At 60.4% G+C, this 90,567-nt stretch carries 83 protein-coding genes and 3 tRNA genes (1 of these 86 cut by a window edge); 29 read left to right on the top strand and 57 right to left on the bottom strand.

Translation table 11 applies throughout. From position 1 onward, the window contains the following. Positions 1-52: 52 nt before the first annotated feature. The 6 genes from ACYQ3M_RS03345 to tusD all read right to left on the bottom strand — a co-directional run bounded on the left by ACYQ3M_RS03345 (position 53) and on the right by tusD (position 3,646). The gene (locus ACYQ3M_RS03345) at positions 53-1,723 is read right to left on the bottom strand and encodes a formate--tetrahydrofolate ligase (RefSeq protein WP_460034633.1); all 1,671 of its coding nucleotides are present in this window, start codon (positions 1,721-1,723) and stop codon (positions 53-55) included. 123 nt (positions 1,724-1,846) lie between these two features. Further along, entirely contained in the window at positions 1,847-2,185 is a 339-nt protein-coding gene (locus ACYQ3M_RS03340) for a DUF5335 domain-containing protein (protein WP_460034632.1), read from the bottom strand. 69 nt (positions 2,186-2,254) lie between these two features. Further along, a complete protein-coding gene (locus ACYQ3M_RS03335; protein WP_460034631.1) occupies positions 2,255-2,590 on the bottom strand; it encodes a TusE/DsrC/DsvC family sulfur relay protein in 336 nt (111 codons plus the stop codon). Beyond that, positions 2,578-2,889, bottom strand: coding sequence for a sulfurtransferase complex subunit TusB (tusB, locus tag ACYQ3M_RS03330; protein ID WP_460034630.1), 312 nt, complete (start codon positions 2,887-2,889; stop codon positions 2,578-2,580). Before tusB ends, ACYQ3M_RS03335 begins: the two co-directional genes overlap by 13 nt. Continuing rightward, positions 2,886-3,239 (bottom strand): DsrE family protein, encoded by a 354-nt coding sequence (locus tag ACYQ3M_RS03325; RefSeq protein WP_460034629.1) that lies wholly within the window; start codon positions 3,237-3,239, stop codon positions 2,886-2,888. The genes tusB and ACYQ3M_RS03325 overlap by 4 nt, the downstream gene beginning before the upstream one ends. Further along, a complete protein-coding gene (tusD, locus tag ACYQ3M_RS03320; RefSeq protein ID WP_460034628.1) occupies positions 3,239-3,646 on the bottom strand; it encodes a sulfurtransferase complex subunit TusD in 408 nt (135 codons plus the stop codon). Before tusD ends, ACYQ3M_RS03325 begins: the two co-directional genes overlap by 1 nt. A 26-nt stretch (positions 3,647-3,672) precedes the next feature. Between tusD and ACYQ3M_RS03315 the strand changes: the two genes are divergently transcribed. Next, complete coding sequence (locus tag ACYQ3M_RS03315) at positions 3,673-5,112, top strand: M48 family metalloprotease (RefSeq protein ID WP_460034627.1); 1,440 nt, start codon at positions 3,673-3,675, stop codon at positions 5,110-5,112. Here ACYQ3M_RS03315 and ACYQ3M_RS03310 read toward each other — a convergent pair. Together ACYQ3M_RS03310 and ACYQ3M_RS03305 are read right to left on the bottom strand one after the other, a co-directional pair. Beyond that, positions 5,109-6,323, bottom strand: coding sequence for a UbiH/UbiF/VisC/COQ6 family ubiquinone biosynthesis hydroxylase (locus tag ACYQ3M_RS03310; RefSeq protein WP_460034626.1), 1,215 nt, complete (start codon positions 6,321-6,323; stop codon positions 5,109-5,111). The two genes, ACYQ3M_RS03315 and ACYQ3M_RS03310, sit on opposite strands and share 4 nt — an antisense overlap. Before the next feature lie 105 nt (positions 6,324-6,428). Continuing rightward, positions 6,429-6,704, bottom strand: coding sequence for an RNA-binding regulator (locus ACYQ3M_RS03305; protein WP_460034625.1), 276 nt, complete (start codon positions 6,702-6,704; stop codon positions 6,429-6,431). A 410-nt stretch (positions 6,705-7,114) separates the two neighbouring features. On the opposite strand from ACYQ3M_RS03305, the gene ACYQ3M_RS03300 reads away from it, so the two are divergent. Genes ACYQ3M_RS03300 through ACYQ3M_RS03280 form a run of 5 tightly spaced genes read left to right on the top strand, consistent with a single transcriptional unit; the run spans position 7,115 to position 14,062 of the window. Then, positions 7,115-9,298 carry an ABC transporter substrate-binding protein gene (locus tag ACYQ3M_RS03300; protein ID WP_460034624.1) on the top strand — a complete coding sequence of 728 codons (2,184 nt, stop codon included), beginning with the start codon at positions 7,115-7,117 and terminating at the stop codon, positions 9,296-9,298. After that, positions 9,295-10,272, top strand: a complete 978-nt coding sequence (locus ACYQ3M_RS03295) for an ABC transporter permease (protein WP_460034640.1) — start codon at positions 9,295-9,297, stop codon at positions 10,270-10,272. The genes ACYQ3M_RS03300 and ACYQ3M_RS03295 overlap by 4 nt, the downstream gene beginning before the upstream one ends. After that, positions 10,269-11,591 carry an ABC transporter permease gene (locus ACYQ3M_RS03290; RefSeq protein ID WP_460034623.1) on the top strand — a complete coding sequence of 441 codons (1,323 nt, stop codon included), beginning with the start codon at positions 10,269-10,271 and terminating at the stop codon, positions 11,589-11,591. The genes ACYQ3M_RS03295 and ACYQ3M_RS03290 overlap by 4 nt, the downstream gene beginning before the upstream one ends. Before the next feature lie 3 nt (positions 11,592-11,594). Beyond that, positions 11,595-12,428: a phosphoserine phosphatase SerB gene (gene serB, locus ACYQ3M_RS03285; RefSeq protein WP_460034622.1), complete on the top strand. Its 834-nt coding sequence runs from the start codon at positions 11,595-11,597 to the stop codon at positions 12,426-12,428. Next, positions 12,425-14,062, top strand: a complete 1,638-nt coding sequence (locus tag ACYQ3M_RS03280; protein WP_460034621.1) for an ABC transporter ATP-binding protein — start codon at positions 12,425-12,427, stop codon at positions 14,060-14,062. Before serB ends, ACYQ3M_RS03280 begins: the two co-directional genes overlap by 4 nt. An 11-nt stretch (positions 14,063-14,073) precedes the next feature. Here ACYQ3M_RS03280 and ACYQ3M_RS03275 read toward each other — a convergent pair whose 3' ends face one another. After that, positions 14,074-15,453, bottom strand: coding sequence for a transglycosylase SLT domain-containing protein (locus ACYQ3M_RS03275; RefSeq protein ID WP_460034620.1), 1,380 nt, complete (start codon positions 15,451-15,453; stop codon positions 14,074-14,076). 79 nt (positions 15,454-15,532) lie between these two features. Between ACYQ3M_RS03275 and ACYQ3M_RS03270 the strand changes: the two genes are divergently transcribed. The 7 genes from ACYQ3M_RS03270 to asd all read left to right on the top strand — a co-directional run bounded on the left by ACYQ3M_RS03270 (position 15,533) and on the right by asd (position 19,878). Beyond that, positions 15,533-16,276: a class I SAM-dependent methyltransferase gene (locus tag ACYQ3M_RS03270; protein ID WP_460034619.1), complete on the top strand. Its 744-nt coding sequence runs from the start codon at positions 15,533-15,535 to the stop codon at positions 16,274-16,276. Beyond that, the gene (gene rnhA, locus ACYQ3M_RS03265) at positions 16,251-16,718 is read left to right on the top strand and encodes a ribonuclease HI (protein ID WP_460034618.1); all 468 of its coding nucleotides are present in this window, start codon (positions 16,251-16,253) and stop codon (positions 16,716-16,718) included. Before ACYQ3M_RS03270 ends, rnhA begins: the two co-directional genes overlap by 26 nt. A gap of 15 nt (positions 16,719-16,733) precedes the next feature. Then, on the top strand, positions 16,734-17,435 hold the full coding sequence (dnaQ, locus tag ACYQ3M_RS03260) for a DNA polymerase III subunit epsilon (RefSeq protein ID WP_460034617.1): 702 nt from the start codon (positions 16,734-16,736) through the stop codon (positions 17,433-17,435). 44 nt (positions 17,436-17,479) lie between these two features. Beyond that, a tRNA-Ser gene (locus ACYQ3M_RS03255) sits at positions 17,480-17,571 on the top strand. Positions 17,572-17,650: 79 nt separating this feature from the next. Next, a tRNA-Leu gene (locus ACYQ3M_RS03250) sits at positions 17,651-17,736 on the top strand. Positions 17,737-17,767: 31 nt separating this feature from the next. Further along, positions 17,768-18,955 carry an aminotransferase class V-fold PLP-dependent enzyme gene (locus ACYQ3M_RS03245; protein WP_460034616.1) on the top strand — a complete coding sequence of 396 codons (1,188 nt, stop codon included), beginning with the start codon at positions 17,768-17,770 and terminating at the stop codon, positions 18,953-18,955. 80 nt (positions 18,956-19,035) lie between these two features. Beyond that, complete coding sequence (gene asd, locus ACYQ3M_RS03240) at positions 19,036-19,878, top strand: archaetidylserine decarboxylase (RefSeq protein ID WP_460034615.1); 843 nt, start codon at positions 19,036-19,038, stop codon at positions 19,876-19,878. Between the two features lie 50 nt (positions 19,879-19,928). On the opposite strand, the gene ACYQ3M_RS03235 is transcribed toward asd, so the two are convergent. The 15 genes from ACYQ3M_RS03235 to metK all read right to left on the bottom strand — a co-directional run bounded on the left by ACYQ3M_RS03235 (position 19,929) and on the right by metK (position 35,592). Then, positions 19,929-21,326: an OprO/OprP family phosphate-selective porin gene (locus ACYQ3M_RS03235; protein ID WP_460034614.1), complete on the bottom strand. Its 1,398-nt coding sequence runs from the start codon at positions 21,324-21,326 to the stop codon at positions 19,929-19,931. 146 nt (positions 21,327-21,472) lie between these two features. Next, positions 21,473-21,563, bottom strand: a tRNA-Ser gene (locus tag ACYQ3M_RS03230). Positions 21,564-21,573: 10 nt separating this feature from the next. Beyond that, positions 21,574-21,816 carry a carbon storage regulator CsrA gene (csrA, locus tag ACYQ3M_RS03225; protein ID WP_460034613.1) on the bottom strand — a complete coding sequence of 81 codons (243 nt, stop codon included), beginning with the start codon at positions 21,814-21,816 and terminating at the stop codon, positions 21,574-21,576. A 103-nt stretch (positions 21,817-21,919) separates the two neighbouring features. Then, a complete protein-coding gene (locus tag ACYQ3M_RS03220) occupies positions 21,920-23,143 on the bottom strand; it encodes an aspartate kinase (RefSeq protein ID WP_460034612.1) in 1,224 nt (407 codons plus the stop codon). A 10-nt stretch (positions 23,144-23,153) separates the two neighbouring features. Then, positions 23,154-25,754, bottom strand: coding sequence for an alanine--tRNA ligase (gene alaS / locus ACYQ3M_RS03215; RefSeq protein ID WP_460034611.1), 2,601 nt, complete (start codon positions 25,752-25,754; stop codon positions 23,154-23,156). After that, positions 25,751-26,248, bottom strand: a complete 498-nt coding sequence (locus ACYQ3M_RS03210; protein ID WP_460034610.1) for a regulatory protein RecX — start codon at positions 26,246-26,248, stop codon at positions 25,751-25,753. Before ACYQ3M_RS03210 ends, alaS begins: the two co-directional genes overlap by 4 nt. Next, positions 26,193-27,233, bottom strand: a complete 1,041-nt coding sequence (gene recA / locus ACYQ3M_RS03205) for a recombinase RecA (RefSeq protein WP_460034609.1) — start codon at positions 27,231-27,233, stop codon at positions 26,193-26,195. Before recA ends, ACYQ3M_RS03210 begins: the two co-directional genes overlap by 56 nt. Before the next feature lie 84 nt (positions 27,234-27,317). Continuing rightward, the gene (thpR, locus tag ACYQ3M_RS03200) at positions 27,318-27,848 is read right to left on the bottom strand and encodes an RNA 2',3'-cyclic phosphodiesterase (protein WP_460034608.1); all 531 of its coding nucleotides are present in this window, start codon (positions 27,846-27,848) and stop codon (positions 27,318-27,320) included. After that, positions 27,832-28,308, bottom strand: a complete 477-nt coding sequence (pncC, locus tag ACYQ3M_RS03195) for a nicotinamide-nucleotide amidase (RefSeq protein WP_460034607.1) — start codon at positions 28,306-28,308, stop codon at positions 27,832-27,834. Before pncC ends, thpR begins: the two co-directional genes overlap by 17 nt. A gap of 7 nt (positions 28,309-28,315) precedes the next feature. Next, a complete protein-coding gene (locus tag ACYQ3M_RS03190) occupies positions 28,316-30,175 on the bottom strand; it encodes a glycogen synthase (RefSeq protein WP_460034606.1) in 1,860 nt (619 codons plus the stop codon). A 49-nt stretch (positions 30,176-30,224) separates the two neighbouring features. Then, positions 30,225-31,487, bottom strand: coding sequence for an alpha-amylase family glycosyl hydrolase (locus ACYQ3M_RS03185; RefSeq protein ID WP_460034605.1), 1,263 nt, complete (start codon positions 31,485-31,487; stop codon positions 30,225-30,227). A 24-nt stretch (positions 31,488-31,511) separates the two neighbouring features. Further along, on the bottom strand, positions 31,512-32,231 hold the full coding sequence (locus ACYQ3M_RS03180; protein WP_460034604.1) for a 16S rRNA (uracil(1498)-N(3))-methyltransferase: 720 nt from the start codon (positions 32,229-32,231) through the stop codon (positions 31,512-31,514). Positions 32,232-32,234: 3 nt separating this feature from the next. Then, a complete protein-coding gene (metF, locus tag ACYQ3M_RS03175; RefSeq protein WP_460034603.1) occupies positions 32,235-33,071 on the bottom strand; it encodes a methylenetetrahydrofolate reductase [NAD(P)H] in 837 nt (278 codons plus the stop codon). Between the two features lies 1 nt (position 33,072). Next, positions 33,073-34,389 carry an adenosylhomocysteinase gene (gene ahcY / locus ACYQ3M_RS03170; protein ID WP_460034602.1) on the bottom strand — a complete coding sequence of 439 codons (1,317 nt, stop codon included), beginning with the start codon at positions 34,387-34,389 and terminating at the stop codon, positions 33,073-33,075. Between the two features lie 30 nt (positions 34,390-34,419). Then, positions 34,420-35,592: a methionine adenosyltransferase gene (gene metK / locus ACYQ3M_RS03165; protein ID WP_460034601.1), complete on the bottom strand. Its 1,173-nt coding sequence runs from the start codon at positions 35,590-35,592 to the stop codon at positions 34,420-34,422. Between the two features lie 247 nt (positions 35,593-35,839). Between metK and phoB the strand changes: the two genes are divergently transcribed. The 5 genes from phoB to ACYQ3M_RS03140 all read left to right on the top strand — a co-directional run bounded on the left by phoB (position 35,840) and on the right by ACYQ3M_RS03140 (position 40,593). Next, positions 35,840-36,538 (top strand): phosphate regulon transcriptional regulator PhoB, encoded by a 699-nt coding sequence (phoB, locus tag ACYQ3M_RS03160; protein ID WP_460034600.1) that lies wholly within the window; start codon positions 35,840-35,842, stop codon positions 36,536-36,538. A gap of 7 nt (positions 36,539-36,545) precedes the next feature. Next, positions 36,546-37,856, top strand: a complete 1,311-nt coding sequence (phoR, locus tag ACYQ3M_RS03155; protein ID WP_460034599.1) for a phosphate regulon sensor histidine kinase PhoR — start codon at positions 36,546-36,548, stop codon at positions 37,854-37,856. Positions 37,857-37,885: 29 nt separating this feature from the next. Next, entirely contained in the window at positions 37,886-38,707 is an 822-nt protein-coding gene (locus ACYQ3M_RS03150; RefSeq protein ID WP_460034598.1) for a substrate-binding domain-containing protein, read from the top strand. Positions 38,708-38,773: 66 nt separating this feature from the next. Next, positions 38,774-40,123, top strand: a complete 1,350-nt coding sequence (locus tag ACYQ3M_RS03145) for a POT family MFS transporter (RefSeq protein ID WP_460034597.1) — start codon at positions 38,774-38,776, stop codon at positions 40,121-40,123. After that, a complete protein-coding gene (locus ACYQ3M_RS03140; RefSeq protein WP_460034596.1) occupies positions 40,120-40,593 on the top strand; it encodes an MEKHLA domain-containing protein in 474 nt (157 codons plus the stop codon). Before ACYQ3M_RS03145 ends, ACYQ3M_RS03140 begins: the two co-directional genes overlap by 4 nt. Positions 40,594-40,597: 4 nt before the next feature. Here ACYQ3M_RS03140 and ACYQ3M_RS03135 read toward each other — a convergent pair whose 3' ends face one another. From ACYQ3M_RS03135 to ACYQ3M_RS03120, 4 genes are read right to left on the bottom strand one after another with little or no spacing between them, the layout of a single operon-like run. Continuing rightward, the gene (locus ACYQ3M_RS03135) at positions 40,598-41,890 is read right to left on the bottom strand and encodes a GGDEF domain-containing protein (protein WP_460034595.1); all 1,293 of its coding nucleotides are present in this window, start codon (positions 41,888-41,890) and stop codon (positions 40,598-40,600) included. A gap of 8 nt (positions 41,891-41,898) precedes the next feature. Further along, positions 41,899-42,654 (bottom strand): endonuclease/exonuclease/phosphatase family protein, encoded by a 756-nt coding sequence (locus ACYQ3M_RS03130; RefSeq protein WP_460034594.1) that lies wholly within the window; start codon positions 42,652-42,654, stop codon positions 41,899-41,901. Between the two features lie 21 nt (positions 42,655-42,675). Beyond that, positions 42,676-43,293 carry a thiol:disulfide interchange protein DsbA/DsbL gene (locus ACYQ3M_RS03125; protein ID WP_460034593.1) on the bottom strand — a complete coding sequence of 206 codons (618 nt, stop codon included), beginning with the start codon at positions 43,291-43,293 and terminating at the stop codon, positions 42,676-42,678. Positions 43,294-43,306: 13 nt separating this feature from the next. Then, positions 43,307-43,897 (bottom strand): c-type cytochrome, encoded by a 591-nt coding sequence (locus ACYQ3M_RS03120; protein WP_460034592.1) that lies wholly within the window; start codon positions 43,895-43,897, stop codon positions 43,307-43,309. Positions 43,898-43,973: 76 nt separating this feature from the next. Here ACYQ3M_RS03120 and yihA point away from each other — a divergent pair, with 76 nt between their 5' ends. After that, positions 43,974-44,558: a ribosome biogenesis GTP-binding protein YihA/YsxC gene (yihA, locus tag ACYQ3M_RS03115; protein WP_460034591.1), complete on the top strand. Its 585-nt coding sequence runs from the start codon at positions 43,974-43,976 to the stop codon at positions 44,556-44,558. Between the two features lie 155 nt (positions 44,559-44,713). On the opposite strand, the gene polA is transcribed toward yihA, so the two are convergent. Next, positions 44,714-47,398, bottom strand: coding sequence for a DNA polymerase I (gene polA / locus ACYQ3M_RS03110; protein ID WP_460034590.1), 2,685 nt, complete (start codon positions 47,396-47,398; stop codon positions 44,714-44,716). Positions 47,399-47,416: 18 nt separating this feature from the next. On the opposite strand from polA, the gene rnd reads away from it, so the two are divergent. Further along, positions 47,417-48,577: a ribonuclease D gene (gene rnd, locus ACYQ3M_RS03105; protein ID WP_460034589.1), complete on the top strand. Its 1,161-nt coding sequence runs from the start codon at positions 47,417-47,419 to the stop codon at positions 48,575-48,577. Continuing rightward, positions 48,574-50,115, top strand: a complete 1,542-nt coding sequence (locus ACYQ3M_RS03100) for a bifunctional aminoglycoside phosphotransferase/ATP-binding protein (RefSeq protein ID WP_460034588.1) — start codon at positions 48,574-48,576, stop codon at positions 50,113-50,115. Before rnd ends, ACYQ3M_RS03100 begins: the two co-directional genes overlap by 4 nt. On the opposite strand, the gene ACYQ3M_RS03095 is transcribed toward ACYQ3M_RS03100, so the two are convergent. The 5 genes from ACYQ3M_RS03095 to efp are packed head-to-tail and all read right to left on the bottom strand — an operon-like array spanning position 50,101 to position 55,010. Continuing rightward, complete coding sequence (locus ACYQ3M_RS03095; RefSeq protein WP_460034587.1) at positions 50,101-51,453, bottom strand: sigma 54-interacting transcriptional regulator; 1,353 nt, start codon at positions 51,451-51,453, stop codon at positions 50,101-50,103. The two genes, ACYQ3M_RS03100 and ACYQ3M_RS03095, sit on opposite strands and share 15 nt — an antisense overlap. Before the next feature lie 4 nt (positions 51,454-51,457). Continuing rightward, positions 51,458-52,063: a hypothetical protein gene (locus ACYQ3M_RS03090; RefSeq protein ID WP_460034586.1), complete on the bottom strand. Its 606-nt coding sequence runs from the start codon at positions 52,061-52,063 to the stop codon at positions 51,458-51,460. After that, a complete protein-coding gene (locus tag ACYQ3M_RS03085) occupies positions 52,053-53,492 on the bottom strand; it encodes a HAMP domain-containing sensor histidine kinase (RefSeq protein WP_460034585.1) in 1,440 nt (479 codons plus the stop codon). Before ACYQ3M_RS03085 ends, ACYQ3M_RS03090 begins: the two co-directional genes overlap by 11 nt. Further along, positions 53,486-54,469, bottom strand: a complete 984-nt coding sequence (epmA, locus tag ACYQ3M_RS03080) for an EF-P lysine aminoacylase EpmA (protein ID WP_460034584.1) — start codon at positions 54,467-54,469, stop codon at positions 53,486-53,488. The genes ACYQ3M_RS03085 and epmA overlap by 7 nt, the downstream gene beginning before the upstream one ends. Further along, positions 54,441-55,010: an elongation factor P gene (efp, locus tag ACYQ3M_RS03075; protein WP_460034639.1), complete on the bottom strand. Its 570-nt coding sequence runs from the start codon at positions 55,008-55,010 to the stop codon at positions 54,441-54,443. Before efp ends, epmA begins: the two co-directional genes overlap by 29 nt. A 31-nt stretch (positions 55,011-55,041) precedes the next feature. Here efp and epmB point away from each other — a divergent pair, with 31 nt between their 5' ends. After that, the gene (gene epmB / locus ACYQ3M_RS03070; protein WP_460034583.1) at positions 55,042-56,037 is read left to right on the top strand and encodes an EF-P beta-lysylation protein EpmB; all 996 of its coding nucleotides are present in this window, start codon (positions 55,042-55,044) and stop codon (positions 56,035-56,037) included. 4 nt (positions 56,038-56,041) lie between these two features. On the opposite strand, the gene fdxA is transcribed toward epmB, so the two are convergent. Next, positions 56,042-56,371, bottom strand: a complete 330-nt coding sequence (gene fdxA, locus ACYQ3M_RS03065; protein WP_460034582.1) for a ferredoxin FdxA — start codon at positions 56,369-56,371, stop codon at positions 56,042-56,044. 129 nt (positions 56,372-56,500) lie between these two features. Here fdxA and cysB point away from each other — a divergent pair, with 129 nt between their 5' ends. Next, positions 56,501-57,475 (top strand): HTH-type transcriptional regulator CysB, encoded by a 975-nt coding sequence (cysB, locus tag ACYQ3M_RS03060; RefSeq protein WP_460034581.1) that lies wholly within the window; start codon positions 56,501-56,503, stop codon positions 57,473-57,475. Here cysB and ACYQ3M_RS03055 read toward each other — a convergent pair. The 6 genes from ACYQ3M_RS03055 to ACYQ3M_RS03030 all read right to left on the bottom strand — a co-directional run bounded on the left by ACYQ3M_RS03055 (position 57,472) and on the right by ACYQ3M_RS03030 (position 64,682). Continuing rightward, positions 57,472-58,182 carry a phosphoadenylyl-sulfate reductase gene (locus ACYQ3M_RS03055; RefSeq protein ID WP_460034580.1) on the bottom strand — a complete coding sequence of 237 codons (711 nt, stop codon included), beginning with the start codon at positions 58,180-58,182 and terminating at the stop codon, positions 57,472-57,474. The two genes, cysB and ACYQ3M_RS03055, sit on opposite strands and share 4 nt — an antisense overlap. Next, positions 58,179-59,774 (bottom strand): glutamate--cysteine ligase, encoded by a 1,596-nt coding sequence (gene gshA, locus ACYQ3M_RS03050; protein WP_460034579.1) that lies wholly within the window; start codon positions 59,772-59,774, stop codon positions 58,179-58,181. Before gshA ends, ACYQ3M_RS03055 begins: the two co-directional genes overlap by 4 nt. Positions 59,775-59,885: 111 nt before the next feature. Continuing rightward, entirely contained in the window at positions 59,886-60,014 is a 129-nt protein-coding gene (locus tag ACYQ3M_RS03045) for a hypothetical protein (RefSeq protein WP_460034578.1), read from the bottom strand. A gap of 457 nt (positions 60,015-60,471) precedes the next feature. Continuing rightward, entirely contained in the window at positions 60,472-61,863 is a 1,392-nt protein-coding gene (gene pntB / locus ACYQ3M_RS03040; protein WP_460034577.1) for a Re/Si-specific NAD(P)(+) transhydrogenase subunit beta, read from the bottom strand. Position 61,864: 1 nt separating this feature from the next. Next, positions 61,865-63,433, bottom strand: coding sequence for a Re/Si-specific NAD(P)(+) transhydrogenase subunit alpha (locus ACYQ3M_RS03035; protein ID WP_460034576.1), 1,569 nt, complete (start codon positions 63,431-63,433; stop codon positions 61,865-61,867). A 115-nt stretch (positions 63,434-63,548) separates the two neighbouring features. Beyond that, positions 63,549-64,682 carry a mitochondrial fission ELM1 family protein gene (locus ACYQ3M_RS03030; RefSeq protein WP_460034575.1) on the bottom strand — a complete coding sequence of 378 codons (1,134 nt, stop codon included), beginning with the start codon at positions 64,680-64,682 and terminating at the stop codon, positions 63,549-63,551. A 132-nt stretch (positions 64,683-64,814) separates the two neighbouring features. On the opposite strand from ACYQ3M_RS03030, the gene ACYQ3M_RS03025 reads away from it, so the two are divergent. Then, on the top strand, positions 64,815-65,744 hold the full coding sequence (locus ACYQ3M_RS03025; protein ID WP_460034574.1) for a sulfotransferase domain-containing protein: 930 nt from the start codon (positions 64,815-64,817) through the stop codon (positions 65,742-65,744). After that, positions 65,741-66,685, top strand: coding sequence for a hypothetical protein (locus tag ACYQ3M_RS03020; RefSeq protein ID WP_460034573.1), 945 nt, complete (start codon positions 65,741-65,743; stop codon positions 66,683-66,685). Before ACYQ3M_RS03025 ends, ACYQ3M_RS03020 begins: the two co-directional genes overlap by 4 nt. Here the strand turns inward: ACYQ3M_RS03020 and ACYQ3M_RS03015 are convergent. From ACYQ3M_RS03015 to ACYQ3M_RS02995, 5 genes are all read right to left on the bottom strand, one after another. Then, a complete protein-coding gene (locus ACYQ3M_RS03015; RefSeq protein WP_460034572.1) occupies positions 66,654-69,302 on the bottom strand; it encodes an EAL domain-containing protein in 2,649 nt (882 codons plus the stop codon). The genes ACYQ3M_RS03020 and ACYQ3M_RS03015 overlap by 32 nt on opposite strands. Before the next feature lie 72 nt (positions 69,303-69,374). Continuing rightward, positions 69,375-70,001, bottom strand: a complete 627-nt coding sequence (locus tag ACYQ3M_RS03010; protein ID WP_460034571.1) for a response regulator — start codon at positions 69,999-70,001, stop codon at positions 69,375-69,377. Continuing rightward, positions 69,998-71,035: a histidine kinase gene (locus ACYQ3M_RS03005; protein WP_460034570.1), complete on the bottom strand. Its 1,038-nt coding sequence runs from the start codon at positions 71,033-71,035 to the stop codon at positions 69,998-70,000. The genes ACYQ3M_RS03010 and ACYQ3M_RS03005 overlap by 4 nt, the downstream gene beginning before the upstream one ends. After that, on the bottom strand, positions 71,014-71,379 hold the full coding sequence (locus ACYQ3M_RS03000) for a hypothetical protein (RefSeq protein WP_460034569.1): 366 nt from the start codon (positions 71,377-71,379) through the stop codon (positions 71,014-71,016). The genes ACYQ3M_RS03005 and ACYQ3M_RS03000 overlap by 22 nt, the downstream gene beginning before the upstream one ends. Next, positions 71,366-72,331, bottom strand: a complete 966-nt coding sequence (locus ACYQ3M_RS02995) for an RluA family pseudouridine synthase (RefSeq protein ID WP_460034568.1) — start codon at positions 72,329-72,331, stop codon at positions 71,366-71,368. The genes ACYQ3M_RS03000 and ACYQ3M_RS02995 overlap by 14 nt, the downstream gene beginning before the upstream one ends. Positions 72,332-72,645: 314 nt before the next feature. Between ACYQ3M_RS02995 and ACYQ3M_RS02990 the strand changes: the two genes are divergently transcribed. Continuing rightward, positions 72,646-74,799 carry an Rne/Rng family ribonuclease gene (locus ACYQ3M_RS02990; RefSeq protein WP_460034567.1) on the top strand — a complete coding sequence of 718 codons (2,154 nt, stop codon included), beginning with the start codon at positions 72,646-72,648 and terminating at the stop codon, positions 74,797-74,799. A gap of 7 nt (positions 74,800-74,806) precedes the next feature. On the opposite strand, the gene ACYQ3M_RS02985 is transcribed toward ACYQ3M_RS02990, so the two are convergent. From ACYQ3M_RS02985 to ACYQ3M_RS02940, 10 genes are all read right to left on the bottom strand, one after another. Beyond that, positions 74,807-76,381: a flagellar hook-length control protein FliK gene (locus ACYQ3M_RS02985; protein WP_460034566.1), complete on the bottom strand. Its 1,575-nt coding sequence runs from the start codon at positions 76,379-76,381 to the stop codon at positions 74,807-74,809. A gap of 52 nt (positions 76,382-76,433) precedes the next feature. Next, on the bottom strand, positions 76,434-76,871 hold the full coding sequence (gene fliJ, locus ACYQ3M_RS02980) for a flagellar export protein FliJ (RefSeq protein ID WP_460034565.1): 438 nt from the start codon (positions 76,869-76,871) through the stop codon (positions 76,434-76,436). A gap of 3 nt (positions 76,872-76,874) precedes the next feature. Further along, positions 76,875-78,257: a flagellar protein export ATPase FliI gene (fliI, locus tag ACYQ3M_RS02975; protein ID WP_460034564.1), complete on the bottom strand. Its 1,383-nt coding sequence runs from the start codon at positions 78,255-78,257 to the stop codon at positions 76,875-76,877. Continuing rightward, a complete protein-coding gene (gene fliH / locus ACYQ3M_RS02970) occupies positions 78,241-79,044 on the bottom strand; it encodes a flagellar assembly protein FliH (protein ID WP_460034563.1) in 804 nt (267 codons plus the stop codon). The genes fliI and fliH overlap by 17 nt, the downstream gene beginning before the upstream one ends. Continuing rightward, positions 79,031-80,035: a flagellar motor switch protein FliG gene (fliG, locus tag ACYQ3M_RS02965; protein WP_460034562.1), complete on the bottom strand. Its 1,005-nt coding sequence runs from the start codon at positions 80,033-80,035 to the stop codon at positions 79,031-79,033. The genes fliH and fliG overlap by 14 nt, the downstream gene beginning before the upstream one ends. Then, positions 80,022-81,761, bottom strand: a complete 1,740-nt coding sequence (gene fliF / locus ACYQ3M_RS02960) for a flagellar basal-body MS-ring/collar protein FliF (RefSeq protein ID WP_460034561.1) — start codon at positions 81,759-81,761, stop codon at positions 80,022-80,024. Before fliF ends, fliG begins: the two co-directional genes overlap by 14 nt. Positions 81,762-81,797: 36 nt before the next feature. Then, entirely contained in the window at positions 81,798-82,109 is a 312-nt protein-coding gene (gene fliE, locus ACYQ3M_RS02955; RefSeq protein ID WP_460034560.1) for a flagellar hook-basal body complex protein FliE, read from the bottom strand. 91 nt (positions 82,110-82,200) lie between these two features. Then, a complete protein-coding gene (locus ACYQ3M_RS02950) occupies positions 82,201-83,535 on the bottom strand; it encodes a sigma-54-dependent transcriptional regulator (RefSeq protein WP_460034559.1) in 1,335 nt (444 codons plus the stop codon). Continuing rightward, positions 83,532-84,752 carry a sensor histidine kinase gene (locus ACYQ3M_RS02945; RefSeq protein ID WP_460034558.1) on the bottom strand — a complete coding sequence of 407 codons (1,221 nt, stop codon included), beginning with the start codon at positions 84,750-84,752 and terminating at the stop codon, positions 83,532-83,534. The genes ACYQ3M_RS02950 and ACYQ3M_RS02945 overlap by 4 nt, the downstream gene beginning before the upstream one ends. A 94-nt stretch (positions 84,753-84,846) precedes the next feature. Further along, the gene (locus tag ACYQ3M_RS02940; RefSeq protein WP_460034557.1) at positions 84,847-86,238 is read right to left on the bottom strand and encodes a sigma-54 interaction domain-containing protein; all 1,392 of its coding nucleotides are present in this window, start codon (positions 86,236-86,238) and stop codon (positions 84,847-84,849) included. 150 nt (positions 86,239-86,388) lie between these two features. Between ACYQ3M_RS02940 and ACYQ3M_RS02935 the strand changes: the two genes are divergently transcribed. Both ACYQ3M_RS02935 and ACYQ3M_RS02930 read left to right on the top strand, forming a co-directional pair. Beyond that, positions 86,389-87,651 carry an HlyC/CorC family transporter gene (locus tag ACYQ3M_RS02935; RefSeq protein ID WP_460034556.1) on the top strand — a complete coding sequence of 421 codons (1,263 nt, stop codon included), beginning with the start codon at positions 86,389-86,391 and terminating at the stop codon, positions 87,649-87,651. A gap of 63 nt (positions 87,652-87,714) precedes the next feature. Next, a complete protein-coding gene (locus ACYQ3M_RS02930) occupies positions 87,715-88,017 on the top strand; it encodes an FHA domain-containing protein (protein ID WP_460034555.1) in 303 nt (100 codons plus the stop codon). On the opposite strand, the gene ACYQ3M_RS02925 is transcribed toward ACYQ3M_RS02930, so the two are convergent. Continuing rightward, on the bottom strand, positions 88,014-89,252 hold the full coding sequence (locus ACYQ3M_RS02925) for a multifunctional CCA addition/repair protein (protein ID WP_460034554.1): 1,239 nt from the start codon (positions 89,250-89,252) through the stop codon (positions 88,014-88,016). The genes ACYQ3M_RS02930 and ACYQ3M_RS02925 overlap by 4 nt on opposite strands. A 101-nt stretch (positions 89,253-89,353) precedes the next feature. Here ACYQ3M_RS02925 and ACYQ3M_RS02920 point away from each other — a divergent pair, with 101 nt between their 5' ends. After that, positions 89,354-90,567, top strand: the 5' portion of a protein-coding gene (locus ACYQ3M_RS02920; protein WP_460034553.1) for an autotransporter assembly complex protein TamA. Its footprint extends 520 nt past the window's final position; the window shows 1,214 of its 1,734 coding nt (coding positions 1-1,214); its start codon is at positions 89,354-89,356; its stop codon lies off the right edge, out of view.

Here is a 90,567-nt window from a genome sequence, read left to right as displayed (position 1 = left end):
TAAATAAGGCATAACCCACACTCTTGCGGCATCTACCGCACCTATCTGCGCCTCAAAAGAGACCAAGGATCCTGCCATTTTCATCGACGTCGATCTGCAAAGCGGCAGGATACTTAGGCAAACCTGGCATAGTCATAATGTCGCCGCATATCACTACTAGAAATTCCGCTCCATGCGCCGGCCGAATCTCCCGAATGGTCAAGGTATGTCCAATAGGCGCACCGCGCAAATCAGGGTCGTTGGTGAACGAGTATTGAGTCTTGGCAATGCAGACTGGATAATGGCGATATTGCTCGTCGAGGCGCTGTAGCTGTTGCTTGATCTTTGCTTCCGCAGCAACCCCAACAGCGCCATACAATTTGGTAGCGATAGTTTCGATTTTTTCCCACAAGGGCAGATCGTCCCGATAAAGATAACGGAAATCGGAGGGTTGCTCTACCGCCTGCAACACCTGGCGTGCCAACTCTTCCGCACCAACTCCCCCCTCTGCCCAGTGGCGGCAAATTACCGCCTTGGCGCCAAGCGCCGCTACCTTATTCTGGATGCACGCAAGCTCGGCCTCGGTGTCGGAAGTAAAATGATTGATCGCCACCACGCAGGGCAAGCCAAAATGGTCGCGGATGTTGCGCAAATGCCGCTCCAGATTCGCAAAACCGGCTTCCAAGGCAGGTAGATTAGGTTCTTGCAATTTTTCCTTCGCAACCCCGCCGTGCATCTTTAACGCCCGCACGGTCGCCACGAGTACCACCGCATCCGGCTTGATTTTCGCCTTGCGGCACTTGATGTCGATAAACTTCTCGGCCCCCAGATCGGCACCGAAACCTGCCTCAGTTACCACATAATCGGCCATTTTGAGCGCGGTCTTAGTGGCGATGACCGAGTTGCATCCATGGGCGATATTGGCAAATGGCCCGCCGTGGATAAATACCAAATTGTTTTCCAGGGTCTGAACTAAATTTGGGCGCATGGCGTCTTTGAGCAAAGCGGCCATCGCGCCTTGCGCCTGCAAATCTCTAGCAAAAACCGGGGCTCCGGCGCGGGTATAGCCCACCAAAACGTTGGCAAGGCGCTGTTTTAATTCCCCAAGCGACTCGGCAAGACACAAAATTGCCATGACTTCAGAGGCCACGACGATATCGAAGCCGTCTTCACGCGGCCTACCGTTGGCTTTGCCTCCTAGTCCAACGAGAATACGCCTGAGGCTGCGATCGTTCATATCGATCACCCGCCTCCAAGCGATTTGACATACATCCAAACCCAAGGCGTTACCGTGGTGGATGTGGTTATCCACCAGGGCCGCAAGCAGGTTATGCGCAGCGGCAACCGCGTGAAAATCGCCCGTGAAATGGAGGTTAATATCTTCCATCGGCGCGACCTGAGCACGCCCCCCGCCGGTGGCCCCGCCTTTGATGCCAAAACACGGTCCCAGAGAAGGCTCACGCAGACAAATCAGCGCTTTTTTGCCGAGGCGATTTAACGCATCCCCCAAGCCTATCGTAGTAGTGGTCTTACCTTCACCCGCTGGGGTGGGATTGATTGCCGTCACTAAGATTAGTTTGCCATTCGAGCGTCCTTCGAGGCCGCGGATATAGTCGAAGGACAGCTTAGCTTTGTAAGGCCCATAAGGGTCTAGATGAATCGGATCGATGCCGAACTTCTCCTGGGCCAATTCGACGATCGGCCGCAGTTTTGCCTGTTGAGCGATTTCAATGTCGGAAAACATGGTTCTATCCTCCGGGAGGAGTCAAGAAACGAAAAATTAACCCTCGCAATCAACCCTCCAACAAACACAATGGGCCCGCACGCTGCGGGCCCGCTGCAATTTGGGTTCCCCCTCGCCTAGAACTTAGGTCGGCGGTGGAAGTTTGAGCGCCTCTTTAAGCTTGGCAAGGTGGCGCACGCCGTCGCCATCGACGACCTCAATGCTATGCAAGCCTTCGACGTCATCGTCGACATAGACTTCTTGTGGCCGTCGAACCAGATGATCTACATCTTGCAAAGTGAATTCGATAATGTCGTCTTTGGGGTCGTAACTTACCCCATAAAAAGGCAGCCATTCCGCCTCGAGCTGATCTCCCAAGTTCATCGCCGCCACTTCAAGCTCGGCCTGACTCGCCTTAAGGTGCTTGGAAAGGTTAGCAAAATACGTTTCCCATTGAGATTTGGGCACTGCATGAATTGCCATAGCGCACTCTCCACTGTTTATATACAAAGCTCTGTTTGAATATGGGGATCGGCGCCGGAAATCCCAATCCTACAAGCAATAGGGAGGCTTGGGCAGCCCAGCTATTTTAAAGGCGTATTTTAACGGCCCTTTAGGAAACAGGCGGTAAAGATAACGGCTATTGCCTTTTTCTTCCCCCAAAGCCTGGGCGACTGCTTTGACAAACATTCGCATGTTGGGCAGGTGCTGAAAACGTAGATAATAGGCGCGGGCAAAACGTAGGATCTCCCAGTGGGCTTCGGTTAGATTCATTCCCTCGCGCGCGGCCAAAATCACCGCCACTGCCTCGTCCCAATCGCGGTAATCGCACAGGAACCCCTCCTCGGTCAGGGCCACCGACCGCCCTTCAACCTCTACCATCCCCATGTCAGAATCCGCGGATAGGCAACCGTCAAATCCACAAACCCGTTAAAGTCCACCGGCGTAATCTTCGGCAGCACCTTTTCCAGCGCAATTCCCCGCGCCTTAAGGTCGGGAAGCAGCACATAACACGCCGCCGGACTGGTCAGGAGATTGGCCGCAACCGGACTTTCGCGGCAAGCGCCATAGACTGCATCGCCAAGCAGCAGCAAAGCGTCTGCCGGTCCCAGTCGCGCCAGGCAGCTGGCAAGATCCAAACTAGCATAAGGCGAACGCGCCACCAGATGCAGCACTCCCACCGTCACCCCTTCAGTATCCGATCGTATTCACGCAAGCGAACGGGCAGCTCAGCCCGGCGGACCAAGCGCACCGGCACGACGAGATCGGCCACCTTCACACCCCGTTCGCGGAGCGATTCGCTCTCTACCCACGGAGAGGCCAGGCCATAGATTTCCAGCGCTTGCCACAGCGCCGCGATATTCTTATCTCCGAGAATCTCCAGCTGCTGATCCCGATGGAGCTGCCAGACTCCGTCATCCATCACCAAGACGTCCACCGTCTGGTCGAAAGCCGCCAGAGTTAACACCAGATCCAAGGCTTCCTGGACCCGCCTAGTGGCACTTAAGGTATCGCGCACGACGAATAAATAACGCATCACCCAAACACCAGCAAACGGTCGGTCTCGAGGATAGCTTCCACCAGCAAGGCCAAACCCGCGATCCGAAACCTGGGCGCAAGCGCCACTTGCGTTTCCGGAACCCAAACCCCCCGACGTTGGGCGGCTGCCGAGCAAATTACGAGATCCACGTTGTAGGTTTCAGCCAGCCGGCTCCAGCGCATCACTCGATCCGGCTCATCCAAGGGCGGAGCGGCTAGACCCAGCGCATGGTACACGCCGTCATGATAGAAAAATACCCGCGGCACTTTATGCCCTTTAGTCAATGCCGCCAGGGCGAAGTGATACGCCAGATCGGCCGCTTCACCGGCATAAGGGCCGACATTGACCTGGATGGTAAACTTAAGGAACTCGGCTGCTTTGCCGGCAGTCTTTAACTCGTCCATCGTCAGAAACTCGTCTAGATACCATCATGGAGTTCATTCGCGCGCTGGTGTTCGCTTGGCTTTATTTCGCCTTGCCGGCAGCGGCGGCCTTACCGGAATTGCCCGACATGGGTGCCCCTTCCGATACGGTACTTAGCCCCGACGAAGAAAAGCATCTGGGCGAGGCCTTCTATCGCAACCTGCATCAACACGTGCGCATCAGCCAAGATCTGGAAATTCAAGATTATATCGCCTCTTTGGGAGGACGCCTGGTCGCCCAAAGCGAAATGGCAAACCGAACGTTTCACCTTTTCGTCGTCATGGAACCGGAGATCAACGCTTTTGCCGGTCCTGCCGGCTATATCGGAGTCAACAGCGGCCTGATCCTAGCCACCCAGTCGGAAGGGGAGCTGGCTTCGGTCCTGGCGCACGAAATCGCCCACGTTACCCAACAGCATCTGCGCCGGGCGTTTGCCGCCGCCAAACGCCTGACCTTGCCAATGGCGGCGGCGACTTTGGCGGCCATTTTGATCGGCACCCAGGCTCCCGAACTCGGTCAGGCGGCCCTCATCGCCCTGCAGGCAGGAGGCATCCAGCAGCAGATCAACTTCACCCGCAGCCACGAACAAGAAGCCGATCGCGTCGGCATTCAGATCCTTACCGCCAGCGGTTTTGACCCGCGCAGCATGCCTTTGTTTTTCGAGCGCTTGCAGCAATCGACCCGCTTTCTAGGACAGAACGTTCCCGAATTCCTGCGCACCCACCCGGTCACCAGCGCGCGCATCGCCGACACCCGCGCCCGCGCCGAAACCTTTCCCTACCGGCAGTACCCAGACTCTATAGGCTACCTGTTGACTAAAGCCAAGCTCCAGGTTTTGACCGCCACCGATCTTAGCGCGTTGCAAAAAAGCTTCGAGACCCAACGCCGGCAGGGAACTTTAGAAGCCAAAGCCGCGGCCAGCTACGGTCTGGCCCTGAGCCTCAAAGCGCAAAATCGACTTGCGGCAAGTCAGGAGATCCTCCAAGCGCTGATCGAGCGCTTCCCCGATCAGCCCCAGTTCATCCACGCCCTCGCCCAAGTCGAACTCGCCTTAGGGCAAACCGAGCAAGCCCTCAAGCGCTACCAAAGCGCGTTGCAGCGTTTTCCGGGATCGCGCGTTTTGCAACTTGAGTACGCAAGCGCCCTCCTCGAGAACGCGCGCTTCCAAGAAGCGCGTCGCTTGCTCGAGGCGCTCCTCCCGAGTCAAGCGCTGCAGCAGCCGCTGCTGTTTCAATTGCTCGCGCGCGCTTACGCGGGCCTTGGCGCCCCTGCCGAATCCCAACGTTACCTCGCCGAGTATTATTACGCCACCGGCGATCTGGAGCGGGCGATCGAGCACGCCACTGTCGCGTCCAAGCTGGCGCAGGGCAACCGCATTCTGGAAGCCATCACCCAGCAGCGCTTGCAAGATTTCCAAGCCGAGGACAAAGCCCGCAAGCAAAATTAGGCCGTCAAAGGTTCCCCGCGGGCGAGGCGCGGCAGATTTCCTTCCAGCCCCATGGCATAGCGCATGACCGCCAAGCGCGCCGGATGCAGCCTTTGAGCCAAATTCAGCCCTAAGTTGCGCAGCAGCTTCAAAGGCAAGGAGGGAGTGCCAAACACTCGATAAAACAGATCCATGGCGGTCATCATGGTCAGATTATCGCGCCGGCGCATGGTCTCGTATTCTTTCAAGACGCTCAAGGCGCCAAAATCTTTCCCCTTCCCCTGGGCATTTGCCAATACCTGGGCCAAAGCCGCCGCATCCAACAGACCGAGGTTGACCCCCTGACCGGCCAAAGGATGGATCATGTGCGCGGCATCGCCGACCAAGGCTACCCCCTCCTTGACGTATCTCTGGGCGTGCTGGCGGCGCAAGGAAAAACTGCCGCAGTCTAAGATCTGCACTATATCTCCGAGCTCGCGCGGGAAAGCCGCGTATAAGGCTTCCAGCAAGGCACCCTCGTCCAGCGCTTCCAGCCTGCGCACCTCTTCTGGGCGTTGGTACCAGACCAACGAAGCGTGGGGACCGGGGAGAGGCAAGAACGCCTGCGGACCGTTTTCGGTGAAACGCTGCCAGGTGATATCCTGCTGGCCGTAGGCGGTCTCCACCGTCAATACCAACGCCGCCTGTTCGTAATCCCACGCCGTAACGCCGATTCCGGCAGCCTGCCGGACTTGCGACTGACCGCCGTCGGCAGCAACCAGCAACCTAGCCTGCAGCCGCTTGCCGTCGTCCAATTCGATGGCTGAACTTCGCGGGTGGTAGTCGATTCGAACCGGTCGTGCCGGGCAGAACAAATCGATGTTGCCAAACTCCGTCAGGCGCTCGAGCAAGCCCAATTGGATCACTCGGTTCTCGATGATGTACCCCAATTCCGGATACCGCACGTCGCGACTGCGGAACTCGGTTCCTTCGGTGATCTCCCACACCTTCATGCGCCGGAAAGGACAAAGCCGCATCGCCGCGATGTGGTTCCACGCGCCGACCCCTTCGAGAATTCGGCGCGACGCGATGCTGATGGCCGACACCCGAAGATCCAGCTTCTGGCCGGACTCGAAAGGAAGCGGGCGCTGGCCTTCGATCACCGCGATGCGAAACGGGGTGTTTCCTAGGCCACAGGCCAAGGTCGCGCCGACCATGCCTCCACCGACGACGATCACGTCATAGCTTTCCATGACCTTCTCTGCTTGACCAATCCGCGAAACAAAAAGCCCGAAGACGGCCTCGCCGGCTTCGGGCTCATTGACTTCTTGCCCAATGGGATGGGCAATTGAATGGTTTTACGCGAACTGCCGACGCGGCCGCGAGTTCTCACGAGGCCTGGCTTCATTGACGCGCAGGGCGCGCCCTTTCAGTTCCTGGCCGTCGAGATTTCTAATCGCCGCATCCGCCTCTGCATCCACGGGCATCTCCACGAAACCAAAGCCTTTAGAGCGGTCGGTATAACGATCCTTGACGATGCGGACAGAGGACACTTCCCCGAATCGAGCAAACGCCGAGCGTAGCTCGTCCTCACTCAGTTGATACGATAAATTGCCTACATAGATATTCTTCATGGTACAACCCTATTGCAAAACCACGCCATTTGTAGCATAGCTCGTCAAGCTGGCCAATGGCGCGAAGACCAGCCTTCCGAGTTCAGGGCAAGCGCCCAAGTCTTTAGAATTTGCCCGCATTCTAAACTTAAAGCTAAGAAACGCCAACTTGTGGCGTATAGGGTAAGCCAAGGCGTTAAGCGGCAGACGTTCTAACGACTGTACCTCCTCACGGTAAGGAGGCTGCTCCTTTCGGAGGGACAAGAACCCCGGCGTTTTGACCGGAAGTTCAGAGAGAAGGAAATCCATAAACCACGAGCTTGGGTCAGATAAGTTAAGAATATTGAATTCGATCGCTAAATGCAAGGTTTATGTACGGCAAGCACTCCTAAAACTACAATACGCAATCTATCGTTTCTGCCTAAGCTCGTATGCAGAGCAAAATGCTACAGTACGCGCCCATGACGATCGCGCGGATCTTCATTTATCTTTGGCTAGGCTGCCTGGGCGCTTGCAAAGCGCCCCTCAACAGCCCTTATCCCGGCGCGGAGCAATACCGAAATATCCTCTATTTTGCCTTTGCCGAACATCCCAAGCATCTGGACCCAGCCGCTGCCTACAGCGTCGATGAATATACCCTAATCGCTCAGATTTATGAGCCCCCCTTGCAATACCACTATCTCAAGCGCCCTTATACTTTGACCCCGCTGGCCGCCGCCGAGATGCCCAAAGTCACCTATTTCGATGCTCAAGGCAACCCCCTTCCCGAGAACGCGCCGGCGGAACAAATCGCTGTCAGCGAATACCTGATCACCATCCGCCCAGGCATCTACTTTCAACCTCATCCTGCGTTTGCCAAAGACGCGCAGGGGAATTTTCTGTACCATCACCTCACCGACGCGGATCTCGCTGGCATTCGCAAACCTTCGGATTTTCCACAGCAAGCCAGCCGCGAGCTGACTGCGGAAGATTACGTCTATCAGATCAAGCGCTTAGTACACCCGCAGATCCATTCCCCCATCGCTGGCCTAATGCAAGGGTACATCGAAGGGCTTGCGGAATTTGCAGGCCAAATCGCACGCCTCTACCAACAAACCCGCCCGCAAGGATTCTTCGACGTGCGTCCCTACCCGATCTCCGGGGTACGGGCACTGGACCGCTACCGTTACGTAATCCGCATCCGCGGCAAATACCCGCAGTTTAAATACTGGCTGGCGATGCCGTTTTTCGCCCCAATCCCTTGGGAGGCCGATCAGTTTTATCATCAGCCGCCGTTGATCGAGCGCAACCTGACTTTAGATTGGTATCCCGTAGGCACCGGGCCTTACCTTCTGGCCGAGAACAACCCCAACCGGCGCATCGTGCTGCTCAAAAACCCCAATTTCCACGGCGAAACCTATCCAAGCGAGGGGGAAACCGAGGACGCCGCTTCGGGACTGCTCGCGGACGCTGGCCGCACGCTTCCGTTCATCGACGAAATCCAATTTATCCTGGAGCGAGAATCCATTCCGGCTTGGAATAAATTTTTACAAGGCTATTACGAAGCCTCTGGGATCAGCTCCGACAGCTTCGATCAAGCCATCCGCTTTGGCGCGCAAAATCAAGCCGAACTGACCGACGCCCTCAAAGCCAAAGGCATCCACCTTCAGACCTCGGTCGCCCCGTCCATTTTTTACCTGGGTTTCAATATGCTCGATCCGGTAGTCGGCGGATTGGAAGAACCTAAGCGCAAACTGCGCCAGGCGCTCTCGATCGCCCTCGACCAAGAGGAATACATCGCGATCTTCCTCAACGGCCGCGGAATTGCCGCCCAAGGCGCGCTGCCGCCCGGGATTTTCGGTTACCTGGAGGGCCCGCAAGGCATCAACCGCTACGTCTACGCTTGGCACGAGGGCGAACCTAAGCGCAAACCGATCGCCTACGCCCGCCGCCTGCTCGCCGAGGCAGGCTACCCAGACGGCTTAGATCCCAAGACTGGCCGGCCGCTGCTGCTGTATCTGGACACGCCAGGCGGCGGCCCCGAGGACAAGGCCCGCCTTTCCTGGTACCGCAAACAGTTTGAGAAACTCGGAATCGAGCTGGTCGTGCGCGCGACCGATTACAATCGCTTCCAACAAAAAATGCGCACCGGCAACGCGCAGATCTTTACCTGGGGTTGGAACGCCGACTACCCCGATCCGGAAAACTTCTTCTTTCTGTTTTATGGCCCCAACGGCAAAGTCAAGTACGGTGGCGAAAACGCCGCCAATTACGAGAATCCGGAATTCGATCGCCTCTTCGAACAAATGCGCCATCTGGACGACACCGCAGAACGTTTGGCCTTGATTCAAAAGCTGCAAGCCATCCTCCAGCGCGATGCGCCGTGGGTGTTTGGCTTCCATCCCAAAAACTTTACTCTGTATCATAGATGGCTTGCCAACGTAAAACCCAACCCCATGGCGCTCAACACCCTGAAATACCTGCGCCTTGACGTAGCGCAGCGGGCAGAGGCGCGTGCGCTTTGGAACAGGCCGATCTGGTGGCCGTTGGGCGCGCTCACCCTTGCTTTGGCGGCGGCTTGGCTTCCCGCCTGGCGCGCGTACCGCTTGCGGCTAAAGGCCGGGGCATTGCCGTGACCGCCTATCTGCTGCGCCGGATTTTGCATGCGTTTCCGATCCTCATCGGGGTCAACATAATCACCTTTTTGTTGTTTTTCGTGGTCAATCCGCCCGACGACATGGCCCGCATGCAGTTGGGTCACAAACACGTCACCCAAGAGGCGATCGCCAAGTGGAAGCACGAACGCGGTTACGACCTGCCTTTATTTTTCAACGCAGGCGCCCGAGGAACCGAAAAGTTCACCCGCACGATCTTCTTTCAAAAATCGGTCAATCTGTTTCTATTTCGCTTTGGACGCTCCGACAGTGGCCGCGACATCGGCGCCGATATCCGGCAACGAATGTGGCCTTCGCTGGCGATTGCCGTCCCCACCTTGTTCTTAGGGGTTTTGGTCAACATCACCTTGGCCCTGACGGTGGTCTTTTTTCGCCGCACTTATTTGGAGTTCACAGGCCTGGCCGCGTGCGTTGCTTTGATGTCGATCTCGGCGCTGTTCTACATCATCGCCGGCCAGTATTTGTTCGCCAAGGTCATGAAGTTGGTGCCGATCTCGGGCTACGGGGAGGGCCTGAGCGCGATCAAATTCGTGATCTTGCCGGTGCTGGTAGGCGTAGTCTCAGGGATCGGCTCGGGGGTGCGCTGGTATCGCGCTTTATTTTTGGAGGAGATCGAAAAGGATTACGTTCGCACCGCCCGCGCCAAAGGACTGACCGAGCCCCAGGTCTTGTTCCGGCACGTACTGCAGAACGCGCTGATTCCCATCCTGACCGGGGTGGTGGCGATTTTGCCCTTGTTGTTTCTGGGCAGCCTGTTGACCGAGTCGTTTTTCAGCATTCCGGGCTTGGGGAGCTACACCATCGATGCCATCAGCCGGCAGGATTTTGCCATCGTGCGCTCCATGGTGTTTTTGGGCTCGGCGCTTTACATCCTGGGGTTGGTGTTGACGGACATTTCCTACACTCTGGTGGATCCTAGGGTACGCTTGCAATGAGCTGGGTGGTATTGTGGACCGACGCCCTGCTTTACGCGCTGGTTCTGGGCCTGATCCTGCTTTTGCTTTATGCCCGCCGCCAAGAACACTTGCGCCGGCCTTGGCGCAAAATCGCGCGCAGCCGCACGGGGATGACGGCCTTGACCGTGCTGCTCGCGTTCGCCGCCATTGGCCTGATGGATTCGGTGCACTTCCGCGACGACCGCAACGGCCAAGTCCTGAGCTTGTTCGATCTTTGGGCTAAGCCCCTTCGCACCCACACCGAAAGGACTTACTCGGCGCCCCTGGCCACGCATTTGTACGCGCGCGAGTACCAGAGTTTGCCCGACGGCACCAAAGCCTGGGTTTATCCGCGCCTCCAATACGGCGGCGTCCACCTTCAAGACCCGGCGCAAAAATGGCCGGACATCGCCCAAAAAGCTTTGCTTGGAGGCGTCAAAGGCTTAGGAGTGTGGCTACTTTTGCAGCTCAGCCTAGCGCTGATGCGACAAAAGCGCTTAGGCCCGGCTTGGAAACCGGTGTCGCTCACGCTGGGGGCGATCCTCGTCTTAGGGTTTGCGGTCGCCGAGCTGAGCCTGGCTTACCACGTTCTGGGGACCGACAAAGTGGGCGAAGACGTGCTTTATCAAAGCCTAAAAAGCATCCGCACTGGCCTGGTGCTCGGCACCCTAACCACTTTGGTGATGCTGCCTTTCGCCCTGGGATTGGGGATCCTGGCGGGGTATTTTGGCGGTTGGGTGGACGATCTCATCCAATATCTTTACACCACCTTGAACTCGATCCCCAGCGTGCTGTTGATCGCTGCGGCGATCTTGATGCTTCAGGTCTATATGACCGCCCACGAGGAGCAATTTACCAGCCTCATCGTGCGCGCCGACATGCGCTTGTTTTTCTTGTGTTTGATTTTAGGGGTCACCAGTTGGACCGGGTTGTGCCGCCTACTTCGGGCGGAAACCCTAAAGCTTAGAGAAATGGAGTACGTACAGGCCGCGCGGGCTTTGGGGGTCTCCCATCCCAGGATCTTGCTGCGGCACATCCTGCCCAACGTGTTTCACATCGTCCTGATTTCGGTGGTGTTGGATTTCAGCAGCCTGGTTCTAGCCGAGGCCGTACTCTCTTACGTCAGCATCGGCGTGGATCCGACCACCCAGAGCTGGGGCAACATGATCAACAGTGCGCGCTTAGAATTGGCCCGCGAGCCGGTCGTCTGGTGGACCCTAGCGGCGGCGTTCGTATTCATGTTTGCGTTTGTGCTCGCGGCCAACCTGTTCGCCGATGTGGTCCGCGACGCTTTCGATCCACGCCGTACGGAAGAGTAAGCCATGCCCAACTATTGCACCATCATTCACCGCCCTGAACTGGCCTCTGAACACCGCGCCCATCTGAGTCGGCTTGGTCGGCTCCAGAGCCGACCAGGCTATTGGCGTCTCAGGCACGAAAGACCGCTGGAACTGGAAGCGCTGCGCCGCACCCTGGCTTGCGACGTCAATACCTTACCGCTGGATTTCGAGCCGGAAAAAGCGCGTCTCCTAGTCACCGATCTGGACTCTACCCTGGTCGCCATCGAAACCATCGACGAGCTCGCCGCCACCTTGGGCCGGCGCGCGGAAGTTGCGGCCATCACTGCCCAAGCCATGGCCGGAGAGCTCGATTTTGCCGCCGCCCTCTCGGCGCGGGTCGCCTTGCTTGAAGGTCTGGAAGAGGCCAAGCTCGCCCAAGTCTTTGAGACGCGGATGAAGCCCGCTGTAGCTCGTGGGGCGAGCGCTACCCTTACCTGGCTCAAGCAGCGCGGTTTTACCGTCGCCGTGGTTTCGGGGGGATTTACGTTTTTCACCGAACGCCTCAAAGCCCTGCTGCCGATCGACTACAGCCTGGCCTGCGTGCTCGAAATCAAAGCCGGGCGGCTCACCGGCAGGCTTCAAGGCCCGATCGTGGACCGCGGCGCCAAGGCCGAGTTTCTCGCCGATCTGGCGCGGAAGTTAGGGATCTCGCCGAAGCAGGCAATTGCCATAGGCGACGGGGCGAACGACATCTTGATGCTCACGTTGGCCGGGTTGGGCGTCGCCTATCACGCTCACGCCATCGCCCGCGCTCACGCCGACGCGGTGATCGACCGGGGCGACTGGCACGATCTGCGCTATTTGCTGCGGCCATGAGCGAACCCTTGTTGGTTGTCGAAGGCCTGACCACCTGCTTCGTGCAAGGCGAGCGCCGCTTCACCGCCGTGGACAAGGTGAGCTTTACCATTCGCCGCGGCGAGACTTTTGCCCTGGTCGGCGAGTCCGGCTCGGGCAAGTCGATCACCGCGCTGTCGGTGATGCGCCTTTTGCCCCCCAACGCCCGAATCGTCGCCGGCGCGGTCAAACTCGACGGCGAAGACCTGCTCAGGCTGCCGGAAATGCGGATGAATCACCTGCGCGGCAAGCGCATCGCGATGATCTTTCAAGACCCGATGACCTCGCTCAACCCGGTTCGAACGGTGGGCGACCAGATCGGCGAGGTTTTGGCCCTACACTTTGGCCTCAACCGCAAAACCATCCGCCAACGGTGCCTGGAGCTCTTGCGCCAAGTCGGCCTATCTGACCTCGAGCAAAAACTCGGAAGCTTCCCCCATCAGCTGTCGGGAGGACAACGCCAGCGGGTGATGATCGCGATCGCCTTGGCGGGCGAACCGGACCTACTCATCGCCGACGAACCCACCACCGCCCTGGACGTCACCCTCCAAGCCCAAATTCTTGAACTGCTCGGCAAACTCCAGCGCCAGCGCGCCATGGCCCTGTGGCTGATCACCCACGACCTCGGGCTAGTGGCCGATTTCGCCGATGTGGCGGCGGTGATGCAGAACGGCCGCATCGTCGAAGTATGCCAAAGGCGCGACGCGTCGCTGTTTGCCTACCCTACCCATCCATACACCCGCCAACTGCTCGCAGCCCGGCCTCGCCTAGACCGCTGCCTTGCCCGGCCACCGGCTCCGGCAAAGCCGACGCCTCCCCTGCTGCAAGTGAGAAACTTCAAGGTCTGGTACCCCATCCGCCGCGGGCTTTTGCAGCGGGTCAGAGCTTATGTTAAAGCGGTGGATGATGTCTCCTTTACCCTCTCCCAAGGTGAGACTTTGGCCATCGTCGGCGAATCCGGCTGCGGCAAGACCACCCTTGGCAAAGGGCTGTTGCGGCTGATTCCGCCGACGGCCGGGCGGGTTTATCTCGACGGTCGCGAGCTTGAGGAGCTGCCGACCAAACAACGCTGCCGCGCCATGCAGATCGTGTTTCAAGACCCGTTCTCGGCGATGAACCCGAGGATGCTGGTAGGCGAAATCCTGGCCGAAGGGCTCAAGTCCCTGCGCCCCGACATTCCTCCTAGCAAGCGCATCGAGCGCATCGAACGCTTGCTGGAGGATGTGGGCCTGCCTGCGGAAAGCCGCCTGCGTTATCCGCACGAATTCTCCGGCGGGCAGCGCCAGCGGATCTGCATCGCCCGCGCGCTCGCGGTCGAACCCAAGTTGATCGTGTGCGACGAACCGACCAGCTCGCTCGACGTCTCGGTCCAGCAGCAGATCCTTAAATTGCTCAAGGACTTACAACATAAGACCGGAGTCAGCTACCTCTTTATCAGCCACGACCTGGCCGTCGTGGCCGAAATCGCCGATCAAGTAGCCGTCATGCACCAGGGCAAAATCGTAGAAATGGGGAGAACCGAGCAGATTCTGTTCTCCCCTCAGCACCCTTATACCCAAAGGCTCTTAGCTGCCTTGCCGGGAAAACACCTAAGCCCGGCCCAGGCTTTAGCTTGAGCTTTATCAAGCTAACTGTCGGCGCGGTTGCCGATCCCAGCCGTGCGCAGCGGAGCGGCGATCACCCGCAAGCGCTGGCCCACGCGCAAGGTGCTCGTCGTTTTCAGGCCGTTCAAATGCAGCAACTGCCGGACCTCCATGCCGTACCGGCGTGCTACCTTCCACCAAGTATCCCCAGAACGCACCACGTGGATCTTGAGCTGGCGCTGTTCTTGGGCCGGTGTCGGATTTGGGTTCCGCCGAATCGAAGCCAAGCGATCTTGCGCCCAAGGCGCTTGTCTAGAACGAACTCGATCGTTCTCAAGCCGATCCGCGGCGGCTTTTAAGATCTTAGGGGAGGACGATTGGTTGCGCGCCACGTGGACCAAGGTTTCCCGCAAGGGCCGCCAGCCCACCCACCGAGATCTAGGCAATTCCGCCAGCCGCTCTGCGAACAAATCGACCTTTTCCAAGGGCAGAACCAGGCGGTGGGGACCATCGGGAGCGGTGACCCCGCGTCTAAAGCCAGGGTTGAGCCGCTGGATCTCCTCCAGCGGCACATCCGCCAAGCGCGCCGCCAACGCCAAGTCGATCTGGCCGCCGACGTCGACTCGCGCGTAGAGCGGACGGTTGGGAATCGGTTTTAAGGCAATTCCATAGCGCTTGGCGTTGGCGAACAAGCGCGCCACCGCCAGGAGCTTTGGAACATAAGACTTGGTCTCTTCCGGCAGGTCGAGGTGCCAGAAGTCGGTAGGTCGAAGCAACAAGCGGTTTTTGACGATCTCCTGCATTACCCGGCCCTCACCGGCGTTGTAGGCGGCCAGGGCGAGCAACCAATCGCCGTTGAAATCGGCGTGCAGCTTTTTCAAATAACGCACCGCCGCCCGCGTAGAGGCATGGACATCGTGGCGTAGATCGACCCACTGGTTTTGCTTCAGACCGTATTGTTCTCCCGTCGAGGGGATAAACTGCCATAGCCCGGCCGCCTGTTTGGGGGAACGGGCCGTGGGCTCAAACGCGCTCTCTACGATCGGTAGCAAAGCCAGCTCTCCAGGCAGACCATTGCGCTCGATTTCTTTTACGATGGTGTAGAGGTAAGGCCTAGCCCGCTTTTGAACCCGCTCAAGATAATCGGAGTTGGATGCATACCACTTGAGCTCGGCGCGGATTCGCGGGTGGTCGATCTCGGGAAGCTGATACAGGGCAAACAAGCGCTGCCATAAATCGGTGCGGCGAGCCAATTGAGGCTTTTTCTTGAGCTTGCTCGGCGGGGAAGATTCCAGATCGCGGAGTTTGACGTTTAAGGCAGGGGGCTTGCTTGAAAAATCATGGGTCGGTTTGATCGGCTGCTGGCTACAGCCAGACAGCGTCACCGCCGTTGCCAGCGGCAACGCGAGGATCGCTTTGTTCATCGTTCTTCCTCCCTTATTCCAGCAATCCCACTGGATTGGGCTATTATATTGCAAACTCCTCGATTGCCAACCCTAAAACGTGTCTCAGACCTTCCGTCTCTCACGCCTGGCTTTGCGCCAGTGGTACCGAACCCCGCTGGGACGGCGACTTGGGCAAGTAGAAGCAAGCTTTTTAAGCCGCGCTCTCAAGGTGCCTTATACTTCTAGACTCGTCCAATTAGGCGCTACAGGGTGGGAAAAAAATTATCTGGACACCGGCTACTTGGGTCGTTTCGTCCTCGTCGACGAATTTCCGCTGCTGGAACTGCCGTCCATTCGCGGCCACTTAAACGCCCTGCCGCTGGCTACTGAGAGCGTCGACGTTCTGATCCTGCCGCACGCTTTCGAATACGCTCCCGATCAGCACCAGCTTCTGCGCGAGGTGGAGCGAGTGTTGAAACCGGAAGGCCAAGCATGGATCCTAGGATTTCACCCTATCAGCTTTTACCGCCTGTACGCTTATCTGCCAGGCCGAAAACACGCCGCCCCCTGGCATGGGCGCCCCATCGGCCAGCATACGCTGCTGGACTGGCTGAGCCTGCTCAATTTTGCCGCGGAGATCTGCGCCCACTACGATTTCCACGCTCTTTACCATTTCTCGCAAGGCGGATGGCGAAGCTACTGTTCGCCCCTGTGGTCTCTGGGCTACGCCGTGCGCGCCATCAAACGAACCTACACTATCATTCCGATCCGTCCGGTCACCGAACTTTGTCCCGACTGGGTACCGGAGATCGCCTCGACGATTCAGCGCCAAATCGATGGGGCAAAACGACGCCATCGTTGAAATCTATACCGACGGCGCCTGCCGCGGGAACCCTGGCCCTGGCGGGTGGGGTGCCCTGCTGCGCTGGCGCGGCAAGGAGCTGGAACTTTGCGGCGCCGAACCCGCCACCACCAACAACCGAATGGAGCTAATGGCCGCCATCCGCGCTTTAGAAGCCTTAAAACGCCCGTGCAAAATCGTCTTGCACACCGATTCTTTGTACCTTAAGCAAGGGATCACCGACTGGCTGCCCAACTGGATCAGGCGCGATTGGAAAACCTCTGCCGGCAAGCCGGTCAAGAACCTCGACCTGTGGCAACGGCTGCTCAAGGCCATGACGCGCCATCAAATCCAATGGGAATGGGTGCGCGGGCACAGCGGCCACCCCGAGAACGAACGCGTGGACCAATTGGCCAATCGCGCCATAGACGAGATGTTACGCCAACGTAACTTAGGATCTTAACCGGAGGAGGAAACCGTGCGCCAAATCGTGTTGGATACTGAAACCACTGGCATCGACGTAACCTTGGGCCACCGCATCATCGAGATCGGCTGCGTGGAGCTGATCGACCGGCGCTTGACCGGCAACCGCTTCCACAAGTATCTAAACCCCGAGCGCGAGATCGATCAAGGCGCGCTCGCCGTTCACGGCATCGACAACGCTTTCCTTGCCGATAAACCCACATTTGCCGAAATCGCCGAGGAATTCCTCGCCTTCATCAAGGGCTGTCAAGTCATCATCCACAACGCGCCCTTCGACCTTGGCTTTATCAACGCCGAATTGCGCCGCGCCGGTCCCCACTTCGGCTGCCTAGAGGACCATTGCACCATCCTCGACACCCTCGTGCTGGCCAAAAGCAAGCATCCCGGTCAGCGCAACAGCCTAGACGCCCTATGCAAACGCTATCAGATCGACAACCGCCATCGCGATCGCCACGGCGCCTTGCTCGATGCCGAGCTTCTTGCCGCCGTGTATCTGGCCATGACCGGTGGCCAAATCGGGTTGGGCCTGGAAAGCGACTCGGGCCAAGTCCGCCCGCAGATCGCCCCGCGCCAGGAGCAGCGTCGCCTGAACTTGAAACTGGCAAACTGCCCGCCCGAAGACCTTAAAGCCCACCAGGAGTGGCTCGAACGCATCGACCAAGCCAGCGGCGGCAAGTGCCTGTGGCTCGGCCACTAGCTTGAGCCGGCATTTTAAGCTATGCTGAAGGGCGCCTTTATGCGGGAGAGGTGGCTGAGCGGTTGAAAGCACCGGTCTTGAAAACCGGCGAGGGTTTTTATGCCCTCCGTGGGTTCGAATCCCACCCTCTCCGCCAAGCAGTTGCCCTGCGCCGCCCTACAAAGACCAAATTCGGCTTGCGAAACCTAGGCGGCGGCTAAATAATAAGCATTCTTGCCTCGGTGGTGGAATCGGTAGACACACGGGACTTAAAATCCCGCGGGAGAATCCCGTGCCGGTTCGAGTCCGGCCCGAGGCACCAAGCTTTTTGTCCAACGAATAACCCATAAACGATGGCAGGTCGCAATCATCTCTACGTTCCCGGTCCCACCAACGTGCCCGATTCGGTCTTAAGCGCCATGCACGGGCCGATGGAGGACCATCGCTCCCCCGATTTTCCTAAGCTGCTCAAACCGTTGCTTGCCGATTTAAAAAAGCTGTTTCGCACCGAAGTCGGCCAGGTTTTTATTTTCCAGGCCACCGGCACGGCCGGTTGGGAGGTAGCGTTGTGCAACACCTTATCTCCCGGCGATAAGGTGCTGTCCTACCGTTTTGGACACTTTAGCCATCTTTGGATCCAAGCGGCCAAGCGCTTAGGTCTAGACGTGGAATATTACGAGCGCCCTTGGGGCGAGGGCGTTCCGCTCGATCACCTGGAAGCGCGCCTCCGCCAGGACAAAGACCATAAGATCAAGGCGCTGCTCGTCTGCCACAACGAGACCTCCACCGGGGTCACCAACGACCTCAAGGCGATTCGTCAAATCCTCGATCGCACCGGCCATCCGGCCCTGTTTATGATCGACGGGGTCAGTTCCATTGGCAGCCTCGAGTTTCGCATGGACGAATGGGGAGTGGATGTGGCTTTGACCGGCTCCCAGAAAGGGATGATGCTACCGGCGGGCAACGCCTACGTCTGCTTCAGCCCCAAGGCCCTGGAAAAGCGCCACGAGGCCAAATTGCCGCGCAGTTTCCTCAACATCGAGGATCAACTGCGGTCCAACCAAGACGGTTACTTCCCTTACACCCCCAGCACGCCGATGCTCCACGGGCTGCGCCGCGCGCTCGACCTCCTGCTCCAGGAAGGCTTGGACAACGTCGCCGCCCGCCACCGGCGCCTGGCAGAAGGAGTGCGGCGCGCCGTGCTCGACGGCTGGGGGCTAAAACTTTGCGCTCGCGATCCCAAGTGGTACTCGGATACGGTCTCGGCCATCGTCGTCCCCGACGGCTTCGACGCCCGCGAGGTGATCAAAGTGGCCTATTACCGCTACAACTTATCCTTGGGCGGCGGGTTGTCGGACGTGGCCGGCAAAGTGTTTCGTATCGGCCACTTGGGCGACGTCAACGAGCTGATGCTCGCGAGCGCCATCGTCGGCGCGGAAATGGCGATGCGCGACGTGGGCATCAACGTCCAGCCAGGCAGCGGCATCGCGGCGGCCATGGAATACTGGCGCGCCACCGCCCCGCCTCTGCCGGCCGCCTAACCGCCCAGACTGCGGGTATCTTCCTCACTCGCCCGCCAAATGATCTCCCAGTGAGGAAGGCCGTTGCCACCTGCCTCGCCATGAGAGCCCTGTTTGTATTGCTTCAGTACCTAATGCCCCACCACGCCCTCTCGCGCCTGGTGGGGAAAATCACCCATTGCCGCTGGCGGCCGTTGAAGAACTCCCTAATCCGACTGTTCATTCGGGTTTATCGCATCGATCTAGAGGAAGCGGCCAGCGCCAATCCCGACGATTACCTGTGCTTCAACGATTTTTTCACCCGCCCCCTCAAACCCGACGCCCGGCCGTTGCCTGAGGATCCTTACGCCGTCATCAGCCCGGCCGACGGCCAGATCAGCCAGATCGGCGCCCTCACCGACCAATGGCTGATTCAGGCCAAAGGGCGGGATTTCTCTGCCGCCACCTTACTCGGGGACGAGGATTTAGCCGCCCGGTTTCAGGACGGCGAATTCGTCACCGTGTACCTTTCGCCCCGCGACTACCACCGGGTGCACATGCCTTATGCCGGTCGCCTGCGGGAGATGCGCCACATTCCAGGAAGGCTGTTTTCGGTGAACCAGGCCACCGCCGAAGGCATTGACAACCTCTACGCCCGCAACGAGCGCGTGGTGTGCTGGTTCGACACCGACCTGGGCTCGATGGCGGTGGTGTTGGTGGGAGCGCTGCTGGTCGCGAGCATTGAAACCGTCTGGCACGGGCAGGTCACCCCGCCTGCGGGCAACAAAACCCGCCGCTGGCGTTATGAGGCGCAGGCCATCTGTCTGGAACGCGGGGCGGAGCTGGGGCGTTTTAACATGGGTTCGACGGTCATCGTGCTGTTCCAGGCGGGGGCAATCCGATGGCTAAACCCACGCCCCGGCAAGCCGGTGCGGATGGGAGAAAAGCTGGCCGAATCCGGCTGAAACAGCCCTGCCACCTTGAAGGTGGCAGGGAAGTCGGACAGGATGATTAATTAAAAATACAGCCTGGCCGAGGCTTCGAAGAAATCGGGGTTGACCCCGCGGAAGGTGCCTTTGTTGACGTCGAGCACGCGCACGTAGTTGAACATCAGCTTGGCGTTCGGGTTGACGTACCAGTTGAGGCCGGCGGTGAAGTTTCTCTCGGCGGCGCACTGAGGATGGTTGCAATCGCCGAGATCGGCCTTACCGTAACGGGCCGCCAGCTCCCACGCCCCCCATCCGCCTTTGCCGACGAGCGTGTGGGGATGAGGATTGCGGATCAGCCCGTTGTCTGGGTCGTATTCCCTAGGCTCTCCGGTTAAGCTCCAAGTAGCTTGGGCGTACCAGGCGTCGAAATTGAAATTTTGTTTGCCATAAAGCTGGGCGCGTTGATATTCCCCTTGCAGCGAGAACGGCCCATAGATCAGCGCCGCCTCAGGCATTAGGCGCACCACGCTTTCGATCCCAGAAAGCAGACCTGTATCGAGCAGTCGCACCGCTTCGCCGATACGCTCTTCGGGCACGGCGCGGAAGCGCACATCGCTTTTGCCGTCAAACCTAAGCCAAGACCCTGCCATCCCCAGATGCACCACGCCTTCTTCGCCGTGCCACGGCGCTAGGGTAAAACGGCCGGTGAACACCAAGGGGTCGGAATCTTGGGTTTTACCAAATTCGTTGCCCGCCGCGCCCTTGCCGAACACCGCCGCCTGCGCCGTCCACCACCCGCCGGGATCGTGGGTAAACAGGCCAATCCCAACGCGCCTGCCGTCGGAAGAGCCGCCAAAGTCGTGAAACACGCGCGAACCAATGGCGCGCTCGATGAAGGTTATGTCGTTGGAGCTGTTTAGACTCTCCAGCCCCAAAGGTTCTTTGAATTGCCCGACCATGACCATCAGCGGCCACTTTTGCGGCAAGTCTTGGAAGCGGTAAGCGATGTAGATATCGCGCAGCCCCGCATCGGCTTCTGGATCGGAGCCGGAAAACTCGTAGTGGAACCTAAAATCCCAGGCTTTCCACACCGTGCCCAGCACCTCGACCCGCGCCCGGCGCACGTCCACCCCGTCTTCGAACTTGGTGCGCACCACGTTTCCATCGTCGTTGCGCGCAAATCCCCCATTCAAGTGCAGGCGGCCGCGGATGCGCCACTTGAAATCGCCCTCGGGGCTGGCGATCTCAAACCGGCCCTTGGTATCGATCTTGGGCTGCTCTTCGAGCTTTTGGACGGCTTGATCGATTTTTTCCTCTTTCTCGCGGTTTTGCGTAAGCGCTTGCTCGATTTTTTGGTAAGTCGCCTCGTCGATGGTCCCCTTGGCCTTGAGCGCTTTAAGAAGCTCGAGCATCGCTTCGGATTCGCCCGCCAGCCCCCAAGAAGGCAACAAAGCCAAACCTAGCGCCAGTCTTTTCAGCCGCATACTGTGCTCCTTGTTTAAATTCAAACAATCTTCGCAACCGAATGTTACAAAAAAATGACAAGACCAAACCGCGAGCAGAAGTCTTCCTCCTAACTAAAACGCGAAAACCCCGGCGGCTTCCCAGCCGCCGGGGCCTTTGTCAAGGGTGGCGGAGAGGGAGGGATTCGAACCCTCGATGGGCTTTTGGCCCATACTCCCTTAGCAGGGGAGCGCCTTCGGCCTCTCGGCCACCTCTCCTTTAGGACTGCTATTCGGCTTCGGGTTCGCCGGAGAGTTCCGTATCGGAAATTCCAGGTTCGGACCCTGTAGCTTGCGCCCCAGCTTCCCTTTCGCGCCGGATCCGCTCGTAGATCTCCTCGCGATGGACCGAGACGTCTTTGGGCGCATTGACGCCGATGCGAACCTGGTTGCCCTTGACGCCAAGCACGGTGACGGTAATGTTGTCGCCGATGACCAGGGTCTCCCCGACTCTCCGAGTCAAAATAAGCATAAAACTATCCTTTCCGTTTGCCAGAATCAGTCACGGCGCAATTCGCGCCGGCACTGACAGCAGTTTGCATTATAACACCTTGCCCACGCGGGGCAAACCGCAATCAACAAGGCGCCTTGTCCAGTTCAAAGGCATCGTGCAGGGTGCGCACTGCCAGTTCCAAGTATTTTTCATCGAGCACCACCGAAATCTTGATCTCCGAGGTCGAGATCATGCGGATGTTGATACCTTCCTTCGCTAAGGCGCGAAACATCTTGCTGGCGATCCCGGCGTGCGAGCGCATTCCCACTCCGACCAACGATACCTTGACGATGCGGTCGTCGCCGGTGACCCGGCGCGCTCCCAGATCGCGCCGCACCTGCTCCAAAAGCTCCAACGCCTTGGGATAGTCGTTGCGATGCACGGTAAAGGTAAAATCGGTGGTATCGTCCTCGGCGACGTTCTGGACGATCATGTCCACCTCAATGTTGGCATCGGCGATCGGCCCCAAAATTGCCGCGGCGATGCCGGGCCGGTCAGGCACTCCTTCCACCGTCAGCTTGGCTTCGTCGCGGTTGAAGGCGATCCCAGAAATCAAGGCTTGTTCCATGGCTTCATCCTCGTAGGTGATCAAAGTGCCGGGGCCCTCGACGAAGGTCGACAGCACCCGCAAGGGAACGTTGTACTTGCCGGCGAATTCCACCGCCCGGATCTGCAGTACCTTGGAGCCTAGGCTGGCCATCTCCAGCATCTCCTCAAAGGTGATCCGGTCCAAGCGCCTGGCCTTGGGCTCGATCCTAGGATCGGTGGTATAGACGCCGTCCACGTCGGTGTAAATCAGGCACTCATCGGCTTTAAGCGCCGCCGCCAGCGCTACGGCGGTGGTATCCGAGCCGCCTCGCCCTAGAGTGGTGATGTCGCCTTCCTCGTTCACGCCCTGGAAACCAGCCACCACCACCACCTTGCCTTGAGCCAGGTCCTTGCGGATACGGGAGGTGTCTATATTTAAGATCCGCGCCTTGGTGTGCGCCGCGTCGGTGAGGATCCGCGCCTGCGCCCCGGTGTAGGAGCTGGCCGGACAACCTAAAGTCTCCAGGGCCATGCATAAGAGAGCAATGGTGACCTGCTCGCCGGTCGCCAAAAGCACGTCCAACTCCCTGGGATTGGGCTGCTGCTGGATCTGCCGCGCCAACCCCAACAAGCGGTCGGTCTCGCCGCTCATGGCCGAGACTACGACCACCAAGTCCGCGCCTTGCCGTTTGGCTTGGACGATTTTGCTCGCTACGTGTTTGATCCGGTCGATGGTGCCGACCGAGGTGCCGCCGTATTTATGAACGTAAAGCGCCATTTTCCTAACGTTAGCGTTCTTTAACCCAATCCACTACCGAGGCCAGCGCCTGCTCGAGCTTTTCCGGCTGCGTGCCGCCGGCTTGAGCAAAATCGGCGCGTCCCCCACCTCGGCCCCCCACCTGAGAAGCCACGAAGTTAACGAGTTCTCCGGCCTTGATGCGGTCGGTGAGCTCTAAGCTGACCCCTGCGACCAAATTGATCTTGTCCTCTTGGACCGTAGCTAGGACAATCACCGCGCGGCCCAGTTTGCTTTTGAGCTGATCGACGACTGCGCGCAGCGACTTAGGATCGGCCGCTTCCAGACGGGCCGCAAGTACCTTGACGCCGTTCACTTCCACGGCTTTGGCCGCGAGATCCCCGCCGGCCTTGGCCGCCAGCTTGGCCTGTAGGCGTTCCAACTCTTTCTCCAATTGGCGGCTCTTCTCCAGCACCTGCCTGAGCTTGTCTTCCACCTCTTCCGGTTGGCAGCGCAGCAGCTCCGCCAAGGAAGCCAAGCGGCGGTCGGCCTGCTGGACCCAGCGCAACGCCCGTTCACCGGTGACCGCCTCGATTCTCCGAACACCGGAAGCCACGCCCGATTCGGCCACAATCTTGAACAAGCCGATATCTCCAGAGCGCTTCACGTGGGTGCCGCCGCACAGTTCCACCGAGAAATCCCCGATCTTCAGCACCCTGACCTCATCGCCGTATTTTTCCCCAAACAGCGCAATCGCCCCGGCGGCCAGCGCGTCCTTAATCGCCATCACCTCGGCGGTCACCGGCTGGTTCTTGCGGATCTCGGCGTTGACCAGGCGTTCGAGCTCCTCGAGCTGGGGCCGCGTGAGGGGCTCAAAGTGGGAGAAATCAAAGCGCAGGCGCTCGGCGTCGACCAACGAGCCTTTCTGCTGCACGTGCTCGCCCAACAGCTTGCGCAAGGCCGCGTGCAGCAAGTGGGTGGCGGAATGATTCAAGGCGGTCGCGCGGCGCCGCTCTTCGTCCACCTGCGCGACCCCCTGCGCTCCGCGCTCGATGCGACCTTGCACCACTTGCCCTAAATGCAGCCAGACATCGCCCTGTTTGCGCGTGTCCTCGACCCGGAACCAGCCACCGGCAGTGCGGATCCGTCCCTTATCCCCCACTTGGCCGCCGCCTTCGGCATAAAACGGCGTCTGGTCTAGGACCACCGCCCCAGTCTCCCCGGCCGCTAGGGTCTCTACCTCTTTCCCATCCTTTAGCAGCGCCAGGATTTCAACCTCGGCCTCGAGCCGGTCATAGCCTACGAATCGGGTCTTGGCTTGGATTGGGATCGATTGATGGTAATCCGCGCTAAAACCGCTCGCCGCCCGGGCCCGCTCGCGCTGCTCGGCCATCGCTTGCTCGAAGCCTGCAAGGTCTAGCTCCAGGCCGTGTTCCAAAGCAAAATCGCGGGTCAGATCGACGGGAAAGCCATAAGTATCGTAAAGCAAAAAGATCAAACTGCCTGGAATCTTACGGCCCTCAAGCTTGCCAAGACTCTCCTCCAACACCCGCATGCCTTGCTCCAAGGTCTCGGCAAAGCGCTCTTCTTCCCGCTTGAGCGCTTGTTCGATCTGGGGGCGGGCGGTGACGATCTCAGGATACGCCTCCCCCATCACCTCCCCCAAGGGAGCGACCAAGCGATAGAAAAAAGGCTCGCGCAGGCCGAGCCGGTACCCGTGCCGCACCGCGCGGCGGATGATGCGGCGCAGGACGTATCCGCGCCCTTCGTTGGCAGGCAGGACGCCATCGGCGATCAGAAACGCCGCGGCCCGAATGTGGTCGGCGATCACCCGGAGGGAGCTGCAGCGCAAATCGTCGGTATGGGCCAGATCGGCGGCGGCTCGGAGCAGATGCTGAAACAGGTCGATCTCGTAGTTGCTGTGTACCCCCTGCATCACCGCGGCGATCCGCTCTAGCCCCATGCCGGTATCCACCGAAGGCTTGGGAAGCGGCGTTAAAGTTCCATCGGCGGCGCGATCGTACTGCATGAACACCAGGTTCCAGATCTCCACGTAACGGTCGCCGTCCGCGTCCGGGGAACCGGGAGGTCCCCCAGACACTTCTGGCCCGTGGTCGTAAAAAATCTCACTGCAGGGCCCACACGGCCCCACGTCCCCCATCGCCCAGAAATTGTCCTTGGCGCCGATGCGGGCAAAACGCTCGGGCGCAACTCGGATTTCTTCGAGCCAGATCGCCGCTGCCTCGTCGTCTTCCTCATAGACCGTCACCCACAGCCTGTCTTCGGGAATCTCCAGCACTTGGGTGAGGAATTCCCAAGCGTAGGCGATCGCTTCGCGCTTGAAATAATCGCCGAAGCTGAAGTTGCCGAGCATCTCGAAAAAGGTATGGTGGCGCGCCGTGTAGCCTACGTTTTCCAGATCGTTGTGCTTGCCGCCGGCGCGCAGGCACTTTTGCGCCGAGGCGGCGCGCGTGTAGGGCCTTGTCTCGCGCCCCAAGAAAACGTCCTTAAACTGGACCATGCCGGCGTTGGTAAAGAGCAACGTAGGATCGCCTGCCGGGATCAGCGAGCTGGAAGGGACAATAGTATGCCTCCGCTCGCGGAAGTAATCCAGAAACAGGCTGCGAATCGCTGAAGTCGTCAAGGTTTTCATGCGTCTCCCAACAGGGTGCGGATGTGCTCGCTCTCAAAACCGCGCTGCGCCAGGAAGCGATAGCGCGCGCCGTACTCGCGCAAATCGCGAATCGGCCGATTCCGGTACTTGCGCCGATAAACCTCGCGCGCGGCTTGCTCCCAGTCGATGGCCAGCGCAGCCAAGACTTCGTCGATCAACTCCTCAGCTACGCCCTTGGCTTTCAATTCGAGCCGAATCTTAACCGGCCCCATACCGCGCTCCCGGCGGGCGCGAACAAAGCCTTCCACAAACCGGCGCTCGTCCTGCAAGCCCAAAGACTGAAGCTCAGCGATCGCTTGGCCGGCAAGCGCATCGGAAATTCCATGCCGGCGCAGCTTCCACTGCAGTTCCCGCGCGCTGTGCTCGCGGCGCGCCAAAAAACGCAGGGCTAAATTTTTAGCGCGATCGTCTGCCAGCTTACTCCTCCACCGGAACTTCGACCGTGGACCTTGCCTCAGCGGGAGCAGACCCAAAAATCTTTTCCCGAATCTTCTGCTCCAAGTCGCGCGCGAGCTCTGGGTGCTCCTTCAAATACTGACGGGCGTTGTCCTTGCCTTGGCCGATGCGTTCTTGGCCGATGCTGTACCAGGCCCCGGATTTTTGCACCAGATCGTGCTCCACGCCCAGGTCGAGCAATTCCCCCTCCTTGGAAATTCCCTCATTGTAGAGGATCTCGAAGCTGGCGGTCCTAAACGGCGGTGCGACCTTGTTCTTGACCACTTTGACCGTGGTGTCGTTGCCGATCACTTCCTCGCCTCTTTTAATCGCCCCCGTACGGCGGATGTCGAGCCGCACCGAGGCATAGAACTTGAGCGCGTTGCCGCCGGTGGTGGTCTCTGGGTTGCCGAACATCACCCCGATCTTCATCCGGATCTGATTGATGAAGATGACCAGGGTGTTGGAGCGCTTGATATTGGCGGTCAGCTTGCGCAGCGCCTGGGACATAAGGCGAGCTTGCAATCCCACGTGGGCGTCGCCCATCTCGCCCTCGATCTCGGCCTTGGGCGTCAGCGCCGCCACCGAGTCGACCACGATCACGTCCACCGCCCCGGAGCGCACCAACATGTCCACAATCTCCAATGCCTGTTCGCCGGTATCCGGCTGGGAGATCAAAAGGTCATCGAGCTTGACCCCCAGCCTCTCCGCGTAGGCAGGATCCAAAGCGTGCTCGGCGTCCACGAACGCCGCCACCCCGCCTTGGCTCTGAGCCTGGGCGATGGTCGACAGCGCCAAAGTGGTCTTGCCCGAGGATTCCGGACCGTAAATCTCGACGATCCGCCCTCTAGGCAGTCCGCCTACCCCTAAGGCGATATCCAAGCTCAAAGAACCGCTGGGGATGGCCTCGATCTCGCGCCCCAAACCCACATCGCCTAGGCGCATCACCGCGCCTTTGCCGTATTGCTTCTCAATCTGCAACAACGCCGCGCTGAGCGCTTTGCGCTTGTTCTCGTCTAACATGATGACACCCGATCGATTGCTTAAAGAATTATGCCATAAGCGGTTGGCGGCATCGCCAACCACTTTCAATATAGCCACCCTTTCTTAAAGCGGGGCTTCCCACCGACCGAGCACCTGATAACGCGATCCTTCGGGGCTAAGCTCCGAAGCCACTAAGGCAACTTCGCGCACTGGCCAAGCGATGGGGTCGATCGCACGGGCCGCGATGCGTTTTTTTACCTTGCGCGCCAAGGTCAGGTGGGGACGGAACGGCCGACTTTCGAGTTGGAAGCCCAGCTTACGCACTCTCTTGCGCAGGCTTTTGACCCATTCGGCCAAAGGCTTAGGGATCGCCTGCGCCGTCAAGCATAAGACGGCCGGACGCACCCAATGTTCCAAGCGGTCAAAGGTCAACTCACAAGGGATCAATGGGAGCTTTTCCGCCAGCGCTTTGAGCGCCTCGATTTTATCTTCGGGAACCTCGCCCAGAAACAGCAGGGTGATATGGAACTTCTCGCAATCGACCGGCTTGCCTTCGTTTAATTGCAGCTCCCGGCGCACCTTCGCCAGCTGCTCCAGCACCCCCTCGTCGGGCCACAGGGCGAAAAACAGCCGTTTCTTAGCCTCCGCAGACATTCAAAATTCCCTCCAAAGCCGCTCGCACCGCCTGCCGCCGGACGCTTTCCCGATTGCCGGCGAACTGCAACCGGCAGGTACGACAAGGCTCGCCTTGGACCTGCCAGGCCAACCACACCAATCCGACCGGCTTGTCCGGCGTCCCTCCCGCGGGGCCGGCGATCCCGCTCACCGCCACCGCCACCTGCGCTCGGCTGCGCGCCAACGCGCCCAAAGCCATCTCTTGCACGGTTTCCTCGCTCACCGCACCGTATCGGTCCAAGGTCTCGGCCCGCACCCCGAGCAGCTCCGTCTTGGCGGCGTTGCTGTAGGTGACAAAACCGCGGTCGAACCACGCCGAACTGCCGGCCACGTCGGTGACGCACTTGGCGATCCAGCCGCCGGTGCAAGACTCGGCGGTAACCAACAACCAGCCGCGCCGTTGGAGAAGAGCGCCGACCTGGGAGGCAAGCTTGAGCATCTTTGCCTTACTTATCCCGGATGTAGTCGTAGATGTTGAGGTAGTCTTGTCCCGGGTTTTTCCAGGAGTAATCGCAGCGCATGGCGTTTTTCATGAGCTCCCGGAAATCCTGGGGATAGTCGTAGTAACAGCTGATCGCCCGGCCAAGGGCCGATTCCAGTCCCGGGTAATCGTAATCTCGAAATACATAACCGTTGCGTTCGTGCAGCGGCCTTGGGGAAAAATCCTTGTCGTGCACGGTGTCGGCAAGCCCCCCGACCGCGCGCACGATCGGGATCGTGCCATAGCGCATAGCGATGAGCTGGGTCAGTCCGCACGGTTCAAACCGGCTCGGCACCACGATCATGTCCGCCCCGGCGTAGATCAGGTGGGACAACTCCTCGCTGAAGCCGATCTCGAGATGGCAGTCGGGATTGTCGTTGAGCTGCTGTTTCAATCCCCAGAAATAGCCGTTGATCTGTCCGTCTGGGCTAGAGCCGAGCAAGACGAACTGCCCTCCCCGGTGCAGGGTGTAAAAAATCGCGTGGCGGATGAGTTCCAAGCCCTTTTGCGGGTCCAGGCGCCCGATGAAGGCGACGATCGGCTTGGCGTTGTCGGCGAGCAGCAAGCGGTCGCGCAACGCCTTTTTGTTCTTGTATTTGTCATCCAAATTGGCCAGCCCGTAATGGAACGGGATATAACGGTCGATCTCCGGATTCCAGGTGCTGTAGTCGACCCCGTTCAATACCCCGCCGTACTTCATGTGGTGGATGTGCAAAGTCGGTTCCAACCCAAACCCCTGGCCCTGGTCCTTGGCTTCCATGGCGTAGTGCGGCGACACCGTGGTGACGAAGTTGGAATATACGATCCCGCCTTTCATGAGATTTAGGGCATGGGGATTCCAATTGTCGCGCAAGCGGTCGTAGTGGAAATAATATTCGGGCCGATTGAGTCCGGTCGCATAAAGGACTTCGGCTCCGGTCACTCCCTGGTGCTTGAAGTTGTGGATGGTGTAGCACACCCTGGGGTGGGTCAGGCCTAGGTGCTTGTAGATTTCGTACAAAAATACCGGCACCAGCGCGGTCTGCCAGTCGTGGCAGTGGATGATGTCGGGGTGTTTGCCTGCCTTCCAGAGAAACTCCATAGCGGCGCGGGAGAAAAACGCAAACCGCAAAACGTCGTCGTTAAAACCGTAGATACACCCGCGGTTGAAGAAATTGTCCTGGGAATGGGCGTCGATAAAGAAGCATTTGCGCCCGTGGACAAAGCCAAAATACACGCTGCAATGGATGGCCCCTCCGTACCAAGGCACCCAAAGGTCCTTGTACACCTCGGTTAAGCCGAAGATGTGGTCGTAGCGCATGCAGTCGTATTTGGGCAGGATGATCTCAACGCAATGGCCGCGCAGTTCCAGCTCGTTGCTCAAGCCGAACACCACGTCCGCCAGCCCCCCGACCTTCGCGACCCAGGCGAGTTCGGGTGTGATCTGGACGATGAACATCGACGGCATGGTATATCCTTCCCGCTGTACGGGGGATTCCGGAGCCGGCTGGGGAGTGGCGGCTGCTGCGGTCTCGATTGGCGGCTCAGGTTCCGGGGCGGGCGCGCGCGGTTTTTCCGGTGGCGCCTTGGCGGTCGGCTCGGATTCAGGTGCGTCCACCTTGGCCGGCTTAGGCTTTTCCGCCTTGGCGAGCGGCAGGGACTGCATCGGCTCCGCCCGGGCCTTTTCAGCTTTTACCCTGTCCGCCGGCGGTTTTTTGGCCGGCTCGGCGGACGCTCGGCTTGGCTCAGTTGGTTCGATCGGTTTTGCCGCCTCAGGGTTGGCAGCGTCCTGGCCAGTCTGCGGCAGGGTCTTGGCTTGGGTTTGATCCGGAGTCTTTTTCGTCATCGGTCAGCCTGCAAATTGAGCTTTCCCAGTTTAAGCCATCTTTAAGGTTTCAAACATCGGCCACCAGCACCCGCCCCATACCGGGGGGCAGCTCGAAGTGGTAGGGGGTAGGCAAGTACGCCTGCGGCCATTCGGGGGAGACGTCCACCAAAGGCGGCGAAGCCTGGATGTAGCGGTAAAGGTCTTCCGTATAAAACACCTCGCGCCCCCAGATATTCTTGTTGAGGATGATCAGCGCCTCCTGATGATTGCGGGAAGAAGCCTTCCACATCAGGAGGACCGCGCGGTTTGGATGGTCGATGAGTTCAGTGATGCTCTCTTCCTGAAACACTCGGTATTGGCTCTTGATGCGGTTGACCTTGCGGATAAAATCGCAGATGTCAACTTCGGTTTGCTCCCAGTCTTGCGGCGTGGTCTTGACCACGTGCAGAGGTTTCTCAAACCCGAACTCATAGCCTATGGGCATCATCACCCCGGCGGAAAACAAAGCTGCAAACAGATAACGCTGCTTTAAGGCGTCCACGTTGCGTTGGCATTCAGCGAACAATCTGGGCGTGTCGTGGCTTTCGGGAAAAGCGATCGAGGGGACGAGCTCGCGGGTCAGATTGTATTGCTCAATCAGCCACGGGCTTTCGAAATCCCACCACTTGGCGCTGTTGAAGATGTAGTCGAACCCTGCCCCGGCGGTTTCCCGCGTCTGATCCACGCTGCAGCCCAAGGTCTCGGCGACGAATATCACCTCATGGGCGCGTTTGGTCTCTTCGATCAGGCGCCGCCAGAACTCCGGCGGGATTTGATAGGCGGCGTCGCAGCGAAACCCCTTAAATCCAAGGCCAATGAGATGCTCGACCACGGCGCGGCAGTATTGGTACAACCCTTCAGGGTCTGAGGTATGGCGGTGGTCGAAACTGGCCAGGTCGCGCCAGATCACTTTCTCTCCTTCGTGAACGCAGAACGGGTGGGCGATGCGCCCCTTTTCCTTGATGAACCACTCAGGATGCTGTTTTAACAGCGGCGAATCGTAGGCGCAATGGTTGATCACTAAATCTTGCATCACTTTGAGCCCTAGGCTTTCGGCCCAGGCGACCGTCTCGCGGACTTGGTCTTCAGGCGCTTTGGGCGAGGTAGGATCGAGCAAAGCCGGGTTGATCTTGAAGTAATCTTTGATCGAATACAGGCTGCAAGAGCGCCCCGGCTGCTGGATGGGATTGACGAATACCCAATCAAAGCCAAGATCCGCCGCCCGCTCCAAGTGGGGTCGCCAGGCCGAGAAAGGGCCTGCCAGCCGCGGAAACAAATTGTAAATGCGCATACTTTCCTATCCCTTTTCGTCTAATCACGCCAGATCCCCCCACAGCGCCTGCGCCACACTCAAAGCCGCCACCACCGCCGTCTCCACCCGCAAAATCCTAGGCCCTAAGCTCGCCCGGACAAACCCAAAAGCCCGCGCAAGCTCGCGTTCGGCCGGACACCATCCTCCTTCGGGACCGATCAATAGGATCAAGCCCTCGGTAGGCGGCGCCAGGGTGGCAAACGGCAGTCCACCCGGGTCGAGCAGCACGCCTCGAGTTTGAGCTTGCAGCCAGGTCTCCAAAGGCTGCGGCAGGAAAACGTCGGGAACTCGGTTGCGCCCGCACTGTTCACACGCGGCGATGGCGATTTTTTGCCAGTGCGCCCGCTTGTGGACCTCTTTGCCTTGCAAGCGCACGTTGCAACGTTCGGTCAAGAGCGGCGCGATCGATTCTACCCCAAGCTCGGTGGCTTTCTGGACGCTCCAATCCATCTGCTCGCCCTTAGCGATCGCCAGTCCGAGATGGATGCGCAGCGGCGATTCCGCTTCCCGCGCTTGGAAAGCGCCGATTTTCAAGCGCGCCTGGTGGCGGCCAGCGGCGAGCAACTTAGCGCGGTATTCGCCGCCGCGGCCATCGAATACGGTCAAGGGATCTCCCGCCCTAAGCCGCAACACGGTAAGGAGATAATGAGCCCGGTCGCCGCTGACAACCACTTCAGCGCCGGCTTCAAGCGCCTCGGGAAGATACAACCTACAAACGCGCACCTTTTAAGCAAGCAGGCCGAGATTGCGGCAGATGGTCCAGGTCGGCTCGACCCGGTTCATGGTGTAAAAGTGCAAGCCTGGCGCCCCCCCGGCGAGCAGCTTCTGGCAAAGCTCGGTCACCACCTCGATGCCGAACGCACGGATCGCCTCCAAATCGTCGCCGAAGGCTTCCAGCCGTTTGCGCATCCACCGCGGGATGTCGGCGCCGCAGCGGTCGGAAAATCGGGCCAGTTGGCCGTAGTTGGTAATCGGCATGATCCCAGGCACGATGGGGGCGTCGATCCCTTTTCTGCGGCAGCTCTCCAGAAAATAAAAATAGGCGTCGGCGTTGTAAAAATACTGCGTGATCGCAGCGTTGGCTCCTGCCTCGAGCTTGCGCTTGAAATACTTAAGGTCAGCGCAGTAGCTTAAGGCTTGCGGGTGCACTTCAGGATACGCCGCTACCAAAATGTAGAAATGCTCGCCGGTTTCAGCGCGGATAAAGCGCACCAACTCCTCGGCAAAGCGGAAGTCGCCGCCGGGAGACATTCCCGAAGGCGGATCCCCGCGCAAGGCGACGATCTTGGTGATGCCGTGCGCCCGGTAAGTTTGCAGGATCTGGCGGATCTCCTCGCGGCTGGAGCCGATGCACGAGAGGTGCGGGGCCGCTTCGCACCCGGTCGCACGCCGAATCTCGAGCACCGTCTCGAGCGTGTTGGCGCGGGTGGTCCCGCCGGCCCCGTAAGTGACCGAGAAGTACTCCGGCTTAAGGCGAGCCAGCGCCAGATAGGCTTCGCGCAACTGGGCGGCAAGCTGCGGCGTGCGCGGCGGAAAGAACTCAAAGCTAAGCTGCGCCGCCATCTCAATACCGGTAATGCTCCGGTTTGTACGGCCCCTCCACCGGCACCCCGATATAAGCCGCCTGAGCTTGGGTCAGGCGCGTGAGCTTGACTCCGAGCTTCTCCAAGTGCAGGCGCGCGACTTTCTCGTCCAGGTGCTTAGGCAATACGTACACTTTGTTCTCGTATTTGCCCGGATTGGTCCACAGCTCGATCTGCGCTAGCACCTGGTTGCAGAAGGAGTTGGACATCACAAAGCTCGAGTGCCCGGTCGCGCAGCCTAAGTTCACCAAGCGCCCCTCGGCGAGCAAGATGATCCGCTTGCCGTCGGGAAAGATAACGTGGTCGACCTGCGGCTTGATGTTCTCCCAAGGGTATTGGCGCAGCGAGGCCACGTCGATCTCGTTGTCGAAATGGCCGATGTTGCAGACGATGGCGTTGTGCTTCATCGCCCGCATGTGCTCGTGGGTAATCACGTGATAGTTGCCGGTGGCGGTGACAAAGATGTCGGCGATAGGCGCCGCCTCTTCCATGGTCACGACGGGATAGCCCTCCATCGCCGCCTGCAAGGCGCAGATGGGATCGATTTCGGTCACCCAGACCCTGGCTCCTAAAGCGCGCAGGGATTGCGCGCAGCCCTTGCCGACGTTGCCGTAACCCAAGACCACGGCGATCTTGCCGGCGATCATCACGTCGGTGGCGCGCTTGAGTCCGTCCAACAGGGATTCGCGGCAGCCGTAGAGGTTGTCGAACTTGGACTTGGTCACCGAGTCGTTGACGTTGAACGCGGGGCAAAGCAGCCGGCCTTCGTTCATCATCTCGTACAGGCGCTGCACCCCCGTGGTCGTTTCTTCTGAGACCCCGCGGACGTCTTTAAGAAGCTCAGGGTATTTTTCGTGCATCACCTTGGTCAGATCGCCGCCGTCGTCGAGCAGCATGTTCGGGCGCCAACCGTTGGGTCCAAAGATCGTCTGCTCGATGCACCACCAGTATTCCTCCTCCGTCTCTCCCTTCCAAGCGAACACCGGAATTCCGGCGGCGGCGATCGCCGCCGCGGCGTGATCTTGGGTCGAGAAGATGTTGCAGGAAGACCAGCGCACCTCCGCGCCCAACTCGACCAGAGTTTCGATCAGCACCGCGGTCTGGATGGTCATATGCAGGCAACCGGCGATGCGCGCGCCTTTTAGAGGTTTTTGCGCCCGGTATTCCTCCCTCAGCGCCATCAAACCCGGCATTTCGGTCTCGGCAATGCGGATCTCCTTACGTCCCCACTCGGCTAAGGAAAGATCGGCGACTTTGTAATCCCGCTCGGTTTTCAACTGGGTAGCAAACTGGCTCATCGTAACCTCCTAAACAGCGATGCGTTCGATTCAATTGCGTGGGGGAAGGCCTGCCGCCTCGCGCAAAGCCTCGGCCTTGTCGGTGCGCTCCCAGGTAAACTCGGGCTCGGTGCGGCCAAAGTGGCCGTAGGCAGCGGTCTTACGGTAAATGGGACGGAGCAGATCGAGCTCTTGAATCAAACCTTTGGGGCGCAGATCGAAATGCGCGCGCACGATCTCGACCAAACGGGATTCCGGCACCTTGCCGGTGCCGAAGGTCTCGATGGTGATCGAGGTGGGCTCGGCGACCCCGATGGCGTAGGACACCTGGATCTCGCAGCGCTCGGCAAGGCCGGCGGCGACGATGTTCTTGGCCACATAGCGCCCCATGTAGGCCGCCGAACGGTCCACCTTGCTCGGGTCTTTGCCGCTGAAACAGCCCCCCCCGTGGCGCGCCATTCCGCCGTAGGTGTCGACGATGATCTTGCGCCCGGTCAGGCCGCAGTCCCCCACCGGCCCGCCGATGACGAACCTTCCCGTAGGATTGACGAAAAACTTAGTCCCCCGGTGGATCCACTCGCGCGGGATGACTTTCAAGATGATCTCGTCGATCACCGCCTCGCGCACCGCAGACTGAGGGATGTCCGGCGCGTGTTGCGTAGACAGCACCACCGCCTCCACCGCTACCGGTTTGCCGTCCTGATAGCGGATCGTGACCTGGCTTTTGGCGTCCGGCCTCAGCCACGGCAAAACCTTCGATTTGCGCAGCTGCGCCTGGCGTTTGACCAGCTCGTGCGCGTAGTAAATCGGGGCAGGCATTAAGACCTCGGTCTCGTTGCACGCGTAGCCGAACATCAGACCCTGATCGCCTGCGCCCTGTTCTTTATCCTCCGCCTCGTCCACGCCGACGGCGATGTCGGGCGACTGCTTGCCGATGGCCTGGAGGACCGCGCAGCTTTGCCAATCGAAGCCGATCTCGGGATCGTCGTAACCGATCTCTTTGACGACCTGGCGAACCAGCTGTTCGGAATCCACCCAAGCGCTGGTGGTGATCTCGCCGGCCAACAACACCATCCCGGTCTTGACCAGGGTCTCGCACGCCACCCTCGCTTTAGGATCCTGCTCCAACAGAGCATCCAACATGGCATCCGAGATTTGATCGGCGATCTTGTCCGGATGCCCCTCGGAGACCGATTCGGAGGTAAAAATAAAATTTTGATTCACTTTTTAAAACCCTTAACTTGTCTGTTGTCAAACCCTAGCGGCACAACACCAATAGTTTAACTTATTGCCCTGTAAGCCAACCAACCAAGATCTGCTTTTTAAGTATAAGAGCGTTCTTGACAGGCTGCATCGCCAACCTCGATAAGGCCCGAAAGTCTACGCCCCTCGATCGCCTTTCGCTTTTGCGTTCATAATCTGGTAATTTGAAGAGGCTATTAGTCTGTTGTTTCAATATAGATTCCGCTGTATGGCAAAAATCGACATCCTGGTGGTCGAAGACGAGGTCGCGCTCCGCGACATGTTGCAGTTGGTGCTGGAACAGGCAGGGTTTGAAGTGCGCGCGGTAGGGCACGTGCAGGCGGCGCTCGAGGCGCTCAAGCATCACCTTCCCGACCTAATCTTGCTGGACTGGATGCTGCCCGGCATAAGCGGCATCGACTGGGCCAAAAAGCTGCGCCGGGATGCGGCCTACAGCGATATTCCGATCCTCCTGCTGACCGCCCGCAGCGAAGAGGAAGACAAGGTTCTAGGGCTAGACAGCGGCGCCGACGACTACATCACCAAACCCTTCTCGCCGCGCGAATTGATTGCCCGGATCAATGCGGTGCTGCGGCGCTTTGGCAAGGGCGAGACTCCGGCCCTGATCCAAGTCGGGGGCATTGTCTTAAACCCCGAAGAGCGCAAGGTCGAGATCGATCGCAAACCTGTTAATTTAAGTCCCACCGAATACCGCCTGCTGGAGTTTTTTCTCACTCATCCGGACAAGGTCTACAGCCGCGAACAGCTGCTGGACCGAGTATGGGGGCGCGACGTCTACATCGAGGAGCGGACGGTGGACGTGCACATCCGCCGCTTGCGCAAAATCCTGGCCGAACACGGGCGCGACACCATGATCGAAACCGTACGCGGTTTCGGCTATCGGTTGACGGCGTCACCCCAAACCTGAAAGATCGATGACCCGGGCCCTGCGGTCGGAATTTACCCTCTTTGTCCTAGGACTGTCCATCGCTTTGATCGTAGGCTGGATCGAAGGGCACTTTATCGCCGTTCCTGCCTTGTTCGTCTTCGGTTATCTGGCTCGCCATCTCTACTATAGCTGGCACCTATTAGCCTGGTCCTATGGCAAGCAGCGCGATCTGCCTGAGGGCAATGGGCTGTGGGCCGAAATCTTCCATCGGCTGCGCTTGCAGCAACGCCACCACCGCCGGCGCAAGCGTCATCTAGCCAAAATGCTAAGCTCCTTCCGCCAAGCGACCGAAGCGTTGCCGGACGCCGCCGTGGTGCTCACCGCGGGTTTCGAAATCGAATGGTTCAACAAGGCAGCCGCCCATCTTTTGGGGCTAAAATCCCAAGACAAGTGGATGCGCATCGACAACTTGCTGCGCCATCCGGGGTTTGTGGACTACTTACAGCAGGGCAAATTCGCGCAGCCCATCACCCTCCACGCGCCAAACCGCGACAATGTGCAGCTCGAGGTCCGCGTCGTCCCCTACGTCCCGGACCGCTATCTGCTCCTGGCCCAAGACGTCACCCAAATTCGCCTGCTGGAACGCCAGCGCCGCGATTTCGTCGCCCACGTTTCCCACGAACTGCGCACCCCGCTCACCGTCATCAAAGGCTATCTGGAAACCTTGATGGACACCGAGGCGGCCGTCGCTCCCCCGTTTCGGCCCTTGCTTCAACGCATGGACGACCAGCTCCGCCGGCTTCAGTATCTAATCGACGACTTGCTGTATTTAAGCCGCCTTGAAACTGTGCAGAATAAGCCCGGCTCGATTCAACCGGTGGACGTGGAGCAGTTGCTAGAGGACATCCTGGGCGAGATCGACCAGCTCAAGGAACCCCACGCCCCCGTCGAGCTTCGCATCGAATCCCCAACGCTGCTGCTGGGCAACGCGCAAGAGCTGCGCAGCGCGTTCACGAACTTAATCGTCAACGCGGTCAAATACACCCCCCCCACCGGCACGATCACCGTGCGTTGGTACGCCAACGCGCAGGGAGCGTGCCTTGAGGTCGCCGACACCGGCCCCGGCATCCCTGCCGAGCACATTCCGAGATTAACCGAGCGCTTCTACCGAGTCCCCGGTTCCGAACTCCACAACCCTACCGGCACCGGCCTGGGGCTGGCGATCGTCAAACACGTGCTCAACCGCCATCAGGGGAGCCTGGAAATCCAAAGCCGGCTGGGACAAGGCAGCACCTTCCGCTGCCGTTTTCCCGCCGAACGCACGGTGCAACCCCACGTTTCCACGGCAGCCTCGTGACCCGCCTAACCCCACTCTGGCTTATGCTAATGTTGGGATGGCTGGCCGGGCCGGCAGCTCCGGCAGATACTTTGCGTATCTACAGCGACCTGCCTTTGGCCGCGACCGTCTCTGCCTGGATCGCGGATTTTCGCGCCGCGCATCCGGATACCGAGGTCGCCTTCGCGGCCACCAACACGCTCACCGCCGTCCAGGCCCTACGCAACGGCGCTGCGGACGCGATCGTCATCGGCAGGACGCTGACCCCAGACGAGGCGCGGGCGTTCCCCACCCCTCCCCTGGCCTTGCCGGTGGGTCTGGACGCTTTGAGCATCGTCGTCCACCCAGACGATGCGCGCCAGGAAATCGGCCTCGCCGAACTGGAATACCTGTACGCCGGGACCCACCGCTGCCAAACCGGCCCACCCGCTGCTTTGCCTCGGGGAACTCTTTATAGCCCTACCCCGGCCAACGCCAGCCATTTCCATTTTCAGGCCAAGGTGCTCTGCGGCGGTCCTTTGCGCCCAGAAGTTGTCCTGTTGCCAGACGATGCCGCAGTGATCGAACAGGTCGCCCGGCAAGCAGGCGCGCTCGGATTCGCCAGCCAAGCCCTGATGAACCCTAAGGTTCGCCCGCTTCCTTTGACCCTGCCGGCCACTCGGAGCAAAATCCTACCCTCTGCCGCCTTCCTGGCAAGCGGCCGTTATCCGCTCGCCTATTACCTTTATCTATATCTGGCTCACCCGCATCCTCCGGCGCTCGCCTTCGCTCGCACCGCGCTTTCGCCCCAAGGCCAGGCGATCCTCGCCAAACGCTTCGCGCCCCTGCCCGAATCGATCCGCCGGCAGGCGCTTTCGCGCTTGCGCGATTGATCGCGCTTTATCCACCCCCTCACCCTCTGGCAAAATCCTTAAAGCCGCAAACTGCAGGATTTTAGGATGCCGCGTTACCGAACCGCCCCGCTGGCTATTCCCACGATGCCGCCCGGCGTTGCCTTTATCGTCGCCAACGAGGCCGCCGAGCGTTTTAGCTACTACGGCATGCGCGCCATCCTGGTGGTGTTCATGACCCAGTATTTGACCGATGACCAAGGCCGCCCCGACCCGATGACGCCCGAAGAAGCCAAAGCCTGGTTTCACCTGTTCGTGGCGGCGGTCTACCTGACTCCCCTTTTGGGGGCTCTGCTCGCCGACGGTCTGCTCGGGAAATATCGCACCATCGTGATTTTGTCTTTGGTCTATTGCCTTGGCCACTTCGTTCTCGCCTTGGACGCCACCCGCGCCGGCTTGCTCCTCGGCCAAGGCTTGATCGCCCTTGGAGCCGGAGGAATCAAACCGTGCGTCTCGGCCCATTTGGGCGATCAGTTCGGCGCCACCAACCAGCACCTCCTCGGCCGCGCTTTTGGCTGGTTCTACTTCGCCATCAACTTAGGGGCATTCGCCGCGATGTTGATCACCCCCTACCTGCTCGCGCATCGGGGACCGACCGTGGCGTTTGCCGTGCCGGGAATCCTGATGGCTCTAGCCACCTGGATATTTTGGAGCGGGCGCTTCCGCTACGCGCACCTCCCACCGCAAGGTCTAGGCTTCGTCCGCCAAGCGCTTGGCCGTGAGGGACTGAAAGTGCTGGGCCAATTGAGCCCGATTTACCTGTGCGTGGCGATGTTCTGGGCCCTGTTCGACCAGACCGGCTCTTCTTGGGTGCTGCAGGCGCAAAACCTGGAACGCAGGCTGTTCGGTTATGAGATTCTCCCTTCCCAGCTCCAGGCCGCCAACCCGCTGCTGGTCCTGATTTTGGTGCCCTTGTTTTCCTACGTCCTCTACCCGCTTCTCGAGCGGATCTGGCCCTTGTCGCCGCTGTGCAAAATCGCCATCGGCATGTTCCTGACCACCTTGGCCTTCGCCTTGGCGACCTGGCTGCAAACGGCCATCGACGCGGGGCATACGCCTTCCATCGCCTGGCAGCTGTTAGCCTATTTGATTTTAACCACGGCGGAAGTGATGGTTTCGGTTACGTGCTTGGAGTTTTCCTACACCCAAGCGCCAAACTCGATGAAATCCTGGGTAATGGCGTTCTTCATGCTGTCGGTGGCGGCCGGCAATCTGTTCACCAGCGCCGTCAATTTCTTTATCCAGCGATTTAACGGCCAAAGCCTTCTGCAAGGCGCGGCCTATTTCGGGTTCTTCACCGCGGCGATGGGGGTCACTGCGCTGCTATTCTTGTTTGTGGCCCGCTTTTACCGCGGCCAGAGTTATCTCCAGAAAGAAATCCCTGTAGAGCGCTTATGAGCCTGCCCGAACCTTCCCCCGCCAACGGCTTTCTTGCCGAGCACGTCCGCCTTCTCACCGCCAGCTACCGGCGCTGGACTGGAAAAGACCTGATCGACCCCACGCTCGATCCGATCGCCGCCGCGCGCTTTTTGTATCACGCCCCGTTCGCGCTGGTCTCCCACGACACGCGCCAAGACCCCGTGTTCAATTACGCCAACCTCACCGCTCAACGGCTGTTTGGGATGGATTGGCCAAGCTTCACTCGCCTGCCATCGCGGCTTTCCGCCGAGCCTTTGGCGCAAGCCGAACGCTCCCGCTTGCTCGCAGAAGTGAGCGCCAAAGGGTACTTGGCCGATTATCGCGGGGTGCGCATCGCCCGCGACGGCCGGCGGTTTCGCCTCGAAGGCGCCGAGATCTGGAACGTTTGCGATACAAATGGGGCGTTCTACGGTCAGGCGGCGCGCATCGCGCGTTGGCGTTTTCTTTAAATTTTTAAACGCTAACGCAGCGGTCGCGGCCAGTTTGCTTGGCCTGATACAAGGCTTGGTCGGCGCGCTCGAACAGGGACGCTTGGGTGTCGCCTGGACGCGCGCCGCTCAGGCCGCAGGAGATGGTCACCGGCACCGGTTTGCCGCGGCTGTTGAAGCCGCATCCTTTGACCGCCTCGCGCAGCTTTTCCGCCACTTTCAGAGCGCCCTCCAAGTCGGTTCCCGGCAACAACATCACAAACTCTTCCCCGCCGTATCGGCCGACGAAGTCCACCTCGCGGATCCCGCCGCGCAAAGTTTGAGCGACCACGCGTAAGATCTTATCGCCCGCTTGATGGCCAAAGCGGTCGTTGATTTGTTTGAAATGATCGATGTCCCAGAGCAACAGGCTGAGCGGCTGCCGGAATCGCTGCCAGCGGGAGAACTCCTGGGTCAAGCGTTCGTCCACCGCCTGGCGGTTGGGCAGGCCGGTCACCGGATCGTAGCGCGCTTGCTGCTGGGCCGCTTTGAGCCGCCGCCGCAAATCTTGGGTCTCTTGCTCCAGTTCTGCCACGCGGCCGGTCAAGGCGGCGATCTGTTCCGCCAGCTCGGCCTCTTGCTTAGCTTCCACCTTGCAGATCACGACGAGCTGCTCGGTCAGACTGTCGAGCCGCTCGACGATCAGACTCTTGAGCGCATCGAGACTCGTCTCTTCTAGGGTCTGCGTGCGCAAGCGCGCAACTTGAGCCGTCAAAGCCGCGTTCCAGCCTTGCTTTTCCCCAAACACCCGCCCTATATTCTGGGCTTGGGCGTCAAGCTGCTGCAGCTTTATCGTCAGCTGGGCCAAAAAATCTTGGATTTCTTCCCGCTCCTGCCGCAGCATAACGTAGCTCTCAAACAGCAAGCGCGCCGTTCCTGTCAGCACCTCCGGCAACGCTCCCCCCTGCTTTAGGGAATCGATCAATTGACGGCTCGGCTCGGCCAGCGCCGGAAACGTCTCCAATTCTCGCAACAACCGCGCCAGAGGGCGATGGAGGGACTGTTCGTCTATGGATGGGCTTGCAACAATCCGAAACAAGGCGTCTGCCGCCGCCTCCAGTTGCGCCAGCCCGGTCTCGTCGAGCACGCCGCGGCGCACCGCCTGGCGCAGCGACTCCAGCGGCGGATCGGAACGCCGGTCCTCGAGGGCACACAGCAAGCGCGTCAGAACCTTAAACAGGCGTTTTTCCGCGTCTTTCCAAAACGCCTCGCGCGCGTCCAGTTCCTGCGCGAGCGCCAGGCACTTAGTCCGCCAGGAGTCCGAACCGGTCTCGGCCATGGCTTGCCCTAGGCCGCGAGCAGTCCAGCCTCCGGCAGGGCGATCTCGACGCCGATCGGCAGGTGGTCGGAACAGACGAAATCGTACACTTGCATCCGGCTGACTTTGAGATTTGGGCTGACCAGGATGTGGTCCAACTTGCGCTTAGGTCGCCAACTGGGGAAAGTGCGCGCCTGGGGAATCGGATCGATCAGCCCGGTGCGGGTCAGAAACCGGCGCAGTTCGGGCGCGTTGGCGCCGCAGTTGAGGTCCCCCATCACGATTGCATACGCGTAGCCGGCAAGGCGCTCGGCGACAAAATCCAACTGGCGCCGCCGCGCGCGGGGACTTAAAGCCAGGTGCAAGACGCAGAGCAGCAGGCTTTGCCGGCCTTGGCCAAAGCGCACCCAAATTGCCCCTCGCCCGGGCAGGCCCGGCAAGGGCGTCTCGTCGATTTGATCGGGCGGCAGGCGGCTCAAGAAACCATTGCTGTGCAAGGCCAGATGCCCGATCCTGCGGTTGATTTGATTGTGCCAGTAGGGAAACCCGGCGCGCCTGGCCAGGTATTCGGTCTGGATCACGTAATGGCTGCGCGCTCCACCCCCATCCACCTCTTGCAGGCCGACGATGTCAAAAGGTTGGAGGAACTCGGCGATCCGCTCCAGGTTGACCAAGCGCTTATCGCAAGGCCAAAGGTGTTGCCAGCTTTTGAGCAGGTAATCTTCGTAGTGGCGGGTGCGAATGCCAGTCTGGATGTTAAAGCTCGCAAGCTTTAAGCGCCTCATGCCTACTCCTTTGCAAACCAGTTAGGGCATGCCGGCGCGCAGCGCTTGCCGCTCGCGTTCGACCAAGGTTTTAAGCGCCTCGATCATCTTGGCGTAAGTCTTGGCGGTTTGACCGGTGATCGCGTATTTGCCGTTGACCACCAGCGACGGCACGCCGGTGATCCCGTAATCGGCGGCGATCGCTTCGGCCTGGCGCACTTTCAGATCCACCGCAAACGAGCGGAAAGCGCTCTGGAAGGCTTGCCGGTCAACGCCATGAGCGACAAAAAACTCGGCCAGTTCTTCTTCGCTTGCCATGGGTTTCTTGGCTACGTGCATGGCATCGAAGAAGTCCTTGTGGATTTTGTCCACCACGCCCAAAACCTCGGCGGTAAAGTAGGCGCGCGCTTGCGGTGCCCAGTGGGGGCCAAAAATCACCGGTTGGCGCCTAAACGCCACTTCCGCCGGTTTGCTCTTGAGCCAATCCTCAAGGTACGGATCAAAGCGAAAACAGTGAGGGCAACCGTACCAGAAAAACTCGATGACTTCGATCTTCGTCGGATCCGCCGTCGGCCGGGGTGGATTCAACTCCACGTATTCCTGGGCCGCCACCGCACCAGCCAAGAGCCACCCAAGCAGTATCGTCCAAACGTAGCGCATCTTCGTCTCCTTTTTATTTCAATCCGGCAATATAGGCGGCCACCGCCTTCATTTCCGCCTCGTTAAGGCGCGCGGCGATAGCGCGCATGGGGGTGTTCTCACCGCGCAGGCCCTGGGCGTAATCGCTCAACGCCTTGATCGTATAGGCCGCATATTGACCCTGGACCCGCGGGAAACCCGCCGGCGCGTTCCCTTGCCCTTGCGGACCATGACAAGCCGCGCACGCCGGCACCTTTCGGGCCGCAATCCCAAAGCGGTAAATCGCCTCTCCCTCCGGCGAGGACTCCACCGCTTCCGCTTGGGGAAGTTGGGCGGCAAAGTAGGCGCTCAAAGTCGCGATATCCTCTTCACTCAGCCCCGCAGCGACAGCGTTCATGGCCGGAACAGACCGGCTCTGATGCTTGAAAGCACGAAGTTGTGCACTCAAGTATTTGGGGTTTTGCCCGGCCAATTTCGGAAACAAAGGGGTGACTCCCTTGCCTGCCTCGCCGTGGCAGCCGACACACACCGCGGCTTTTTCTTGCGCTTTGGCAGGCTGCGCGGCGCCGCTGCGAGCCCCCATCAGCAGCCAAATCGCGGCCATCAATGTTAGTATAGTTTTCATGTGCCTTCCCGTGATCGAATTTAAAGCTTAAAACGGCAATCATTGTATCGATTTTCCGGTTTTAGGTACCGCCTCGATGAATCCTTTGTATCACCGAACCCAGTTTTTGCTGAGCACGCTCGAATTTGCCCGGGACGTTCCCGATACTGGATTTGAAGTAGCTTTCGTTGGTCGCTCCAACGTGGGAAAATCCAGCGCTATCAACGCGATAACTAATCAAAAAGCGCTCGCGCGCGCCAGCAAAACGCCGGGGCGGACCCAACAGCTGGTATTTTTCCAGGTGGACGCGCAGCGCCGCCTGGTGGACCTTCCCGGCTACGGTTTTGCCAAAGCGTCGGGTCAAGCGCAAGAGCGCTGGCGTAAAGCCCTGGAGGACTATTTCCAACACCGCAAGTGCCTTAAAGGCGTGTTCTTGCTCATGGACATCCGCCATCCCTTAACCGCGATCGACCGCCTTATGATCGAGTGGTGCCATCGCTTGCAGCGGCCGCTGCACGTGCTTCTGACCAAAGCCGACAAGCTCAACTACGGGCCGGCGAAAAACACGCTGCTCAAAGTGCAACAGTCTCTAGGTTTGAGCTGCCAGCTTTTTTCCGCCACCCAAAAGCTCGGGATCGATTCGGCGCACGCGATGCTTGACCGCTGGTTCGAAATAGAATAAAAAAACCCCGAAGCCAAAGGGGGAAAGCTTCGGGGTCAAAGTGCTCCGGCTTGGGGGAACCGGAGCTGCTCGCTACTCATAAGGGAGGAAATGAGTAGGTTTGGCGTCGTTCCTGACACTTGCCCTATTAGAAGGCAAAACCCGGCAAAAGTTCCTCAATGCGCCTCGTCCCAGTTTGCCCCCACCCCGATCTCCACCACCAGGGGCACGCTTAAATTCGCTGCCCCCTCCATGTGCGTCCGGATCTGTAAGACGGCTTGGTCTAAACCCTCCTCGGCGACCTCGAACACGAGTTCGTCGTGAACCTGCATGATCATCTTCACCTCGCTGCCGGAGTTTAGGATCCACTCGTCCACGGCGATCATCGCCCGCTTGATGATGTCGGCCGCGCTCCCTTGCATGGGCGCGTTGATCGCCGTGCGCTCGGCTTGACTTTGAAGCTTGGGGTTTTGCGACTTGAGTTCCGGCAAATAGAGCCGGCGCCCGAACAGGGTTTCCACGTATCCTAAAGCGTACGCCGAGCGTTTAATCGCTTCCATGTATTCGCGGACCTTTGGGTAACGCTCGAAATACCGCTCGATATAGGCCTGGGCCTCCTCTCGCCCCACCCCGAGTTGCTTGGCCAGACCGAAGGCGGACATCCCATAGATCAAACCGAAGTTGATCATCTTGGCAGCGCGGCGCTGCTGCGGCGTAACCTGTTCTGGGGCAACGCCGAAGATTTCGGCGGCGGTGGCGCGGTGAACGTCGGCCCCTGCCGCGAACGCGCGCGTTAGATTCGCATCCCCAGACAGATGGGCCATGATCCTAAGCTCGATCTGGGAGTAGTCGGCCGCCACCAGGCGAAATCCAGGAGGCGCCACGAAAGCGCGCCGGATGCGGCGGCCTTCCTCGCTGCGGACGGGAATGTTCTGGAGATTGGGATCCGACGAGGACAAGCGGCCGGTGGCGGTAACCGCCTGATGATACGAAGTATGCACCCGGCCGGTGCGCGGATGGATCTGCTGCGGCAGGCGATCGGCGTAGGTCGACTTGAGTTTGCTCAGCGCCCGGTGTTCTAAAAGCAGGCGCGGCAATTCGTAGTCCTGTGCGAGCTGCTGCAGAACCTCCTCGGAGGTGGAAGGTTGGCCCTTGGGGGTCTTTTTCAACACCGGCAGCTTGAGCTTATCAAACAAGATCTTCTGCACCTGGCTCGGGGAAGCCAGATTGAACGCCTCGCCGGCGATCCGGTGAGCTTGCGCCTCGATGGCCGCGCAGCGTTGCTCAAGCTCGGCGCTGAGTTTAGCCAATTCTGCGCAGTCCACCTGCACGCCGTGGCGCTCCATGCGGACCAGAACCGGCACCAAGGGCATCTCGATTTCCTCATACACGCGTTTGAGCTTAGGTTCGGCCTCGAGCTTAGGCCACAACACCTGATGCAGGCGTAGAGCAACGTCGGCGTCTTCGGCGGCATACCGCATCGCCTGCTCAAGATCCACCTTGGAGAAGGGAATCTGCTTGGCGCCCTTGCCGGCCACCTCTTCGTAGCGCGTGATCCGGACCCCAAGATAAGTCAACGCTAAAGAAGCCAAATCGTGGCGAGTGGCGGTGCTGTTGAGCACGTAAGACTGCAGCATCGTGTCGTGGGCGACCCCTTTCAGCTCGATGCCGTGATTGGCGAGCACGTGGAGGTCGTATTTAAGGTTCTGCCCTAATTTGGGGATATCCGCTGAACTTAAAAGCGGACGCAGCTTTTCCAGCAAGCCGTGCAAATCCAGCTGCGGCGGCGCCCCCAAGTAGTCGTGCCCCACCGGAACATAAACCGCCTCGCCTGGCTCCACCGCGAACGACACGCCCACCAGGCGCGCGTCCAGGTAATTCAGATCGGTGGTTTCGGTGTCTAAGGCAATAAGCGGAGCCTGCCGCAACACCGCCAGCCACACATCCAGGTCGGCCTGGGTGAGCACCGTGCGGTAACCTGAATTCGGCGACGCATTCAGGGTTGGCAAATCCAGCCGACGCAGCCAAGACGTGAACTCAAAGCGCCTGAGCAGCTCCGTCAACCTGGCGTAATCGGGCGGGCGCCGTTTAAGCTCGGCCAGCGGGATCGCCAGCGCCAGATCGCTACGCACCGTGGCCAACTGGCGCGCCAGGGCCAGCCGGTCCAGATGGGCGCGCAAACTCTCCCCCACCTTGCCCTTGATCTCGTTCGCGTGGGCTAAAATCCCGTCCAGAGAGCCGTATTGGTTCAACCACTTGGCCGCGGTCTTGGGTCCAACCCCAGAAACGCCGGGGATGTTGTCGGTAGGATCCCCGACCAGCGCGAGGAAATCGACGATCTTGGCCGGCGGCACGCCGAATTTTTCCTGGACTCCCTGAACATCCAAGCGGGTTCCAGACAAAGTGTCGTCCAGGATCAGGCGATCGTCCACCAGTTGCGCCAGATCCTTGTCGCTGGTGGCCACCACCACGCGGAAGCCCAAAGCTTTGGCTTGGCTTGCGAGGGTAGCGATGACGTCGTCGGCCTCTACCCCCTCGTGCACGATCTGCGGGATCCCTAAGGCCTCGATCAGCTCTTGCAAGGGCTTAAGCTGAGCTGCAAGTTCTTCCGGCATGGGTGGGCGCTGAGCTTTATAGGCCGCATACCAAGCTTCGCGGAAGGTCTTGCCGGGGGCGTCGAACACTACCGCAAAATAAGGGGTATCGTAGGTATTTAGGAGTTTGCGCAGCATATTGGCCACCCCGTAGATCGCCCCAGTGGGCTCGCCCTTCGAATTGCGCAGCGGCGGCAGAGCGTGATAGGCTCGATATAAGAACGAAGAGCCGTCTACGAGAACCAAAAGCTTGTGGCCCTGAGTCATAAAGGCGATTATTGTCCCATGGCGAGCGCGAAATCCACCGATTTTACTCCAAAATACATCGACGCTCCGGGCGAACTCGAGCGCCTGTGTCAAACCCTAGCTTCTAGCCCCTGGCTGGCCATCGACACCGAATTCCTGCGCGAGTCTACTTATTATCCCAAGTTCTGTCTGCTCCAGATCGCCGGCGAGGGCGCGCTGGCGTGCGTGGATCCTTTGCGGCTTGGCGATCTTCGCCCGCTGTGGCAGCTCATCTATCGCCCCGATAAACTCAAAGTCTTCCACGCCGGGCGCCAGGATCTAGAAATTTTTTACCATCTTCACGGCCAACTGCCCGCGCCGGTGTTTGACACCCAATTGGCCGCCTCGCTGCTTGGCTATTCTGAGCAAATCGGTTACGCCCAACTGGTGGCAGAAGTCTTGGAAGTGACTTTGGCAAAAGGCCACAGCCGCACCAATTGGCAAAAACGGCCTTTAGACGCCGAGCAGATCCGCTACGCCATCGACGATGTGCGCTATTTGGGTCCCTTGTACCTGGCATTACGCCACCGCCTCGAACAATTAGGGCGGCTGGCGTGGCTGGAACAAGAGCTTAAAGCCCTCATTGATCCTGCCACCTATGCCAACCCGCCCGCCGAGGCCTGGCGGCGGATCAAAGGCGCAACCCAACTCAACCGCCGCCAATTGCGCATCCTCAAACGGTTAGCGGCCTGGCGTGAGGAAACCGCGATGGCCTCCGATCAACCCCGGGGATGGGTGATCAAGGACGAGCTTCTCTGCCAGATCGCCAAGCTGCAACCGCAAACTCCCGAAGCCCTAGCGCGGCTGCGCGGGATCGACGCCAAGTTTCTTCACCGCTACGGCGCCGCTATTTGCCAGCTCATCGCCCAGCCCTCTGCCGAGGACCCAGAAGCCGACGTACCCCATTCCAAAGCGCGCGTCGCTGAACAGGAAGCTTTGCTCGACTTGCTTTGCGCTTTGGTCCGGCTGCAAGCGGCCAAGCACGGTCTAAGCCCGGCGCGGCTGGCCTCGCGCAAAGACTTGGAACGATTCCTCGCCTGCCCGGAAGACTCAACCCTGTGCCAAGGCTGGCGTGGAGAACTGATCGGCAAAGAGCTTTTAGCGTTTTTAGCCGGGCAAAAGCGCTTGCAGATCGAACACGGGCGCCCTTGCTTGCAATGAGCTTGCCTCCCCTAATCCAAGCCTTGCTCGACCCTGCGGTTTACGACCATCCTACGCAAACCCTCCGTTGCCGCGAAACCCACATCTCCTGGATCCTCCTCACCGGGCCTTACGCGTACAAGATCAAAAAGCCGCTAAATCTTGGGTTTCTCGATTTCTCCACCCTGACCAAACGGCGCTTCTATTGCCAGGAAGAATTGCGCCTCAACCGCCGCTTGGCGGCGCCGATTTATCTCGAGGTAGTGGCGATCACCGGCAGCCCCACTTCTCCCCGCCTTCGGGGGGAAGGTCCAACTCTGGAGTACGCCGTCAAGATGCGTCAATTCCAAGAGCAGGACCTGCTCGCCGAGCTTGCCGCCCGCGGCGAACTGAAAGAAGCGCACCTTCGCTCCCTGGCCGAGCGGATCGCTAGCTTTCACCGCAGCGCAGCCCAGGCAGGAGCGCAAGACCCCTACGGCGACCCCGAACTCATCCAGGCAGCCGCCCGGCAAAATTTCGCCCAGATCGAGCGCAGCGATCTGCCCACCCTGGCCAAACTGCAAGCCTGGACCGAGAGCGAATTTGTTCGGTTGCGCCCGGTCATGGCCGAACGCAAACGCCAAGGCGCAATCCGCGAATGCCACGGCGACCTGCACCTTGGCAACATCGTCCTATGGCAAGGACAGCCGCTGCCGTTCGACTGCATCGAATTCAACCCCGTGCTGCGCTGGATCGACGTCATCAGCGAAATCGCCTTTACCGCGATGGACCTTTGCGCGCGCGGCCTTAAACCTTTGGGATTTGGCTTCCTGAACGATTATTTGAGCCTCAGCGGCGACTACGCCGGCGTGCCGCTTTTGCGCTATTACCTGGTCTATCGGGCTATGGTGCGGGCTAAAATCGCCCACTTGCGCAGCCTTCAACAGCCCGACGCGCCGGCGCATGGAAAAGAATTCGAGCGGTATTTACAGCTGGCCTGGGATTTCAGCCAGACCCAGAAAGCCTTTCTGGGCATCACCCACGGTTTCTCCGGCAGCGGCAAATCCTACGCCGCCCGCAGGCTGGCCGCCCAACTGGGGGCGCTGCACCTGCGCTCCGACGTAGAGCGCAAGCGCCTCGCGGGGCTCGAAGCCGACGCCGCCTCCCGATCCACCCTCGGGAGGGGGATTTATAGTCCGGAATTCACCCAGCGCACCTACCAAAAACTCTGGGACGACGCCCGCACGGTTTTGACCTCCGGCTTTCCGGTCATCGTCGACGCCACCTTCCTAAACCGCGCCTATCGGGACCGGTTCCAAGAATTGGCGCAAAGTCTGGCGCTTCCCTTCTTGATTCTGGATTGCCACGCCCCTGAGGAAGTTCTGCGCCAACGCATCCTAAAGCGCGCTCAGGAGCGGCGCGACCCGTCGGAAGCCGACCTAGAGGTCTTAAAACAGCAACTTTGCCACCACGATCCGCTCGACGCGTCGGAGCAAACCGCCGTGCTCGCGTTCGATAGCGCGCAAGCGAGCGCAGACGAAATCCTGACCGCACTTAAAGGCCGGCTAGGACTTGAATGAAGCCGGATCGATCTGATGGCGGTTGAGCAAGCGGTAAAATTCGGTCCGATTGCGCCCGGCCAGCCGCGCCGCCCGCGCGACGCTGCCCTGGGTGATCTGCAGCAAGCGAACGAGGTACTCGCGCTCGAAGTTGCGCTTGGCTTCGCGCAAAGGGGGGAGGGCGCCGCCGCTGCCCTCCCCACTGAGAGACCTCTGCACCAGGCTTAGAGGGATCAAGGGCGTATTGGAAAGGGCGACGCACTGTTCCACGACGTTCTGCAGTTGGCGCACGTTTCCCGGCCAGTGGTAACGCACGAGGTATTCCATCGCTTCGGGCGAGAAGCCTTGGACCTGGCTCCCGTAAGGCTCGGCCAATCGTTTGACGAAATGGGCGGCAAGCAGAGGGATATCCTCGGGCCGCTCGCGCAGCGGTGGGATCCTAAGCGTGACCACGTTGATCCGGTAATAGAGATCCTCGCGGAAATCCCCCGCCCGCACCGCCTGCTCCAGGTCCACGTGGCTCGCGCAGATGATCCGCACATCCACCGCGACGGTCTCGACGCTCCCCACCGGCCGCACCCTCATTTCCTGGATCGCGCGCAGCAGCTTGGCTTGGAAAGGCTTGGGCATGTCGCCGATCTCATCCAAGAACAAGGTGCCCCCGTCGGCGGCCCGGAACAAGCCTTCGTGGTCCCGAATCGCGCCAGTGAAGGCCCCCTTTTTATGGCCGAATAGTTCCGACTCGAACAGATGTTCTGGAATGGCGCTGCAATTGACGGCGACAAACGGCCGCTCCCGCCGTGGCCCTGCCTGATGGATCGCTCTGGCCAAGAGCTCCTTGCCTGTCCCGCTCTCGCCGTGAATGTATACGCTCGCCCGGCCCTGCGCCAAGCGCGCCACCTGGTCGAGCAGGTCTGCCATCCGCGGGCTTTGGGTAATGATTCCGCCGCGCCACCCCCCTGTTTCCTCGGGTTGACGCGTCCCGAAGCTCAGCTCCATCGCCTGCCTGACCTGACGCACCAGTTCCTTATTGTCCACCGGCTTGGTCAAAAACCCAAATACCCCCCGCTTGGTAGCGTCTACAGCGTCACGGATGGTGCCATGGGCAGTCAGGATGATGATCGGCAGCGTAGGGCAGCGGGCGTGGATGGCCTCGAACAACGCCATGCCATCCATGCCGTCCATCATCAAATCGGTCACCACTACATGCGGCCTAAACAACGGCAGCTGCGCCAAAGCTTCTTCACCGCTGGTCACCGGTTTGACGGCAAACCCGGCCGCGCTCAAGCGTACGGCGAGTAAGCGCAAAAACCCTTCTTCGTCGTCGACCAACAGAACCCGTTTGCGTGAGTCTGACATTGATCTACGGCGTATCTATGGGATGTAAGTTTTGTTCAATCGCCTTCAACGCGTCCAATTTGGCCCGTGCGTCTTTGAGCGCGTGGGTACACTCCTGAAAGCGCTGCCTTGTTTGCTTGACCTGTCTGCACTGTCGAGCCAGTTTCTGCGCCAATGCCTGGTGATGCCGCTCTAACTCACGCCAGCGCCGAGCTAAGGCTATATAGTAAGCCAATAACCGGCGGGTGGGTAAATCCTGGGTTTTCGCCAACCCCACCGTAAACAGCTCGATCGCCTGCGGCAGTTCGCGGCCGCTGCAATCCGGCGCGAGCAGCAAGGCAAACGCCAGATGCAGCCCCACTCCCGGCCCCGGCGCAAGCGCGTGGAAACGCTGCAGCCATTCACATTCGGCTTGGCGCTGAAAGGGCTGCAGCTCGGCCAAATAACCCAAGTAATTTACCAGCTCCGGCAAAGTATAAAGCACATAATTCGGTTTCTGGAGCGAATACTCTACCGCCTGCCGGGATGGCACCGGTTTGGGCGGCTGCACGGTGCATCCTGCGCCAAGGCATAGGCTCAAACCGAGCCAGCCGACACGTGCCATAAAGCGCGCAAGCAAGCTAAGCCCCATCTTGCGGGATGGTGACTCGAAAATAGGCGCCCCGCCCGCGCGGGGGATCGAGGATTTCCACCCGCCCCCGATGCAGGGCCACGCATTCGCTAACGATCGCCAGCCCCAAGCCGGTTCCCTCTATCCCCAACTTGCGCCCGGTGGAACCCCGATACAGCGCGTCGAACACCCGTTTGCGCTCCTTAGGTGGAATCCCGGGACCTTCATCCTGCACCTCGAAATACAGCGTGCCTTCCTTTTGGAATAACGTCACCAGGATTTCACTTCCCTGCGGCGCGTATTTGACCGCATTGGAAAGCAGATTGTCCACCATCGAGCGCAACAACTCTGCAAATCCACAGAGCCGCGCCGCGGTTAACCGGCTTTGCAGGCGAATTTCTTTGGCGCGCAGGCGGACGCGATAATCTTCAATCACTTCCTCAACCAAGCGCGCCATGTCGACCGGCTGCGGGCGCAGCGTCGCATCGACTTGCGGCAACTGGCTGTAACGGATCAAATCTTCGATCATCCGATGCAGCCGCTTGGTGTTGTCGAATACGATCTGGACGATCTCGGCCTGTTCCTGGGTCAACTCTCCGACCACTTGCTCAGCCAGCAATTCAACGCCCTCGTGAATATTGGCCAAAGGGGTTTTCAGCTCGTGGGAAATGTTGCGCATAAAACGCTGCTTTTCCGCCTCGAGCATAGCAAGCCGGGTTCTAAGCCAGTCCAAGCGCCTACCGAGCGCCTCCAAGTCACGCGGCCCCTGCACTCTGATCGGCTGATCAAAGCCTTTATCCCCCAACTTGCGAATGGCCGCATCGAGCTGGCGAATGGGGCGAATGATCAATACGACGAAAAATATCAACAACGACCCTGCCACCGGCAGCAGGACCCCAAGGTGCCTGAGCGTCTGTTGCTGGCCTTCCTTGGAGCGTTGCTCCAGCGCCTTGAGATCTTTGGCCACGAGCAGATTGCTCCGTTGCCAGATTTGACTGGCCAACTGGCGCAAAACCGAAAACTGATCCACCTCGGCTCCCTTGATCTGGACAGGAATCCTAGGATCCAGCAGCAGCGCATACAGGTCAAACTCGTAGCCCGCCAGCTTAGCCAACAGGCCAGACAGCTCTGCCTCCTCGGCCATCTCTTGCAACGCTTTAAGCTCGGCGGCAAAGTTTAAGCGCATCTTTCGGTAATGCTCAAACAACCCCGGATCGGCCAGGATCAGAGACTGCCTGGCGTTGCGCTCCATCGCGATCAGGTGTTCCAACACCATGCGGCTGCTATGCGTCATCCGCACCGCTCGATAGACTACCGCCTGACTGGAACGAGTCAGATTTTCCAGAGAATACAGCGCCGACCCCAAAGCCAAAAGCAGGGGCAAAAGCACCAAGCCAAAAGCCGCCAACAACAGGGTAGCCAGCGAAGGGAAGCGCAACGGTTTCAACACGCCGGAAGGGGAAAAGCCAAGACCTCGGCGATGGCAGCGCGCCCTGTGGCCAGCATCAGAACCCGGTCTACCCCTAAAGCCACTCCCGAGCACTCTGGCAGCCCGGCCTCCAGCGCCGCCAGAAACGCCTCGTCCACGGGCACAGACGGCATCCCGGCGCGCCGGCGCCAGGCCAAATCGGCCTCGAACCGGGCGCGTTGCTCGCGCGGATCGGTCAGCTCGCGGTAACCGTTGGCAAGCTCTACGCCGTCCACGAACACCTCAAACCGATCCGCCACTTGAGAATCGTCCGGTTTGAGCCGGGCCAGCGCCGCCAGGCAGGCCGGGAAATCGCAGACGAAGACCAAGGTGCCGCGAGGAAGATTGGGTTGCACCGCGTGGGAGAACAACAAATCGAGCCATAGGCTGCGTTCCTGCCCACAGATCGAGGCCGCCTCCGGCAGGCCCAAAACCTGCGCCTGCCGCGCCAACGCAGTCAACGGCGCCTGCCAAGAAGCGCCTACGTATTCCTCAAACAATTCCCCGTAGCGCAAGCGCACTTGCCCTTGCGCGCGCCCGTCCAACAGCTCATGCAAGAGCAAGGCGACCTCGTCCATCAGCCGAGGCAAATCGAAGCCGACCCGGTACCATTCCAGCAGGGTAAATTCTGGATTATGCCAACGCCCTGCTTCCCCGCGCCGAAACGCCTTGCAGACTTGGTAAATCGCGCCGGAACCTGCGGCCAAAAGCCGCTTCATGGCAAACTCCGGGGAAGTTTGCAAGTACAAGGTGCAAGCTCCCCCGTCCACCGGGAAAGCATCCAAGTGCGGATCGGTCCCCACCGTCGGCCAAAGCAGCGGCGTCTCTACTTCGAGTACGCCGGCGCGGCGGAAGAAAGCGCGGATCTTTTCTAATAACGCGGCCCGCCGGCGCAGCAGCTCAAGACTGCAAGCAGGCCGCCAAAACGGGCTATTTGCCGACGCGGGAGACGTACTCACCGGTACGCGTGTCTATCTTGAGGACCTCACCGACCTGGATGAACAACGGCACGCGCACCACCGCCCCGGTTTCGAGTTTTGCCGGTTTGCTGCCGCCGGCCGAGGTGTCCCCGCGCACTCCGGGATCGGTCTCGACCACGGCCAGCTCGACGAAATTGGGCGGGGTAACGGCGATGGGCACCCCGTTCCACAAAGTAACCGTGCACAGGCTCTGTTCTTTCAACCACTGTTTGGCTTCGCCTACCGCCTGGGCGTCGGCGGAAACCTGCTCGAAGGTGTTGGGATCCATGAAGTACCAGAACTCGCCGTCGTTATACAAATACTGCATCTCTTTATCCACGACGTCGGCGCCCTCGAGGCTTTCACCGGACTTGAACGTCCGCTCCAGAACCCGGCCGGTCCTGAGGTTCCGGAACTTGACGCGGTTGAACGCTTGCCCCTTGCCGGGCTTGACGAACTCGTTCTCCAAGATCGCGCACGGGTCGCCGTCCAACAGCACTTTTAACCCGGGCTTGAATTCGTTGGTACTATAGGTGGCCATGTCGAATACGTCCTTTGGAAAGTTGAAAGCGATGCTCATTATACCCCAACCTTCCGCCTTGCCCGCCTGGCAAAGGGAATTGGCGCAGGGCTTCCGCTCGCCAGCGGAGCTTTTGGCGTTTCTTAGGCTGCCCCAGAACCTCTGGAGCGAGGAAGCGGAACGAGCGTTCCCTTTTCGCGTCCCCCGCGGGTTTGCCGCCCGGATGCGCCCCGCCGACCCCAACGACCCGCTGCTGCGCCAAGTATTGCCCCAGGCCGGCGAAACTTTGTGGGCCCCTGGCTTCGTCAGCGATCCGGTCGGCGACGCGCAGGCCAGAAAAGCCAAAGGGGTGCTGCACAAATACCACGGCCGCGCCCTGCTCATCGCCACCGGCGCTTGCGCGATCCATTGCCGCTATTGCTTTAGGCGCGAGTACCCTTACCCAGACGAGCAACTTAACCCCAGCCGGCTTCAGGCGGCGCTGCACTATCTGCGCAGCGAGTCTGCAATCCAAGAAGTGATCCTAAGCGGGGGCGACCCTCTGATGCTGAGCGATACGCGCCTTCGCGCCTTGATCCAAGCGCTAAGCGAGATCGCCCACATCCGCAGGCTACGCATCCACAGCCGGTTGCCTATCGTCTTGCCCAGCCGCATCACTGCGGAGCTCGCGCAAACCCTGGCCGCGACCCGCTTGCACTGCGTGATGGTGGTCCACGCCAATCACCCCAACGAAATCGACACCGCAGTGGCCAAGGCCGTCTCGAGGCTGCGCGCGCAGGGCATTTGGGTGCTGAACCAAAGCACCCTGCTCAAAGGGGTAAACGACGATGTGGAGACTTTAGTCGCTTTGCAGGAGAAGGCGTTTGCCGCCGGTATCCTGCCTTACTACTTGCACTTGCTCGACCGCGTTCGCGGAACGGCCCACTTTGAAGTTCCCGAAGCCGAAGCCAAAACGCTTTACGACCAACTGCGTCGCCGGCTGCCTGGCTACTTAGTGCCCCGCCTTGCCCGCGAGCACGCCGGGGCCCCGTACAAGACGTGGCTTTAAGCGTTCACCATTCTTTCTTCAACAGCTTCAGCTTGCCCGGCTTGCCATTCCATTCTTCGGCGTCCGGCAAAGGACTTTTGACTTCGGTGATGACCGGCCATTTTTTGGCCAATTCGGCGTTTAGCTGGATGAATACCCGTTGCTCCTCGGGCACCTCGTCCTCGGAGTAAATCGCGTTCACGGGGCATTCAGGCTCGCACAAGGTGCAGTCGATGCACTCGTCCGGATCGATCACCAGCATGTTGGGTCCCTCGCGGAAGCAATCGACCGGACAAACGTCCACGCAGTCGGTGTACTTGCAATTGATGCAATTTTCAGTGACGACGAAAGCCATGACTAAAGCTCTGCAAGTGATTTCAAACCGCTTGATTATACACCGCCCCTTAAGGGCGAAAAACGGGCAGGCTTTTACCCGCAAGACCAGATATAATAAAAAAGAATATTTATAATCCTCCATCCGCAGATGAAACTCCAACAGCTACGTTACATCTGGGAAATCGCCCACCACGGCCTCAATGTCTCGGCGACCGCAGAAAGCCTGTACACTTCGCAACCTGGAATCAGCAAGCAGGTTCGCCAACTGGAAGACGAGCTGGGAATTCCGATCTTCGCCCGCAACGGCAAACAACTGACCGAGATCACCCCCGCGGGCAAGCTGATCGTGGAACTGGCCGGGGAAATCTTGCACAAAGCCCAAAACATCCGCCGCATCGCCGAGGAATATCGCGACGAACAATGCGGCACCTTGGCCATCGCCACCACTCATACCCAAGCGCGCTACGCCTTGCCGCCGGTGGTCAAACAGTTCATGGCGCGCTACCCGCGGGTGGCTTTGACCATGCATCAGGGCACCCCGATGCAGATTGCCGATCTGGCGGCCCGCGGCGTCGTCGATTTGGCCATCGCCACCGAAGCGATGGAGCTGTTCGAGAACCTGGTGATGCTCCCGTGCTATCAATGGAACCGCTGCGTTCTCGTTCCCACGGGGCATCCCTTGAGCGAAAAACAACCCTTGACTTTGCAGGACGTCGCCGCCTGGCCGTTGATCACCTATGTCTTTGGTTTCACCGGCCGCTCCAAGCTCGATGAAGCTTTTGCCCAGCACGGCCTGCAACCGCGCCTGGCGCTGACCGCGGTCGATGCCGACGTGATCAAAACTTATGTGCGCTTAGGCTTGGGCGTGGGCATCGTCGCCAAGATGGCCTACGATCCCAAGGCCGATCAGGATCTCGTCGCCCTAGACGCCAGTCACCTGTTCGGTCCCAGCGTCACCAAGATCGGCCTGCGCCGGGACATGTTCGTGCGCCGGTTCATCTACGACTTTATCGAATTGTTCGCCCCCCACCTGACCCCAAAGCGGGTCCAGCAAGCGCTGAAACTGCGCGATAAGCGCGAGATCGACGCGCTGTTCGAAGGGATCGAGCTTCCCTGTCACTAAGGCTTGCGATGGATGCCGCATTCCTTCTTGGCGCTCTCCTCCCACCACCAGCGCCCCTCGCGCTCGGGCTGGTGGGGCAGGACCGGGCGGGTGCAGGGCTCGCAACCGATGCTGCGGAAGCCGCGCAGGTGCAGTTCGTTGAAGGGAACCTTGAAGGTCTCGATGTAATCGAAGACTTGGATCGAGGTCCAGTTGGCCAGCGGGTTGAATTTGAACAACTCCCCGCTGCGCCCGGTAAAGGTCTGATCCAACTCGACTTCCGCCAAATGCTTACGGGTGTCCGGGCTTTGATCGCGGCGCTGGCCGCTGATCCAGGCGTCTAGGGTGGCGAGCTTGCGCCGCAGCGGATTGACCTTGCGGATCTGGCAGCATTCCTGATGGCCGTCGCGGTAAAAGCTGAACAAGCCTTTGCGGCGGACCAGATCGCGGATCTCTTCGGCATCCGGGTATAGAACGTCCAACTCGATTGGATAGCGTTCGCGCACCTGCTCTATAAAACGATAGGTCTCCGGGTGCAGGCGGCCAGTGTCCAAAGTAAACACCTGAACCTGGTCGCGCAGCCTGCAGGCCATATCGATCAAGACCACGTCTTCGGCCCCGCTAAAGGCGATGGCGACGTGCTCAAACTGCTCCAGAGCGGCTTTTAAGATGGCGTGCGGCTTTTTGTTGGCCAAAACGCCTTGCCAATGGGCTAGGTCAAAACTCATGTTTGGCTTCGACACGTATGGCTGAAATAGTTCTGGAGAAATTCATCGAAACTCAACCGGTCTTCGGCTTCGATCCGCCGCTGCTCCTCCAGGGACCGGCGGGAAATGCCCGCGAACCAGGCCAGGCGATCCTGAGGCAAAGGGCGTCCGCGGAAGTAAGCGGCGTGCTCCTGCGATTTCTTCAAGGCAAAGCGGGCAAAAGACTGCCCGCTGGCCTGCAGCTGCGCCAAGAGCCTGGCCGAAGGGGTCAGCTCAGAATTTAGAAGCCGTTGCCGGTGAAATTCTAGACTGGCTCGATAAGGTTTGCTCGGTAAAGAGTCGTCCAACAACTCGCATAAAGGCAAAAGCGCGGTAAAAATTTCCTCGGCCCAGGCGCGCAAAGGCACCGCGCGGTCCGCGCGGACCAGACTCAGCTTCGGGTCGCGCCCGCGCCGGGCGGTGGCGAGCAAGTTGGCTTGGATTGCTTGGCTCTCGCTTGGGGTTTGGGGCGGGCTGTGCTCAAGCAGGCAGTACAGCAGAAAAGCCTCAAGGAAATAGATCGCCTGAAGGTCGATCCCCAAAGGCTCATAGGGATTTAAGTCGAGCGCCCGCACTTCCACGTACTTTACTCCCCGCCGGCGCAGCGCCAGCGTCGGCCGCTCGCCGGGTTCAGTCGGCTGCTTGGGGCGCACGAGGCTGTAATACTCGTTCTCAATTTGCAAGAGATTGGCGTTGAGTTGCCGGTAGTCGCCATCGACTTTGACCCCGATGGCCTGGTACGGCGGATAAGGGGTCTCGATGGCGCGGCACAGACCGTCGGCGTATTCTTCCAGGGTGTTGCAGGAAATGTACAGCTCGGCTTGGGCCGGATTCTTGTAGCCGATATCGCTCATCCTCAGGGACGTAGCGTAAGGCAGGCCATACGTGTCGGGCGCCAGCAGCGCGAACCCGACCGGAATCCCTCCCCGACACTCCAAAAACGCCCGGCTCACCACCGGCGACGCCCCGAATAGATAAAGCAAAAGCCAGCCGTAGCGTTTGAGGTTGCGGATCAGGGCAAAATAGGCCGCCGCCTGAAATTCCCGCGGCGGGCGGTCGTCCGCGAAGATGTCTTGCAGAATCGGCCACAACCCCTCGGCGACCGAATAGTTGTAATGGATCCCGGCGATGGCCTGCATCGCGCGACCGTAACGGTAGCTCAAACCCACTCGGTAAATGTGCTTCATCCGCCCGAGGTTAGAATTCCCGTAACGGGCAATGGGAATGTCGTCGTCGCGCGCAAAGCCTATGGGCATGCTGGTGACCAGAAGGATCTCTTCAGGGGCCAGATGCCGGTAAACGCAGCGGTGGATCTCGTCCAGGAACTCTAGAGTGGCAAGACCGTCGGCGTAGGCCGGAGTGATAAATTCCAACAACGCCTCGGAATAATCGGTGGTGATGTAAGGATGGGTGAGGGCCGAACCCAAGCCTTCGGGATGCGCCGTCTTAGCGATCTGGCCTGAAGCGGTAATGCGCAGGCTTTCTTTCTCCAAGCCGACCAACCCATGCGCCAGCAAGGCGGCGCCTGCGCGCCGGGCAAGCTGCTTAAGACGTTGATGAAACAAGCCGTTCAACGCGGCGATTCCTGGTTCTTGATCTAGGCTTATTAAAAGTTAGCCCGTAAAAAACCCGGGCTCGGCCCGGGTTCAATAAGATAAGTCTTTAGGTATTGGACGACTCGATCTTTAGCTTAAGACCTTGGGGGAAACATCGGCGCTAGAGAGGCGCTGCTTGTCGCCATCGGGCGAGTTGCCGCAACCGACCAGGCTCAAGGTCGCCAACACGATCGCCAGGATACCGAGAGTCTTTTTCATGTTTTCCTCCTCGTCGTGCTAATTAAATTTTACAGTCAACTGTGCTCGGCGCACGTCGTCTTTATATCCAAATCGGATAAAAAATTCAACTCATGTTTACAACCTAAGCTGGCTGGAAAACGCGCATAAAAAACTCAAGGGAAATCCCTTGAGTTTAGGAGGAAACCTCGCTTAATCAGTTGGCGATTTTTACACCAAAGCTGCTGCTCGGTGGCCTTTGGGTTTCCTTATCCGGGTTTGAACAGCCGACCAAACTCAGAGCTATTCCTACAAGCACAAGGATTTGCAAGACCCTCCTCATACTCTCCTCCTCACCGTACTCAAGTTCGGGATTCCTTGGCTACCAAAAATTAATAAAGAAGTCAAGACCAAAGTTTGACTTTTGGATTATTCCCGCTCATCCACGCCACCCAAATGATGGCAAAACAGCGGGTCATCCCTAACCCGCTGTTTTAACTTACCGCTTCAGATGCGCGAGCACCTTCTCCAGGCTGTCTTTGGCGTCCCCGAACAGCATCCTCGTGTTGTCGCGGAAGAACAGCGGGTTGTCCACGCCGGCGTAGCCGGTCGCCATGCTGCGCTTTAGCACGATGCAGGTTTTGGCCTTCCATACTTCCAGCACCGGCATCCCGGCGATGGGACTGTTGGGGTCCTCTTGCGCCGCCGGATTGACGATGTCGTTGGCGCCGATCACCACCGCAACGTCGGTTTCGGGGAAGTCCTCGTTGATCTCGTCCATCTCAAAGACGATGTCGTAAGGCACTTTGGCCTCGGCCAGCAGCACGTTCATGTGCCCGGGCATTCTTCCGGCCACCGGGTGGATGCCAAAGCGAACGTTGACGCCCTTGGCGCGCAAGGTCTTGACGATCTCGGCCACCACGTACTGGGCCTGGGCCACCGCCATGCCGTAGCCTGGCACGATGATAACGTTCTTGGCCTCGGCCAACAGGCTTGCTGTCTCCTCCGGATCGATCGCCTGAACCTCGCCTGTCACCCCTGCTGCCGACGCTCCGCCTTCGGTGCCGAAACCACCGGCGATGACGCTCAGGAAATTACGGTTCATCGCCCGGCACATAATGTAGGACAGGATCGCGCCGGAGGAACCCACCAGCGCGCCGGTGACGATGAGCAGGTCGTTGGCGAGCATGAAACCGGTGGCCGAGGCCGCCCAGCCCGAGTAGCTGTTGAGCATGGACACCACCACCGGCATGTCGGCGCCGCCGATGGCCATCACCATGTGCACCCCGAAGGCAAACGCGATCAGGGTCATCAGGCTCAAGGGGATCATCCCGACCCCGACGCTCTCGGCGTTGAGGAACCACTTGCCAAGCAGCACCGCCGCCACCAGCATGGCCAGATTGATCCAATGCCGGGCCGGGAGCAACACCGGCTTGCCGGAGATTTTCCCGCACAGCTTGCCAAAAGCGACCACCGAGCCGGTAAAGGTCACCGCCCCGATCAGCACGCCCAGGTAAATCTCCAGCTCATGGAGAGTCTTGGCAGCGCCTACAAAGCTCGCGGTGGGGTCGATGTAGTTGGCAAAGCCGATCAGTACGGCCGCCAGTCCCACCAGGCTGTGCAGGATCGCCACCAGCTCCGGCATCTGGGTCATCTGCACCCGCCGCGCCACAGTCACGCCCACCGCTCCGCCGATGGCCATCGCCGAAACGACCAGTCCGTACGTGGTCACGCGCTCCGACAGCACCGTAGCGAGAATCGCCAGAGCCATGCCGAGGATGCCGTAGAGGTTGCCGGGGCGGGCGGTCTCCGGATGGCTCAAGCCTCTAAGGGCCAGGATGAACAAAACGGTCGCGGCAATATACGAAACGAGAATGACGCCTGCGGGCATGTCACACCCCCTTCCGGAACATGCCGAGCATGCGCTGCGTCACCCAGAACCCGCCAAAGATGTTGACGCTGGCGATCAGCACCGCCACCCAAGCCAAGAGCTTGAGCACCACGCCCGGCGAGGAAATCTGGAGTAAAGCGCCGATCACGATGATTCCAGAAATAGCGTTCGTCACGCTCATCAAGGGGGTATGCAAAGCCGGCGTGACGTTCCAGATCACCATGTAGCCGACAAAGCACGCCAGCACGAACACGGTAAAGTGCGCCAAAAACTCCGCCGGCGCGACCAGGCCGATGCCGTACAACCCCAATCCCCCAAGGGCCATGAGCGCTGCGTGGAACCACGCGGTGGGGAGCTTGCGCTTGGCCTTTTTGGCTTCGACCGGCGGGGCCGCCACGGCGCCGGCCGGTTTTTCCTCTTTGGAGACCGGGATGGGCGGCGGCGGCCAGGTGATCTTGCCCTCCTTCATGACCGTCGCGCTGCGAATCACCACGTCGTCCATGTTGACGTGGATATGGCCGTCCTTTGCCGGGCACAGATCGGCCAAAAGATGGCGCAGGTTGGTGGCGTAGAGCTGGCTGGCGGTGGTCGGCATGCGGCTGGGAAGATCGGTGTAACCGACGATGGTGACGCCGTATTTTTTCACCACCTTGCCCGGCTCAGTGAGCTCGCAGTTGCCCCCCTGCTCGGCCGCCAGGTCCACGATCACGCTGCCCTCCTTCATGGTCTCCACCATCGCTTTGGTGATCAGCTTGGGCGCAGGCTTGCCCGGAATCAGGGCGGTGGTGATGATGATGTCCACCTCCATAGCCTGGCGGGCGAAAAGCTCCATCTCGCGGCGGACGAACTCCTCGCTCACTTCCTTGGCGTAGCCGCCTTCGGTCTTGACCGCTCCTTCGGGCATCTCGACCTGGAGGAACTCGGCGCCCAAGCTTTCGACCTGATCGCGCACCTCCGGGCGCACGTCGAAAGCGCGCACAACCGCCCCCAGACTCACCGCCGCCCCGATGGCCGCCAGACCCGCCACGCCGGCGCCGATGACCAGCACTTTGGCCGGCGGAATCTTGCCCGCGGCGGTGACCTGGCCGGTGAAGAAGCTGCCAAAATGCTCGGCCGCCTCGATCACCGCCCGATAGCCTGCGCAGTTGGCCATGGAGCTTAAAGCATCCATCTTCTGCGCGCGCGAGATCCTTGGGATGCAGTCCATCGCCAAGACGGTGGCCTTTTTGGCTGCAAGCTTTTCCAGCAGCTCAGGATGCTGGGCCGGCCAGATAAAACCGATCAAGGTCCCGCCCTCGCGTAGCAAATACGCTTCCTCGCCGCAGTAAGGATGCGTCTCGGGCGGGCGGACTTTCAAGACGACGTCGGATTCCGCCCATAAGCGGCGAGCGTCCTCGACGATTTCCACCCCTACCTCGCGGTAAGCGTCGTCGGGGAAATTGGCCTCGGCTCCGGCGCCGGCCTCGATTGCCACGGCAAACCCCAATTTCTGCAGCTGTTCGGCCACTTGCGGTGTGACCGCCACCCGGCGCTCTCCCGGGTGGACTTCTTTAGGCACCCCGATTTTCATTGCTTTTGTTCTCCTCTCATTCGTTTTTTCAGGCACACAATGACTTGGGCAGGTTTTGCCGCCGCCATCCTAAGCAGAATCGCCAGAAAGGGTCAAGCAGCAAAAACCTTAGCGCCTAAAAAAACGCCGGGTTCATCGCCGCGCAAGAGCTTAAAAGCCCTTGCGACTCTGGCACGAACAAGGAGCGCACTTGCGCCACCGCGCGGCGCATGTCGGCGAAATCGGCGCTTTCCCTTCCGGGAAGAGGATCGCCCAGCCAAACCGCGCGACCTTCGGCGATCATCCGTTCGTGGACCTTGGCCAGATCGCGCGTCAAACGCTTTGGCGCCCAATCCATTGCCCAGCGGTAAACCAAAGCGCGCAGGCGGTCGATACTCAGATCGACCCAGCGCCGATGGACTCGCCCAAGGTCGAAAATGTGCACCGGCTTGCCGGTGGCACAGGCTTCGGTCAACATGGAAACGCTGTCGCCGGTAACTACGATCTGATCCGCCAGGGCCAAATAGGCGTAATAGGGGTTGTCCGCGCGCGCGCGCGACCAGCCAAACAGATGCGCTGGAGCCGTGATTTGCGCCGCAAACGCCTCCAAAATCCCTCTTGCCGTGCGCGCGCTGGTGGTCACCAGCAGCGAGCCTCCAAGGGCGCCCGCCAGCTCGTTCACCTGCACCGCCAAGACCCGCGCCGCCGCCCGGTCCAAAACGTAAGGACCGCTTGAGCCGCCGATCAGAACCGCCACGTAAGGCCGCGGCAGGTGCGCCAGTTTGGGCCGCCAGTAGCTCGCTTCCTGAGCCAGGCGCGCCGGGGTGACCCGATGCAGCGTGGCGCTGTTGTGGAGGACGTTGGGCCGCTGCGGGAGACGGTACTGGGGCGTGGTGATGACCAGATCGAAGCGCTCTAGGCGCCTCCAGGGCCGGCCGATGTGCACGAGCCGCACCCGCTTGCCGGCTTTGGCGGCTTGGTTTTGAATCCAGAAGCAAATGGGCTCGTTGCGCGCGGAGGCGGAAATGATCAAATCGGGCCAAGGCGGGGTGAGCGGATCGGATTGCTGCCTCCGAATTCCGGCCAAGGACGCCTTAAGCAGCAGGTACGGCACGCCGCGGCGATACGCAAAGCGCTTGACTTCAAACGGCCAACCCAAGGTTTCGGCCAGCGCCAGCACTTGGGAGTTTTCGCCCGCGCGGTGGTTGAGCAGCACCCACACCCGAGGCGCTGCAGCGAAGGGTTCCTGAGTTAGCCGGCGGTTCAACATGGACCAACACCCCGCTTGATCCGACAAAAAAACAACAAATTGTATTTTTGACGCAAATCTACTACAGTCTGTGACTTAAAACAAGCCGATTGTTAAAATGCTTTTCAAAGAAAGCCTTTTGGAAAACCGCCCATGTATCTTTTGTGGAAGAAAATCTCGCGTTTTTTGATCCTGGCCGCTACCGCGCCGTTTTTGTCCAAACCGCGGCAGATCGCGCTGGAACGGTATCTGCGCGGCCGCGAAGAGGCGCGCAAGCTCGCTTTGTGCGATGCGGTGATCGTCTCCTATGGGAAGAGCGGCCGGACCTGGCTGCGGGTGATGCTGTCGCGCTTTTATCAGACCAAGCACCGTTTGCGTACCCAGCAGTTGTTGGGTTTTGACAACTTGCACCGCAAACACCCGGCCATTCCCAAACTGTTCTTTACGCACGACAACTACTTGAAAGATTACACGGGACACGCCGACTCCAAAGTCGATTACTACGGCCGCAAGGTCGTGCTTCTCGTGCGCGACCCAAGAGACGTGGCCGTATCGCAGTTTTTCCAGTGGAAGTTCCGCATGCGCCCGGGCAAAAAAGACCTCAACCGCTACCCGCCGCACGGGGAAGAGGTTTCCTTGTTCGACTTCGTCATGAACCCAGACTGCGGCCTGCCCAAGATCATCGAGTTTTTAAACCTCTGGGCGCGGGAAATCCCCAAGTTCCGTTCTCTGCTGCTGGTCCGCTATGAGGACTTACGCGCTGACACCGCCAAAGAGCTTAGGCGCATCACCGACTTTCTGGGAACACCGGGGAGTGCGGCGGAAATCGAAGACGCCGTCGCTTACGCCTCGGTGGAAAACATGCGCAAATTAGAGCAGGAAAAGAAGTTCTGGCTCAGCGGCAGCCGCCTGATCCCTAAGGACAAGTCCAATCCCGATTCTTACAAGGTGCGCCGCGCCAAAGTGGGCGGCTGGCGCGATTATTTCGACGACGCGCAGGCCGCGGCGATCGATGCGCTGCTGGAACGCCTGCACCCTATGTTTGGCTATACCGCAACGACTTCCAAGGTGGCCAGCTTATGAACTACTGCGTTTTCATCCACACCAATCACAAACAATACCTCGGCGCTCTGGTCGCGCAGTATTCGATGAAGCGCAACTCGGCTCATGCCGACCGCTTCGATGTGCGCATCATCCACCATAAGGACTACCCTATTTTTCGCGAGATGGAGGGCAAACCTTTCTTGCGCGACGGTGTAAAGCGGCTCTGGCGCAACGAGGACCTGCAATCCTTCACTCCTTTGCGCTTTGCCCCGCCGGAGATCATGGGTTACCAGGGGCGGGCGGTGGTGGTCGATCCGGACATCTTTGCCGTAGGCGATATCTGGGAACTGCTCTCGCGCGACATGCAGGGGCACGCGATCCTGTGCCGCAGGCGCACAGGCCCCAAATGGTGGCTGGACCGCTGCTACGCCTCGAGCGTGATGCTCCTAGACTGCCAAAAGCTCACCCACTGGCGCTGGCAGGAGCAGTTTCGGGCGCTGTTTGAGTTTAAGCTCGATTACATGGACTGGATCGGGCTGCGCACCGAGACCGCCTCCATCGGCTTGTTCGAGCCGGAGTGGAACGATTTCGACCGCCTTACCCCGCGCACCAAACTCCTGCACAACACGCGCAGATTAACCCAGCCGTGGAAGACCGGGCTTCCCATCGACTGGACGCCCAACGAGCGCTTCCGCCTGTTTCCTCCCATCGGCTGGCTGATGCGCGCGCGCCGAAGGCTTTTCGGCGACCACGCCCTGCTCGGCACCTACAAGCGCCATCCCGACCGCAACCAGGAGCGCCTGTTCTTCGGCCTGCTGAAGGAATGCCTAGAACAAGGCATCCTTACCGAAGAGCGGCTGCAAGAGGAAATGCGCCAGAATCACATCCGCCACGACGCCTTGGAAGTGCTGGAAAAAACCCCACCTCTAGGACCTCCGGGCGATCCGCTCAATCTGGGCTGGGCAAGACAGGCAGCATAAGCGCCGTAAGCGGGGCGGGTTTGCCGATTAGAAACCCCTGCGCGCAGTCGCACCCGAGCTCTTTGAGCTTGCGGTATTGCGCTACCGTCTCGACCCCTTCGGCGGTCACCTTGAGCCCCAAACTGTGGCCTAAGTTGATGAGGCTCGAGACCACGGTAAGGTCGTGTGGATTTTCGGTCATGCCGCAGACGAAGCTGCGGTCGATCTTCAAGCCGGCTAAGGGCAGGCGGGTCAGGTAACTGAGCGAAGAGTAGCCGGTGCCGAAGTCGTCAATTAAGGTGCCAACCCCTAAACTTTGCAGCTTGGCTAAGGTCTCGATCGCGGCTTCGGGATCCGCCATCGCCACCGATTCGGTGAGCTCGAGCTTCAGGCAGTAAGGCTCAAGCTCAGACCCGACAAGCGCCTGCTCGAGAAAAGCCACGAGGCGATCGTTCAACTGGCGCGCCGAAACGTTGACTGCTACCGGGATCGGTCCGAACTTGGCGCGCACCTGCGGATAGTCGGTAACGACCTGGCGCAGCACCCATTCCCCTACCTCTTCTATCCACCCGCGTGCCTCCAGCAGCGGGACGAACTCGGCCGGGCTGACCGGGCCAAGCCCCGCAGGGGACCAGCGCAACAAGGCCTCTAGCCCGGCGACCCGGCCGCTGTTTAGCTCGATCTGGGGCTGATAATGGAGTTCAAATTCCCTCCGCGCGAGCGCCTGGCAGAGCGCCTCCTCCAGCCTCAACCGGCGCGAGTTTGCGGCATGGAGCGCGCTGTCGTAGCGGCAGAGGCGGCTATTTAAACGCTTGGCCTGATACAGGGCAAAGTCGGCGTGACGGATGAGTTCATCCAGGCTTTGGGCGTCGCCTGGATAGACGGCGATGCCGCAGCTTGCGCTCACCTTTTTCTCCACTTCCCCAAGCTGAAACGGTTGGGCGAAGCGTTCTAAGAGTTTTGCAGCGACCCCTTCGGCCGCTTGGGGAGACTCCAGATCGTTCAGGATAATGGCGAATTCGTCCCCGCTCAAGCGCGCGACCACATCGCCAAAGCGCGGGGCTTCCTGCTTGCGCACCGCGCTTCTAAGCCGCCGAGCGACCTGCTGCAGGAGGCAATCGCCCACTTGATGCCCCAAGCTGTCGTTGATCGCCTTGAACCGGTCCAGGTCGAGCAAAAGCAAGGCGATGAATTTGCCGGTGAAGCGGGTGTGCAGCATGGCTTGCCTTAATTCGGCGCGGAAGGTGAGGCGGTTGGGCAGATCGGTCAAGTGATCAAAATGCACCAGCCGTTCCAGTCCCTGGCGTTCCCCCCAAATACGCTGCGACAGGTCCGCAAACACCGCCACATAGTGGCTTACTTGACCTTGATCGTCGACGAGGACAGAAATCCTAAGCCATTCCGGATACACCTCCCCGTTCTTGCGTCGGTTCCAAATTTCTCCCTGCCACTGGCCGATCTCTTTAAGGCTCTGCCACATCTTGCGGTAGAATTCCCGATCGTGGTGGCCAGACTGAAACACTTTAGGGGTTTTACCGAGCAGTTCCTCCTTGCGGTAACCGGTGATGGCAACCAGCGCGGGGTTGACGTACACGATATTCTGTTTGGCGTCGGTGATGAGAATGCCCTCGCTGGCCTGCTCGAACACCCTGGCCGCCAAATTTTGCTGCTGCTCCAAGTGCCTGCGCTGTTGCCGTTCAACTAAGACAAGCGCCAAAAACTCGGCAAACCTTTTGACCTCGAACTCGTCTTCGGCCGAAAACCGCTCACCGTCCTTGCGGTCGCACAGATAGACGCGCCCCAATACCTGACCGGCGTGGGCGATCTGCGCTGCCACCAAATTCCGCATCGGCGGATGGTGCTCGGGAAACCCAGCGGCTTTAGGATGATCGGCCAAATTTTCTAGGCGCAAAGACCCCAACTTGCCCAAAACCTCAGGCCCAAGCAGCCCTTTGCCCTCCGGCAGGCGGCCGATTTTGGCGGCCGTTTCCGGATCGATTCCCCAGAACAAAAACTGCGCGATCTCCCCCTCAGGGCCCAAAATCGCCAACGCCCCATACCGGGCCAAAATTAAGGAGCACAAAAGCTCCAGGGCGGCCTGGAACAGCTGGCGCTCGCCGCCTCGCAATGAGACCTCGAGAAGGCGCTTGCCCGCTTCGTACAAGTCTTGAGAATTGCGCAAAGCGACCTTGAGCCGCTCGTGCTCTTTGCGCCAGTCCTCCAGGAAAGCCGGCCCCTCTTGTTGGATCCTGACCTCCTTGTGCAACAAGGCTTCAAGCACGCTCACCAAGGTGACCGCACCCAGGAACCGGCCGTCCTCGTCCACCACGGGGAGCGCGCCGAGCCGTTCGATCTGCAGACGGCGTTTGGCAACTTCTACCGGGGTAGTAGGGGAAAGCGGCACAGGCGGCGGCTTGAGAAGCAAGTCGGCGAGGATCCGGTTCGGTTGGGCAGCGACCTGATCGGCGGTCACCAACCCCAAAAAGCGCTCCCCATCGAACACCGCAAACACGGTAGGATCGGGCAGCCGCTCGAGCACCGGTCGATCCTCTGGAGCAGCGCGCCGAATCTGGTCGCTCAAGGCTTGCGCGACGCTCAACGGCTTAGTCAGGGTTAGAAAAGGGTTATTCGCGTCCATCCCTCGGCTAAATCTCTATTTTTCTTATGGTAATTATGCGCTTGAGGGGAGGTTGCGCTATAAGAAAAATCCTTAAGTTTTGGGGACCAGGCCCAACTGAACTGCGAGCAAAGCCAGATGGACCGCGTTGGGAAGCTCGAGCTTGCGCAAAATCCGGGTCTGATGGACGCCGACCGTTTTCGGGCTTAAATGCAAGAGCTTGGCGATCTCGGCCACCGACCGCCCGCAGGCCAACAGTTGAAACACCTCGAATTCGCGCGGCGTCAGGCGCGCCAGCTTCGCCCTGGAAGCAGCAGCCACCTGATCCAGCAATCCAGGTTCCACAAACCTTTCTCCCCGCAGTACCCGCTGCAAAGCTTCGGTGAGGACTTTGGGGCTGGCGCCTTTGCTCACATACCCCAGCGCGCCGGCCGCAAGCGCCTTTTCCACCAACAGCGGATGGGCGTGGATGGTGAACACGAGGACTCGGGCGTTGGGGTCGCGCCGGCAAATCCGCTGCAGCACCTCCAGCCCGCTCACATCCGGCAGGCTTAAGTCGAGCACCACGACGTGCGGTTGGCTTGCCACAAAAGCGCGATAAGCTTCTTGGGCGCTGTCGGCCTCGACCACTTCCAGCGGCAGGATTTTCTCGAGATAACTCCGGTAGCCTTGGCGCACCACCGGGTGATCGTCCACGATGAGTACGCGAATCGGCGTCATCCTAAGGGCAACTCGACGGCAAGAGCTACTCCTTTTGAAGGCCTGATAAGCTTTAAGGTTCCCCCCAGCGCCTCGATGCGCTCGCGCATGCCCATCAGGCCCAGTCCGCCCTTAGGGGGAGCCGCCAAGCCTACGCCGTTATCTACGATTGCAAGGTACACCGCCGGCTTAGGACAGGGAAAATAACGGCGGCATGGGTTTTGGAGGTTTGGGAACCGGCACAGGCATAGGGCCACGCGTGAAGCCCGCGCGTGGCGGACGGCATTGCTCAGAGCTTCTTGGGCAACCCGGTACAAAGCCAGCGCCCGCTCGCCATCCAAGTCCTTAAAATCCCCAGATACTTTGAGCGCGAACGCGATCTTTGGATTATGGCACCGGTACTCTGCAAGCAGTTCCTGCAAGGCGTCCGCCAGCCCCAGCTGATCCAACAGCTCCGGGCGCAAGCGGCGTATCACGCGCCGCAGCGCACCGCAAAGATGCTCGACCGTCCGCCCGAGGGCTTGGAGCTGAGATTGCAATGCGGCCCCACCCACAAGCGCCAAGGACTCCAACTCGGCGCGCAGGGCGACAAGATACTGGCCGACTTCGTCGTGCAACTCCCGCGCCAAATACCGGCGCTCGTGCTCCTGCTGGGCGAGCAAGTAGGCCGTCAGGCATCGGTTTTCCGCCAAAATCGCCTCCAAAAGGCTGGTACGGGTGAGCGCGCCAAGGAAATGGCCGCACCCATCCACGACCGCGGCGTAATCGCTTCCTGCTTGCTCAAGCTGCCGAAAGACCTGATCCAAAGGCATATCCTCGGCCACTTGTAACGGCGGCCTGGCAATCAGATCGGCGAAAATCCGCGCAGGATGCGCTGCGATCTCCTTTACCGACACCAGGCCTAAAAACCTGTTCGGGTCCTCCGCGGCAAACACCGCGTACAAAGTCTCACCCCTCCCTTCAGCGCTCGGAGGACGCGCTTCGGCGGAAACTTTAAGCACGCAGGTTAAAGCATCGCGGGCGGTGCGCAGCATCAAGAAGACCGCTCTTGGCAACCCAACCTTGCCTTAAAGAGCACTTCGGTGTCGATTTCAAGCTCCAAGATCTCGTCGGCGCTCATCAAGGGTTTGACGTGTTCTAGGACAAAGGCGATGAGCTGTTCTTGGGGAAAACGCTTGAGCACGGACTCGCGCACGATGAGGTCCGAGATCACCTCGTCCTTAAGCTCCAAATGCGCAAACGGCGCCGCCATGAGCAAATGCAGGGCTTTGCGCAGCGCATGACAGCCGACCGCCGCCTTGCGTCCTAAGACCAGCCCACAGCGGACCGGAGGGAAGCGGAACTTTCGGACCTTGACACGCGCCCAGCGCGCGATTTCAACTTTGTCAGAATTTTTCATAATACCCCGCGCGCGTGAGCAGTTTGATCAGCTCGGCCTCCAAAGGCGCTTCGAGCTCGAGGCGGGCGCCGGTGATCGGATGAAGCAAGGCGAGCTTCCAAGCGTGCAGGAACATCCGCTTTAAGCCTTGACCGCGCCAGGCGGCGTTGACGGCTTCCTCGCCGTAGCGCGCATCGCCCAAGATCGGATGCCCCATCCAGGCGGCGTGGACGCGGATCTGATGGGTGCGGCCAGTCAAGAGGCGCGCCTCCACCAGGGTGGCCTCGGCCAACTGGGCGAGCTTGACAAACTCGGTTCTGGCGGGTTTGCCCTGCGGGTCGGCGCGCACGTACCGCTCCCCGCCCGGAAGCACGAATTTGCGCAAAGGCACCTCGACCAGGCGCTGCTCTTCCTTCCACACCCCAGCGAGCAAGGCGAGATAACGCTTGTCCATTTGGCCCGCGCGCAGCGCCTGATGCAGGCTCCTGAGCACCCCTTTGCGCTTGGCGATCAGCAGGCAACCTGAGGTGTCTTTGTCGAGCCGGTGGACCAACTCCCAGCGCTCGGCCTCGGGACGGACCAGGCGCAACCCCTCGATCACCCCGCCGGTAAGCCCACTGCCGCCGTGCACCGGCATCCCCGCCGGTTTGGCGATCGCCAACAGCCAGGCGTCTTCGTAGAGAAAGCGGTTTTCCAGCCGGCGTCCCATCGCCCGCGCGGCTGGGCTTGCAAGCTCCCGAGCCGGGGCCAGCGCCAGAGGGGGCAAGCGGATCCGATCGCCGGCTTGCAAGCGGTACGGGGCTTTGACCCGGCCGCCGTTGACCCGCACCTGTCCCGTGCGCAACAGGCGATAGAGGTGGCTTTTGGGCACGCCTTTCAGGTGCGCGATGAGGAAATTGTCGATCCGCTGACCTTGGTCCTCGGCTTCGACCGTAACCAGCTTCGGTGCGGTTTTTTCAGTTTGTTCAATCACTTAACGCTCGTGGATTTTATCTATTGACAAAGCTATAATGACCTTGCCCACAGGGTCTTTGATCCTGCACTTAACCTAACCCGATTTGGGGTTGCCGAACAAACAGCGGCTCTTTGGGTCCCAAGAGCATAGGGCTTTGGCACCCCAAATTCCAACAATGAATCAACCGATCTTTTAGATAAAACAACCCTGAATGAAAATCCCCTTGCGGAAGCCGGCCAAACCGCCTAAGGATCTGAGCGCGCCCGATGCGGCAGCGCTCGCCTGGAGGGCGGCTTCCGCTTCATTCGCTTGGACGCAACAGGAATGCCCGCATGAAAAGAATGCTTATCAATGCTACGCAGCCGGAGGAGCTGCGCGTTGCCTTAGTCGATGGCCAGAAACTTTACGATTTTGACATTGAGGTTCCTTCGCGCGAACAAAAAAAAGCCAATATTTACAAAGGCATTATCACTCGGATCGAACCTAGCCTAGAAGCGGCGTTCGTCAATTACGGCGCCGAGCGTCATGGTTTTCTGCCGTTCAAAGAGATCGCCCCTTCTTATTTCTCTCGTCCTCTCGATCCGGACCAGAGTCGCTCGGAAATCAAAGACCTGATCCGCGAGGGCCAAGAGGTCATCGTCCAGATCGAAAAAGAAGAACGCGGCAACAAAGGCGCGGCGCTGACTACCTACATCGCCCTAGCCGGCAGCTACCTCGTGCTGATGCCCAACAACCCAAGGGCGGGGGGCATCTCGCGCCGCATCGAGGGAGAAGCCCGCGGCGACCTCAAGGAGATCATCGCCTCGCTGGATTTGCCCGAGGGGATGGGGCTAATCGTGCGCACCGCCGCCAGCGGCAAGACCGCCGAGGAGCTGCAATGGGACCTCAACTACCTGTTGCAGCTGTGGGAGGCGATCGAGCGTTCGGCCAACTCCAAACCGGCGCCGTTTTTGATCTTCCAGGAGAGCAACGTCATCATCCGCGCGCTGCGAGACCACCTGCGCGCCGACATCGACGAGATCCTGGTCGACAATCCTGCCACCTACCGCATGGTGCGCAATTTCCTCCAGCAGGTCATGCCGCACTTTATCAGCAAGGCCAAGCTGTACGAAGACTCCGTCCCGCTGTTTAGCCGCTTCCAGATCGAAAGCCAGATCGAACTGGCCTATCAGCGCGAGGTGCCTCTGCCTTCAGGCGGCGCGATCGTGATCGACCACACCGAGGCGCTGACCGCCATCGACATCAACTCCGCGCGCGCCACCAAAGGTGGCGACATCGAGGAGACCGCCCTCACCACCAACCTCGAGGCGGCCGAGGAGATCGCCCGGCAGCTGCGCCTTAGGGATTTGGGCGGCCTGATCGTGATCGACTTCATCGACATGGCCTCAGCGCGCAACCAGCGCGCGGTGGAGCAAAAACTCAAGGAGGCGGTGAAAAACGACCGCGCCAAGGTCCAGCTCGGCCGCATCTCGCGCTTTGGCTTGCTGGAGATGTCGCGCCAACGGCTGCGGCCTTCGCTCAGCGAATCCAGCCTGATCCCCTGCCCGCGCTGCCAAGGGCGGGGCACGATCCGCAGCACCGAATCGTTGGCGCTGGCGATTCTGCGCCTCATCGAAGAAGAAGCGCTCAAGCCCGCCACCTCGCGGGTGCTCGTCCACCTGCCGCTCGAGCCTGCCACCTACCTTCTCAACGAAAAACGCCAGGCGCTGGAACAGATCGAGAAACGCCACGAGGTGAGCGTGGTCATCATCCCCTCTAAGCACCTAGAAACCCCGGCTTACGAGATCCAGCGCGTGCGCGAAAGCGCTGAGCTCAACCTGCCCAGCTACGCGCAAATCCCGCAGGAAAAAAGCCAGACTCCGGCCTTTGCCGCCGAAGGAGCGCGCAAAATAGAGCAGGCGGCGATCAAGGATTTCTTCCCTACCACCCCCGCGCCGACGCGCAGCCGAATCTCCTCGGCCGAACTGATCAGGCGTTTCTGGCAAAGGCTCATCGGCGGCGCCCGGCGCGCTGCGCCAGCGCCACAGGCTTCCTCGCAGGCGGCGCTGCCGGCGCCAAAGACACCTCCTATTGCCAAACCGGCGCCTGCCACGTCTGAACCGCCTAAAGAGAGCCTTACGGTCGTCTCCCCGCGCGCGCAAGAATCGCCGCAAACCCGCACCGAACCGGCCCCTGCGGCCGCCTCTACGCCGCCGCCGGCCACGACTGAGGAGGCAAGCCAAACGCCGGGAGAAGCGGAGACCGCTGCCCCACTGCGCAAGCGCAGCAGCCGGCGCGGTTCGTCCCGGCGCCGCCGCGGTGGGCGGCGCTCCTTGGCTAAAGGGACGACACCGCCTCAGGAGTCCGCAGAGGCGCCCGATGCGCCTCCCGAAGCTGTGCCCGAGGCCGCGCCAAAGCAGGTTCTACTCGCTTTGCCTGCGCCCAAACCAAGCGAAAATCCAGCTTCAGATGCGCCCAAACCGGTTTCCGAGGCGCACACCGAATAGCGTAATTTTAAGCATACAGGCTGAGCAGGCGGTTGCCGACCTCGACCTTAAGCCGCGGGGTTTCGGTCTCGGCTTCCGCCAAACCGCCCTCTTGGGTGAAGGCTTGGTGATAGGCGGCATAGGACGGCTCGCGGCGCGCGTGCGACCGGTCTTCAAACGCCTGCTGCCCCACCTCCACGTGCGCCAAGGATACCTGCTGGGCGTGGAACAACTCCTTCAGCCGCGGTAAAGCGGCTTCGATGGCTTCCCGCACCGCCGCGTGGGGAGAGGCGAACTGGACGCTGGCCTGGTCGTCGTGCATCTGGATCCGGACCGCCACCGGCCCCAATTGCGGCGGATTCAGATGGAGTTCGGCGGCCTGAACCGCTTTGCCGTGCATCCAGATGAGCCGCTGCCCCAACTCGTCGGCCCATTCCGGGTGGCCCAAAGGCAGAGGCAACGCCAAAACGGGCTTGTGGTCCGCGCTCAAAACCGCAGGCGCCGTTCCAGCCGCGCCGGCCGGCGCCAAAGGCAGCCATTCGGGCCGCTGCCCCGGGGCGAGATCGGGCTCGGCCGGCGTGGGAGGCTGGGAAAAGATTCCTGCGGACGGCTGGATATCCGGCAAGTGCCCACCCGCAGGCTCGGCCTTGAGATCGGCTTGTTGGGGCAGCGTGCTGTCGATGGCTCCCAAGGCTTCGGCGTCTTTAGAACGGGATGCCAAATGCATAGCTTGACGCCCTGGATCCACCGGAATTGCCGGTTCCGGGCGGATGGGTTCGGCGATGCTTGCGGCGCTCCCCGCCTGGAGCGACGGCGCACGCTCTGCGAGGGACGCGCCCTCCACCGCGCCGAGCGCGTCTAAGGCCTCTGCTCGCTGGGCTTGCAGCTTGCGGCCCGCCGGCGCGGCTCCCAAAGCGGCGACTTCTGGCTGGCCTCGCGGCGGACCTCCGTCAATTTCTTGATTGGAGTTTGCAGGGGCGATCCATTGCGATACCGCCAAGAACCACGCGAGCGCCGAATTTTCCTCGGCAGGCAGCGCCGATCGGCTTTGTAAAACTTCCTCTAGGCGCACGCGCAACGCCTTAAAGTCAGCAAGCGGCTTCCCGCCGTTCTTGACCTCCCAGACCGGGTCGATTCCGCTGGCCGATTCCCGAGCTCCCGCGACCGCTTCTTCCGCCCCCAGCCTCCCCAAAGCCGCCTCGACAGAATCAAGCAACGCGTTGAGGTCAACAGGCCGCTTCCCGCCGTTCTTGACCTCCCAGACCGGGTCGATTCCGCCGGCCGATTCCCGAGCTCCCGCGACCGCTTCTTCCGCCTCCAGCCTCCCCAAAGCCGCCTCGACAGAATCAAGCAACGCGTTGAGGTCGGCGCGGACTTCGCTGCTTTCCCTCGCGCTTAAGGTCAGCGTCTGCCCGTCGGGAAGTCGTTGCAAGGGGGTAGCAAAAGGCCCGTTTTTGGGATCCGTTAGGCTTGTGCTCAAGCGCGTCAGGATTTTCTCAAACTCCGACGCCGATGGAGCGCCGGCTTCAGCGCGCGGAGAATCCACGCCGGCCAATAGCGCCGCCAGTATCGAAGCCAGGTGGCTGCCTAAATGCAACTGCATAGATGACCTCCCATCCGATCGCTCGTTAAATTTCTAGCAAACATCGGGCCACTTATGCCTTATCGGGCCTGCGTCTTGCGGCGCGGTCGTCCAGTTCGCGCTGCGCCCGGCGCTCGGCGGCCAGTTGCCGGCGGCGGAGCCAATCCGCCCGCATTTTTTCGATGCCGCGCTGGCGGCAACGCACTCGCTGCCAGGCCAGTTGCAGGGCGGCATGTTCTTGCCGCAGCTTTTGCAGCGCCGCCTCCTGTTCCTCGATCGCACGGCTTAAATTGCTCAAGAACGCGCGCAGCTCAAAAAACTCAAGCGCGCTTACCGCGACCCCGTCCGACAGCCATTGTTGGAGGTATTCACGGCGGAAACGCTGCAAAGTCGCGAGCCGGGTTTGGGCTTCCTCGAGTTTCCTGACGGCGGCGGCCAAGGCGGAAGCGGCTTGCCGCTCGCGCTCGGCAATCCATCTTGTCAGCCGCTCAAAGCGCAGGGCCTCGCTCATGGCTTAAGCCGGCAACAAAGCTTGCAGGGCAGCGACGCTGTCTTCCAGCCCAATCGCCTCGTGCATCCCTTGCTGCAAGAACGCGGTGATCTTCGGCTGCAGCTGGATGGCCTGATCGATGCGCGGATCGGAACCGCGTTGATAAGCCCCCAGAACGATCAGATCGCGATTCTGCCGATACAGGGAGTAATACTGCTTCAACTTGCGCGCCGCCTCGAGCTGCGCCTCGGGGACGAGGTCGGCCATCACCCGGCTGATCGAGGCCTCGATGTCGATCGCCGGATAATGCCCGGATTCGGCCAGTTCCCGCGACAGCACGATGTGGCCGTCCAAGATTCCGCGCGCGGCATCGGCGATCGGGTCGTTGGTGTCGTCGCCTTCGGCGAGAACCGTATAAAACGCGGTGATCGAACCGCTGCCGTGCTCTCCGCATCCGGCGCGCTCCACCAGCCGCGGCAGGTGGGCAAACACCGAAGGGGGGTAACCTTTGGTCGCTGGCGGTTCGTTGATGGCCAAGGCGATCTCGCGCTGCGCCTGAGCGTAGCGGGTCAGAGAATCCATCAAGAGCAGCACGTCCAAGCCCTGATCGCGAAAATATTCGGCGATGGCGGTGGCCTGCAGCGCTCCGTGCAATCGCATGAGCGGCGGCTGGTCGGCGGGCGTGGTCACGACCACCGCGCGGGCTAAACCTTCAGGCCCCAAAATCTTGTGCACGAAATCGTTGACTTCGCGCCCGCGCTCGCCGATCAGGCCCACCACCACCACGTCCGCCGCGGTGAAGCGGGTCATCATGCCAAGCAGCACGCTTTTTCCCACCCCAGTGCCGGCGAACAGACCCAAGCGCTGCCCCCGCCCCACCGTAAGCAAGGCGTTGATCGCCCGCACGCCCACATCGAGCGGCTCGCTCACCGGCTTGCGCCGCAAGGGGTTGAGCGGTCGCCCCTGGAGCGGACGGGTGGTTTCGTAGGCGAGCGGGCCTTTGCCGTCTAGGGGATGGCCTGCCCCGTCCAGCACCCGCCCGAGCAGCCCCATGCCCACTTTGGCCACGCACGGTTCCCCGCTTGGGATCACCCGGCAGCCGGGTTTGAGCCCGTACACTTCGCCCACCGGCATCAGATACAGATGTTCGTCGGCAAAGCCCACCACCTCGGCCTCGATCCGGTCTCTATAGGCGGTCTCCACCAGGCAGCGCCCTCCGACCGGCGCCTGGCAGCCGACCGCCTCCAGGGTAAGCCCCACCATCCGCGCCAGCTTGCCTTCCACCACCAGCGGCATAGGCCGCTCGAGGCGCTGTTTGACCGCCCGCAAGTGCTGGCACCAGCGCGCGCTGCGCGGGTAGGTCGGTTTGGGGCCCTCGGATTCAGCCCGCTCAAGCCTTGGATTCATGCTGCGCCTCCACGTCTTCCCGCCGCTCCCCGCCCAAAGCCGCGGCGATCACTGCCGCCAGGCGCGCCTCTACGCTGGCGTCGATGCGCGATACTTCGGTCTCGACCCGCAGGCCGCCGCGGGTGAGCGTGGGGTCTTCGACGATTTGCCAGGGAACTTTGGCGGGATCGAGCTCCAGCGTCGCCCGCACCAGCTCGGCGTCTTTAGGATGCAGAATTAAGGTGACGCCGCGCTTGGCTACCGGAAGCAGCGCCAAAGCCTCGCGCACGACCGCGACGATCTGCCCGGGATCGGTCTTCAGTTCGCGCCGCACCAGGTGCTTGGCCACGGTCAGCGCCAGGTGGACCAGCTCTTTCTCGACCTCGGCGTCCACCTGCGCGAGCGGCTCGGTCAAGGCAGCCATCAGCTGCTTAAACTGCGCAGCCTCGGCCGCCAAGGCTTGCTCGGCCTGGGCGCGGCCTTCGGCCTCGCCCTTCTCCTTGCCTTCCCGGTAGCCTTGTTGAAAGCCTTTGTCGTAACCTTCCTTGTACCCCTCCTGACTGCCTTTGGCGTAGCCTTCGCGGTAGCCCGCTTCCTGTCCGGCTTTGGCCGCCTCTTCGAAAGCCTGCTTCTGCATCGCTTCCAGAGCGCCTGCGGTCAAAAGCTGGGGCGCAGATTCCTCTTCAGGCGTCTCCAGATCTTGCCGCAATGCCTCCCCTAGGCTTTGCACCTCCGGCCAGCGCCAAGGCGATACCGCTTCGCGCTCCTGAGAGGGAGTCCGAGCGTTTTTCAGTTTAGATGAGCTCATCGTTGCCTCCAACCAGCACGATCTCGCCTGCATCGGCTAAGCGTTTGGCGACTTGCAGGATTTCCTTCTGGGCCGCTTCCACCTCGCTGAGCTTGGCCGGCGGCGCCGCTTCCAGGTCGTCGCGCAGCATCTCCGCCGCCCGCCGCGACATGTTGCCGAAGATCTTTTGCCTGAGCGCTTCGTCGGTGCCGCGCAGGGCAAGCAGCAAGGTATCGGTGGAAATCTCGCGCAGCAGGGTCTGTACGCTGCGATCGTCGAGCTTGACCAAGTCCTCGAACACGAACATCTTGTCCTGGATCTGCTGCGCCAAATCCGGGGCTTTTTCGGCCAGCTTCTCGAGGATTTGGGTCTCGATGCTGCGATCCGCCATATTAAGGATTTCGGCGGCCCTCTCTACTCCTCCCAGGCGCGAGGACTTGAGATTGGTCTTGCCCATCAATTGCTCCTCCATGATCGCGTCTAGCTCTTTGAGCGCGTCCGGCTGCACCGTCTCCAGTCCGGCAATCCGCATCACGATGTCGTAGCGCATCATTTCCGGAAGATGCTCTAGAACCGCCGCCGCTTGGTTCGGCTCCAACAGCGACATTAAAATCGCGACGATTTGGGGGTGTTCGATCCGCAGCAACTCAGCGATCGCGCGCGGCTCCATCCACTTGAGCTGTTCTATGCCTCGGCTGTTGCGGTTGAGCAGAATCCGGTCGATCAGCTCCTTGGCCTCTTCCTCGCCCAGCGCCTCGATCAGGACCTCGCGCACGTATTCTTCGGTACGCACGCCGAAGCGGGTTTGACCGCGGATGTGTTCTAGAAACATCGTCACCACCTCTTCCACCGTCTCGGCGCGGATGTTTTCCAGCCTAGCCATCGCCATCCCCACCAGCTGCACGTCCCTGGGGCTTAGGCGCCTTAAGACTTGCGCGGCGCGCTTTTGCCCCACCGCCAGCAGCAAAAGACCGGCGCGGTCGACGCCGGAGAGTTTTTCATCTTCTGCCATCTTCGAGAATCCAGTTCTTGACCACTTGCGCCACCCGGTCCGGGTCCTGATCGATCAAGCGATGCACGAACTCCAAGCGCTTTTCGTAGCTTTGCGGCCCCGTCAAGCGCAAGAGTTCTTCGCTTTCTTGCTCCGGCGTCAACTCTTGCTCAAGTTTAGCGACGGTTGCCCCCTCCTCTTCCGGCAAGACTTGCGCTTCGCTCGCCGGCGCCGGAGGCGGAGGCGGCAACAGCGCTCGGAGCAACGGCCGCAGCACGGCAAAGCTCAACACCAATACCGCAACCAGCGCCACCAGCTGTTTCCCTAAGGTCCAGACCCAAGGCTGCTGCCAGAGCGGCAGCGGCGCCGGGGCGCTCTCCTCGTTCCCGCGAAACGCCACGTTGGTGACCACCACCTGGTCGCCGCGGCTGGCGTCGTAACCGACCGCCTGTTTCACCAGCGCGGTTAAATTGTTCAGCTCTTCCTGGGTGTAAGGGCGGGTGAGGACAGTGCCATCGGCTTGCGGCTGCTTGATGTCGTCCACCGCCACCGCCACCGTCAGCCGCCGGACGGCGCCGACGGCTTGGCGGACGTGGCTGACGACTCGATCCAGCTCGTAGTTGCGGACCAGCTTTTGCTGCGATTCGAGCGGCTTGCTCGCGGCGTTTTCCTGCCCTTTGGGGGCCACTTCCGGCGCGGTTCCGGCCGCCGGCGGCTGGTTGGTAAGCGCGCCGGGCACGCCGGCAGCCGCCTCCTGGCGAGCCTCTTTGTGCTCCTGCTGCTCGCTGCGCAGCGCGGGAAGGTCCGGGTTGTACAGTTCTTCGGTGCGCTCCACCGCGGTGAAATCGATGTCCGCCGTCACCTGGGTGCGCAGGGCGTCGCGCCCCACCAGCGGCGCCAGCAAGGTCTCAATGCGCTCGACCAGATGTTCTTCCACCTTCTTTTTGTACTCAAACTGCTTGTCGGTCAACGCCAGCTCGTCTTTGTCCTGGTCTACGGCGTTGAGCAGATGGCCGTACTGGTCCACGACCGTGACCTTATCGGGAGTAAGCCGCGGCACGCTGGAAGCGACCAGATGCACGATGGCCTGGACTTGCTCGCGTCGGATTTCGTGGCCGGGCGCAAGTTGCAACACCACCGAAGCGCTGGGAGGTTTGCGCTGGCGCACGAACACCGATTCTTTAGGCAGAGCCAGGTGCACCCGCGCCGCCTTGACCCCTTCCAGAGTCATGATGGAACGGGCGAGCTCGCCTTCCAAGGCGTGCTGGTAACGCGCTTGCTCCAAGGCTCGGCTCACGCCCAAGCCCGGCTCCTTTGCCAAAATCTCGTAGCCTGCCTCATTGCGCTTGGGCAGACCTTGGGCGGCCAGGCGCAGCCTGAGCTCGTGGACCTTGTCGGCCGGAGCCAAGAGGGTGCCGGTTTTGCGGTCGATCTTGTAATCCGCCTGCAGCTTGTCCAACGCTTCCACGATCTCTCCGGCCTGGTCCTCGCTCAGATCCACAAACAGCGGCTTGTACTCGGGGGCCCCTGCCCACAACACCACCGCCACCCCCAAAGCCAGGGTCAAGGCAAGCAAGGCGAGCACCCCAAGCCGGCGTCCCCAGGACCATTCCTGCCAGATCTTAAGGAGCCTGCCCGCTTGCCCGGACGCCTCCGCAGGCGCCAGCTCTTGCCCAGCGGCAGCCACTAGGCTCTTGGTCGCGGTAGGCGCCGGAACGGCGGTAGAGTCGGTTTCAACCGCGGCCATGGTCCTCCCTTGTCACGCAATCGACCAAAGCTACCCTCACAGCGGCATGTTCATGATGTCTTTGTAAGCTTCCACCAGCTTATTGCGCACCTCGACCATGGCCTGGAAGGAAACTCGGGCCTTCTGCAGGGATACCATGACCTCGGCCAAAGGAACGTCCTCTCCCTGCTCGAACACCTTGGTCAGGTCGCTCGCCTGCTGTTGGGTAGCGTTGACAGAATCGATGGATTGCTTGAGCAAGGCGGCGAAATCCGCAGCCGGTGGCTCTCTTTCCGCTGCGCTTTGCTGCGCTTGCGCCTTGAGCACGCGCAGCTTCGCCAACACTTCGTTGATTTCCACGCCGTTCATCGCTTTACCCTCTTAAAATCGCGTGATCCCAAGACCGGTCGGCACGCGCCCACCGGTCCACCCAGACGATTTCTTGCAGCCTTCATGCCAGTTAGCACGGCACGGGGATTCCGGCCGCGCGCATCTTAGCGAGCTTGTAACGCAAGGTCCTCGGGCTGATCCCCAAGCGCTTGGCGGTGGCAGTGCGGCTGCCGCGCTCTTCCTTAAGCGTGGTGAGGATGATCTGCTCCTCCACCGAACGCAGCCCTTGCTCGAGCCTGGCGGTACCAACGCTCGGATGGGGCGCGACCTCTAAGCTGGACCTCTCAACTCCCTCTGGCGCTTGATCGAAGATCAGCGCCTCCGGTTCGATCCATTCACCTGGGCACAAGATCAGGGCGCGCCGGAGGACGTTCTCCAGCTCGCGCACGTTGCCCGGCCAAGAGTAGGACTTGAGCTTGCGCCATGCGTCGGCGGAAAGTCGCACCGTGCGGCCGCCGGCGTGCCGGGCGAGCAGAGTGCGCACCAACGGCTCAAGATCTTGGAGGCACTCGCGCAACGGCGGCAAGTAAAGCGGAAACACGTTGAGGCGGTAATACAGATCCTCACGGAACCTGCCGGCGGCGACCTCAGCGCGCAGGTCGCGGTTGGAAGTGGCGATCACGCGCACATCGAGTTTTACGGCGCGCCGCCCGCCGATCCGCTCGACCTCCCGCTCCTGCAGCACCCTAAGCAGCTTGGCCTGTAATAGGGGGTGCATCTCCGAGACCTCATCGAGCAGCAAGGTTCCCCCTTGGGCCAGCTCGAACTTTCCCGGATTGGCCTTTACCGCTCCGGTAAAGGCCCCCTTTTCGTAGCCGAAGAGTTCGGCCTCCAGCAGCGCGTCGGGAATCGCGGCGCAATTGATGGCGACGAAAGCGCCGCGCCCGGAGTGCCGGTGCAGATAGCGGGCAAGCACCTCTTTGCCGGTGCCCGATTCACCCAAAATTAACACGTTGACATCGGTAGGCGCCACTTGCCGGGCCAGCGCATAGACTTTGCGGCTCGCCGGATCGACCACCGCCTCCAGCTCGTCCCCACTTAGGGAAACCAGATGGCGCCTGACCTTTTCCAGCAACACCTCGGCGGTGAACGGCTTGACCAGATAATCGCCCGCGCCGGCCTGGATCGCCGCCACCGCCTGCGCGATGGTCCCGTAAGCGGTCATCAGCACCACCGGCAGGTCGGGAAAGCGGCGCTTGATCTGCTCAAGCAGCGTCGGACCGTCCATGGGCGCCATTTTTACGTCGCTGAGCACCAAATCCACCCGCTGCCGTTCCAATTGGGCCAAGGCTTGGTGGCCGTCGGCGGCGCAGCTCACCCGATAGCCGGCCAATTCCAAGGTGTCGCCCAGCGCTTCCCGAAACGCCCTATCGTCTTCCACGACCAGGATCCTAGGCTCCCTCATCGGCTTGCCTCCTTAAGCTGCCTTGCAGTCGCCGGCAACGGCACCCTCCCCACCGCCGACGGCAGATAGACGTGCACCGCCGTTCCCTGACCTGGGACGGATTCGCAGCGCACCGTCCCACCGTGGGCTTTGACGATGCTGGCCACCAGCGGCAGCCCCAAGCCCGTGCCCTGGGGGCGAGTCGTAAAGAACGGCTCGAAAATCCGCGCGCGCACCGCCTCCTCCATTCCCGGGCCGTCATCGATCACGCTCAGGCAAAGCCAGGCCCCCTCCTGCGCCGCCCTAAGCTCGATCTGGCCCCGGCCGGCGAGCGCTTCCAAGGCGTTGCCGAGCAGATTCAAAAATCCCCCCTCCAGCGCCGCCCAATTCCCCTCGAACGCCGCCCCCCCGGTCAAATCGACCACGCGCAAGCGCACCGCCGTGCCGGCGAGCCGCGGTTCGACCGCCTCCGCAAGCCGCCTTAAAAAATCCGCCACCGGAATGGGTTCCAGCGCGAACCGCCCCTTGCGGGACAGCCCCAGCATCGCATCGACCTGGCTTTCCAAATGCTGCAGGCGCTCCACCAATTTGGCGGTGAAACGCCGGCGGCGCTCCTCGTCCAGAGCTAAGTTTTCCAGCTGCGTGGCATAGAGCAAAGCCGAAGCCAGCGGGGTGCGTACCTGATGCGCTAGCCCCGCCACCATCTCTCCCATCGCCGCCAAGCGCCGCTGGTGTTCGAGCAACTCCTGCAGGGCGCGCCTCTCCGTCACGTCGGTAAGGAGTAAAATCTGCCCCGTTTCCCCGCTCAAAGGGCGCGTCAAGATGCTGACGGTGCGGCCGTCTTTGAGGCGGCGCTCGTGGGGATCGACGCCCTCGGGGACAAAACAGCGGCGGCTGACCTCGTCCCACGGCTCGCCCAGCAGCGGCTCCCCAAGCAATTCGGCCGCTTTCGGATTGCGCTCGGCGATCCGACCCGCGCCGTCGAGCACGATCACCCCGCCCGGCAACACCTCCAAAAGGCGCGCCAGCTTAGTCGCCAGCTTTTCCTTCTCGACTAGGGCTTTGAGGCGCTCGCTGCGCGCCGCGGCCAGCTCCTCGGTGAGGCGGGCGACCTGGCTTTCCAGCTCGCGGTAGGAAACGGTCAGGGCTTCCGAGAGCTGGTTGAAGACTTCAAACGCGCGTTTGAGGGTTTCTATCCGGCCTGGATCTAGGCCGTTTAGAGATTCGAGTGCGGTCATCGCCCCTGCGTCCGTTGGTGGAGTCCAAACGGATAAAAGCAAAGGCAATGCCAAAATTAATCTGTTTTAAAGTCAAAATGTTATGCAAAACCCGTCAAGGACTTGACGCATCCTCGGCGCGCAGACCGTATTTTTTTAGTTTCTCCACCAGCGTGGTGCGGCGCATGCCCAGGCGCTGGGCGGCGTGGGCGACCACGCCTTGGGATTCCTTCAGAGCTTGGCGGATCAATTCCCTTTCGAGATGGCTTAAGTGTTCTTTCAGGTCGAGGCCGCCTTGCGGCAGCTGAGCCTGCTCTAGCGTTTGGGAAATTCCTTCACCGGCGGCCACCGCCCCGCCGCCCGCTTTACGCAGGATTTTCTCCGGCAATTCGCTCACGTCCACCACCCCGTAAGGATAAAGCACCGCTAAGCGCTCGATCAGGTTGGCCAATTCGCGCACGTTGCCCGGCCAGTCGTAGCGTTTGAGCGCTTCCATGGCGGCGGCGGTCAGGCGCACCGAGCCCCGCTTTTCGTTCTCGATCCGAGCGATCAGATCCGCGACTAGAGCCGGGATGTCTTCGCGCCGTTCGCGCAGCGCCGGCACTTCGATGGGGAACACGTTGAGGCGGTAATATAGGTCTTCGCGGAACCTGCCCGCAGCGATTTCTTCTTCCAGATTGCGGTGGGTGGCGGCGATCACCCGCACGTCGCAGTAAATGGTCCGATTGCTGCCGACCCGCTCAAAGCAGCGCTCCTGCAGCACGCGCAGGAGCTTGACCTGCATCGTAAGGGGCATGTCGCCGATCTCGTCCAAGAACAGCGTGCCGCCTTCGGCTAGCTCGAACCGCCCTTGGCGCGAGGTCAAAGCCCCAGTGAAAGCGCCTTTCTCGTGGCCGAACAACTCGCTCTCCAGAAGCTCGCTAGGGATCGCGCCGCAATTGACCGGCACGAACGGTTTGTGCCGGCGCGAGGAACGGTAATGCAGGTTGCGCGCCACCACTTCCTTGCCGGTGCCGGATTCGCCCAGGATCAAGACGGTCACGTCGGTGTCGGCGACCTGTTCGATCAACTTACGGGTGCGCTGGATGGCCGCGCTCTCACCGCTCAAACTGCGGAACAATTCGAGCGCGCGGCGCGGTTTTTTGTCGCCCCGCTCGCGCACCAGGCGCGAGATCAGTTCGGTCAAGACCGAGTAGGTGGTCGGCCAGTCCAAGACCGCCGCGATCTCGCCTTCCACCTTCGACGGCAGCGGCGTCCGGTCTTCGCGTTGCTTAAGCCGCACTAAAGCGAGGTTGGGCAAGATTTGGCGCAAGGTCCGCACGCTCAACGCCAAACCGTGATCGCAGGCCAAAATCGCTACGCGAAAACCGCATTCTACCGCCAGGATGCCCTGAAGCTCTTCGGGCGCAGCGGCAACCACCGGATATTCGCTGTACTCAAGAATCGCTTGAATTTGACGGCGCTCTTCGCCTTCGGGGGCCACCAGCAAAATCGCTTGGGAATCCATTGCCTTTAAAACTTGCTTTACCGCCTAGAGCAAAAAATTAAACTACCCCCCTTGCTATGTCAAAATTTTGTCGCCTGCGGAATCGGCTTGACATCTCCCCCCAAAGCCTTAAGAATCGATGTACGGCAACAACCTGGAGTATCTTTCCTGTTGGACGATCTTCCGTTAGGTGCCCTATTTAGCGCATTGGCGGTTTTGATTTTCTTGTCGGCGTTCTTTTCCGGTTCCGAGACCGCGTTGATGGCAATCAACCGCTATCGGCTCCAGCATCTGGTCAAACAAAAACACAAAAGCGCACTCCGCGTCCAAAAGCTGCTCGAGCGCCCAGACCGGCTGATCGGCCTGATCTTGTTAGGCAACAACTTCGTCAATATCTTAGCTTCCTCGCTGGCCACGGTGATCGCCTTGCGCCTGTACGGCGAAGCGGGGATCGCCGCCGCCGCCGGGATTTTGACCTTGCTGGTCCTGATTTTCGGCGAGGTGGCCCCCAAGACCTTGGCCGCGCTTTATCCAGAAAGGGTTGCGTTTTCTGCCGCTTGGATTTTGCCGCTTTTGCTCAAGCTGTTTTATCCTCTAGTCTGGCTCGTCAACTTGCTCGCTAACTGCTTTTTGTTTGCCCTCGGCATCCGCCTCAAGCAGGCGCCCGGCACCGTGCTTTCTACCGAGGAACTGCGCACCGTGGTCGCCGAAGCCGGGGCCCTTCTGCCGGAACGCTTCCGCAACATGCTGTTGACTATCCTGGACCTGGAAAGCGCGACCGTCGAAGACGTGATGATTCCGCGCCAGGACATCCAAGGCATCGATCTGGACGACCCGCTCGAGACCGTCCTCGAGCAGATCAAAACCTGCCCCCACACCCACCTGCCGGTGTTCAAGCAGAACCTGGACCACGTCGTCGGCGTGTTGTGCGTGCGCAAGCTCCTCTTGGCGAGCCCAAGCGCTTCCCTCACCAAAGAAACTTTGTGCCAGGCGCTCGAGGAGGCCTATTTCGTCCCCGAGAGCATGCCTTTGCACCAAGCGTTGGCCGATTTTAAGCAAAACCACAAGCGCTTTGCCCTGGTGGTGGACGAGTACGGCGACGTGCAAGGCTTGGTCACGCTCGAGGACATCTTGCAAGAACTGATAGGCGAATTGACCGGACACTCAAACTTGGTCCAAAAGCAGGCGGACGGAAGCTATTTGGTCGATGCCAGCATCTCGCTGCGCGAACTCAACCGCCTCACCGGCTGGAACCTGCCTACCTCTGGCCCCAAGACCTTGAACGGCCTGATCATGGAACACCTAGAAACCATTCCCAACCCGGGCACGAGTTTAAAGCTCAACGGCTTTCAAGTGGAAATCCTCGAGATGGAGGGCAACGCGGTCAAAAAAGCCAAGTTTTACCTGCCAGAATCCATGCAACCTGCGGCCTAGCTCTCAGCGTGCGCCAGGATTCGTGGTCTATACTTGCAGCAAAAACTCCAAGACAAAACGCCCATGGCAACCCCAGGCCACACCAACGAGCGCCAGCCAAGCGCCGGCACGACCGAGGCCAGCGTGCAGATCCTGCGCGGCAAACACATCGGCCGCGTGATCCCGCTCAAACGCGCCTTGACCCGCCTCGGCAACCACGGCAGCGTCGCGATCATCGCCCGGCGCGAAGACGGCTATTTTTTAGCCAGCCTGACAGGCGGTGAGACCGTCAAAGTCAACGGCATCCCGGTCGGCGATCAGACCGTGCGCCTAAAGCGCGGCGATACGCTCGAAATCGACCAAAATCTACTCTTGTTCTACGCCTAGCCCGTTCCGGCCTGCAGGCGGCGCTTTGCCTCGGCCACCGCGCGGATGCGCGCCTGGCGTAGCGCGCGGCCTACCGCCGACCCCTCAAGCCCCTGGGCGAGCAGCGGCGCCGCCGTGACCGAGAGGGCGGCGCGCCTTAGCGCTCGCCACCACTGCGCCTGGGGATACGGCCGCTCTTCCCAGCCTTTGCGCCCTAGGGCATCGGCCATGCTCGCGAGCAAAAACCGCTCAAATCCCTGCTCATCGCGCAGGGCGTCCAAGGCGCACAGCACCTCCACGATGGTCGCCGGGCGTAGCTCCTCTACCTTGTGGCAGGCGTCGTGGTAGCGCATTACTTTTTCCGCCAAGCGATGATACGCCCTTGGAATCTTGAACCGCTGGCACAGCTCGGCCAGCGGCTTGAGCCCCAAGGTTTCGTGGCCGCGATGATGGGGCCAGAGCTCAGGCGGGGTCAGCCCTTTGCCTAGGTCGTGGGTCAAGGCGGCGAACCGAACCTGGGTATCCGGCGTCAGGCGCGCGGCTTGGGTCAGCGTCATCAAAGTGTGGATGCCGGTGTCGATCTCAGGATGCCACCTGACAGGCTGGGGGACGCCGAACAAGCGTTCGATTTCCGGAAACAGGCGGGCGTTGGCCCCGCATTCCTTGAGCACCTCGAAGAACTTCGCCGGGTCCGGTGCGGCAAGCGCCCTCTCCAACTCTTGCCAGACCCGCTCTGGGGTAAGGGCGTCGATCTCGCCCATGGCCACCATCTGCCGCATCAGCGCCAGCGTTTCCGGGGCCACCTTGAACCCCAAAGGGGCAAGCTTGGCGGCAAAGCGCGCCACCCGCAAAACCCGCAACGGGTCCTCGACGAACGCTTCGGACACGTGGCGCAGAACCCGGTTTTGGAGGTCCTTCAAGCCGCCGAAAGGATCGATCAACCTGCCTTCGGCGTCCATGGCCATGGCGTTAATGGTCAGATCGCGCCGCCTGAGGTCTTCTTCCAAGGTCACCGAAGGGTCGGCGTGGACCACAAAACCCCGATGGCCCGGCGCCACCTTGCGCTCGGTACGGGCAAGAGCGTATTCTTCGTGGGTCTTGGGATGCAAAAATACCGGAAAATCCTTGCCGACGCGCTTAAATCCCATGCCTTCCATAGACTCTGGGGTCTCCCCCACCACGACCCAATCGCGTTCTTTGACGGGAAGCCCGAGCAATCGGTCCCGCACCGCCCCACCGACCAGATAAGCTTGCATCGCGTGTTTGAATTTACCGTCTGGGCAAACTGCAGTATTGTACCTGCCCAGGCCCTTTATGCGGCCCTCTTAGCTTGATCGAAGCCTCCCTTGAAACGCCGATGACGGTTTGGCGATCGATTCTACCGTGGGCCCTGGCCTTTGCCGCCGAGTTCCTTGCGGCTGCAGAACGACAACCGGAAATCCGCATCGAGGGGGTCACCGGGGAGCTGCGCCGCAACGTCCAAGTCCAGTTGTCGCTGGCCGATGAGACCTGCTCTGCGCCGCGCTGGCGCGTTCAAAACGCTTTCGCCGCCGCTGAAAGCCAAATCCGCAAGGCGCTTAGGGCCTTAGGTTACTACCGGCCGGTTATCCGCAGCCAATTCGCGTTCACCCTAGCATGCTGGCAGGCCTATTTTTTGATCGAGCCCGGACCTCGGGTCCGGCTCGCCGAGGTGGACGTTGAGGTTTTTGGCGAGGCCAAAGACGATCCCAAATTCCAAGAGTGGCTTGCTAAACTGTCGCTCAAACCGGGCGACTTTCTCCATCACGGCCATTATGAAGACTTAAAGCGGCGCTTGCTGGACCTGGCCGCACAGGAAGGCTACTTCGACGCCCGCCTGGTCAAACACGAACTCAACGTCGACCCGGCCCGGAATCTGGCCTGGATCCGGCTGCACTTAGACTCCGGCCGACGCTATTCAAATGGCCAGATCGACATCCAGCAGGAAATCCTAGACCCCAGCTTCGTCCGCCGTTATCTCCCCTTCCGCCCGGGCGACCCCTACTCTGCCCCCCTCTTGACCCAAGCCTATCAGGCTCTCACTGACAGCGGTTACTTCGAAGACGTGGAGGTGCGCGCGCTGCCGGAGCAAGCACAAAACCTGCAAGTTCCAATCCGGATCCGCTTGCTGGCCCGAAAACGCCATTTCTTCAAAGCCGGCGTCGGCTTTGACACCAACACCGGCCCCCGCGGCACGCTGGGATACGAAAACCGGCGCCTCAACCGCCTAGGCCATCGGCTGGAATTCTTAGGGCGTCTTTCCCTAGTGCGTTCCGAGCTCGGCGCTGCGTACCGAATCCCCTGGACCGATCCGGCCAAAGAGACTTTGAGCCTACAGACCGGTTACCTGCACGAGCGGACCGACACTTTGCGCAGCGACAGCGCCGGTTTGGGTGTCCGTTTTTTCCATCCGCGCCAGGCACTCAAAGAGACCTTAGGGATGGATCTGAAATACGAAAGCTCGCGCATCCACGGTGGGGGTGCCCAGGCCGCCTTGTTCTTGGTCCCGACCGGGCAATGGAGCTACGTCCACGCCGACGACGTCTTAAGGCC

This window comes from Methylothermus subterraneus, assembly GCF_054656915.1.
Note: the sequence above shows the minus strand (reverse complement) of the source record. Positions and strands in the feature narration are given on the sequence as shown.

Coding starts and splice junctions, on each gene's coding strand:
- ACYQ3M_RS03345 (WP_460034633.1), bottom strand. CDS start 1,723: ATGTTTTCCGACATTGAAATCGCTCAACAGGCAAAACTGCGGCCGATC.
- ACYQ3M_RS03340 (WP_460034632.1), bottom strand. CDS start 2,185: ATGGCAATTCATGCAGTGCCCAAATCTCAATGGGAAACGTATTTTGCT.
- ACYQ3M_RS03335 (WP_460034631.1), bottom strand. CDS start 2,590: ATGGGGATGGTAGAGGTTGAAGGGCGGTCGGTGGCCCTGACCGAGGAG.
- ACYQ3M_RS03325 (WP_460034629.1), bottom strand. CDS start 3,239: ATGCGTTATTTATTCGTCGTGCGCGATACCTTAAGTGCCACTAGGCGG.
- tusD (WP_460034628.1), bottom strand. CDS start 3,646: ATGGACGAGTTAAAGACTGCCGGCAAAGCAGCCGAGTTCCTTAAGTTT.
- ACYQ3M_RS03315 (WP_460034627.1), top strand. CDS start 3,673: ATGGAGTTCATTCGCGCGCTGGTGTTCGCTTGGCTTTATTTCGCCTTG.
- ACYQ3M_RS03310 (WP_460034626.1), bottom strand. CDS start 6,323: ATGGAAAGCTATGACGTGATCGTCGTCGGTGGAGGCATGGTCGGCGCG.
- ACYQ3M_RS03305 (WP_460034625.1), bottom strand. CDS start 6,704: ATGAAGAATATCTATGTAGGCAATTTATCGTATCAACTGAGTGAGGAC.
- ACYQ3M_RS03300 (WP_460034624.1), top strand. CDS start 7,115: ATGCAGAGCAAAATGCTACAGTACGCGCCCATGACGATCGCGCGGATC.
- ACYQ3M_RS03290 (WP_460034623.1), top strand. CDS start 10,269: ATGAGCTGGGTGGTATTGTGGACCGACGCCCTGCTTTACGCGCTGGTT.
- serB (WP_460034622.1), top strand. CDS start 11,595: ATGCCCAACTATTGCACCATCATTCACCGCCCTGAACTGGCCTCTGAA.
- ACYQ3M_RS03280 (WP_460034621.1), top strand. CDS start 12,425: ATGAGCGAACCCTTGTTGGTTGTCGAAGGCCTGACCACCTGCTTCGTG.
- ACYQ3M_RS03275 (WP_460034620.1), bottom strand. CDS start 15,453: ATGAACAAAGCGATCCTCGCGTTGCCGCTGGCAACGGCGGTGACGCTG.
- rnhA (WP_460034618.1), top strand. CDS start 16,251: ATGGGGCAAAACGACGCCATCGTTGAAATCTATACCGACGGCGCCTGC.
- ACYQ3M_RS03245 (WP_460034616.1), top strand. CDS start 17,768: ATGGCAGGTCGCAATCATCTCTACGTTCCCGGTCCCACCAACGTGCCC.
- asd (WP_460034615.1), top strand. CDS start 19,036: ATGAGAGCCCTGTTTGTATTGCTTCAGTACCTAATGCCCCACCACGCC.
- ACYQ3M_RS03235 (WP_460034614.1), bottom strand. CDS start 21,326: ATGCGGCTGAAAAGACTGGCGCTAGGTTTGGCTTTGTTGCCTTCTTGG.
- csrA (WP_460034613.1), bottom strand. CDS start 21,816: ATGCTTATTTTGACTCGGAGAGTCGGGGAGACCCTGGTCATCGGCGAC.
- ACYQ3M_RS03220 (WP_460034612.1), bottom strand. CDS start 23,143: ATGGCGCTTTACGTTCATAAATACGGCGGCACCTCGGTCGGCACCATC.
- alaS (WP_460034611.1), bottom strand. CDS start 25,754: ATGAAAACCTTGACGACTTCAGCGATTCGCAGCCTGTTTCTGGATTAC.
- recA (WP_460034609.1), bottom strand. CDS start 27,233: ATGTTAGACGAGAACAAGCGCAAAGCGCTCAGCGCGGCGTTGTTGCAG.
- thpR (WP_460034608.1), bottom strand. CDS start 27,848: ATGTCTGCGGAGGCTAAGAAACGGCTGTTTTTCGCCCTGTGGCCCGAC.
- pncC (WP_460034607.1), bottom strand. CDS start 28,308: ATGCTCAAGCTTGCCTCCCAGGTCGGCGCTCTTCTCCAACGGCGCGGC.
- ACYQ3M_RS03190 (WP_460034606.1), bottom strand. CDS start 30,175: ATGACGAAAAAGACTCCGGATCAAACCCAAGCCAAGACCCTGCCGCAG.
- ACYQ3M_RS03185 (WP_460034605.1), bottom strand. CDS start 31,487: ATGCGCATTTACAATTTGTTTCCGCGGCTGGCAGGCCCTTTCTCGGCC.
- metF (WP_460034603.1), bottom strand. CDS start 33,071: ATGGCGGCGCAGCTTAGCTTTGAGTTCTTTCCGCCGCGCACGCCGCAG.
- ahcY (WP_460034602.1), bottom strand. CDS start 34,389: ATGAGCCAGTTTGCTACCCAGTTGAAAACCGAGCGGGATTACAAAGTC.
- phoB (WP_460034600.1), top strand. CDS start 35,840: ATGGCAAAAATCGACATCCTGGTGGTCGAAGACGAGGTCGCGCTCCGC.
- phoR (WP_460034599.1), top strand. CDS start 36,546: ATGACCCGGGCCCTGCGGTCGGAATTTACCCTCTTTGTCCTAGGACTG.
- ACYQ3M_RS03150 (WP_460034598.1), top strand. CDS start 37,886: ATGTTGGGATGGCTGGCCGGGCCGGCAGCTCCGGCAGATACTTTGCGT.
- ACYQ3M_RS03145 (WP_460034597.1), top strand. CDS start 38,774: ATGCCGCGTTACCGAACCGCCCCGCTGGCTATTCCCACGATGCCGCCC.
- ACYQ3M_RS03140 (WP_460034596.1), top strand. CDS start 40,120: ATGAGCCTGCCCGAACCTTCCCCCGCCAACGGCTTTCTTGCCGAGCAC.
- ACYQ3M_RS03135 (WP_460034595.1), bottom strand. CDS start 41,890: ATGGCCGAGACCGGTTCGGACTCCTGGCGGACTAAGTGCCTGGCGCTC.
- ACYQ3M_RS03130 (WP_460034594.1), bottom strand. CDS start 42,654: ATGAGGCGCTTAAAGCTTGCGAGCTTTAACATCCAGACTGGCATTCGC.
- ACYQ3M_RS03125 (WP_460034593.1), bottom strand. CDS start 43,293: ATGCGCTACGTTTGGACGATACTGCTTGGGTGGCTCTTGGCTGGTGCG.
- ACYQ3M_RS03120 (WP_460034592.1), bottom strand. CDS start 43,897: ATGAAAACTATACTAACATTGATGGCCGCGATTTGGCTGCTGATGGGG.
- yihA (WP_460034591.1), top strand. CDS start 43,974: ATGAATCCTTTGTATCACCGAACCCAGTTTTTGCTGAGCACGCTCGAA.
- polA (WP_460034590.1), bottom strand. CDS start 47,398: ATGACTCAGGGCCACAAGCTTTTGGTTCTCGTAGACGGCTCTTCGTTC.
- rnd (WP_460034589.1), top strand. CDS start 47,417: ATGGCGAGCGCGAAATCCACCGATTTTACTCCAAAATACATCGACGCT.
- ACYQ3M_RS03100 (WP_460034588.1), top strand. CDS start 48,574: ATGAGCTTGCCTCCCCTAATCCAAGCCTTGCTCGACCCTGCGGTTTAC.
- ACYQ3M_RS03095 (WP_460034587.1), bottom strand. CDS start 51,453: ATGTCAGACTCACGCAAACGGGTTCTGTTGGTCGACGACGAAGAAGGG.
- ACYQ3M_RS03090 (WP_460034586.1), bottom strand. CDS start 52,063: ATGGGGCTTAGCTTGCTTGCGCGCTTTATGGCACGTGTCGGCTGGCTC.
- efp (WP_460034639.1), bottom strand. CDS start 55,010: ATGGCCACCTATAGTACCAACGAATTCAAGCCCGGGTTAAAAGTGCTG.
- epmB (WP_460034583.1), top strand. CDS start 55,042: ATGCTCATTATACCCCAACCTTCCGCCTTGCCCGCCTGGCAAAGGGAA.
- fdxA (WP_460034582.1), bottom strand. CDS start 56,371: ATGGCTTTCGTCGTCACTGAAAATTGCATCAATTGCAAGTACACCGAC.
- cysB (WP_460034581.1), top strand. CDS start 56,501: ATGAAACTCCAACAGCTACGTTACATCTGGGAAATCGCCCACCACGGC.
- ACYQ3M_RS03055 (WP_460034580.1), bottom strand. CDS start 58,182: ATGAGTTTTGACCTAGCCCATTGGCAAGGCGTTTTGGCCAACAAAAAG.
- ACYQ3M_RS03045 (WP_460034578.1), bottom strand. CDS start 60,014: ATGAAAAAGACTCTCGGTATCCTGGCGATCGTGTTGGCGACCTTGAGC.
- pntB (WP_460034577.1), bottom strand. CDS start 61,863: ATGCCCGCAGGCGTCATTCTCGTTTCGTATATTGCCGCGACCGTTTTG.
- ACYQ3M_RS03035 (WP_460034576.1), bottom strand. CDS start 63,433: ATGAAAATCGGGGTGCCTAAAGAAGTCCACCCGGGAGAGCGCCGGGTG.
- ACYQ3M_RS03030 (WP_460034575.1), bottom strand. CDS start 64,682: ATGTTGAACCGCCGGCTAACTCAGGAACCCTTCGCTGCAGCGCCTCGG.
- ACYQ3M_RS03025 (WP_460034574.1), top strand. CDS start 64,815: ATGTATCTTTTGTGGAAGAAAATCTCGCGTTTTTTGATCCTGGCCGCT.
- ACYQ3M_RS03020 (WP_460034573.1), top strand. CDS start 65,741: ATGAACTACTGCGTTTTCATCCACACCAATCACAAACAATACCTCGGC.
- ACYQ3M_RS03015 (WP_460034572.1), bottom strand. CDS start 69,302: ATGGACGCGAATAACCCTTTTCTAACCCTGACTAAGCCGTTGAGCGTC.
- ACYQ3M_RS03010 (WP_460034571.1), bottom strand. CDS start 70,001: ATGACGCCGATTCGCGTACTCATCGTGGACGATCACCCGGTGGTGCGC.
- ACYQ3M_RS03000 (WP_460034569.1), bottom strand. CDS start 71,379: ATGAAAAATTCTGACAAAGTTGAAATCGCGCGCTGGGCGCGTGTCAAG.
- ACYQ3M_RS02990 (WP_460034567.1), top strand. CDS start 72,646: ATGAAAAGAATGCTTATCAATGCTACGCAGCCGGAGGAGCTGCGCGTT.
- ACYQ3M_RS02985 (WP_460034566.1), bottom strand. CDS start 76,381: ATGCAGTTGCATTTAGGCAGCCACCTGGCTTCGATACTGGCGGCGCTA.
- fliJ (WP_460034565.1), bottom strand. CDS start 76,871: ATGAGCGAGGCCCTGCGCTTTGAGCGGCTGACAAGATGGATTGCCGAG.
- fliI (WP_460034564.1), bottom strand. CDS start 78,257: ATGAATCCAAGGCTTGAGCGGGCTGAATCCGAGGGCCCCAAACCGACC.
- fliH (WP_460034563.1), bottom strand. CDS start 79,044: ATGAGCTCATCTAAACTGAAAAACGCTCGGACTCCCTCTCAGGAGCGC.
- fliG (WP_460034562.1), bottom strand. CDS start 80,035: ATGGCAGAAGATGAAAAACTCTCCGGCGTCGACCGCGCCGGTCTTTTG.
- fliF (WP_460034561.1), bottom strand. CDS start 81,761: ATGGCCGCGGTTGAAACCGACTCTACCGCCGTTCCGGCGCCTACCGCG.
- fliE (WP_460034560.1), bottom strand. CDS start 82,109: ATGAACGGCGTGGAAATCAACGAAGTGTTGGCGAAGCTGCGCGTGCTC.
- ACYQ3M_RS02950 (WP_460034559.1), bottom strand. CDS start 83,535: ATGAGGGAGCCTAGGATCCTGGTCGTGGAAGACGATAGGGCGTTTCGG.
- ACYQ3M_RS02945 (WP_460034558.1), bottom strand. CDS start 84,752: ATGACCGCACTCGAATCTCTAAACGGCCTAGATCCAGGCCGGATAGAA.
- ACYQ3M_RS02940 (WP_460034557.1), bottom strand. CDS start 86,238: ATGGATTCCCAAGCGATTTTGCTGGTGGCCCCCGAAGGCGAAGAGCGC.
- ACYQ3M_RS02930 (WP_460034555.1), top strand. CDS start 87,715: ATGGCAACCCCAGGCCACACCAACGAGCGCCAGCCAAGCGCCGGCACG.
- ACYQ3M_RS02925 (WP_460034554.1), bottom strand. CDS start 89,252: ATGCAAGCTTATCTGGTCGGTGGGGCGGTGCGGGACCGATTGCTCGGG.